The following is a 110,990-nucleotide window of genomic DNA, read 5'->3' on the forward strand; positions in this document are numbered from 1 at the left end:
CCAATTCTTACATCAAATCAACGGTTTACGCTATGCTCGCCAGCAGTCCTGCATAATCCGGGCTAGTTAACGCGCCTTGACGGGCTGATCCATAGTTTTCGATGCTAATGGTAAAAAGGCGCTGTATCATACTCAGAGCTGGCTTCCCGCGCTGTATCCCCCGCCAGGCGGCGGTTACCCGCTTCCAGGAATTCCTTGGACCAGAAACAATACATGCTCTCGGCAATGCCCTCGCGCCGGCACAGCTCAGCGATGCTGTGCTCGCCGCGGCGCCCGGCGAATGTCACGCACAACCGCCTCGGCGGTGAGCTTTGGGGGTGAAGATTTCTGGCTCATCGTAGCGACGAAGGAGCATGGATGAGCCAGAAATCCCCCCACATTCAAGATGCCAGTTTTGTGTCATGGGCGCTGACGGCGGACAGTGGCGATCAAGGAAAATAAATCGAGGTATCAGTTGTCGCGGTCAAGCGGCGCGCCCAGCGCGAACCACCCCTGGCAGACCAGCAGCATCATCTTCGCGGTGATGTCAGGGCTTCCTGGGGAGAGGCTGAGCGAATGTTGCAAGGCCAGGCCATCAACAAGCGCGATTAACGCGGCAGAGAATTCAATGGCGGGCGCGGGCATGGCCTTCCCATGCCGGGTGAAATTCAACGCGATCAATGCAGAGAGCTGGGTTTTGTACTTCTCGAAATGGGCCGCGTATTTTTCTGCAAACCCGGCATTGCGGCTGGAATGGAGTTGCAATTCGACATTGAGCTTCGCCCATTCGGTGTTGCGGTAGCGGGCCTCGGCCCAACGGTCGAACGCACGATCCAGGCTCGACGCATCCTCCTGCTCGACGAAGATCATCTGCAGCTCACGGACATCCTCGTCATGTATCCGCTCCAGGATCTCCAGCATTATCGCTTCTTTGCTATCGAAGCTGTAATAGAAAGCGCCCTTCGAGAAGCCCGCATGTTCCGCGATCTGGTCGACGGTAGTGGCCGCATAGCCATTGCGCGCTATGCATTCCCGCGCGGAGCGGACGAGGCTTTCATACGTCTGCGCCTGATTTTCCCTCTGTCTCGCCCGTGCCATCGTTCTCTCCTGCTTTCTCTGCCCGCCCTGGCCGGCAGCCGGAAATAATGGCCCATGGCAGGGAAATCCACTTCCATTATAATACCATTTGGTATTATAATACCAGATAGTATAAAAATATGATGGCAACAGCCCGCGGTGATAAAATGGAAGAGTCGTGCATGACGGATTGTCCAGCCTTGCTGGCGGTAAATGATATCGCAGATTGGCACGAGACGGCAGATGTCGTCGTGGTTGGCTTCGGCATTGCGGGCGCCTGTGCGGCGCTGGAGGCGCGCCGGGGCGGGGCTGATGTGCTTGTTGCCGAGCGCGCCAGCGGCGGCGGCGGGGCAAGTGCGCTCTCCTCTGGACTGTTCTATCTCGGCGGCGGGACGCCGGTGCAGCAGGCGGTCGGCGTCGAAGATACGCCGGAGAATATGTACAAATTCCTCATGGCCAGTACCTGCGCGCCCGATGCGGCGCTGGTGCGCTGCTTCTGCGATGGCGCGGTAGAGCATTTCAACTGGCTCGAAACGCAAGGCGTTACTTTCGAACGCAGCTATTTCAAAGGCAAAACGGTAGAACTCAACACCAGCAACGAGGGGCTGTGCGGGACGGGCAATGAAAAAGTCTGGCCGTTCCGCGACATTGCGCCCCCGGCGGCACGTGGCCACAGGGTATCGCGCCCAGGCCAGTACTGCGGGGCGATGGCGACGCAAGCGCTGATAGCGCGCTGCCAGGAGGAAGGTGTGCGGGTGAGCTATGACACGCAGGCCACGGCGCTCGTGGCAGACCCGGCCGGACGCATTATCGGCGTGCGGCTGCGCAGCGCCGGGCAGGAGAGGCATGTACGCGCCCGCAAGGCGGTGGTGCTGGCGACCGGCGGCTTCAGCGCCAGCCAGGAGATGATGGCCGAATTCGCACCGCAAATGCTGGAGAATTGCGAGGCGCTCGGCGTGCCGTATAACGATGGCGCGGGCATGCGGCTTGGGAGATCGGCGGGCGGGGCGCTGCAGGCTATGTCCGGGCTTATCGCCACGGCCTCATTTTATCCCCCCGCGCAACTGATCAAGGGCATTCTGGTGAACAGCCGGGGTGAGCGCTTCGTCGCCGAAGATTCGTATCATGGCCGCACCGCCAGCTTCATCATGGAGCAGCCCGATCGCAAGGCGTACCTGATTGTTGACGCGGAGATCTTCGCCTATCCCGAAATCACCTATCTGGGCCACAGGCTGGTGGATGGCTGGGAGAGTACCGCGGAGATGGAGGCGGGGCTGGACCTGCCCAATGGCTCCCTCCAGCGCACGATGGCCGATTACAGCCGGCATGCGGCGGCGGGAAAAGACCCGGCATTTTTCAAGCATCCCGACTGGGTGAAGCCGCTCGACCAGGGGCCCTGGGCCGCATTCGATGTCTCGTTTCATCATTCGCGCTACCTGTTCATCACGTTGGGCGGGCTGAAGGTGAATGCCCGGGCCGAAGTGCTCAGCGAACAAGGATCGCCGATCCGCGGCTTGTACGCGGCAGGAGCCTGCGCCTCGACGATTCCGCAAGACGGCAAAGGCTACGCAAGCGGGCTCAGCCTCGGCCCCGGATCATTTTTTGGCCGGGTTGCAGGGCGCGAAGCGGCTGGCGCTTAGCCGTATTGAATTGACAATGATGTTCCGGAGGGGGCAGAGCTTTGACGGGCAAGGATAATTTCGATTTCATCGTAGCCGGCAGCGGCGCTGCGGGTCTTGTGGGCGCGATAGCCGCGCGGCGTTGCGGGCTGCGGCCGCTCATCGTTGAAAAGTCCGGCCAATGGGGCGGCACCACGGCTATTTCCGGCGGCGTGCTCTGGGTGCCGCAAAACGATCTGATGAAAAGCGAAGGCGCGCAAGATTCTTCGGAGGCGGCGCACAGCTATCTCCGCGCCCTGATCGGGCAGGAGGCTGATGCGCACGCCATTGCCAAGGCGGAAGCCTTTTTGCAACACGCTCCGCAAATGGCGCGGATGCTGGCGCAGGAAGGCGTTCGCTGGATCAGAACTAAGGATCATCCGGATTATTACCCGGAGATGCCTGGCAGCAGCATTGGCCGCACGATCGAGTCCGCGCCGTTTGACGGGCGCCGCCTTGGTGAACGCTTCAAGACCATGCGGCTGGCCGATCTCGACCTGCCCGCGATCAATAGCGGCCAATACGGCACGCTGACACGCGCTCGTACAAGTCCCGGCCTGTTCCTCGCAGCGGCGCGGGTGATGCTTGGCCACAAAATACGCACCTGGCTTGGCGCGAAACCGCTCGGCAATGGCCGCGCCTTGGTCGCCGCGCTGATGAAGATTGCGATGGAGCAGGAAATTCCCATCCGCCTCTCCACGCGGCTGGTGGAACTGATCTGCGAGCAGGGGGCGGTCACCGGTGTGGTCGTGGACAGCGGCGGTAAACGTGAGCGGCTGAACGCGGCGGCGGGCGTGCTGCTCGCCGCCGGCGGCTTCGCGCGCAACGCCGGATTGCGCGCGTCGCTGCAAGGGAGAACGCAATTTTGGACCAATGCAATTCCAGAAGATGAGGGGGATGCCTTCACCCTTGGCACGGCTATCGGCGCAGGGCGGGAACTGACGGAGGGTTGCTGGTGGATGCCGTCAATCCAGACGGGGCCGGATCAGAATGGCCTTGCGCTGGGACTGCGCGCGCTGCCAGGCAGCATTATCGTTGATGCATCCGCAAAACGTTACATGAATGAGGCACGCTCATATATGGCAACCGGCAAAATCATGTACGAGCATGGCGCTGCAAATGAACGCCATTGGCTGATTATGGATGGAAGGTTTCTCAAGCGCTACATGTTTGCGGAATTGTCACAAAAATCAATTCGCGATCAGATGCTCGAAAACGGGTTTCTGCACCGGGCGGAGACCCTCAGTGCCCTCGCAGTGAAGTGCGGAATTGATCCAGCCATATTGCAAAACACCATCGACCGGTTCAACGGTTTTGCCCGGCATGGCGTGGATGAGGATTTCAGGCGCGGGCAAACCGCCTATGATTGTTATTGGGCAGATCCCAACCACCGCCCCAATCCAAGTCTTGGCGAGATACGCACGCCGCCATTCTGGGCGGCTGTTGTGCGGCCAGGTGACCTTGGCACGAACGGCGGTTTGAAAACGGATCATCACGGGTGTGTCCTCGGCACTGATGAGAGGCCAATCGCCGGTCTATACGCTGCTGGTAATGCGAGTGGGTCGCCGTTTCGTCATACCTACCCCGGCGCTGGCGCGACAATTGCCGCCGCCGCCACTTTCGGGTATTGCGCTGCCATGCATGCGGCAGGATGTGGAAGCAATCGCCAAGCATAGGTGGTATTATCAAATATCTGTAGGCTTGTCTGAGCTGTTTCCGGTTTCGCGAAAACCGTCCTTCAGCCGGAACTGCCATTCATTCTAAACCCATAGAGTTTTTTTCACCTAATTTGACGCATACCCTAAGTTTCTGAGGTAATTTGTAGATTCCGATGAAGCTGGCCGATAATTTCAATCTCAAGCCGGCCGGGTATTCCGATTTGATGTCGAGTGCATTTTCACCGAGATCACCTGCAAGCATATCCGCCTAGATAACTTTAGCGCGATCATTTGAGGTTCGTTCAACCGAGCGAGCCGAAAGCGTGAATTACCCTCAGAAAAACGGCTAGAGACTGATCGCACTCGCCCCAGGAAACGGTTTTATGCAAACATACCGCAGCCATGCCGCATCTCCTGCCACCAACCCCCTCACAGGTTAAGTTCCGCCCCCTGCCGCCGCAAGCATAATTTAACCAACACCGTCGAATCATTGACACTTACGTCGACAACTCCGATAATTCCGCCCCAGGGAGAAAAAATGATCGGCGTGAAAGAACCCATTCCTGGCGTGGTCTACCCCGAGCCAGAGCGTCTGCGCGCCTATCTGGCCGCCGGCGAACTCCCTGAAACCGGCCTCGCCGAAGCGCTCTGCCGCTCCTTCGCCACCCACGCCGCCCGCCCCGCCCTGCACACGCCCGAGGGCAGCATCACCTACGCCGAACTCGACAGCATCACCGGCCGCCTGGCCGCCGCCTTCTGGTCCCTCGGCCTGCAACCGCTTGATCGCGTGCTCTTCCAGTGCGCCAACTCAAAGGAACTCGTCTACGCCCTCATCGGCTGCCTGAAAGCCGGGCTGATCCCCGTCTGCACGCTGCCCAGCCACCGCGAACGCGAAATCTCCTACCTCGGCAACCACACCGCCGCCCGCGCGCATATCGTGCATGACGACGACGAAAAATTCGACCTGGCCGGTTTCGCCCAATCCCTCCAGCCCGACATCCCCAGCATCCGCCACATCATCAGCCTGCGCGGCCAACCCCGCCCCGGCATCTCGCGCCTGGAAGACCTCATCGAGTCCCAAAACGCCGCCGCCGCCCATCAGGCCGTCCACGCCCTCCCGCGCGACCCCTTCCAGGTCTGCATATTCCAACTCTCCGGCGGCACCACCAGCATCCCCAAAGTCATCCCGCGCATGGCCAACGACTACCTCTTCAACATGCAGCGCACCGCCCAATGGCTCGGCTACACCCCCGCCGACACCCTCTTCATGCCCATGCCGATGATCCACAACGCCTGCATGGTCTGCTTTCTCGGCCCCGCCCTCATCTCCGGCGCCGCCTTCGCCATCCCGCGCGACATGACCCCCGCCGCCTGGGGCGAGGTTTTCCGCAGCTACCGCCCCACCTTCGCCGGCCTCATCCGCGCCCTGTTGCCCCGCCTCGAAGCCATGCTCGATGAAGGCCACGCCGATATCTCCAGCGTCCGCGCCTTCTGGAGCCCCGACGGCGCCCGCCTCCTGCGTGAAAAATTCCACCGCCCCACCTACGCCATGTTCGGCATGTCAGAGGGGCTGAACATGTACACCAAAGCCACCGACCCCGATGAGATCATCGACACCTGCGTCGGCCGCCCCATCTCCCCCTGCGACGAAGTCCGCCTCGTCGAGCCCGGCACCAACCGCGAAGCCGGCTTCGGCGAACCAGGCGAACTCACCTGCCGCGGCCCCTATACGCTAAGCGGCTATTACAACGCCCCCGAACGCAACGCCGAGGCCTTCACCCCCGAGGGCTTCTACCGCTCCGGCGACCTGATGATAAAACGCCGCATCAACGGCGAAACCATCTACGCCTTCGCCGGCCGCGCCAAGGACATCATCAGCCGTGGCCATGAGAAGGTGAATTGCGAGGAACTCGAACACGCCATCGCCACCCACCCCGCCATTGCCGACTGCGCCATCGTCGGCATGCCAGACCCCCGCCTGGGCGAGCGCATCTGCGCCTACATCGTCGCCAAACCCGGCCAAACCACCCCCACCGTCGCCCAACTCGCAAGCCACCTGCGCGCCCACGGCCTCGCCAAATTCAAATGGCCCGAACGCATCGAGGCCGTGCCCACCCTCAGCCTCACCAAAGTCGGCAAACTGGACAAAGCCGCCATGCGCCAGGACATCACACAAAAGCTCGCCGAGGAAGCCGCCAAACCCTAAATTTTTGTCACCCGCAACGCCTCGCGCACCCGCCCGCCGGTCTGCGCGCCGGGCAACGCCGCCACCTCGCGCCCGGCTTCCAGCAACAGCGGCAAATCCACCCCGGTCGCCACATTCATCCCCTCGAACATCCACACCAAATCCTCGGTCGCGACATTCCCCGTCGCCCCCGGCGCGAACGGGCAGCCGCCCAGCCCGGCGGCGGAGGCATCAATCACCTCCACCCCCGCGCTCCACGCCGCGAACGCATTGGCCGCCCCCATGCCATAGGTATCATGCCCGTGAAACGCCCACCCCGGCACCTGCGGAAAGCTTGCCATCGCCGCCTGGAACAGCGCCGCCACGTTCCCCGGCACCGCCCGCCCGGTGGTGTCGCACAGCGCGATTTCCACATTGGGCTCCAGCGCCACCAATTGCGCCAACAAATCCAACACCACCTTCGGCGCAACCGCCCCCCCGAAGGGGCAATCAAATGCCGTGGCGATGTTCAACCGGAAGCTGATCCCCTGCGGCAGCATCGCCGCGATCTTCGCATAGTCGCCCACCGACTCCCCAGGCGTGCGCCGCACATTATTCAAATTATGGGTCTCGGAAGCCGACAGAAAAAACGCCACATGCCGCGCCCCAGCCGCCAGCGCCCGCTCGGTGTGTTTTTGGTTCGGCACCAGCACCTGCGCATCCAGCCCCGGCAGCGCCAGCGCCGCCGCCAGCACCTCCCGCGCATCCGCCAACTGCGGCACCGCGCTCCCCACGAACGATGTCACCTCGATCCGCCGCAGCCCCGCCGCATAAAGCGCCTGCACAATCCTTATCTTCTCGCCGGTCGGTATAAACGGCACCACCGGCTGAAACCCATCGCGCGGCGCCACCTCGACGAGACTCACCCCGCGCATCATATCACCCCTTCCGCCCGCAGCGCCGCGATTTCGCTATCCGCCAACCCCAGCAGCCCGCCATAAACCTCATCATTATGCGCGCCGATCCGCGGCCCGGTCCACCGCACGCGCCCCGGGGCCTCGGGCACATGCGGCACAATACCCGGATGCAGCACCTCGCAGCCAAACCACCCATCCTCCACCCGCCGCACCATCCCGCGCGCGATATATTGCGGGTCCGCCGCGCAATCCGCCGCCGTATAGGCCTTGCTGCTCGGAATATCCGCCTCACCCAGCCGCGCCAGCAGCTCATCGGCATCGAGCGTGCGCGTCCACTGCGTAATCAGCGCATCCAGCGCCGCCACATTCTCCACCCGCGCCTTGTTCCCCTGGTAGCACGGCATATCCGCCAGCTCCGGCTGCCCCATCACCTGCGCCAATTTGGCAAACAGCGGCTCCGAATTCGCGCCGATCAACACCCAGCAACCATCCCGGCTCGGATACGCATTGCTCGGCGCCGCCGTCGCCAGCCCGCCGCCCGAAGGCGCGCGGATTTTCCCCAGCGCGCCATATTCCGGCAACACCCCTTCCATCAGGCTCAGCACACTCTCCGTCAGCGCCGCATCCACCGTGCGCGCCTGGTCATCGCCGCCCACCCGGTCGCGCTGCCACAAGGCCGCCATCAGCCCAAACGCCGCATAAATCCCGGAAATGGAGTCCCCGATGCTCACCCCCACCCGCACCGGCGGCAAATCGGACGTTCCCGGCGGATGATTGGTCAAATACCTTAACCCGCCGATTGCCTCGCCAATCACCCCAAATGCCGCGCGATCCCGGTAAGGCCCATCCTGCCCATAGCCTGAAATATGCGTGATGATCAGCCCCGGCCTCACACCGCGCATCACCTCCGCCCCCAGGCCAAGTTTATCCAAATGCCCCGGCCGGAAATTCTCCACCACCGCATCGCAGCGCGCCACCAGCCGCAGCACCAGCGCGCGCCCTTTTTCGCTCTTCAAATCCAGCGTCACGCAACGCTTGTTGCGCCCATGGACTGACCACCAAAGCGAATGCCCATCCACCATATCGCCCCACTGGCGCACCGGATCACCCTGCCTGGGCTCCACCTTGATGACATCAGCCCCCAGGTCAGCCAGCAGCCGCGTGCAAAAAGGCGCCGCCACAAAATGCCCGAGTTCCAAAATCCGCAGGCCCTCAAGCGGTGTCTTCAAAACCTACACTCCCTCAACCATAACGCGCCACGCCGGCATAAAAATCCAGCAGAGCCTGATTGAAATCGCGCGGATTTTCAATGGTCGGATAATGCCCGCTCTCGGGGATCATCATCACATGAATATCCGGATAATCCCGCCGCATCTCGCTGATGAAATATTTGCGGTTATGCGCCGCCTCATCCTCGCCCACGAGCAGCATCACCGGCACTTTGGCCGCGCGCAACCGTTGCGCAATCCCCGCCCGCCGCTCCGGCGTCAGATACGGCGGCGTCACAAACGCCGCCACCGAGGTCAACTCATGCGCCTTGGTGAAAACTTTCAATATTTCAGGGCTGTTCAAAACCTTCGGCCCCCAGAACTGCCCATATTCCAGCCGGTCCCGATACACCGCCATCATGCCCTGCTCACGCGCCAGCGCATGCATCCGCAAAAAATTCTGCTTCCCTGCCTCACCCAGCGGCTCATAAGGTTTGTGGTGTTCGTCGGAGATAATCATGCTCGCCGATGAAATCACAATCCCCTTCACACGCTCCGGAATGCGGTCAAACAAATGCAGCGCCGTATTCGCCCCCCAATACGCCTGCCCGAACAAATAAAATTTATCCACCCCCAGATGATCCAGCAGCGCGATCTGGTCCTCCGCCATCCGGTCAAAATTATAAAACGCATTCGCCCGCGCCGGGTCCTCAAGATGCGTGGTCAGCCCATGCCCGCGAATATCCGCCGCGATGGTGCGGTAATATTTAGAAAACACCGGGAAATTATCATCGAACCCCTCGATGTTCGAGGTCAAATTATGCACCAGCACCAGCGCCTCGCCCTGGCCCTCCGCACGGTAATTTATCTCTATCCCATTCAGCGCGATTTTCGGCATTACGCCGCTCCCCGCATCTTCCGCACCAAGGGTTCATACTCACGCTGCAACGCCGCCCAGCTCTCCCCAGCAATCCGCCCAAATTCCTTAATCCGCTCCGGCACCATCTGATACGGCGGCCGGTTCGGCCCCGCCTTCATCCATCCCGCCGCATCCATGCGCCCCTTCTCCAGCGCCGTGTTATGAATCTGGAACATCTCCCAATCGCCATAACAAATCACCGGCAGCACCGCCGTGGTCATCTTATCCGTCAGCGCCAGCGCCGCCCGCCAATCACCGCTCACCTTCGCCGCCGCCACCAGCTCGCGCAACGCCACCGCGGGTGCCGGCCCGCATGAGGCACTGCTCGACCAAAACGCCACCGCCGTCTCCGGGTCCAGCCGCGCCGCCGCATAAAACTCCGCATCCATCGGCATCAGCCGTATCCGCCCCTTCGCGGCCTTCTGGTCGCGCAAATACGTCGCCGCACTCGCGGTCTTTGCGCAAATCACCTGCGGAATCTCCGCCACCTGCGCCCAGAACGGCGGCGGGAAATCAAACTTGAACACAAATGAATTGGCATAAATACAAACCGGCATCTCCGGCACCGCCTCCGCCAGGTCGCGGTAAAACTGCGCCGCCATATTGGCATCCGGCTTGTTCCACATCCCCGGCCCCACCATGGTGCCATCCGCGCCCAGATCATACGCCGCCCGCGTCTGCGCAATCGCCTCGCGCGTGCCAAGCGCCGTGGTGCCCGCAAACACCGGCACCCGCCCGCGCGCGCTCTCCACCAGCGTTTTTATAAACGCCTGCTTCTCGGCCACACTCAGCGCCGCGCATTCGCCCAGCGTGCCCAGGCTCAAAATCCCATCCACGCCGGAGGCAATCAACGCCTCCACCACCCGCGCCGTCTCGTCCAAATCCACCGTATCGGCCGCCCGCCAGTCGGAGGCATTCTCCTTCGCCGGTGTCGGAATAATCGCCCACGCCCCCACAACATCCGCCGCCGTCAGCCGGGTTTTACGAATCGCCATATTTCAACTCACCTTTTCCTAAAACCCAGGGCGCAGCCTCAGCCCTGATACAGCCCGATCGGCCCCTCGGTCAGGTTCACAATCACCGCCTTGCTCTGCGTGTAATGCAGCAGCGTCTCGAACGTATTCTCCCGCCCGAACCCGCTCTGCTTGAACCCGCCCAGCGGCTGCCCCGGCACAAAATTATAATACCGGTTGATCCACACCGTCCCGGTCTGCATTTCCCGCGCGAACCGATGCGCCCGCGTCAAATCCCTGGTCCAAACACCGCCGCCCAGCCCGTAATCAGTATCATTGGCCAGCGCCAACACCTCATCCTCATCGCGCCAGCCCAAAATACACGTCACCGGGCCAAAAATCTCCTCGCGCGCAATGCGCATATCATTGCGCACATTGCTGAAAATCGTCGGCTGAATAAACAACCCCTGCTCAAACCCAACGATCGAAGCCTTCGCCCCGCCCGCCAGCACATGCGCCCCCTCGGCACAGCCCAGCTCCAGATACCCCGCCACCTTATCAAACTGAACCTTCGATGCCTGCGGCCCCAGCTGCGTACGCGGGTCCTGCGGATCACCCTGCCGCACATGGCCGATCTGCGCACTGAGTTTTTCCAAAAACCGGTCCATCACCGACTCATGCACAAAGGTCCGGCTGCCCGAAATACAGACCTCGCCCTTGTTGAACACGGTCGACATCACCACCCCCTCGGCGGCGGCATCCAAATCCGCATCGGCGCACACGATGTTCGCGGATTTCCCCCCCAGCTCCATCGTCTGCGGAATAATGTTCTGGCTTGCATACTGCATGATCTTGCGCGCCGTCGGTTTCGAGCCGGTGAACGAAACCTTGCGCACCAGCGGATGGCGCACCAGCGGCTCCCCCGCCTCCGGCCCATACCCGGTCACGATATTCACCACTCCCGGCGGCAAAATATCCGCGCACTCCTTGAAGAATTCCAAAATTGAAAGCCCGGTGGATTCGGCCGGCTTCACCACCACCGTATTCCCCGCCGCCAGCGCCGGCGCCACCTTCAGCGCGGTGCAATACAGCGGAATATTCCACGGCACGATCGCGGCGCAAACCCCCAGCGGCTCGCGATGCACCAGCAGCATGCTATCGGGAAAATCCGTGGTCTCGCCATGAATCTGCAATGGCAGGCTGGCAAAATAATCATACACCTCCGCCGTCGCGGGGATATCGAACATCGTGGCATCGCTAATCGGCTTGCCGTTATCCACCGTCTCCATCATCGCGAAATCCGCCAGCCGCGCCCGCAACCGCCGCGCCATTTCCTGCAAAACCTGCTGGCGCGCGCGCGGGTGCGTACGCGACCATGTCTTGAACGCCCGGTGCGCCGCCTGCACCGCGCGGTCCACATCCACCGCATTGCCCGCCTGAATATTTGAGAGATGCGCCCCCGTCGCCGGGTTGCTCACCGCGATGGTTTTCCCCGAATCCCCGCCCACCCAGGCGCCATCGATGAAATGTCCATAGCTCTCCAGAAAAAGCCCGCGCCGCGTCCCGCCGGTCGCTCCATCCATCGCCATCACTCCCTCAAAACTCTGTTCCTGGCTTCCGTCCCGTCCCGCCGCAATTTTTAATCATTATTATCCAATAATCGACATTAGCGTCGAAAATGTCAACCCGCTAGCCTGCTCGCATTAAGTGCGATCAGGCTCTGGCCATTTTTTCCGAGGGCGATTCACGCTTTCGGCTCGCGCGGTTGAGCGAACCTCAAACGATCGCACTCTAAACAAACCGCTCCCGCAGCCAGCCAATCACCCGCACCGCCGCAATCTCCTGCCCGCTCTGTTCATCCAACCGCAGCGACTGCCCATGGTGATTGCCCCGGATATCCACCCGCTGCTTGTCCCGGCTGCCGATGCTCTCAAATATCGCCGCCGCATCCGCCGGGAACACGCTGTTGTCCCCGGTGTAATAAATCATCAGCACCGGCTGCTTAATCGCCCCGCCGCACAGCTCAAAAGAGGCGCGCGAGATGATCCCCGACCAGGTGGAAAGCCAGCTCTCTGGCGTGCAAACCCGCGCAAACCCCACGCTCCCCACGTTGGAGACCAGCGGCTCCGCCCCCCACACACTGCCCCAGCGCCGGTCGGAAGGGTCCAGCGTGGTATCGAAGCAGCGCAAATCCGCATCCGTGCGCCACACCTCGAAAATACCCGAGAAATTCGCCTTCAGCGCACTTCCCGCGCCGCCTTCCTTCATCCGCGCCTTCTCCGCCATGCGCTGCTTAATCGCGGCGCGCGCCCGCGCGTCGATCCGCGCCACCCGCGCCGCCTGCGCCTCGCGGTAGCGCGCAACAAATTCCGGCGCATAGCGCGCGCCGCCCTCCTTGCCCGGCCTGAAGCCGTTCGCCGGGCTGAAGGGGTCCAGCGCCGGATCAACCGCGAGCGGGTCGCGCTCGTCAGTCACGGAGGGATCAATCATATTCCTCAGTAATTTCCCCTGCCCCGGATGCGGCGCCACGAAAATAAACCCATCCACCACCGGCAACACTGCCTCGCCCAGCTTCACCGCCCGCCCGCCAGGCGTGCGCGCCAACCGCTCCCCCGGCGGCAGCAGCGATTGGTGGTTATAAAACGCGAACAGCCCCGCCCCGCCGGAATTGCCCAGCTGCACGACATGCTCAAACCCCAGCTCCCGCAGCTTGAGCATGCCCGCGCCCACATCCAGCACCGCCAGCTCATGCTCCAGCCGCAGATCATTCCCCACCGTGCGCGGCCCCTGCACCCAGCAGGCATACCCAGCCCCTACCAGATGCGGCACCAGATAATGCGACACCAGCAACTCCCGCGGATGCATGATAAACACCACCGTCTGCTCGCGGTCCTGCGCATGCAGATACCCCAGCACCGGCGCCCCGTCCGCCGTCATCAACGGAAACACCTGGGTCGACATCCCCGCCGGCACCAGCGCCGGGTCCCATGACGCTCCGCGCAGCCCAGCCGTCACCCGGCGCTCAAGTTTCGGGTCTTCGCTCTTCTCGCTCATCCGCCCGCCCCTCCGGAATAAATCACCGCCTCCGCCGGGAGCCGTTGAAGCTCTTTTTACCCGGCGCCAAAAAGACAACCGGCCCCAGCCGCGTTTCCGCGCCCCAGGCCGGCCAGTCTCAGAGATACAGTCTCAGCGATCGAATAGTCGACAGATACGTCGAAGCTGTCAAGGCGAAGACCCGCGCGCATCGCAGGCCGCCACGTTCACACGTTCAGCAGCAGATGCTCCCGCTCCCAGGAGCTGATAACCCGCAAATACGTCTCATATTCCAGCCGCTTCACCGCCACCAGCACATCCACCAGCTTATCGCCCAGCACCCCGCGCATCGCCTCGGATTTATCCATCATATCCAGCGCATGGCTAAGCTCGCGCGGCAGGGTGTATTCCCCTGAATAGGCCGAGCCAATCTGTGCCGGTGTCGGCTGCAACCCCTCCACCATGCCCAGATATCCGCAGGCCAGCGTCGCCGCGAACGCCAGATACGGATTGGCATCCGCCCCCGGCACCCGGTTTTCCACCCGCATGGCCGAAGGCTCGCCAAAAGGCACCCGCAACCCGCAGGTCCGGTTGTCATACCCCCATTGCAGGTTGATCGGCGCATTGGAAAACCGCGTGAGCCGGCGATACGAATTCACATTCGGCGCATAAATCGGCATCACCGCCGGAATATATTTCTGCAACCCCGCGATATAGGAGAGAAACAACGGGCTCGCCTTGCCATCCGGCCCCGCGAACATGTTCTCGCCCGTCTTCGGGTCCACCACGCTCTGGTGCACATGCATCGCCGACCCCGGCTCGGTGCCCATCGGCTTTGACATGAAGGTGGCATAGATATTATGCCGCAGCGCCACCTCGCGCACCGTGCGCTTGAACAAAAACACCTGGTCGGCCAGATGCAGCGGATCGCCATGCAAAAAATTGATCTCCACCTGCGCCGCGCCCTCTTCATGGATCAGCGTATCAAGGTCGAGTTCCTGCAAATCGCAAAAATCATACATCTCCTCAAACAGCGGATCGAACTCGTTCACCGCGTCGATGGAATAAGACTGCCGCCCGGTCTCCTGCCGGCCCGAGCGCCCCACCGGCGGCACCAGCGGATAATCCGGATCGGTATTGCGCCCCACCAGATAAAACTCCAGCTCCGGCGCCAGCACCGGCTTCCAGCCCTTGGCCTTGTAGAGCTGCAACACACTCTGCAGAACTTGCCGAGGCGCCATCGGCACCGGCGTGCCGTTCGCGTATTGGCAATCATGAATAATCTGCGCGGTCGGCTCATGCGCCCAGGGCACCAGCCGCACCGTGCTGGCATCGGGGATCAGTTTAATATCGATAATCGCCGGATCGGTGAGCATATCGGTCGGGTCCTCGGGATATTCCCCCGTCACCGACTGAATAAATATCGCCTCCGGCAACCGCGGCGCCCCTCCTTGAAAAAACTTCTGCGCCGGCATGATCTTGCCGCGCGGAATCCCGGTGATATCAGGCACCAGACACTCAACTTCCGTTATCCGATGCTCATCGAACCACTCTTTTAAATCAATTGTACTCATAACACCCTCAAAAAATACTCCCCCTGCGCAGCAGCGGAGGGGGAGCCTTAAAATTATTGTTTCGAAGCCGTCCAGATCGCGTTGAAGAGTTTCAACTTCGCGCCCGAGAGCGGCGGCAGGAAATGCAGCAGCTTGAAATCTTCCGGTGTCGGCGAAACCAGCCGCGCCTTCAGATTATCCGCCAGCATCGGCTGCGAAGCGGCATTCGGGCTACTGTAATCGTTAAAGTTCGAAAGTGCCGCACCTTCCTTCGCATCAAGGATAAAGTTGATGAACTCAAGCCCCAATTTCGCATTGGGCGCATGCGCGGGGATCGCCATGGTATCAACCCAGATCTCCGTCCCCTCCTTGGGCAGGAAGAAGCCGATATCCTTGCCCGACCCGTCGGCATAGCTGGTCGCCACATCGCCATTGAACACCATGCCCGCCGAGTTGAGCTTGGACTTCAGCTGGTCACGCTCGGGCTCACCATCCACGAACCCCGCGAAGTTCTTGCGCGCGCGGGTCTCCTTAATCAATTTCGCCGCCGCCAGCCATTCGGCCTTGGTGTCACAGGTAAAGCCATAGCCCAGATAGGCGCAGGCCGCGCCAATCGTATCCTGCCCGCTCCCGCTCATCAGCGTGAACGGATAGGTGGTATTGATCTTCGGATCAAACAGCAGCCCCCAGCTCTGCGCCGGATCTTTAATCTGATCCTGCAGATACCCAACACCCGTGGTGCCCCACTGATAGGGAATGGAATATTTATCGCCCGGATCATAGGTCGGATTCTGGAATTTCGTTTCAAGATTCTTGAAATTCGTAATCGCGCCATGGTCCAGCGGCTGGATCAGCCCCTCGGTAATCAGGCGCGCCACATAATAGCTGGAGGGCACCACAACGTCATATTGCGAATCCGCGCCCGCCTTCAGCTTGGCTTCCATTTCCGAATTTGAGTCATAATCGGTCTCCACCACCTTGCAGCCGCACTGTTTCTCAAAATCCGTTATCATGGCTGGGTCAATATAGGCCGACCAGGTGAACAAATTGAGCGTCGGCTGATCAGCCCGTGCGCCCTGCGGCAAAATCACCGCGGCGGCAACAAAAGCAGCGGCGCAGCTGGCGCCCAACAGTTTTGATTTAAGCATGGTCACGATCTCTCCTCTTGGTTGTTATGCAACAGCCGGAATCCGGTTGCTGCGTTCGCGATGGCGGGTAACAAAATAATAAAGCAGGGCAACACCGATGACGGTCGCAATCATCAAGCTGCCCAGCGCATTGATCTCGGGTGAAGAACCCTTGCGGGCAATCGCACTATAAATATAAATCGGCAGCGTGACACTCCCCGGCCCCGCGGTAAAAAAGCTGATCGTGAAATCATCGATCGATAATGTAATCGCCAGCAAAAAACCGCCGATCAACGCCGGGCGCACCACGGGGATCGTCAGAAACACAAAGGACTTCACCGCATTGGCATATAAATCCTGCGACGCCTCAAACAGGTTCGGGTCCAGCCCGGCAAGCCGCGCATACACCACCAGCGCCACATAAGGCGCCTGAAAGGTGACATGCGCAATCCCCATGGTCAGCAATCCGGCCGAGAGCAACCCGGTATATTCATGCACGAAATTAAAAAATATCAGCTCCGATATACCAAAAACCAGACTCGGCATAATAATCGGTAAATAAATGATCAGGCTCGGCAGCGTCCCAACCCAAAACCCGCCGCCCTTGGCCGGGCGGAACCGGCTCAGCCCAAAACCCATCAACGTACCCAGCATGGTGCCCAAAACCGCCGAGCCGATGGCCAGCGTCAGCGAGCGCCGCAGCGCCGCCAACACCTCCGGGTCATTCAGCAACATCCCATACGCCGCCACATTGGGCCCCGGATGCCCGAGCGACGGCGCGAACGAAAAAATCGCGATCACCGAAAGCGGCGCATACAACAACAGATAAACCGGCAGGCTGATCCCCGCCAGCACCCGCTGAATCCTGCGTGGCACCGCGTTCATAACATCGCCCCTTCCCCGCCGCCCAACCGTTGCGTCAGCCTGCGGAACACGATGAGGCCGATGCAGGTGAACGCCAGCATGATCAGCGTCAGCGCCGCGCCATAAGGCCAGTCGGGCGAAAAGGTGAACTGGTCGGCAATCAGCGAGCCCAGCATCATCGCCTTATCGCCCCCCAGCAATTGCGGCACCACATAATCGCCAAACGCCGGAATCCCCACCAGGATAATGCCCGAGAGCAACCCCGGCAGCGTCTGCGGAAACACCGTATTGAAAAAAAGTTTCGCGCCGGAGGCATACAAATCCCGCCCGGCCTCCACCAGCGTCCAGTCCAGCTTCTCCGCCGCCGCATAAAGCGGCACCACCATATACGGCAGATAATTATAGCTCAGCCCCACCAGCACCGCGAAATCACCCGGCATCAAGCCCAGATGCGGCGGAATAATCCCCAGCACCTGCGCAACATGCGAGACCGGCGCAAACGGGTTGAGCAGCTCCATCCACGCATAGGTCCGCACCACCTGGTTGGTCCATGAGGGCACAATGGCAAACAACAGCAGCACCGGGCGCATGTTCGCCGGGCGCGTAACGATAAAAAACACCAGCGGATAAGCCAGCAAAATCGTCACCGAGGTCGCCACCCCCGCCTGCAGCAGCGAGCGCAGCAACACCGTGAAATTCGCCCCGCTCCAACCCAAAATCCCATAACCCGCCACCTGCGAGAACGAATCGAGCGAGAGCGGCAAAACCGGCGAGCCAAAATCACTGTTGGTGAAAAACGCGATACCCAGCATCACCCCGCTGGGGATCAGCAAAAACAGCACAATCCAGAACAACCCCGGCCCCGAGGTGATCCAGAGCCGCCAGGCCCGGCTGCGCGCTTCCCCCTGCGCCGCGGTCCCCATTCAGGCCTCCACCAGCATGATATTCTCAGGCTTCAGCTCCACCACCACCGCCTCGCCCGGCCGCCAGCTCCGCTCCGCCGCCTGGTTGTTGGTGTCCAGCGCCAGCACAAACCCGCCCCCGCCCAGCTCAATGCGATATTGCGTCGAGGCGCCCATATAAATCGCCTCGCGCACCGTGCCGGGGAACACATTCTCCCGCCCCTGCGGCGCATGCGTATCGTTATAAATCCATATCTTCTCCGGCCGGATCATCGCCATCCGCGCCGCACCTATTGCGGCCGCGATCTTCAACACCCCGATCGGCGCCGCCGCCATGCCCCCGCCCAACGGCTCGATCGCCCATATATTCGAGAGCCCCAAAAATTCCGCGACAAACACATTGCGCGGCTTCTCATACACATCGAGCACCGGCCCCACCTGCTGCAACCGCCCGCGCGACATCACGCCAATCCGGTCAGACATCACCAGCGCCTCATGCTGGTCATGCGTGACGAAAATAAACGTCATCCCCAGCCGCTTCTGCATCCGCAGCAGCTCTATCTGCAATTCCGCCCGCAATTTCGCATCCAGCGCCGAGAGCGGCTCATCCAGCAGCACCACCTCCGGCTCGTTCACCAGCGCGCGCGCCAGCGCCACCCGCTGGCGTTGCCCGCCCGAGAGCTGCCCGGCATTGCGCGCCGCGAACTGCCCGATCTGCAACAACTCCATCATCGCATCCACGCGCTTCTTGCGCTCGGGGTTCCTCACACCGCGCATACGCAGCCCAAACCCGATGTTCTGCTCCACATTCAAATGCGGAAACAGCGCGTAGGACTGAAACACCGTGTTCACCGCGCGCTGATGCGCCGGCACATCCTGCATTTCCTTGCCCGAGATCACGATCCGCCCCTCATCAGGCGTCTCAAACCCCGCGATCATACGCAGCAGCGTCGTCTTTCCGCAGCCCGAAGGCCCCAGCAGCGTAAAAAACTCTCCCGCCTGAATTTCCAGGTCGATATGATCAACCGCGGGAATGCTCCCCGCAAAGATCCTGGTGATACCCGAGAGCGATATCGCCCCCCGCGCGGCTGCAATCCCCACCGGCGCCTCCGGCATCATCACCGCCCCGGACATCAGCCGTGTCCCAGCGGGGTGTAGGTTCGTACAGCGTCAGCCGATGGTCTGCCCAGGTGCCACGACACGCAAATCCCCGTTTTTGTTACCCCGCCAGTCTCGCCCAAGCCACGCGGCGCCGTCAAGAATAATTGACCAATGTTAATGAAAACCCCCAAAAACGGTTTTTTTATTGCCCTGACGGGAAAAACCCTCCAAAACTGTTGAATATTCTAAACGCCGGGAACGCACATCATGTCCACCACCGCCCCCTCAGACGATATCGGCACCCGCCTGCGCCTGGTCCGCCAGATCTACGGCCTCACCCAGCGCGAGCTGGCGCGCCGCGCCGGCGTCACCAACGGCGCCATCTCCCTCATCGAGCAAAACCGCGTCAGCCCCTCCATCTCCTCGCTGAAGAAAATCCTTGACGGCATCCCCCTCTCCCTGGCTGATTTCTTCACCCACAACTTCGCCGCCTCCGACCAGGTGTTCTTCGCCGCCGCCGAGCTGACCGAAATCGCCTTTGGCGAAACCGTCTCCATGCGCATGGTCGGCGGCAACCTCAAGGAGCGCGCCCTGCAGATGCTACAGGAAACCTACCAGCCCGGCGCCGACACGGGGGAGGAAATGCTCCGCCACCAGGGCGAGGAATGCGGCATCATCGTCTCGGGCAGCCTCACCATCACCGTCGGCGCGCAGGAAAAAACCCTCCAACCTGGCGATGCCTACTACTTCCGCTCCGACATCCCCCACCGCTTCCGCAACCCAGGCCCCGCCCCCTGCGTGCTCATCAGCGCCAACAGCCCGCCCAGCTTTTAGGTCCTGTCAATCATTAAATTTGCTACACTCCAATAACAATTTCGTTATTAGATTGCTGTTTCTTCATCTGGACGGTATAAATCTCTCGTTAATAAGCCAATATGAGCTTCCTGGAAATTGAGCGACATGTTTCACAAGCTGGTTCATAAACGCTGTTTTGCCGCTCTGCTCACCCGTTTAAGGCCGTCTTTGGGCCGGCGTGGTGCCGTGGCGCTCATCATCGCCCTCACCGCCCCGCTGCTCATCGCCGCCACCGGCCTCGCGGTCGATGTCGGTTATTGGTACCAGCAGCAAGATACCCTGCAATCCGCCACTGACGCCGCCGCCCTGGCCGCCGCCACCACGAATGCTGCCACCACCATCAATCAAACAACCAGCTATTCGGTAACCGACTCCACAACCGCCGAGCCCTACGCCGTCACCGCCGCCAACAACGCCTCGAACTCACAATTCGGCCTGACCCCTTCAACCCTTACCTTAACCTACACGCCCGGCATCCTCTCCAACGGCACCACCATTTCCACTTGGCAGGCCTCGGCCACCATCCCCCGCGCCAGCTTTTTCTCGCGCGTCAAGGGCATGGGCCTGGCAGGGTTGCTCCCCGGCACGCAGTCAGCCTCCGCCTCCGCGGTTGTTAAAACCGTCACAACCACCACCGGCGGGTCCTGCCTGCTCTCACTCGGCACCGCGGGGCAGTCCACCATCGGCAACCTGACCTCAAACGGCAACAATCTGGTTGACGCATTCGGCTGCAACATCACCGCCGATTCCAACGCCTGCAACGGCAATAAATCCGCCATCTCCGCAATTGGCGGCGCGACGATCCAAACCACCGCCACGACGGTCAACAGCCTCACGGGCGCGAGCATCTTCACCGCCGGCTGCACCTATCACGACAGCCAGTCGAACATCCTCGCCGCGAACGGAACGGCCTCCAACAACTACAACATCGTAACCGGCGCCCCCGTGGAGAGCGACCCGCTTTATTATATGGGAGATGTCCCAACATTCTGGTACGACATCAGCTCCAACCTCACCTCAATTCCGCCCTGCGTCGAATATCTCGTCAGCGGCAGCGGCAATTCCGCTTCGGTCCTGATCTCGCCGCCTTTTCAGGACAACGGGAATGACACTCTGCGCTATACCTACTGCCTGTTCGACAGCTCCAGCAAAACATACACAATCCCCACCCAGGGCACCGTCACCTTCTCCAATAACGTAAGCTATTTTTTCAACAACGGCTTTTCCACGGGGAGCCAAACCACCGTCACCTTCGGCACCGGCATTTATTATTTTGACGGCACGGCGAACAACAATAAGGACGGCCTGAACGTGAACGGCGGTAGTGTGATCACCGCCCTGGGCACGACCTTCGTTTTCGCCGGCTCAACCTCATACAGCCTGGGCGGCTCTTCCACGGCTCTCAACATGTCCGCCCCCAGCACCAATTGCGTCGCGCCGCAAAACTATAACGCCCCCGCCGAAGCCCAAAACAACTATACCGCCAGCCTCTACAACATGACCTCGATCGAGAACGGCCAGGGCATTTGCGGCATTTTAATCTATCAGGCCCGTAACGACGTGCTCGGCGGCACAATCAACGGCGGCGTCGCCTCCACGGTCAACGGCATCATCTATACGCCCAAAGCAGGCTTCACCAGCACCGGCAACGCCACGATCTCCTCCACCACCGACTCATCGGGCACCCCCACCGGAACATTTGCCGTGCTGTCAGACAATTTCAAAGTCAGCGGCACAGGCAAGCTTGAGGTGAGCATCGGCGCCGGCAGCAGCAGCGATCTCGCGGCCTCGCTGGTTCAGCAAAAATCCTCAACCACCTCGGCAGCACTGCTCGTTAACTGACATGGCATTTCCCGACACCCGCCTGAAGCAGGCACGCGCGTTACGCGCCGCCTTGTCATTTACGCAAACCATCCGGCGCCTGTGCGCCGCCCGGCGCGCCAGCGCGGCCGTTGAATTCGCGCTCTCCGGCCTCGCCCTCCTTGCCTTCATCATGGCGCTCCTCAACTTCGGCCTGCTCGGTTTTTCCCTCGGCACCCTCGCCCACAGCGTTCAGGCCACGGCCCGCAAGGCCGCCATGTATGCCTCCAACCAATACGCCACGACCGGCACCATGACCTGCCCGTCAAGCGACATGATCACCACATATTTCAACGGCTTTGCCCAGCCCCCGCTGCCCGGCGCCGGCACCGCCACCGGCAGCAACCCCCTCATCACCGCCACCTGGACCAACAACAGCTCGGGCACCGGGGTCACAAGCAGCGGCGCCCCGGAATGGAACGGCGTGTATCTCACCCTCACCGTCAAATACCTCTGGTCCCCGATCGGCTTTAACATGTTCGCCAAAGGCATCCCTCTGAGCATCACCACCGCCGCCACCGTCATGGGCAGTTTTGACATTCCAACCGTCGTCTCGCCGTCATGTCAGTCCTGATCCGCCGCCTCCTCCAGCGCGGCCGCAGGGCCAGCGTCGCCGTGGAGTTCGCGCTGGTCACCAGCTTTTTCCTACTGCCACTCGCCCTTGGCGCATCGGACTTCGTCATCATCATCACCGCGCAGGCCCAGCTCAACACAGCGCTCCAGGCACTTTATTATTTCGCCTGGACCAACCCGCTAACCGCCGACAACCAGACCCAGCTGCAAGAGATCATCACAGCCATCAACAGCGCATCCGTCTATCAGGTCACCCTTCCCGCCACGCTCTCCTCGGGGGCGGCCAACGGCTCGCTCACCTATGCCTGCGTCACCCCCGGCACCACGCCCACCTACGCCGCGGCAACTGGCCCCGGCCAATGTTCCTCAACCCAAATTCAACAAACCTACGTCACCTATAAGCTGACCACGAGCCTCAGCCTGCCGATCAAGCTCCCCGGCATCGCATCACCTTTAACCCTCACCACAAAGGGCAAAATCGAGGTTCAGTAGCCTCAGCCCGGCTTCAACCGGTAGGGCACAACCCCGCGCTCGGCCGTGCCCATATCCAGCGCATGGCCCATCGGCGGCACGGAGCGGTGGCGGCAATTCGTGCGCTCGCACGCCCGGCACCCCGGCCCGATCGGGTCCGCCGCATCCGGGTTGCCCAAATCCAGCCCCGCCGCATACACCGTCAGCGGCGCGTATCGTATCTCGCACCCCAACACCACCGCCACCGCGCGCGGCCGGCTCAAATAAGACCCCCCGCCCCGCCCAACGGTCCGCGCGATGTTCAAATAGCTCATATTATCCGGCGTGCTGGCCAGCTGCACCAAAATCTCCCCCGGCCGCGCGAACGCCCGGTACACATTCCAAAGCGGACAAGGCCCGCCAAACTGCGCGAACTGAAACCGCGTGGCGCTGCTGCGCTTCAATATATTCCCGGCAATATCGGTCTTGGCGAAATAAAACGGTATCCCCGGCAGCTCCGGCCGCTGCATCGTGCTCAGGCGGTGGCAAATCTGCTCAAAACTCGCGCCAAACTGCCGTTGCAAGCGCTGCACATCATAGCGCGCCGCCACCGCCGCCGCATGAAACATCCCGTAGGGCATCATCAGCGCCCCCGCGAAATAATTCGCCAGCGCAATCCGCGCCAGCCCCAGCGCCTCCTCGGTGGTGAACTTCGCGCGCCGCAATTCGCGCTCTATCAAGGGCCGCTGCTGCAACTGGCCGATCACATGCGCCAGCCAAAACATCTCGCTCTCCGGCGATACATCCTCCGCCAGATACAACCGCTTAGAGCCCCGGCTCAGCCGCCAGAACACCCCCTCCGCCAGCATCCCCGGCGAATGCGCCGTGGTAATCCCATGCACATCGCGCAAATAGCGCCGCATATCCTCGCGCAGGCTGGCGGGCGCAAACCCCCATTCCTCGAACATCCCCTCCGCCGCATGGTCCAGCGCCGCAAAATGGTTCTGGCGGGACTGCACCCAGTCGCGCACCTCATCATAGGGAAACCTGGGCAGCGGCCCGCCCGCCCGCGCCGCGCGCTGTTCCGCCTGCCCGCTATAGGCGCGGTAGAGCGTCATGAACGCCTCCGCAAACGCCGGCGCCGCGCGCACCAGCGCCCGCACCTCCGCCTGCGCCCCCGGCATCGCGCGGAACAACGGGTCCCCCAGGTCCTCGCGCAGCTGGCTCTCGCGCCTGGCATCCTCATTATCCGCGAAATAAACCTCCGGCACATTCAGCACCATCGCCAGCCGCGCCAGCAATGCCGGCGTCAGCGGCCGCTGGTCACTCTCAATCTGGTTCAGATAACTGGCCGAAATCTCCAGCCTCACCGCCAGCGCCGCCTGCTTCAGCCCCGCCTGCTCGCGCGCCCGGCGCAGCCTATCGCCTGCAAATATTTTCTTCTCCGTCATGCCAAATTCTTCGCAAAATTTGCAAACCGGCGCAAGGCGTTCGCCATTATCCACAATCCAAACCCTGGACGCCCCCGGCGTTTGGCGCGATGAACACGCCGGACCTCGCGCCCCGCGCGAACAACCGCCTGCGCGCCAAACACCCCAGACGCCAAAGCCACCAGACACAAAAGACCAAGGAGCCACCGGAACATGAAACTCAACGAAGTTCGCGTTTATCCCTCAAAAGTCACGCTGAAGCGTGAAGACCAGCTGGCCTGGAAAATCGCCGGCGTCGCCGCCGACAAAGTCGCCGTCACCAAAGACGTGACCGACATGATCATCAACCGCATCATCGACAACGCCTCCGTCGCCATCGCCTCCGTCAACCGCCGCCCGGTGGTCTCCGCCCGCGGCGGCGCCCTCGGCCACGCCCGCAAAGGCGGCGCGCAAATCTTCGGCGCCCCTGCCCGCGTCACCGTCTCCCCCGAATGGGCCGCCTGGGCCAACGGCACCGCGGTGCGTGAGCTTGACTATCACGACACTTTCCTCGCCGCCGACTACTCCCACCCCGGCGACAACATCCCCCCCATCCTGGCTGTTGCCCAGACCATGGAAAAATCCGGCCGCGACCTCATCCGCGGCATCGCCACGGGGTATGAAATCCAGGTCGATCTGGTGAAGGCGATCTGCCTGCACGAACATAAAATCGACCATATCGCCCATCTCTGCCCCGCCCAGGCCGCCGGCATCGGCACCCTGCTCGGCCTCAAGCAGGATGTCATCTACCAGGCCGTGCAACAGGCCGTGCATGTCTCCTTCACCACGCGCCAGAGCCGCAAGGGTGAAATCTCCTCCTGGAAGGCCTTCGCCCCCGCCCACGCCGGCAAGCTGGCCGTTGAGGCGGTGGACCGCGTGATGCGCGGCGAGGGTGCGCCGAGCCCGATCTATGAGGGTGAAGACTCCGTCATCGCCTGGCTGCTCGGCGGCAAGGACGCGGTCTATCACGTCCCCCTGCCGATCCCCGGCGAAGCCAAGCGCGCCATCATGGACACCTACACAAAGGAGCACTCGGCCGAATACCAGTCCCAGGCGCTGATCGACCTCGCCTTCCGCATGCGCGATTCCATCGAGAATGTGGATGCCATCGAGAAGATCATCATCCACACCTCGCACCACACCCACTACGTCATCGGCACCGGCGCCAACGACCCGCAGAAAATGGACCCGAAGGCGAGCCGCGAGACGCTCGACCACTCGATCATGTACATCTTCGCGGTGGCCCTGCAGGATGGTTTCTGGAACCACGAAACCTCCTACGCGCCCAAGCGCGCCGGCCGCGCTGACACCGTGCGCCTGTGGCACAAAATCGAAACCGTTGAAGACCCGGAATGGACCCGCCGCTACCACACGCTGGACATTGCCGAGAAAGCCTTCGGCGCCCGCGTCGAGATTCTCTTCAAGGACGGCTCGAAGCTGGTCGACGAAATGGCCGTCGCCAACGCCCACCCGCTCGGCGCCAAGCCGTTCGGCCGCGCCGACTACATCAACAAGTTCCAGCAGCTCACCAACGGCATCATCACCACCCGCGAGAGCAACCGCTTCCTCGAGGCCGTGCAAAACCTGCCCAAGCTCAGCGCCGGCGAACTCTCCAGCCTCAACGTGGCGCTCCCGGCTGGCGAACTGCTCGACTCCAAACCCGGCATCTTCTGAGAAGGGACACATACATGAGCGAAAGCGTCCTGCCCAAGCCGAAGAAATCCGTCGCCCTCTCAGGTGTTGCCGCCGGCAACACCGCCCTTTGCACCGTCGGCCGCTCCGGCAACGATCTGCATTACCGGGGCTACGATATTCTCGACGTCGCGGATGCCTGTGAGTTCGAGGAGATCGCGCATCTCCTCGTCCACGGCACCCTGCCCAACGCCGCGGAGCTGAAAGCCTACAAGCAAAAGCTGCGCGCGCTGCGGGGCCTGCCGGCCGCGGTGAAGATCGTGCTGGAAGCCATTCCCGCAAGCGCCCACCCGATGGATGTCATGCGTACCTACGTCTCAGCGCTTGGCACCATCCTGCCCGAAGCCCATGACCATAACGAGCCGGGCGCCAAGGACATCGCGGACCGTCTCATGGCCTCGCTGGGTTCGGCGCTGCTCTACTGGTATCATTTCTCCACCAACGGCAAACGCATCGAGGTGGAGACCGGCGATGATTCCATCGGCGGCCATTTCCTGCACCTGCTGCACGGCACTGTGCCTTCCGAGAGCTGGGTGCGCGCCATGCACACCTCGCTGGTGCTCTACGCCGAGCATGAGTTCAACGCCTCCACCTTCGCCGCCCGCGTCATCGCCGGCACCGGGTCGGACGTCTATTCCGCCATCACCGGCGGCATCGGCGCCCTGCGCGGGCCCAAACATGGCGGCGCCAACGAGGTCGCGTTCGAAATCCAGAAGCGCTACGCCAACCCGGACGAGGCCGAGGCCGACATCCGCGCCCGCGTCGCCAACAAGGAGGTCGTCATCGGCTTTGGCCACCCGGTCTACACCATCGCCGACCCGCGCAACGTCGTCATCAAGCGCGTTGCCAAAAAGCTTTCCGATGAAGCCGGTTCCACCAAGATGTTCGACATCGCCGAACGTCTCGAAGGGGTCATGGCCGACATCAAGAAAATGTTCCCGAACCTTGACTGGTTCTCGGCCGTTTCCTACCACATGATGGGCGTTCCCACTCTCATGTTCACCCCCCTGTTCGTGATCTCGCGCACCTCCGGCTGGAGCGCGCATGTCATCGAGCAGCGGATCGACGGCAAGATCATCCGGCCCTCCGCCAACTATGTCGGCCCGGAGAACCTGGAATTCGTGCCCCTGGCGAAACGCTAGCCGCTCCCCCCGCCGGGTTATCCTGGCGGGGATTTTTTTCCTCTCAAGGAATTATCATCATGCCTTATTTGCGCGCATCAGACCTCCCCACCCAATCCGCCGGCGAACGCTTCCGCGCCCTGCTCGCCCGCCCCGGTATTTTGCCCCTGCCCGGCACCCATAACGGCCTCGCCTCGCAGCAGGCGAAAGCCGCCGGCTTCAACGCCTGCTACCTCTCAGGCGCCGCGATGACCGCCTCCATGGGCCTGCCCGACCTTGGCATCATCACCGTTGATGAAGTCTGCTTCTTCATCAAACAGGTCACCCGCGCCTCCGGCCTGCCGGTATTGGTCGATGGCGACACCGGCTACGGCGAAGCCCTGAACGTGATGCACATGGTCCGCGCCTTCGAGGATTCCGGCGCCGCCGCCGTGCATCTCGAAGACCAGATCCTGCCCAAAAAATGCGGCCATCTGAACGACAAAAAACTGGCAACCCCGCAGGACATGGCAGCAAAAATCTCCGCCGCCGCCCACGCGCGCCGCCACCTCTACATCATCGCCCGCACCGATGCCGCCGCCTCCGAGGGCATGGACGGTGCCGTGGCCCGCGCCAAGCTCTACATGGAAGCCGGCGCGGACGCGATCTTCCCCGAGGCGCTCAACACCGAGGAAATGTTCCGTGAATTCGCCGCCCGCATGCCCGGCGTGCCGCTGCTCGCCAACATGACCGAGTTCGGCCGCACGCCGTTCTACACCAAGGACCAGTTCGAAGCCTTCGGCTATAAAATGCTGATCTGGCCGGTCACCAGCCTGCGCGTCGCGGCGCTGGCGCAGGAGAAACTCTACCAGAGCATCATGAAGGACGGCGGCGCTCAAAACTGCGTGGACCAGATGCTGACCCGCAAGGACCTCTACGCGACCATCGACTACGAGGGTTTCGAGGCGCTGGACGCCACCATCGTGAAAACCATCGTCCCGGAAGTCATCTCGCGTTAACCACCCCCGTCATGCCCGCTCCGGCGGGCATGACGCTTGACGCCGCGCGCCAATCCGGCGACTCAAGGGCGCATGGACCAAAACAACAAAGCCCTCGTTCTGTTCTCCGGCGGGCAGGACTCCACCACCTGCCTCGCCTGGGCGCTGGAAAATTTCGCCGCGGTCGAGACCCTTGGTTTCACTTATGGCCAGCGCCACAACATCGAGATGTCGGTGCGCGCCCCGGTCCGCGAGGCCATCCGCGCCGGTTTCCCCGCCTGGGCGCAGAAGCTGGGCGAGGACCATGTGATCGACCTGGCCGTGCTCGGCCAGGTCTCTGAATCCGCCCTCACACGCGAGAGCGAGATCACCCTCGCCGCCTCCGGCCTGCCCACCACCTTTGTCCCCGGCCGCAACCTCGTCTTCCTCACCTTCGCCGCCATGCTGGCCTATCGCCGTGGCGCGCGCCACATCATCGGCGGCATGTGCGAAACCGATTTTTCCGGCTACCCGGATTGCCGCGATGATTCGGTGAAAGCCATGCAACTGGCGCTCAACACCGGCATGGATACGAATTTCGTGCTGCATACCCCGCTGATGTGGATCGACAAGGCGCAGACCTGGAAACTCGCCGAAACCCTGGGCGGCGCGGCGCTGGTCGAACTGATCCGCACCGGCACCCACACCTGCTACAACGGCGAGCGCGGCCAGCTGCACGGCTGGGGCTACGGCTGCGGCGCCTGCCCGGCCTGCGCGCTACGCGCCCAAGGTTACGCACAATACAAAACTCGTTGATTTTTCGTACCAAACCCGCACAAATTGGGGTGCAAGTAAAAAATTAAGCTGAACTAACAGCACGTTACGCCGGAATCCTCACAAATGCTTCACGTGAAGCACCTGGAGCGCGCTCGCGCTCTACAGCGCCAGCGCCGCGCTATGGCCGCTGGACCAGGCCCATTGGAAATTATAACCGCCAAGCCAGCCGGTCACGTCCACCGCCTCGCCTATGACAAACAGCCCCGGCACCTCGCGCGCGCCCATGGTTTTTGAGAACAGGCCATCGGTATCCACCCCGCCCACCGTGACCTCGGCCTTGGCGTAGCCCTCGGTTCCCGCCGGGGTGAGGGTGAAGCGGTTTATCATCTCCGCTGTGTTTCTCAGCGCTTTATTGGGCATGTCGCCAATGGTGTGGTTGCCAAGCGGCGGTTGCAGCAGCGCATGCGCGAGGCGCGCGGGCAGGAATTCTCCCAATACGGTTTTCAGCTCGGCCTTTTTGCGGCTGGCCTTGCGTTCCAGCAGCACCTCATAGGCGTCCTGGCCGGGGAGCATATCCAGCACCAGCGCGCCGCCCGGCGGCAGGTAGGAGGAGATTTGCAAAATCGCCGGGCCGGAGAGGCCGCGATGGGTGAAGAGGGTGTTCTCGCGGAACTTGCGCTTGCCGTGGCTGGCGATGGAGTCAAACGAGACGCCGCTCAGCCCCTGCATCCAGGCCCAGCGCTCGCCGGTGAACACCAAAGGCACCAGGCCGGGGCGGGTCTCCACGATGCCAAGGCCAAACTTGCGCGCCATCTCATACGAAAATCCTGTGGCGCCCATCTTGGGGATCGAGAGCCCCCCGGTTGCCAGCACCAAAGCGGTGGATTCCACGGTGCCGGCCGTGGTTTCCACACGAAAATGCTCGGCTTTTGAAATTTCGGTGACGCTGTGCCCAGTGCGCAACTCCACCCCGGCGGCGCTGCACAGGCCCAGCAGCATCGCCAGAATTTCCTTCGCGGAATTATCACAGAACAACTGCCCGAGTTTTTTCTCGTGATATTTTATACCATGCGCCTCGACCAGCGCGATGAAATCCTGCGGCTTGAAACTGGCCAGCGCGGATTTGCAGAAATTCGGATTTTTCGAGATGAAGTTCTCACCCCCAACCTTAGCGTTGGTGAAATTGCAGCGCCCGCCGCCCGAGATGAGGATTTTGGCGCCCGGTTCCACCACATGGTCAAGCACCAGGATTTTTTTGCCGCGCCGCCCCGCCATCGCCGCGCAGAACAGCCCGGCCGCCCCGGCGCCGATGATCACGGCGTCGTAGTGTTTATGCGCCAAAATATCTGGTCCTTACTCTAGTCGTTGACCGAGAGCACCATGATCGGGTCTGGGATTTTATCCGGGGCGATTTCCTGATCCAGCGGCAAAACCGCCGTGCCGATGGCGAAGAATTCGATCACATGGGTTTTCCAGCCGAAACTGCCTTCATGAATATCCACCCCCACGACGCCTTCGGCCTTGGCGGCCGCCGCCTCGAACTGCATGCGCTCGACCGCGATTTCGCGCGCCTCATACATCGCGGCGGTGAAATTCTCCAACTCCACATTGCGCCCCACCGTGCCCAGCCCTGAGAGCACGCCGCGATGCGCGACATGATAGACGCAACTGCCCATCACCATCTCCACCGGGCGGTAGCCGGCATGCAGCAGGGACCAGAAATCCTGGCCCGATAGATCAGAGGTGAAAGGCCCGCCATCATGCGCGCGGAAGCCCTTATGCCCCTCGCCATGCACAACGCCGGTGCCGATGGCGATGAATTCAAGCAGCTGCTCGTCCCACTCCAGGCGTTTGATGGTGAGTTTGACACCAACAATGCCATCGGCCCCCATGGCGGAGGCTTCGGCGCGCATGCGCGACATCGCCAGCTCGCGCGCATGATACATGGCCTTGGAGAGCACATCCATCTCCTGGCTCTTGGACCATGAGCCGTATTGAATGCCGACATGATACACGCAGGAGCCGACGCACAGGCCAATCGGCTCGAACCCCGCCTTGCGCACCAGCAGGAATTCATTGACCGAGAAATCCGAGGTGAAAACCCCGGTGGAATGCGCGCTGCCGCGCAGTCCTTTTAAACGCTCCTGCGCGTGGGCGGGAAGATCCAATGTCATGGCTAGATGGCTCCGTCTCGTTCGTTGCTGGCGTAGGATTGGTGGTGAGGCTTGCTGCCCTGTAGCGGGGTTTTGCCGGCGCACATATCCACCACCATGGAAATATCATGCGGCAGCGGCGTGCCGCGCCGCGCGTCCACCGTTGTCGCGATGACGATGTAGCGCGCCAGATATTCCTTGAACTTGCGCTCGTTCACCTCGCGTTCGCGGTCAAACATCTGGGAGAAATTCACATGCGCGAGCACGCCATTGCCGCGCGGGCGGGCGGATTCGCGCAAATTCGCATGTGCGCGGTTGCGCACATCGTTCCACAGGGCCGAGAGCTGCGGCGCCTCGATATTGCCCATCCACGCCTGGTTGGCGCTGTTGTTCCAGTCGCTCAGCCATTGATAATGCGCGCCGATGGCAATGCCGGTGGGGACCACATCGGCCTCCAGCAGCTTCACGAACTCCAAGGCCGGGACGGTGGCGATGATCGGGTCTGGCGAGGGCGCCAGGCCATCAATTTTCACCGCCGTGCCGAGCAGGGTGAAATCCATGCTCTCGCCGGTCTCAAGCGGGATGGTGCGCATCTTCACATCGAGCACCGCGTTGGCGCCGCAGGCCTTGGCCTCTTGCGCCAGGCGCGCCAGGGCGGCTTCCCAGCCCTGGGAATGGCCCAGAGTCCATGAAAAACCGTAATGCAGCCAGCAGGTGGCGGAGATAGCGGCGATGGGTTTAAGCCCGTGCGAGCGCGTGATGAGCAGCTCCGCCGGGGTGAGGGTCGCCATCCAGGGTTTGGCGCCGGAGGCAGCACCTTGCAGCCGCTCCAGCGTAGCGGTGGGGATGCGGTTGCCGCGCAGGCTCATGAGAATGTCCGCCTGACGGCGCAGCTCCTCCGGCGCGGGGGCCTTGGGTTTGAAGCGGTCGAAGAGCCCCATCAGCTTGCCATGAACTGTTGCAGCGAGGCGCTCAGGCTTTGCGCATGGGCCGAGGCGTTCGCGGTCTCCTGCGCGAGGCGGGCGAACCATTCGGCCGGGTCCATGGTCTTGGTGTTGAGCGTGATGCCGCGCACCACCATGCCGATGCTGGCCTGCAACCGCCCGCCGGCAAGCTCCAGCCTGTAGCGGTTCTCGCCCAGCTCGATGGTGACGCCGGTGATGGTGCCGGTTTTGGCGAAGAAGCCCTTTTTCTCCTGGATGCTGACCAGCTCGGGCATCGCCTCCTTCAGCCGCCGCGCGAAGGCGCCGAGGTTGCTCTGGGCGTCGGCCGAGAAGCGGCGCAGCCAGGCGGCCTGCATGTCAAAATCCAGCTCGCTCATGGGGCGATGGCCCGCGCGTTGGCGCCCTGCATGCCGCGCACGAGTTTATCGCGGATCTCCGCCAGTTTCTGTTCGCGCCCGGCATCGGCGGCGGCGACTTCGCGTTCGATGTCGATAACCTCGTTCATGCTGGCGATGGCCTCATCGGCCACCTGGGCCAGAACCTCGATATTGCGCGGATCGCCGCCGAGCGAGCGGGCGGCGGAGGTGGCGGCCTCGTGCGCGCCCTTGGCGGCGAGCAGGGTGATCTGGCGGTTGGCCTCCTCCAGCTTGGCCGAAGCCTCGGCGGCGTTGCGGATTTCCACCTGCACCACGGCCTGCGAGGCCACGGCCATGAGGCGGGGGATGACCACCAGCAGGCCGTTGGAGATTTTCATCATGCGGGTTTCAGCCGCCGAGCGGTTCTGGCCGATGATGGGGATGAGCATGGCCGAGCCGACCAGGGCCTCGCGCATATCCGCTATTTTGCTCCGGAAATTGGCAATCGCGCCCCTGAAAGCCTGGACCTCGGCGGCGTCGGCGGGGTCGTTGGTTTGCACGGCGTGCTGGCGCTTGGCTTCCAGCTCGGCCTGCGCGCGGTCGAGCGCGATCTGCCCGGCTGCGATTTCGATTTTCAGCCCGTGCAGGGATTGGCGGATGGCCAGGGCCTGCTGGTCCAGCAGCTCGATGGTGACGGCGAGGTCGGCCTTGGTTTTGCGCGCCTTGGCCTGCTGGTCGTCCATGAGGGTGAGGAATTTTTTGCGGTTTTCGGCAAAGCCCTTGAAGGCGGTGTTGGCATCCGCGATGGCGCCGAGCAGCTTGCCGACCAGGCCCTTTTTATGCGCGCCGGTTTGGGATTCGGCCTGGAGATCCTGGATGCGCAGGATTTTGATGCCATCGATCACCGAAGCAGCGATGCGCCCGGCCTCGCCCGCGTCACCCAGGCGCACCCCGGTGAGCAGCTGGCGCGAGGCGGCGGCGATGTTGGCCAATACGCCGTCACCATGGGCAAGCAGGGTGGTGGTCTGGGCGAAATCTATCTTGGCCGCCGAGGCGGTGGCGGCGGCGAGGTCTTCGGGGGAGAGGTTGGCGACTTCAACCAGCCGCTCGGGCGGCGGTTCGGGCGCCAGGGCGGGGTTGGCGGCGGCGGGTGTGACCGCCTGCGCCGGGGCGGGGGTGGGTGGGTCCAGATTGTCAAACACGGAAAGGTCGAGCGGGGCGGCGGAAATCGTCTGAGGCATGCTGAACTCCGGCGGATGGCGGGGAGCCTAGCCGAAGGCGGCGTGGCAGGGCAACCACACAAAAAAAGGGCGGCACCTCGCGGCGCCGCCCCGATTGTTTGGCGGAGACGATTAGTACTCTTCGTCCGCGACGTAGGAGCCGATGCGCTGCACCAGATCCGGGTTACGCTTGGCCAGGATGGCGCCGTAGATGACCGAGAAGATCAGCAGGGCGAGCGCCAGCTTGGGATAGAGGTTGAACGGATAGGGCTGACCCGGCTGCACCAGACCCCAGAGCGGGAACAGCATGGCGCCGGTGCCCAGCAGGGGGAGGATGAGGTGCTTGATCGGGCTGAAATCTTCCCGGTGGTAACGCAGCATGTAGACCGGGAGGGCCAGGTTGGTGAGCAGGTAGGTCACGATCACGGGGATGGTGCCCAGGGTGCCGGTGTCGCCAAAGAGGGTGACCGGGTCAATGTTATAGGCGTAGCCGAACACCAGCACGATCGCCAGGGCGACGAGGATGTAGGTCCACATCGCGGTGTGCGGTGTTTTGTGCTGCGGGTGGATTTTGCCGAAGAAGGTCGGCAGCAGGCCCTCGCGCGAGGAGCTGAACAGAATACGCGCCTGCGCATTGGTCAGACCGATGAGCGAGGAGAAAATGCTGGTCACACCGGCGATGTAGGCGACGATGAGCAGCCCGGCCGCGGAAGCCTTGAAGGCATCGACGAAGGGGATGGTCGAGGCGCTGATCGCGGCGAGATTGTTCTTGAAGGCGTTCTCGGTCGCGAAGGCGAGGAACATGTAGAGGATGCCGATGGCCAGCGTGCCGGTGATGAGCGCGCGCGGCACGTTGCGGCGGGGGTTGGTGGTCTCCTCAGCCAGCATGGCCGAGTTTTCCCAGCCGATGAAGAGGTAGATGGCGAGGGGGAAGCCAAGGCCGATGCCCTTCCAGCCGCCGGTGATGCTGGAGAACATCAGAGGCTGCCAGGAGAGGGTGGCGCGGTTGACCCAGAGCATGATGACCGCGCCGATGAGCAGCAGGATCAGCTCGAAATAGAAGAAGATCGCCGCCCAGGTGGTGGACAGGCTGATGCCGCGCGAGACGAGCAGGCCGACGATGCCGGTGACGATGATGCTGAGCACCTGCCAGGGAACGTTGATGCCCAGGAAGAGCTGGAGCGTGCTGGCCGCCCAGCCGCCGGCGATGACGACGACCGAGGAAGCCGCGATGCAATAGCCGACCACCACGAAGATGGAGGCGGCGGCACCGGCGAACGGGCCGAAGGACATGCCGATGAAGGTGACGAAGGAGCCGGTGCTGGGGCGGTATTTGGAGAACTCGGCCAGCGTGTTGGTGAGAAAGAGGATAACCACCATGGCGGTGAGGATGGTGAGCGGGGCGCCGACTCCGGCACCGGAGACGATAAGGCCAAAGCCAAAGAAGAAGCTCATGGCCGGGGCGATGTTCGCCAGTGTCGAGGCAATAATCTGGGATAGTCCCAGACTATCCTTGGCGAGACGATGCCCGTCCCGTGCTGGTGCGCTCATGTTGTTTTTGCTCCCTGAATTATGTGATGGGTGTAATCGCGCGGTAAGCTTCGGTCCTAAGAGGGGATTCGTCAACCTCTCAGGCCCGGAACCCGGCCTTTGGGGCCATGTTCCATCTACAGTTGCAGGGGCGAAGGCGCGGGGGAACGGCTATTTTCGTTCCATTTTGAGACAGTGTTTCCGTTTTGGGAAGGCGTTCAAGCTTCCGCGATCAGGCGCCCGCTCTCCTGCACACCCAGGGCCTGGAGGGTTTTCAGGGCGGCATTAAGGCCCCGGTTGAGCTGTTGGGCGCGGCGATTGGCCCCGGCGGAGCGTTTGGCGAAACGCGCCAGGGCGAAGCGCAAGGCCTCCGCCAGGCCGGCTGCGTCTTCCTCCTCGATCTGGCGCAGTTGCGCGGCGGCGGCGGCGAGGTTGCAGGCGCCGAGCTGGCCCATGGCACCGGCGATTTCGGCAAAGGCCGGGGAGGCGGATTTGAGCGCCGTTTCCACCACCGTGGCGGCGGCGGAGATTTCGTTCGGTTTGCCGGTGAGCATCAGGGAGTCGAGGGTTTGCAGTTTTTGGCTGAGGTCTTCCACAAGGTTGAGCCCCTGTTGCAGGATGCTGGCGACGGGAAGCGGCTTTGCGCCATGCGGAAGGGGACGAAACTGCCCGGCAATGCTCATTATTTTGATTCTTTCAACACCGTGGCGATGGCCTGGGCGAGTTTTTCGGGCGGGACGTTATAGGTGCCGGACTGCAAGGCGCCACGGATCTGGACCACGGCGGCGTGGTTGATGCCCTCAGAGGCGCGGGCGGCGCCGAGCAGCTGCGTGCTGGTTTGCGCCGCGGCGCTCAGGGTCACAGAGTCAGTCTGCGCGGGCGGAGCCTGCGGCGGCCCGGCGGTTTCGGCTGGCGGCGGCGTTTGCGCCGGGGCCGTTTGCGCCGGCGCCGTTTGCGGCAGTGGCAGTTGGGAGAGCGGCGGAATGGTGTTTGTCATGCGGCTATCGCGCTTTCAGATGATTTTATCATGTCACGGTCCAAAAAGGCCAGGGCGGTCTCGAAATCGTCCAGCGCGGCCGGGTCATTCCCGGCATTGGCCCGGAACAGAGTGTAGCGCAGGGCGGTGTAGACCGTCATCAGGGCCGGGCCGAGGGTTGAGTTCGCTTCAGTATCGAGGATGCCGGCCATGATGTCGAGCAGTTGATCGGCGCGCAGGATCATTTCAGACTTGGTTTGAATGTCCCCCGCCTCGATCGCCGCTTTCGCGCGCTTGCCGTAAAAGCGCAATCCGCGCCAGCCTTGGCGCAGCCAGGAGACATCCGCCTCGCCGTCGAACATGCCAGCCCGGTAGCCTGTTGTTATGTCCATGCTCATGTCCGATTAGCCCTAACCGCTGCTGCTGGTGGTGGAGGTGCTGGTGAAGATGCTGAGATAGGCCTGGGAGATCGAGGCCGCGTTCGAAGCGTTGATCGCGGAGGTGTATTCCTGCACCAGAAGCTGAAGCTGGGTGTTGTTCGCTTTGCTGGTCTGGGTGATCTGGCTGTCAATATTCGTGATGGTCGCCTGCAGGGCGCTGGTTTGGGAGCCGATATTGCCGGTGGATTTGGTGGTGGTGCCGGTGGTGCCGGTGGTGCTGGTGCTGGCGCTGCCCGAGCCGCCGATGGCGCCGGTGGTGATGCTGTCCAGCGTTTTGTAGATCTGGCCGATAAGGTTTTGCACCGCCGTGGGGTTTTTGGCGTAGGCGGAGGAGAAGCTCGTGCTGTTGAACGAGACCGCGCCGGCGCTGCTGACCGTAAGGCCGATGGCATTGGCGCTGATGCCGCTGGCAGCCGCGCCGCTCACCGTGTTGAGGAGCTGGTTGCTCAGATTGGTGGCGGTGAAATTGCCCAGCAGCGGGCCGGACTTGGCAGCGCTGGCCGAGGCGGCGCCGGCCGAGCTGGGGGGCACGTATTTGGTTTGCTTGGCGATGGCGGAGAGCGCCGCGTTCAGGCTGGTGGCAACCGAGGATACGGCGCTGGAGAGGGTGGTGGGCGAGGAGCTGACCGTGACCGTGGTGGCGCCCGAGCCGACCAGGGAGATGTTGAGCCCCGCGACCGCGCTGCTGAGGCTGTTGGTTTTGCTGGTGAGCGGCACGCCGTTGAGCGAGAGTTTGGCGTCGCTCGCGGTTTGCGCCAGGGTTTCGGTGCCGGGGGTGGCGGCGCTGTAGGAAAACTGGGCCAGAGCGCCGGTGCCCGCGACGGAGAAAGCCTGGGAACTGCCGGTGGAACTGCTCTGCAACACCAGGCGCGCGCCCGCCGCCGTGCCAACGATGCTCGCCTGCACCCCGCCCGCGACCTTGTTGATGGCGGCGGCGACGCCGTTGAGGGTGAGGCTGCCGGAGCCGACGGAGACTTTCTCGGTCTTGCCGTTTTTGAGGGTGAAGTTGAGTGAACCGGCGCCGCCGGTGAGCGAAGCCGCGCCTGAGCCCAGCAGGGAGGAATAAATCTCCTGGGTTTTGGCCAGGGTGACGCCGGTTAAGTTATAGGTGCCGGTGGCGGCGGTGCTGGTGGTGGTGGCGGTGGCCACGCTGGTGCTCGTGCTGTTGGCCGAGCGGCTGTTGATGGTGGCGACGCTCTTGATGCCCGCGAGGGATTTGGCAAGGGTGGAGACCGCGCCGCTGATCGTGCCCCAGGCGGAGATGGTGGCTTTGTCTGTCGTGACCTGGGTTTGCATGGCGGTGATGGGAGCCTGCAAGCGCGCCTGCACCTGTGCGATCTGACTGGAGACCTGGCTGGAGCCGAGACTGCTTACGGTGGTCATGGCGCACCCCTGATATTGTGGCGAATGTTACGGGAAAGGCACGGGCCGGGGCGCGAGGCCCCGGCCCGCCGGTTTCAGGCTTATGGCAGCAGCGAGAGATAGGACTGCTGCAGCTGGGTGGAGGATTTAAGCGCCGCAACGCCGGCCTGCGCCTGGATCTGCGCCTGGGTCAGCTGGTTGCTGACGGCGGGGATGTTGGCATCCTGCACCACGCCAAGCGCGGTGGTAACATTCTGGCTGGTGGTGTTGAGGTTGTTGATGTTGGCGGTCATCGCCTGCTGGGTGGCGCCAAGCTGGCCACCCTGGTTGTTCAGCGCCGCCAGCGCGTATTTTACCACGTTGATCGCCTGGTTGGCGCCCGAGGTGGTGCTGACGTTGATGGCGGACAAGGCATCCAGCGTGGAGCTGGATTTGACGCCGATGGCCGTGCCGTTGGTGACCGAGAAGGCCCCGCTGGACTGAAGCTGGGTCTGGCCCTGGATCACTGCGTTTTTATTGGTGGAGCTGAAAGTAGCCACCGTACCGCCAACTGACTTGAGGCTGCCGGACGCGGCGGCGCCACTGTAGTTCAGGATCATGTTCTGGCCCGCGGACTGCGAGAGAACCACGTTACCGGATTTGTTCAGCGAGGCGGAGATGCCGCTCGTGGAGGTGCCGCCGTTGATCTGGGAGACCAGGGCGTTGGCGCTGGAGGCCGCGATGTTCTGCGCCGTGCCGATGGTGCCGGTGAGGCCGCTGCCGGCCTGGATGGAGAAGTTGAGCGACTTGCCCGCAACGAAGCTTGCCGTGAGGACGACCGAGTTGGTCGCCTGCGCCTGCACGCCGGTGGTGCCGGAGACGTTGTTCACCGCGGTGGCGATGCTGGCGGCGGATTCACCCGTGGTGGAGACGATGGAGGCGCTGCCGCCGTTGTTGCCGATGATCTTCGCCGTGCCCGCGGTGTAGGCGCCAACGGTGGCGGGGGTGGTAGTACCGACGGTCATCTGGCCGCTGCCCGAGCTGGCAGTGCCCGATTTGAAAACAGCCGCGGAGGCGACCGAGGCGTTCATGCCGATGGCGCTGGCGGTCATTTTGCTGATGGAGAGGCTCTGGGTCTGGCCCTCGTTCGCGCCAACCTGGAACTGCACACCCGAGAAGGTGCCGTTGAGCAGGCTGATGTTGTTGAACTGGGTCTGGTTGGCGATGGTGGAGACCTGGCCGGTGAGCTGGCCGACGAGGTTTTGCAGCGACTGGGATTCAGAGGAGGTCTGCGTGCCGTTGGCGGCCTGCACCGCGATGGAGTTGAGCTGCTGGGTGATGCCGATCTGCTGCGAGATGGCGCCCTGGGCGGTTTGCAGCAGGGAGACACCCTGGTTGGCGTTGGAGATCGCCTGGGTGATGCCGTTCAGCTGCGAGGTGAAGCCCTGGGCGGTGATGTAGCCGGCCGGATTGTTCGACGGTGAGCTGATCGACAGACCGCTGGAGAGCTGGGTCTGAAGGTTGTTGGTGTTTGCGGAGGTGGCGGAGATAGAGTTGAGCGCCTGGAGCGCCCCGGTATTCGTCATGATAGAACCTACGGCCGACATATTGAAAACTCCTTGGGTTGCGGTTGCCGTACCCATTTATTCGGGGGCGGGAGGAGAAGTTTTCCTGTGGTTGCAACTTTAAGTTTCGGGGCGGAAAAAATATTCATGGCTGAAGCTGGAGCACCGGGCCCCCGGCGGTGATTTCGGCGGAGAAGCGGCGGCCGCTGGAGGGGTTGGTAAAGAGAATGGTATCGCCGATGCGCCCGGTCTCGGTGGCCACGGCGTCAAGCGAAAGCTGCACCCCGCCGCTGATGACCTGAACCGAGACGGTCTGCCCGGATTTGACCATGACCGGCTCGGCGATGTCGGCCGGGTTGAGGATGCTCCCCGCCGAAACCGACATGATGGCGCTGGCGCCGAGAAGCTGGGCGGGGTCGTAGTAAACCTGCCGTCCGGCATAAAGGGAGACAGGTTCGCGGGCCAGGGTGATGTCGCCCTGCCCCAGGGTCTGCCCGGCGGCGATGGGGCGCGCGGCGATGACGACGTTCTCGGTCTGCGCCACGGTGACGGTGACGTAGAGGGTCCAGGCCGGGGCGGGGCAATGCGCCGCCGCCTGCTCATAGGGGGCGGCGCCGCTGATGCTGACGCTGAGCGCCGCGGTGCAGGATTGCATGTATTGCGCCCCCGCCACCGGGCCGAGGGTGAGGCTGGCGCCCGGCGGGGCGATGGCCTGGGCCGCCTGGGTGATGGCTTGCGCCACCGCCTGCTGGCTCTGCGGCGCGGCGGCCGCGGGGGCCGCCAGCGCCAACGCGCCGATGATGCCGGGCAGCAGCCTCATTCAGCGGCGCTCGCGAAAGCCGGCCGGGATGTCTCCGCCCAGGGCGGCGGGGCCGATTCGGTCGATGGCAGAGCCAGGGCGGCGGCGCGCGCCGCCTGGCCGCGCGTGAGCGTGCCGTTCAGGTCGGTCACCGCGTGCTTCAGGGCGCGTTGCCAGGCGGCGAAGCGGTTGGGCAGCCCGGCCGCGCCCAGGGAGGGGGGAATGTCCAGCCGCTCGTCCACCAGCAGATGGCAACCGGCGGCGGCGGCGAGGAGAATGCGGTAATGGTCGGCATCGGTCTCCCGGTCGGCCGGGCGGATGAGGATTTGCGGTGCCAGCTCGGCCAGGGCCTGCGCCCAGGCGTATTCAGAGGTTTGCGGCGCGATGCGCGAAACGGAGCCGCCGTATTTGGCGCCCTCGCGCTCCACCACGATCCAGGCCAGGGATTCCAGGGTTTCGTTGATGAGGTCGGTGAACCAGGCGGGGGCGATGCCTTCGTCGATCCATAGGACACGAGGCTTGGTGTTCAGCCCGGTGCCGATCTTCAGGGAGTCCCAGATCGGCGCGGAGAGCGTGGGCCGCCAGAGGGTGACCGGCTGGCGCGGGTGGGCCAGCTTGCGCACGCGCTGCACCAGCCCGGGCGAGGTGGCGAAAAGCTGCGCGGCGGCGGCGATGACCGGCTTGGCCTCGGCCGCCGGGGCGGTGGTGAATACGGCGCTATAGGCCGGGCTGTGGGGGTGGGGGAGCTGTTGCGGGTTGATGCGCGCCCAGATGGCGGGGGCGCGGCGGCCGAGATCGGCGGCATTTGGCAGCTCCTGCGCCCAATCCGCCTCCAGAACGCCGATACGGCGCAGGGCTCGCGCGGCGTTCAGCACGGCTTCACCCTCGGGGCCGGCGCCGGTTATCAGCACGGAGGAGGGATCCGCCGGGTAGGAGCGCACCAGGCCCAGGCGCTGCTCGGTGGCGAGCAGGTCGCCATGGAGCGATAGGGCGGGGTGGTGGTAGGGGTCTGCCCACGGCAGGGCGCGCGCGGCCGGGGACCCTTCGCGGAATTTATTTCCGGCATCAGCCTGAACCGCCTCGGCGGGGGCGGCGAAGGAGATGTCGGGTGTCCAGACGATGCGCGCGCCATGGCCGCGGAGCTGGGCGCAAAGGTCGATCCATAACGCGTCGCCGGTTAAGGGGGGAAAGCTCAGCGCCGCCAGCGCCGCCGTGCGGCCCATGAGGGCGGGCGGGGCCAGGGCGCTGGCTTCCTGGTCCACCGTGAGCCAGCCGCCGGGGCCGGGGTCTTCGGGGGTATGGCCCGCGCCGAGGCGGCTATCGGCGCCGGGGACGATGGGCCCCTGGACCGTGAATTGCCGGGCGGCGGGGCCAAAGGGCACCAAGGTGCGCGCCCCGGCCAGCACGACGCAGGGGTCCGCCAGGCGGGCGCGCAGGCCCTCGGCCCAATGCGGCACCTGGGGCTGGCCGCGGATGTCGATGATCGCGGTGAGCGGGGTGGCCACCAGAGCCAGCGCCTGCGCCAGCGCCTGCGCCGGTTGCAGCGCGGGCGCGGGCGGCACGGCCAGAACCTTGCCCTCCAGGGCGGCGGTCTGCTCGCTTACGGCGGTCAGATAGGTGGTCATCTGCGGGTTGAGATCGGCGCCGGCCAGGATGATCGGGCCGGAAAGCTCCCCGGTGCTGAGCAGGCCGGTCAGCCATAGGTCAAGCTGCGCGACCTCGCCGCCGCCGCACAGCATGATGAAGGTGGTGCCGGGGTCTGGCGCCAGGCGGACGTGGTGGAACAGGCCCAGGTGCTGGCGGTTTTGCACCAGGGCGGGCAGCCCCGCGCGGGTGAGGTGGGCGGTGATGGCCTGGGCGGCGTTGGCGCAGAATTCATTGGCCGGGATGCTGTCGCGCCGGCTCTGCGGACAGCGGGTGAACAGCGCCTCGGGCAGGCGCTCCACCTTGGCCGCAGCCTCGGCGAGGCGAAGCTGGAAATCATACTCCTCGGCCCCGGCCCGCGTGGCATCGAAGCCGCCAAGGCGCAGCAAGGTTTTGGCGGCGTACCAGACCCAGTCGCCCACATAAGCGGCCTGACGCAGGCGGGTGATGTCCCAGGCGGGTTTCTGGCGGACCCACGGGCCACCCTCACGCGGGACGATTTCATCGCAATAGATCATGTCCGCCTGGCTGGCGGCGGCGGTGAGGGCGAAGCGCAGGCAGGCATCGGGGGAGACGAGGTCTCCCGCGTTGATGATGGCGACATAATCCGCCGAGGCGGCGGCCTCGTTCAGCGCATCGCAGAGCAGGCGCGAGGCGTCGGCCGGCACGGGTGGCAGCAGGCTGGCGGGGATGCCGGGAATTTCCACCGGATCGGCGGACAGGATGCTGATGTGCGCCGGGGCGTGCCATTGCTGGCGCAGGGACTCCAAGGTGTCGCTCACCCCCGGGGCGCGGCCCTGCGGGGCGATGATGAGGACGCAAAGGCGCGGCAGCGCCGGCGAGACGGCGCGCAGGGCCTCCAGCCGCGCCCGGCCGCCTTCGTCCAGCCGCTCGGGCGCGCGCAGGCCGGCCGCGGTGGCGGCATTTACCGGGGTGGCCGAAACCGGGTCAAAAGAGGCGCCGAACGCTGGGATCACGCGGCCCCGGCTGCCGCCGATTTCAGTGAGGAATTCAACAATGCCCCGGGTTTCAGCGGTGAAAGCGTCCCACAGGGCGGGGGAGGCGTCACGCGCCTGGACCGCCTCCCAGACGCGGGTGGCCAGCATGTCCAACGGGTGGAAAAGGCCGTCATGCGCCAGGGGGCTGCTGCGGTTGAGCTGGCCGGTGAGGTGGCCCGCCGCCTCGCGCAGGCCGTTGGCCGCAAGGCTGGTCAGGGGAAGGCCTATGTCCTGCTCGATGCGGCGAAGCTGGTCAGCTGGTTTGGAGAGCAGGTCCTGATAGTTGAGCCAGCTGCGCGGCAGGTGGCGGGCCTGGCGCTCGCCATCGGTGACGTAGCTGAGCCAGAGCAGCAGCGCATGCGCGCGGCTCAGCCCGTTTTTATGACCCTGGCTGGCCGCGGCGGTCCAGGGGTCGCGGAAGATGTGGATGACGTGCGGGCGGTGCCCGGCCTGACGCACGGCACGCTCATAAAGCGGCAGGGTGCGGCACAGATGCGGGTGCTTCAAGCCCCAGATTTTGTCCCCGGGCGGGAAGCGGCGGCGCAGGATTTCGTCGAGCCGGGAGAGAAACGGCGCGAGATCGGCACGATCCTCCCAACCCTGGGGCAGGCCGCGCACATCGGTCCATTCGACGCCGAGGCGGTTGAAGAGATCAACGTCAAACTCGATCAGCTCGGGGATTTCGTAGAAGCCGAGGGGATTGTGCTCGTTGGGGTCAGCCTCGTTGAAGAATTTGACGCCCAGGCGCTGCAAGGCGCCTGAGAGCGCCGAGGTGCCGCTGCGGTAATAGCCGACAATGAAAATAGCATCTGACACGGGGCGGCTCCTTAAACGTAGTTGAACAGGCTGAGGCTCTGCACGGTGCCGAAGGTTTTCATGGCGGCTTGCAGGGCGGTGAGGGTTTGGTCGAGGGTGGTGATGGCGAGCGGGGTGTTGACCGCGGTGGCGTTCTGCACGCTGGTCTGGAGCTGGGTGGACTGGTTGGTGTTGCTCGTCGCGGCGTTGCTGATGGCCTGCAGCGTCACGCCGTTTTGCGCCTGCGCGGTGACGACGTTCTGTTGATACTGGGCAAGGCCGGCGAGGCTCTGGTTGAGCACCTGGTTGGTCTGGGCCACCTGCGAGGGGGTGGTGCCGGCGGTGGAGAGCGCCTTGTAGATGGTTTGCAGCAAGGTGAAGGCCGATTGCGGACGGCTGGGGGAGAGGGTGAAACTATCGCCCGCGGCAGGGGTGCCGGTGAGCTGATAGTCAACGCCGCCGAGCTGCACGGTGTTGGCGCCGGTGGTGGTGTTGCTGGTGAGCGTGCCGCTGGCCACCGTGCTCCCGCCCTGGCTGGCGGTGTAGGCGCCGCCCGCGCCGAAACTGACAGTGATGGCCGAGGTGCCGGACTGGAAGGCAGAGGCCGAGGCCGCATTGGCGATGCCCTGGGAGATGATCTGGCCTGTGCCGGCGTTGGTGCTGGCGGCGGTCACGCTGGCGGTGCCGTCCCCCGCGAGGCCGGAGACGAAAACCTCGCCATTGGCGATGGTGGAGGCGTTGGTGTTGGGGGTGATCGCGGCCTGGCTCTGCGCGCCGTCGCCCATGTAGATGACGCTGCCGCCGCTCGAGACCTGGAACGGGGCGACGCTGCCGCGCGAGCCGCCGAACAGATAGCTGCCGTTGGAGGCGGTGGTGTTGCCCAGGGCGAGCATCTGATGCGCCGCCGACTGCACCTGCCCGGCCAGGGCGTTGAGGTTTTGCGGGCTGGTGGCGCCGTTGAGCGCCTGCTCGACCACCGATTGCACGCTGTTGAGCAGGCTGCTGGTGGCCTGATAGGCATTGCTCACGCTGCCGAGCTGCACCTGGATGGCGGCCTGGGTGTTGCTGTTGTTGGCCAGCGCGCTGATCTGGTCGGCGCCGAGCGCCGCGCTTTGGTAGGCGGCGGGGTTCTGGTCGGGTGTTTGCACGGCCAGGCCGGTGGATATCTGCTGTTGCAGCGTGTTGATCTGGGCTTCCTGCTGGGCCAGGCTGGTGTTGAAACTGGTATAAAATGAGAGGTTCATTTTTGTCTCCTTCAGGTGCGGGCGGGGGCGGGCCGGTGGGGCCGGTCGCGCTCGGCGCGCTGTTCGGTTTCGCGCGCGGCCGCCTGGGCGGCCTTGCGCAGGGCTTCGGCCAGGGCGCGGCGCCGCACCTTCACCTGGCCGAGCTGGGTGATGGCGGTTTCAAGCTGCGCGGCTGCGAGGCTGGCAGCGTGGATGATCTGCCCCTCGGCGCCATGGGAGGCGGCGGAGAACTGGCCGGCGCGCTGGGCCTGGGCGGCGGGGATGACCGCGCCGTCCTGCCAGGTTTGCGCGAGGCGGGCGCGGTAGGCGGCGAGGATGCCGCGTTGCTCCCCGGCCTGGTGGAGCGTGGCGCTATGGCGGCGCACGGCTTCCAGCGCCTGGGTCTCCTGTTCGGCGGCGAGCATGTCCAGCCGCGTGAGGGTGCGGGGTTTCATGGGGTTTGCCTCATGGCTGGGGCTCCGCCAGGGCGGCGTGCAGGGCGGCGAGGCTGGCGGCGAGGGTGATGCCTTCGTGCATGTCCTGGCGCAGCACGTTCTCCATCGCCGGGGCGCGGCGGAGGGCTTCGTCGAGCAGGGGGTCGCGCCCGGCGGCGTAGACGCCAAGGTCTATGATGTCCTGCTTTTCGGCGCGGCGGGCCCAGAGCGCGCGGAAACGCGCGGCGAGTTTTTGGTGCGCGGGAGTAACGAGGCTGGGCATCGGGCGCGAGAGGGAGGCGGAGATGTCAATCGGGGGGTACATCGCGGCTTCGGCCAGGGCGCGGGAGAGGACGATGTGGCCATCCAGCACGGAGCGGGCGGTGTCGGCCACCGGGTCGCCGACATGGTCGTCGCCCTCGACCAGAACGGTATAGATGGCGGTGATGGAGCCTTGCGCCGAGGTGCCGTTGCCGGCGCGCTCAACATAGGCGGCCAGCGCGCCGAACACCGAGGGCGGGTAGCCCTTGGTGGCGGGGGGCTCGCCGGCGGCCAGGCCGATCTCGCGCAGGGCCATGGCGAGGCGGGTGAGAGAATCGACCACCAGCAGGACGTGTTTGCCCTGGCCGCGGAAGTATTCGGCGATGGCCGCCGCGCGGTAGGCGCCGTGGAGGCGGCCCAGGGCGGTGTCATCGGCCGGGGAGGCGACGACGACGCTGCGCGGGCGGGCGCTGCCCAGATGGTCCTCGATGAATTCGCGGATCTCGCGGCCGCGCTCGCCGATCATGCCGACGACGACGACATCGGCGCGGGCGTGGCGGGCCATCATGCCGAGCAGGGTGGTTTTGCCGACGCCGCTGCCGGCGAACAGGCCGATGCGCATGCCACGGCCCATGGTGGCCAGGGCGTTGATGGCGCCGACGCCAACGTCGAACACCTGGGAGATGCGGGTACGGGCCATCGGGTTGAGGGGCACGCCGAGCAAAGGCCAGGGCTGGGTGACATCGGGCGGGGGCTGGCCATCCAGCGGCTGGCCGCGCGCGTCGATGATGCGGCCAAGCAGGGCGCTGCCCATCAGCGGGGCGGGGGCGCGCGATTCGACATGGACGCGCGCCCCGCGGGTGACGCCGCGGGTGCCTTGTTCGGGCATCACCAGCAAGGCGCCCTGCTCGAAGCCGACGACTTCGGCGGAGAGAAAACCGGCGCCGCCCTCGGCCGCGATGAGGCAGCGCGAGCCGATGGGGGCGCGGATGCCGCTGGCGTGCAGCACCTCGCCGTTGGAGCGAGTGATGCGCCCGAACCGGCGCACCGGGTCACGGGCCAGGGCCTCACGCAGACGGTCATGCGCCAGGGTGCGGATGGTGACCATGTTCAGCGGCGAATCCGGGCTCATGGGGTTTCACCTGGGGGGAGGGCCAGGGCGGCGCGGATGGTTTCCAGCCGGCCGGTCAGGCTTGCGTCCCACTCGATCTTGTCCAGCGGGTCGCCGCCGGGGGCGATGATTTCCAGCAATACGCCCCCCTGGGCGACGGCTTCGTCAGCGAGGAGGCTCGCGGTCTCGGCGGGGATGAGCGGGAGGAGATGGGCGTGGTCAGCCGGGTTGAGGCGCAGCAGCAGGCTCTGGCGGGGGCCGCGCTCGGCGGCGGCCTCGGCGATGAGGCGGGTGACCAGGGATTGCAGGCTGGCGGGGTTGGTCAGCGCCTCGGCGCCGGTGATGTGGCGGGCGAGCAGGAAGGAGAGTTCGGTGACGAGATCGGCCAGATCGCGCTCCTTTTGCGCCAGCGGGGCGGCGAGTTGCGCCCAGGCGGCCTGCAGCGCGGTGGCGGCGGATTGCAGGGCGGCGGCTTGCGGCTCCATGGCGGCGCGAATCTGGGTTTCAGCCTCCGCGCGGGCCTCGGACTCGGCACGTTCGCGCAGGCGGGCGACTTCCTGGCGGACGCGCCGCGCGATTTCGGCCTCGGTCTCGGCGAGGCTGGCGGTGTCCTGCGCCAGAACAGCCTGCACGAAGGTTTTGGCGCGGCCGCGCGATGCGGTGACGAAGCTCATGATTCAGCGCCGTGCTGCAGGTGTTGCAGCGCCTGGGTGAAAATGGTGCCGAATATGCCCAGCACCGGCGCGGCCAGGGCGAGGGTGGCGCGGGTGAGCAGGGCAACGGTGGCGGCGCCGAGCGCCCAGCCGGAGAGGCTGGCGGGGGTGAACACCGGGGGCTGGTGCTGCGCCGACCAGATGAACACGGCGGCGAGCATCAACATGCCGGGCCTGAGCAGTTTGGGGCGGGTTTTGCCGCGTTTGGCGGCGGGGTCCTTGGCCATGGGCGGCTCCTATTTCTCGGTTTTCGTATCTGCTTGCGCGGCGGGGTCGGGGGCGTGCACCACCACCACCACGCGGCGGTTCTGGGCGCGGCCGATTTCGTCGGTGTTGGGCGCGATGGGGGCGAACTCGCCGAAACCCTGGGCGGCGAGCTGGCTGCCGCTGACGCCGTTGCTGACGAACAGCTCCACGACGCTGACCGCGCGCTCGGCCGAAAGCGACCAGTTGGAGGGGAATTGCGCCGTGGCGATGGGTTTGTCGTCAGTGTAGCCCTGCACGACGATGGTGAAGGGCGGCGGCATGACCTTTAGCCCGGCGCCAACCTGGTTGAGCAGGGTGATCGCCGCCGGTTTGAGCGTGGCGTCACCCGAGGCGAAGAGCACCGAGGCGTCTAGCTGGATGGTCAGGGTGAGGGGCTGGCTCTGGATCGAGACCTCGTGCTTGTCGACCAGGGGCTGCAACAGCGCGGTGAGCTTGAGCTGAAGCTGCTTCAGGGACAGGATTTCGGCGGCGAGCTGATGCACCATCTCCTTGGGGATTTTGGCGTTGGCCTGGGGCGAGCCGGGAGGCTTGGGGATGGGCGAGGTGTGGTTCTGCAGGATGCCGCGGCTGGCGCCTGAATTATGAACGACCGAGGGCGGCGTGCCGTGGAAGGCGGTGACGAAGCTGGCCGCGACTTCCTGCTCCTTGAACTTGTTGCGCGAGGAGGAGGCGTAGAGCACCACGAAGGTGGCCAGCAGCAGCGTCAGCAGATCGGCGTAGCTGATGACCCAACGCTCATGGTTGGGGGGTTTTTCCGGTTTTTTGCCGGGTCCGGGGGTGGCGGCGTGGGACATGGTCAGGCGGCCTGTTCGGCTGCGGCGGGGGCGGCTTCATCGGCGGCGGGCTTGGGTTTGGCCTTACCCTCGTCGGTGAGGAAGCTTTGCAGGTTTTGGCGGATGAGGATGCCGGGCTTGCCCTCGGCCAGCAGCACGAAGCCCTGGATGACGACATGGCGCTCGCGCTCCAGCTCCTGCGCCAGTTGCTTGAGCCGGTTGCCCAGCGGCAGGGCGATGAGGTTGGCGAAGCCGACGCCGTAGATGGTGGCGACGAAGGCGGTGGCGATGCCGCCGCCCAGCTCCTCCGGGTGGTCCAGGCGCATCATGACGTGGATGAGGCCGAGCACGGCGCCCATGACGCCGATGGTGGGCGAATAGCCGCCGGCGGCCTCCCAGACCTCGGCCGGGGTTTCCTGGATGCGGCCGGTGTTCTCGGCCATGATGCCAAGGATCGTGGGCAGATCATCGGGCGGGGTGTTGTCGACGATCATCTGCAGGCCTTGTTTCTGGAAAGGGTCTTTGACGTCGCCCAGCACGTTTTCCAGCGCCAGCGTGCCCTGGCTGCGGGCCAGGGAGGACCATTCGGCGACCTGCTCGATGAATTTGCGCAGATCGGTCTTGGGCGGTTTGACCAGCCAGACGATGCCCTTCATGCCGGCCAGGACGCGGCCCAGGCCAAATTGCGTGAGCAGCGCCGCGAAGGAGCCGCCGATGACGATGATGACGGCGGTGAGGCTGACCAGGGAGGACAGCGGGTCGCTGTCGGACAGGGCGCCGCCGATGATCACCAGAAAGCCGCAGAGCAATCCCAGCAGGCTCGTCATGTCACGGTCTCTCCCTTCAAGGCGGTATTCATGTGGATCGCCAGAGTCTCCAGCGCCCGCTTGCGGATGCGTGAGGCGTAGCCTTCGCTCATGTCGAGGATGGCGGCGATTTCGCGGTTGTTCATTTCGTCGTAAAAATGCAGGGCCAGCACCTGGTATTCGAGCGCGGGCAGGGTTTTGAGGGCTGCGGCCAGCAGGTGGCGGGCGTCGGCGCGCAGCAGCAGGGCCAATGGGTCATCAGGGCCGGTGCCGCCCATGAAGGCGGCGGTGTCGACGGTGTCAGCGTCGAGCATGAACTCGCCGCGCCGTTGCGCGCCGTCGCGGCGCAGCCCGTCGATCATGGCGCCGCGGATGCGCCGGGCGGCGAAAGCCTCGAAGGCGACGCCGTGGGTGCGGTCAAACCGGCTCATGGCCTCCAGCATGCCAATGGCCCCCCATTGCAGCAGCTCATCCAGCTCGGCCCAGGGCATGCGCGATTTGAGCAGCATGGCGGTGCGCTTGATCCAGCCGCCGTAAAGCGCGGAGAGATGCGGCTGGTCGGGGTTGAAGGCGGGCGGCGGGTTATCCATTGGCGGAGCCTGGCTCGGCGGTGTGGACGACCTGCAGCGGCAGCGTCTCGGGGATTTCCTCCAGCGCGAGGACGGGGATAAGCCCGCCGGTGGCGCGCGCGACGGCGCGGCGGGTGAGGCCCTGGACGACCAGAACCGGCTTGAGGCCGCGCAGGCGCATGGCGCGCGCGGCGCTCTCGGCGGCCTGGCGCAGATGCGTCGCGGTTTCGGCCTCCACCTCCGGGCCGATGCCGCTCTCGCGCCCGGTGCGCAGGGATTTGGCGACCAGCTCCTCCAGCCGCTGTTGCAGCACGGCGACGCGCAGGGTGGCATCGGCGCCCGCGACCTGGGTGACGATGAAGCGGCCAAGGCGAAGGCGCACGGCGGCGAGGAGTTTTTCAATGTCCTTGGTGCCGCTGTCAGCGGCTTCGACCAGGGCTTCGCCGATGCGCTCAAAGTCACGGATCGGCACTTCCTCAGACAGCAGGCCCTGGAGCACTTGGCGGATGAGGCCGATGGAGAGGTTGGTGCGCAGGTCTTCGGCGAGGCGGGGGGTGGTTTCGGCGAGGCGGGTCATCAGGCCCTCGACCTGCGGCCGGCCCAGCAGCTCGGCGCCGTGGCGCTTGAGGATTTCGGCGAAATGGGTGGCCATGGCGCTGGGCGCATCGACCACGGTGTAACCAAGGTCCTCGGCAGCGGGGATGCCGCCCTGGGGGATCCAGACGGCGGCCTGACCGAAGGCCGGGTCTTTCACGGGGCGGCCGATGCTGAGTTTTTCGGTGACCATCGGGCCCTCGATGGCGAGCCATTGGCCGGGCCAAGCCTCCCCGCCGCCGATGGAGGCGCCGCGCAGGGTGAAGCGGTAGCCATGCGCCGGGAGATCGGAGGAATCGCGGATGTGGACGGCGGGGACGAGGAAGCCCATGGCGCGGCCGTAGCGCTGGCGCACGGCGGTGAGGCGGTTGAGCAGACGCCCCTCCCCCGGCCCGACCAGCGGCGCCAGGGCGAAGCCGATGTTCATGCCCAGAGGGTCAACGCCGGTGACGTCGATCAGGGAGTCGGGTTTGACCTCGCTGTTTTGCGCGGCGGCGGGGGCGGTGCCGGCGGCGGCGGCTTCGTCCTGCGCTTTGGCGGTTTGTGAGAGGCGCCAGGCGGCGGTGCCCAGGGCGGCGGCGAAGAGGAGGAAGGGGATATGCGCCATCTGCGGCACGAGGCCGATGGCGCCCATGATGGCGGCGGCGATGGCCAGGGCCTGGGGGTATTTGCTGAGCTGGGATTTGATTTGCTGGCCGATGTCCTCGCCGGTGGCGACGCGGGTGACGACGAGGCCGGCGGCGACGGAGATGGTGAGCGAGGGGATTTGGGCGGCCAGACCGTCACCCACCGTAAGCAGAGTGTAGGTGCGGGCGGCGTCGGCCAGGGGCAGGCCGTCCTGCAGCGTGCCGATGATGAGGCCGCCCAGCATGTTGACGACCAGGATGATCATCGCGGCGACGACATCGCCGCGAACGAATTTGGAGGCGCCGTCCATCGCGCCGAAGAAGTCGGCCTCGCGGCGCAGGGTGTCGCGGCGGCGCTCGGCGGCCTGGGGGGAGAGGATGCCGGCGTTGATCTCGGCATCGATGGCCATTTGGCGGCCTGGCAAGGAATCAAGCATGAAGCGGGCGGAGACTTCCGCCACGCGCGAGGCGCCCTTGGTGACGACCATGAAGTTGATGATGATGAGAATGACGAAGATGATGCCGCCAACGACAAAATTTCCACCGACGGCGAACTGGCCGAAGGATTCGATGACATGGCCGGCGGCGCCGGGGCCGGTGAAGCCGTTGAGCAATATGACGCGCGCGGTGGCGACGTTGAGCGCCAGGCGCATGAGCGTGGTGGCGAGCAGGACGGAGGGGAAGGAGGAGAATTCCGACGGCGAGGGGATGTAGAGGCTGGCGCCGAGGATGACGAGGCCGGCGGAGATGTTGAGCGCGAAGAGGAAGGAGATGGCGGCGGGCGGCAACGGCACCACGAGCATCGCCAGCACCAGCAATATGACGATGGGGCCGGAGAGCTGGGTGGCGCTGAGCGAACCGGGGCGCGGGAGGATGGCGGTCTCAGCCATGGAGCAGCCCTGGGATCGCGTGGAAGAGATTGACCGCGTAATGCTCGACGCCGCGCAGCATCAGCGGACCTGCCGTGGTGGTGAGGGCCGCCATGCCCATGAGTTTGAGCACGAAGGGGATGGAGGCTTCGCGGATTTGCGTGGCGGTTTGCAGGATGCCCGCCGCCAGGCCGATGATGAGCATGAGCAGCAGCACTGGCCCCGCGAGTTCCGCGAAGGCGACCCAGGCGCCGATGCTGACGCCGTTTGCGCTCATGCGCCGGCCTCGGCCGTTGCGTCCATGTCCTCGGCCAGGGCGGTGACGCGCACGCCGTAGCGGTCGTTGGCGACGGCGACGACTTCGCCATAGGCAAGCTTCTGGCCGTTGGCGAAGATGGTGAGGGGTTCGCCGACCATCTGGTCGAGGGTGACAACCTGGCCGTGGCGGAGCTGGCGCAGGTCTTTCACGGTGATCTGGGTGCGGCCAAGCTCGACGGTGAGTGAGACCTGCACGCGGTCCAGCACGTTTTTGCCACCGATGGCCACAGCGCCACGGGTTTGCGGCTGGATGCGCTCCAGCTCGACGCGCTCGTTCTCGAGGACGGTTCTCTCACCGGCCGGGGTGGTGAGTTCTTTTTGATCGGACATGGAAGCGTCTCCTTCAGTGGTGCCGCCGGTTTTGACGCGGCAGCAGATATAGCCGCCGTTTTGGCCGTATTCGGCGCGGAACAGGTCGATGCCGCCGGAGACGGCGATGGCCTCGGCTGACAGGGTAAAGGGCAGGATTTTGCCGGGGGTGAGCCCCTCGATGACGGCGAGCGGCAGGCTGACGCGGGCAAGCTCGAAGGTGATGCCGACCGGGGTGGTCTCGGTGAGGGTCTCGATGCCGTTGATCCAGCCGGTGTCGGCGCCGCGCTGGCCGAGCAGGCCTGATTGCGAGGCGACCTTGGCTTCCAGAGGTTCAAACCCTGCATAAGGCGCAATGAGCTTGATGGTGCCGGTGCCCAGCGCCGTTTCGAAAATGCCGGTGACGGCGATCATCCAGTCCTGGCCATCGGCGATGGCGAGCATGCCGGTGGCGTTCTCATAGGCGATGGGGGTGAGGTCGAGCTGGGCGAGCGGGGCCAGGGTTTCCTGGATGGTGGCCAGGGAAAGGTCGATCATCTGTTTGCCGATGCGCGTTTCCAGGGCGGAAAGCTCGTAACGCTCAAAGGGGTGGGAGGCGGTGGCGCCGCACATGGCATCAACCACGGCGCCGATGAGATCGCCGTCAATCGCCAGGAGCATGCGCCCGCGCAGGGGGGCCAGTTCGCTGATGCCGGCGAGCATGACCTCGGGCAGTTGGGACATCGCGGCTTCATGGCTGGTGACGCCGTTGATGCAGCTGAGGAGCTGGACGCTGTGGCGCATGCGCTGGAACAGGGCGAAGGCGATCTGGCGCATGAAACGGTCGGAGAGGCTCTCCATGAGCAGCGAGCGCAGTTGCGGCGCGCGCAGGGAGTCCAGCAGGTCAAGTTTTTCAACGTCTTCCGGCTGCTCAAGCATAGGCGCTTACCCCGCTGGCGGGGGTGATGGCGGGGGCGGCCGGTTCGGCGGCGGCGGCGGCGCGCGGGTTGCCCGCGCTGTGCTGGCCGGGGTTTTGGCCGGGGTTTTGGGCGCCGCCGCCGCTGACATTGGCCTGGCCGAGGGTGAGGCCGGTGGCGGCCAGGGCGTGGCGCAGACCCTCCATGCCGAGGTTAAGCAACTGGGCGGTTTGCGGCACGGCGGGAACGAAAAGGACGTTGATCTGGCCGTTCTGGCCGAGTGCCACATGTACGGAAAGGTTGCCGAGGCCCGGAGGGTCAAGCCGCAGGACCGCGCTGCTCTGGCCGGTGTGGTGCATGGCGGTGACGGTGGCGGCCAGGGCTGCGGGGGTGGCGGGGGTTAGGGGGGCGGCCGATGTGATTGGCGCGGCGGGGGCGGCGGGGCTGGTGGCCGTGGTGGCGAGGGCGGGATGCGCCGCAAAGGCGGAATGATCGAAGGCGGGCTGCGCCGGGGAGACGGCGAGAACGGACGGGGTGGCGGGGGTGGCTGGCGCGGTGGCGATTTTTTCCGCAGGCGCCGCCGCGCGGGGGGCAATGGCGGCGGCGCCCAGGGGGGCGCTGGTTTTGGCGAGGGAAGGGAGGTTGGCCGGGAGCTGGATTTTTGGCGGCGCAAGGGGGGGAGCGGCGGGTGAGGCCGGAGGCGGGTTCGGCGCGGGCGCGGCGGCTGCGGGCTGCGGTGCGGGCATGAGGGAGGGCGCCGCCGGAGGGGGGGTGAGTCTGGCCGCGACGCTGCCCGGGGCGAGTGTCACGGGAGATTGTGCCGCGGCCGGCACGGCGGGCATTGGCGCAGGGGGCATTGTCGCGGAGGTCACCGGCGTAGCCGTGACAGGCGTGGGGACGACAGACGGGGGGGTGACAGGCTTGGGGGCGGATGCGCTGGTGGCTGGGGATGGAGGAGAGGTCACCTCACCTGCCGGGGGCAGCCCGGAGATTGGCGCGGGGGGGATGGTGACAGGGGCGAGCGCGGGAGCTGGCGCGCCTTGGCTCGCAGTTGTGGCGGGAATGCTGATTTTGGCGGCGGATGGCTGCGCCGTGGTTGGGGCGGTGACATTGCTCGCGGGATTCGCGGGGGGAGTGGCGCCGAGCAGAATGGTGGCGAACGGGCCTAGGCCGGGCTGGGGCTCGCGGGAGTGTTTGCGGGCCGGAGCGGCGGGCGGCGCGGGTGTTTTGCCGCTGGCCGGGGAAGCCTTGGCGGGCGCGGGTGGTGGGTCTGCCTCGGCCAGGGCCTGCGACCACGCGGCCGGGTTGGCGGGCTGGCGGGAGGCCGGATGGGGGGAGGTGGTCTGGCTGGAAGCCGGGGTGGTGGACACGGCGGGGCTCGCCGGGATGGCGGGCGGGGTGGCGGAAATGTTCATACCATTTCCTCCGTGGCGCTGATGGTGATGCGGCCTTCGCCGGCGAGGCGCAGGGCGACCTCGACCACCTCGGACTGGGCGGCCAGAGCGTCAGCCCGGCGCATGGGCGGGCCGCTGCGCAGCTCCTCCTTGAGGACTTCCACCTGACGGGCGGAAAGATTTTGGAAGAAACGGCCGCGCAGGGTTTCATCGACCAGGCGCAAGGCGGGGGCGAGTTTGTCGCCGGGGACCTCGCGCAGCAGGATTTGCAGCGAACGGTCGGTGAGCTTGCCGAGATCTATGAAGGTGAACAGGTTTTCGCGGATTTTTTCGGCGGTTTTATTATCGCGCGCGTCAATGGCGCTGAGCACCATGTCCGACATGCCGGTTTGGAAATGGTTGAGGATGTCAGCCGTTTGTTTGGCGCCGCCCAGGTTGCCGACACGCCGCCCGCCAGTGGCGCTGTTGCTCATCAGCTCTTCGAGCATGTCACGCAGCTCGATCACCGCGTTGGGGGAGACAACATCCAGCGTGGAGAAACGGTAGAGGGATTCGGCGGCCAGGGGCTCTGGCAGAAAGGTGAGCAGGTTGGCGCCGATTTCATGCGGGATGTGCGCCAGCAGAAGCGCGATGGTCTGCGGGCGCTCATGGGTCATCTGCATCGCCAGGGTGCGCGGGTCGGCGTTGGCGGGCAGGTGGAAGGCGGAGCGGCGCTCGGAGCGGCTGAGACGGTCAAGGATTTCACGGGCCTGGGTTTCACCCAGCGCGGAGACCAGAACGCGATTGAGGAACTTCATGCCGTCGCCGCCGACGCCGGTGATGCCGAGGTCGCTGGCGAAGGCCAGCATGATATCCTCGCGCAACGCGGGCGGGGTGGCTTTCAGCGTGGTCATGGCCGAGGAGATGCGGTTGACGGCGGCTTCGTCCATTTCGCGCAGCACGGCGGCGGCGGTGTCTTCGCCCAGCTCACGCAGGACCATGGCGGCGCGCTCGGCGCCGGTTAGCTGGGGGGCGGGGAGCTGTTTGGCGGTGTCATTCATTCTCTTCGGCCCAGTTTTGCAGGAGGCGGGCGACGCCGGGGATGTTGCCGCCGGCCTGTTCGCGCAGATCGGAGAAGTCGCGCGGGGGCAGGGCCACGGGGAGCGGGCGCTGCGGCGGGGATGGCAGCAGGGATTGGATGTTGAGGGTGCCGATGCGCCGCCCAACCGGCAGGGCCAAGCCGAACAGCAGGGCGGCGGCGGCCAGGACTTCCAGCAGCCCATGGGTGAGCGGGACGGCAAGCTGGGCCAGGACACCAGAAGACAGGGTGGGTGCTGGTTTTTGGAACGCGGCGGAGAGCACGTTCACCGTGACCTTTGGGTAGGCGAAGGCGCCTGAAATGGCGGCTTTGACCTGGTCTATGGTGACGGCGCCGAGTGCGGCCTTGTTGAGAACCACCGAGACGGCGACGGATTTGACGGTCCAGCCGGGGTTGGTGATGTCGCTCTCGCTCTGGTCGGTGACGTAGGTCTGGTCAAGGTTGCTGCTGGTTTGTTGCGGCGGCGCGGGGGCGGCGGGCGCGGCGGCGGCACCGGCGGCGGGCGGCGTGGCGGTGGTGGGGGAAGGCGGCTCGTTGGAGAGCGCGCCGGGGATGCCGATGGCGGCGCTGGAGGCGCCGGACTGGCTGGACTGGGTGCTCAGCTCATGCGCCACCAGATGCGTGGGGCCATAGGAGATTTGGTGGATATGCTCCTGTGTGAAGTCGAGGTTGGCGGCCACGTCGGTCTGGAAGTTTCCAGCGCCGACAAGGGGGATGAGCAAACCGGCGATGCGCGCGGCGGCGGTGGTTTCAACCTGGGCGACGGTGGCGAACTGGGAGCCGGTGGTCATGTTGTCACCGGCTGGATAGACGGTAACGCCGGAGGTGGTTTCCACCGTGACCTGGCTGGCGGAAAGGCCGGGGACGGCGCCGGCGACCAGATTGGCGATGGCCTCGCCCTGGGATTGCGCGGTGGCGTCGTCCGCCTGGATGATAACCGAGCCGGTGGGCTTGGGCTGGTCGGCGAGGAAAGGGGTTTCGGGCGGCAGGGCGAGAAACACCTGGGCGCTGTGGATGCCGTTGAGGCTTTGGATGGATTGTTGCAGCGTAAGCTCCAGCGCCTGCACCGCCATGGTGGACTGCGCCAGATCGGAGGCGGTCATCGGCGCATTTTCAAGCTGCGCCCAGGCGGTGGAGACATCAGAGCCGGGCACCTGGGCCTCGCCCAGTTGCAGCCGCGCCTGCGCCAGCTGGGGTGCTGGCACCAGGATGATGTTGCCGGCGGCCTGGAGCTGGTAGGGAATGCCTAATTTTTGCAGCTGCGCGATGACCTTGCCGCCATCGGCCGGGGAGAGACCTTCATCGAGCACCACATAGGGGGGACCGGCCATTTCCAGCCAGACCACCACCGCGAACGATACCGCGATGACGCCGCCGGCCGCCCAGAAGATTTTAGGCAGACGCGCCGCCTGTGTTCTGAGCTGATGGAGAATTTCCCGCCCGGATGGCATCAGAACTGCATGTTCATGATGGACTGGTACGCCGAGACGACCTCGTTACGCACTGCCACCGTGGCGTTCCAGGCGACCTGGGCGCGGTCGTTGGCGACCAGCGCCTTGCTCAGCGTGGCGCCCGGCACGCCGGCGGCGAAACCGGCCTGCGCAACGGTGGCGGCGCCCTGGGTGGCGCTGACATTTTGCAGGGCGGTGTTGATAAGATCAAGAAAATTGCCCGGCGGGAAGGCGGGGCCGGTGGTTGACGGACCTGGCGCGGCAGCGAGGGGGTTGACGGCTTGCAGAAGCGCGTTGGTTAACATGATGTGTATCTCACTAACAAATGGATAGGGGCAAACCTGGGTTTATTTATCACTCGTTGCTTAATGGTGTTTTAAAGCTCCGTTATGATCGGCGCATGCACCGCGCAAACTGGCGGGAAAAAGGAGGAGATGACCATGAAGCCTGAATTAGCCAGGGGAGATTGATGGAGTGTTAAAAACGGCAATCGGGTGTGAAAAAGTTAAGCGGCAGGGGGATTTTGATCCGCACGCGGGCAAACATGCCGCATCATGATTTTTGATTGTTTGTTTGATTTGCATGAGAAATTAAAAAAGATCAGCGCGGGGGCGCCTGTAATCCTTTTTTCATGTTGCCTTGTTATACGGAGGCTTGTTGCGCGGGGCGTTAGGGCGCGCGCAACAGAGCGCCACCCCGCGCGGGGTGGCGGAGCGTAACCCGTTGCAGGCTTCAAGGAGAGTCACATGGCCAGGTTTGAAGCGCCGGCGCACTGCGCCGGGTACGCCGGGTTTTTCTGAGATGCCGCTTGTCAGGCGGCGCGGCGCCACGGCGGGGGATGCGCGGGAGGCGGCAAGCCGGCCGGAGGAATGGCGCGCGCAACTCGGCAGTGAGGATGCGCGCGTGCGGTGGCGCGCGGCAAAGGGGATGACGGGAGAACCTGGCGCGGGTGCGCTGTTGCTGGCGCGGCTGGGGGTTGAGGCCGACAGCAATGTGCGCGCCGCGTTGTTCGCCGGGCTGGTGGCCATCGGCGGCGAGGATGCCGCGGCCTGTGTGGCGGCGCTGTTGCGCAGCCGTGACCCCGGCCTGCGCGGAGGCGCGATTGAGGCGTTGCAGCAGTTGCAGGCGCAGGCTGTGCCGGTGGTGGATGCGCTGCTCGGCGGGATGGACGCGGATTTGCGCCTGCTCGCGGTTGAGGTGACGCGCGCCTGGCCGGTGGCGCTGGCGGCACCGCGGTTATTAAGGGTGATAGAGGATGATGCGCATGTGAATGTGTGCGCCGCCGCTGTGGATGTTGCAGCCGAGATCGGCACACCGGCTTTGCTGGAGCCGCTGGCGCGGTTGCGGCTGCGCTTTGGCGATGAGCATTATCTGGCGTTTGCCGCGCAGGTTGCGCGGGCGCGGATCGGGGGTGAGGCCCCTTGTCCGCCATGATGGCCGGGACGGATGTTGTTACGATTTCAGAATCTGAGTTTGAAAAATTCCGCGATTTTTTTTATCGGCGGACAGGCATTTTGTTTACGCAGAGCAAGCGTTATTACGTCGACAAACGGTTGCTGCAGCGGATCAGCGCGGCCGGAATGGAGAGTTTCGAACAGTATTTCATGCGGTTGCGGCGTGATGCGGGTGAGGAGATTGAGCAACTTATCAATCTGTTTACCGTGAACGAGACTTATTTTTACCGCGAGGAGAATCAGTTCGGCGGTCTGGCGAACCATATTCTGCCCGAGCTGACCGCGCATCTGGCGCCTGGGTCACGGATACGGATCTGGTCGCTGCCGTGTTCAACGGGGGAGGAGCCGTATTCGATCGCGCTGTATCTGTTGGAGAATTGGCCGGAGATTGAGAATTATGAGGTTGAGCTGCTGGCCTCGGACATTGACACCCGAGCGCTGAGCGCGGCGCGGGCTGGGATTTATGACGCGCGGGCGCTGCACAGATTGCCGCGCGATGTGGTGCGGCGTTATTTCGTCAAACTGGGCGAGGATCAGTTCCGGCTGTCGAACACCATACGCCAGGCGGTGAGTTTTTCGCGGGTGAATGCCAGCGACCCGCGGGAGATGCGGGCATTTGAGCAGATTGATGTGATTTTTTGCCGTAATATGCTGATCTATTTTGATGACCGCGCGCGCCGGCGCACGGTGGAGGCGTTTTATAAAAGCCTGCATGACGGCGGGTTTGTGTGCCTTGGACATTCTGAGTCGATGAGCCGGATTTCGCCGTTGTTCAGGGTCAGGCCGTTTCCGGGGGCCGTGGTGTACCAGAAAGCAGGAGGCTGACGGTGAATATGGAATTTATGCCACACGGGCGATGGCCCGCGGGCCAGGAGCGCGCACGGATTTTGATTGTCGATGATTCCAACCTGGTCCGATTGTATTACCGGCATCTGCTGGAGCGGGAGGGCCATGATGTTGAAGAGGCGATCAACGGGATCGAAGGGCTGGAGAAAGTGTTCCGCATGCGCTTCAGCCTGTGTATTGTGGATGTTAACATGCCGATGATGGATGGCCACCGGTTTTTGCTGGCGCTGCGCGAAGAGGCCATGACGCGGGGAATGCCGGCGCTGGTGACCACGACGCAAGCCGGCGAGGAAGACCGCCGGGCGGCGCTGGCGGCGGGGGCAACGGCATATTTGGTGAAGCCGGTGCGGGGCGATTTGCTCGCTTTGCAGGTGGCGGCCTTGCTGGGCAGGGCGCTGCGATGAGGTGCGCGCCACGGGTAAATTATGCGCGAAGGGCGGCCGCGCGAGGTTTCTTAACTGGGTTTCAATACTTGGGGTTCACGATGGAAATATCGGGACCGAAAATCAGCCGAATGGAGCCTAGGTAATGCCTGTAATTCTTGTTCTTGACGATTCGGCCACTATGGTCATGAGTCTGTCGCATATTCTGAAGGGCGCGGGCTACGAGGTGGAAACCGGCATGAACGGGCGCGAAGGCATTAACAAATTGGGCGAAGGGATAAAGCCTTCGGTGATTCTGACTGATTTGAACATGCCGGAACTGGATGGCATCGGCTTTATCAAGGAAGCCCGGAAAATTGCCTCGACGCGGTTCACGCCGATTATTGTGCTGACGACGGAATCCGGCGGGCGCAAGCGCGATGAGGCGCGTGCGGCGGGGGCCTCTGGCTGGTTGACCAAGCCGGCGGAGCCGAACCAGCTGCTGGCGGTGGTGAAGCAACTCTGTCCGGCCAAGTAGGCGGGTAGGCCATGGCTGATACAACCGAGGCCAATGAACGGCTGGTGTGCGCGATTTTAGCGGAGCAGGTTTCAACCTTGCGCGACCGTATGGATGCCAGCGCTGCGTTCGATCTTCTGTGGCGGACCACCGCTTTGCTCTCCTGGCTCTCCGGCCTGCTGGGGGATTTATCGCGGCATAGTGCCAGCACCAATCCGGTGCTGGAACGTGAGCGGGCCGAGGCGATTGCGGAAGTTGCTGAAATTCGCGGGGAACTTGATAGGCTCGCTTTTAGCCAGGCGCAACGCCAGGATTTTGCGCGGCAGATTGCCGATTGCGTGGTAACCGCGCTGGAACGCATGGCGGTGGCCGAAATGCCCGCGGGGACCAGCTTTTCTTCAGGGGATCTGGCGGCATTATATGTTAGCGATGATCAGCGCAAGCTGCATGATGCGGTGGTGCAACGGATGGGCTGCTGATCGAGCATTTGATATGCTCTGATTTATTATACATTTTTTCAGCGCTGTTGAGGATTGATCCCGCCATGCCGCTTTGACGCGAAGGCGATAGGACGGCCGCTCCTTATGTACCCTCCCTGCCAATGCGGCAGCGGGGGTTTTTCCGTTGGAAGTCCGGCATCGTTGGAGGCGATGAGGCCGTATTTTGTTTGAGGTGATTGGTTTGTTCATGTTTTAATTTACGAAATTTTAAGTCTGGTGATGTAGGGATGAGATGTAGATGAATTTCGTAATGTTTTTCTCTGATGGATTTTTTGCCGGTCTTTTGAATCGGTGAACTCTGGTGAAAGCGCACGGGGCAAAATGCAGTTGGGGTTTCTGGATTTTTATGGCGGTGTTCTGAATGTGCAGCAACAGCGCGCGGAGTTGATCGCCAATAACATCGCCAACGCTGATACGCCGAATTACAAGGCCATGGATGTTCCTTTTGACAGCGCATTGGCCGCGCAGCTGGGCGATGTGAGCGCGAGCGCCGCGCCGCTGTATCGCGCCACCGGCACGGTGGGGCTGAATGGCAATGATGTGTCGCTGGATGCCGAGCGCGTGGAGGCTGCGGCCAATGGTGAGCAGATGATGGGCGCCACGGCGTTTCTGCATCAGGCGACGACTGATCTGGTGACGGCATTGCGGCCGAATCCTGGTGGTATCTGAACAATGGAAGAAAGGATTGCGCCATGAGCGGTTCTGATATTTTTGGCATCGTTGGCAGTGCATTGGCGGCGCAAAATGCGCGCATGGGAGCGATTGCCTCCAACCTCGCCAATGTGGATTCGATAACGCCGCCGGGTGCGGCACCTTACCGCGCGCATGAGGTGGTGTTCGAGGCGGCGCCGGTGACGGGGATGAATGGCGGCACGGCGGATATGGGCGTGCAGGTGGCGGGGGTGCTGCAGAGCAATGCGCCGCCGGTGCAGAAATATGATCCCAGCAGCCCGTATGCCAATACGAAAGGTTACGTTACCGGCTCGAATGTCAGCCAGGTCAATGAAATGGTGGATCTGATCGACAGTTCCAGCAGTTATTCCGCCTCTGTCGCCGTGCTGCAGCAAGCCAGCCGGATCGACCAGCAGATGCTTGCCAGCTTTCAGGTGTCCCCATGACCAATCTCGCTGTTTCCAGCTCCGCCAATGCCGCCGCCACGGCTGCTTCGGTGGCGGCATCCACCACCGCGACCAAGGTTGCCGCGGCTTCGTCGGGGTCGGCGTCTTCGCTGACGCAGGCGAATTTTTTGCAGCTTTTGACGGCACAGTTGAAATATCAAACGCCGACGACGCCGGCCAATCCGACGCAGATGGCGCAGGAATTCGCGGCGATTTCCACGGTTAACGGAATTAATCAGGTGAATACGCAGCTCGCCGCGATGAAGGCCAGTACCGGTGCGGCGCAGATGGCGCAGGCCTCCGCGCTGGTGGGCAAGCAGGTGGCGGTGGCGGGCGATACGTTGAGCGCCAATGCGGCCGGAAAGGCGGCCGGGGCATTTAATCTGGCCAATGCGGCGCAGGCGGTGAGCGTGAGCGTTTTGAACCCGAGCGGCACGGTGGCCGGTACGGTGAATCTCGGTGGGCTTGCGGCCGGGCAGCAGAGTTTTTCCTGGGCCAATGGTACGCCGGGCACGCAATATACCTATTCGGTGAACGCCACCGATGCGGCGGGAAATGCCGTGAGCGCCACGCCCTATAGTGTTTACACGGTCGAGGGCGTGAATGTGTCGAGCACCTCGCCGACGCTGAACGTGCAAGGTTCAGCAACCACCCTCCCCGTTTCATCTGTTCAAACTGTGCTTGGAGTCGCCTCATGACAATGCAAACCGCCCTATCCGGCCTGACCGGCGCGCAGACGGGGCTCAATACCGTCTCCAACGATCTGGCGAATGCCAGCACCACCGCGTTTAAAAGCCAGACGGCGCTGTTCCAGGATATTTATCCTGCAGGGGCCGGCAAGGTTCCCGGGATTGGCGCCGCGCTGGAGGGGATTTCATCAGACCTGACGCAAGGGGCGCTGACCGCGACCGGCAATCCGCTGAATGCGGCGATTCAGGGCAATGGGTATTTCGTGGTGCAGACAAACGGCGCGCAGCAATACACCCGCGATGGCGCGTTTCAGCTTAATTCGGCTGGGCAGTTGGTGACCGCGAGCGGCTCGAATGTGTTGGGCTATACGCAGACCGCCAGCGGCTCACTGGGCAGCACGCTGGGGCCGATTACGATCAATACCGGGTCCATGGGGGCGAATCCCACCAGTAATCTGGGATTGACGCTGAATTTGAATTCGGGCGATCCGGTGGTCCCGGCGGGTACGGCATTCAGCACCAGCAACAGCGCTTCCTACGATCAATCAACTTCGGTGGTGAGTTATGACTCGCTGGGCAATGCCAACCGGGTCGGGTTGTATTTTGTGCAGAATCCCGCGGCGAGCGCGGGGGCGGTGCCGAATTGGACCGTGTATGCGCAGCCGCAACTCGCCAACGGCACCAATGCCGGGACGCCGCAGACGCTGACCACGCTGAATTTTACCTCGGCCGGGGCGCTGAGCAGCGGCAGCCCGGCGACGCTGAATGTGAACTGGGGCAATGGCGCGGCGAATTCCTCCATTGCCTTCAACCTGACCGGCACCACGCTGGCGGCACAGAGTTTTTCGGTGGCCGGAATTACCAATAATGGCTACGCGCCGGGCAGCTATAGCGGCTCCACGCTGGCCACGAATGGGGCTGTGCAATCAACCTACACCAACGGGCAGACGGTGAGTTCCGGCTCGTTGGCGCTGGCGAATTTCATCAACCAGGAGGGGCTGACGCCGGTTACGGGGAATCTGTTCTCGGCTTCAACCAGCTCTGGGCAGGCGGTGGTTGGCACGCCGGGCACGGGGCTGGCGGGGACGCTGAGCGGGGGGAATCTGGAGGCGTCGAATGCGTCGACCTCCTCGTTGCTGGTGTCGTTGATCCAGTATCAGCAGGCGTATCAGGCGAATACATCGGTGATTCAGACCGAGCAGCAGGACAGCCAGCGGCTGGTGCAGATTTAAGCCATGCAAAGCACATCGCTCTACACCAGCATGGCGGGACTGCAGGCGATTAACGCGCAGATGCAGGCGCTTTCGGCCAACCTCGCCAACCAGCAGACTCCGGGGTACGCCGCTGTGCAGGCGATGACGGAGGCTGCGAACTATCAGGGCAGCAACGCCCCCGCCGGGGCGGATGCGGTGGCGCTGACGCCGGGGCCAAGCCTGGCGCTGGGCAGTTTGAACCATACCGGCGACCCGATGAATGTGGCGCTGGGCGGGGATTCCTGGCTGGAGGTGCAGACCGGCAGCGGGCCGGCGCTGACGCGCAATGGTTCGCTCAGCCTCTCAAGTGCCGGGATATTGACCGATACGGCCGGAAATCCGGTGTTGGGCGTGGGGGGGCAGCCGATCAGCCTGCCGAGCCTGGCCAAGCTGGAGATCGGCACGGATGGCACTGTTTCGGGTGTGCCGGCGAGTTCACCCGGCGGGCCGGCGCAGGTTTATGGGCAGATCAACCTGGTGGGCACCCCGGCGGGGCCACTGACGCCGCTGAGCGGGACGCTTTATAGCCCGCCGGCGGGGGTGACGCTGACTGCCGCCACCAATGGCTCGCTGCATCAGGGGTATTTAAACGGCAGCAATGTCGACTCGATCCAGAGCATGATGCAGCTGATCGCCGACGGCCGATCGTACCAGACGCAGACGGATTTGATGAAATCGCAAGGCAGCAGCGCGGCTGACCTTAATGCGCTGGTCGCGCAGGGGTGAGCGCCATGGCGGCAAAACATTTAACCGGCAGAGCCGCGATTTTGTGGCAGGCCAGCGGAGCAGACCGATGAACCACGCGCTTGATACGATTGCGACGGGGCTGCAGGCCAGCCAGACGATGATGAACACGATCGCGGATAATCTCTCGAACGTGAATACCACGGGGTTTAAGTCGGAGACGCCGGAGTTTCAATCATTGCTGTATCAGGATGGGATTCAGCCGGGGGCGAATTCAACCGGGACCACGGTTTATCCATCCGGGCTGGAGGTGGGCACCGGGGTGAAGGTGGCATCCATCAAGGATACGCTGACGCAGGGGACGCTGACCAGCACGGGCAACCCGATGGATCTGGCGATCAACGGCAATGGGTATTTTCAGATTTTGCAGCCAAATGGCCAGACGGCGTATACGCGCGATGGATCGTTCCAGCTGAACCAGAGCGGGCAGCTGGTGAATTCCAGCGGGTATCAGGTTTTGCCGAGTGTCACCATTCCGGCGAATGCGACGAGTGTGACCATCGGCACGGATGGGACGGTTTCGATCACCTCGCCGGGGTCCTCCGCGGCGACGCAGGTGGGGCAGATTCAGTTGGCGAATTTTGTTAATCCGCAGGGGTTGCAGCCGCTGGGCGGGAATTTGTTTGCCAGCACGACATCGAGCGGCACGGCAATTGCCGGTGCGCCGCAGAGCAATGGGCTGGGTTCGGTGAACCAGAGCTATCTGGAATCCTCCAATGTGGATGTGGTGCAGGCGATGGTGAATATGATTTCCGCTGAGCGGGCTTATCAGCTTGGCACGCAGGCGGCATCGGCGATTGATAACCAGCTCAACTATCTGGCCCAGGCCGCCGCGGGCGCATGAGGCAGTGGCGCAGCATGTTCGGGCGGGGCGTTGTGCTGGCGGGGCTTTGCGCGCTGGCGGGATGCGTCACCAAGCCGCCCACGGCGGCGGCGCTGGTGGAGCCTGCGGCGTTTCCCATCGAGGTGCAGCCGCAGCAGGCTGCCATGGATGGCTCGGTGTTTCCCGCCTCCACTTCTGGCTCGCTCTATGAACCGCGGCGGGACTGGCGGCCGGGGGATCTGGTGACGATCAACATCGTGACCAGCGCCACGGCGGATAATACCGATAATGCCGCGTTGAAGCGTACCGGAACGCTGAATGATTCGCTGACCAGTTTCATGGGTGTGCCGCTCAGTTTCGGCAAGCTGAACGGCGCGAGTTTTTCACCGAATATGGGGGCGACATCCGACCAGGAATATGCCGGGGCGGGAACGGCGGCGGCTTCCAACAATATCTCCGGCCAGGTGGAGGCGGTGATTACGCATGTTGACCCCAACGGCACGCTGGCGCTGGCGGGGCGCACGAATGTGAATATCAACGGCAATGTCACCAGCATTGTGGTGACGGGTTATGCCAGCCCGGATGATATTGCTGCCAACACGACCATCAGCTCCAATAACGTCGCGGATATGAATGTGCAATATGTCGGCAATGGGCCGATCAATGGCGCGCATCAGGTGCCGTGGCTGCAGCAGATTCTCACCAAGGTCTCGCCGTTTTGACGCGCGGGCGGGGGAGATTTGGTTTTTGGCTGATGGCGGCGGTGTTTTGCGCGGCCACGGCGCGGGCGGACAGCACGACGATTGACCAACTGGTGACGGTTGCTGGCGCGCCGACCAACCAGCTTTATGGCTATGGGTTGGTGGTGGGGCTGCCGGGAACGGGGGACCAGACGACCGAGGTGCCTTATACGCAGCAATCCATCCTCAACATGCTGCGCAACATGGGAATTTCGTTGCCGAATGTGACCTCGATGCAGCCGAACGACGTGGCCTCGGTGATGGTGACCGCCGAGGTGCCTGCGTTTGCGCATGCGGGGCAGCGGGTTGATGTGACTGTGTCGGCGGTGGGGAATGCGGCCTCGCTCGCGGGCGGCGTTTTGTTGCCAACGCCGATGCGCGGGGGCAATGGCGTTGTTTATGCGCAGGCGCAGGGGCCATTGCTGGTGAGCGGATTTGCCAGCAGCGCGGGGGGAACTTCGACCAGCGTGAATGTGCCGACGGTCGGCTCGCTACCGGGCGGGGCGATTTTGGCGAATACGATTCCGGCGGATTATGCTGTGAATGGTTTGAGTGCGTTGCTGCTGGACACGCCAAGCTTCCAAACTGCGCAGCAGATTGCCGATGTGATAAACGCCAGCTATGGCGGCGGGACCGCGACGGCGGCATCGCCGGGCGAGGTGGATCTGGCGGCGCAGGGGTTGAACCCGATGCGCTTCATGGCCGGGGTTCTCTCGTTGCCGATTACGCCGCCGGCGCAGGCGCCGACGATTATCGTGGACGCGCAGAGCGGCACGATTGTGATGAATGCCGGGGTGACGCTGGGGCCGGCCGTGGTGAGCCATGGCGATCTGACCGTAAATATTCAGACCACAACTGGCGTGAGCCAGCCTGGGCCGCTCAGCAATGGGTCCACGGTCGCGGTGCAGAATACGGCGGTGAGCGCCAAGCAGCCGAAAGCGGATGTTATCAACCTGCCGCGCGCGGCGACCTTGCAGGATGTGGCGGCCGCGCTGAACGCGGTGGGGGCGACGCCGTCTGATCTGATCGCGATTATCGAGGCGCTGAAACAGGCTGGCGCGATCAACGGCACGATCAAGGTGATATGATGAGCCTTGTAACAGACTTTGGGCATTTATCCGGGAATAATTCCACACCGCAGCCGGGGTTGAGCGCGGCTGTGAAGCATATGGCCGGGATGCTTTGGTATGAAATGCTCTCGGAGTTGAACAAGAGCGGGATGAGCGCCGATACGCTTGGCACCGGCGGCGATAATTTCCAGAGCATGTTCATGTGGAATGTCGCGCAGAATGATTTTGGCAAATATGATGGCGCGCTGGCGGCGGCGGCGGCGCGCCAGGTGGGCGGCGGGGGGAGCAGCGCGCCGGGGGTGGCGCCTGTGTTGCCGGTGGCGGCAGATATATCCGCAACACCGGCGGCGGTGTTAGCCGCGGCGCCGGAAGAGACGCGGCAGGCGGGAGATTTAGTAAGCCAGGCCAAGAATTTTGCCAAAGCCGTGTGGCCGCAGATTCAGGCGGCGGCGCAGCAGCTGGGCGTGCCGCCGGTGGCCCTGCTCGCGCAGACCGCGCTGGAGACAGGATGGGGCGCGGCGGCGCCGGGGCATAATCTGTTCGGAATAAAGGCCGTGGATGGCGAAGCGGGAACCAGCCGGGCAACACATGAGATGGTCGATGGCGCGCTGGTGCCCCAGATTTCGGCGTTTCGCGATTATGCCAGCACAGGAGCCAGTGTTTCCGACTATGTCGGGCAGATACAATCGGGATTTCAGGGCGCTGTCGGGCAGCCTACGGTGGCGGGATTTGCCGGGGCGCTGCAACAATCCGGCTATGCGACGGATTCGAATTATGCCGCCAAAATTGTCAATATCGCGCAATCTCCGTTGATGGCGCAGGTATTGCAGGCTGTGGGCATGGCCACCCAGGGCGCGGGGAATGCGCCGCCAGAGCAGAGCAAGGCAGGTGCGTTATGAGCGGGATCACGGGCGCGATGAATACGGCGCTGAGCGGGTTGAAGTTATTCGAGGCCGGGATCAGCACGGTTTCAAACAATCTTGCGAATGCCACAACGGCCGGGTATGCGGTGGAGACCGTGAATTCCACCACCGCGGTGACCACGCCTGGGCAGCCGGGAAGCGGCGTGCAGGCGCCGCAGATATTACGCGCTGCCAGCGGGTTTGCCGCCGGGCTGCTGCGCACGGCCAATAGCGCGTCGCAGGCGGCGAGCAATCAGGCTGCATCGCTCACCACAATTTCCAACGCGCTGACCAATAACGGCAATGTGCAGACCTCCATCAACCAGTTTTTTCAGGATATCAGCACACTGGCGGCGAGCCCCGCCAGCGCGGCGCAACGCCAGACCGTGCTGGCGGATGCGCAGACGGTAACAGGATCGTTCCAGAGCGCGGCCGGGGTGATCAACGGTGCGATCAGCGGGGCGGGTGCGGTGTTGCAGCAGAGCGTGAGCTCGGTGAATAATCTGCTGGGGCAGTTGGCGGTGATTAATAAAAGCCTGATCGCGGCGCCGAATAGCCCGAGCCTGCTCGACCAGCAGCAGGCGGCGCTGAACGCGCTCTCCAATCTTATTTCAGTGAATGTGCTGCCGCAGGCTAATGGTTCGGTGATTGTGGCGACCGGCGGGAGCGTGCTGCTCGACCAGAGCGGGGCGCAGAATCTGAAGGTTAATAACAGCGGTGGCGCGCCGAGCCTGACCGCGGGAAACAGCGCCGCGCCGCTGAACATGAGCGCCGCGGATGGGGTGATTGGCGCCAGTGTGAACACATATCAGGCCGGTGGCGCGGCGTTGCAAAGCCTTGGCGCGATTGCCGCGATTTTTGCTGGCAGCGTGAACACGGCGCAGGCGCAGGGATTGACGCCGGCGGGGGCACAGGGGAATGCGATATTCGCGGTGCCGGCGCCCAGCGTGACGGCGAATGCGGCCAACACAGGCAGCGCCGGCATAACGGCGCAGATTACCAATGGCAGCGCGTTGCCGGTTGATGGCGGACCGTTTTTGTTGAGCTACAGCGGCGGCGGATGGACCGCGACGAACCAGGCGAGCGGGCAGAGTTTTACCCCCAGCGGCACGCCGCCAGGCTTTGCCGGGATGACGCTCACGATAACCGGCACGCCAGCCAATGGCGACCAGTTTTTGCTCAACCCCGCGCCGAGCGCGGCAAGCGGGATCGCGGTGAGCGCCACCAGCCCGAACGATATTGCCGCGGCGGATCCGTATGCGGCGACGCCTGGGGTTTTGCAGAGCAATGGTTCGATCCTGAACAGCAATGGCGGGAGTCTCAGCACCGGCGTGGATAGCGTGAGCGCTACGCCGGTGAGCGGTGCGGCGGTGATTCCCGCAAGCTATTTCGGGCAAAATCTGCAGGTGACGTTTACCTCGGCGACGGCCTATACGGTTGCGGCGCCGGCAAGCCCGGGCACGGCGATTGCCAGCGGTACGCTGGGGAGTTCGGGGGGGACACTGGCCGTGGCTTATCCGGCGGGGGCGGCGGCCGGGCAGTATTGGCAACTGCCGATAACGGGTACGCCGGCGGCGGGCGATGCGCTCACGCTGACGCCGGGAGGCAGCAACAGCGGCAGCAATGCCACACGCATGGCGGCGCAGTGGACCGCCTCGGGCACCACAGCCTCGGGAACATTGCAGCAGGCGGTTGTGGGTTTTGGTACCTCGCTCGGCGCTAATGCGCAGGCGGCGCAGCAGCTTGGCAGCGCCACCGCCGGGCAGGTGACCACCGCGACGGCGAATTTGCAGGCAGTGGCAGGCGTGAGCACCGACCAGCAAGCCGTGACACTGACCAATTACCAGCAGGCGTATCAGGCGGCGGCGCAGGCGATCAGCGCGGCGCATACAATGTTCGAGTCGTTGCTGACGGCGGTTTAGAGTTTTCGGCGCGTGGCTGAAAACTCTGGTTTCGTGTTCGAACGGGAAATTTCATGCGCTTAGCTTGGACGTTCCAGGTCAATCCAGGCGCATATTGCTCTAATCCGTCATATTTTCAGGAGATTTCATGAACCTTAAAAAAATTCTGATATTTGGCGGCATCGCGCTGGCGGTGATCGGCGGGGGGGGTGGCGGGGCGGTGGTGTATCTGCACCATGGCGGCAAAACGGCGGCGGCCAAGCCGGTGGTGGTGCCGCCAAAACCGATTCTGTTCGCGGAGCTTGATAATGTGGTTGTGAGCATTCCTGCTGATGTTGGCGACCCTGCAACATCCTATGTGCAGTTTGGCATTCAGTTCGCGACAACGAACCCTGACGCGGTGACGCAATTTGGCGCGCTGCAGCCGATTATTAAAGCCGACATCATCAACCTGATGATGAACGAGACTCAGAAGACGCTGCAGGACCCGGCGACGCGGGCAAGGCTGGCGAAAAATTGCCTGGGAATTTCAAACAGCGTGCTCTCGGGGAGCGCGAATTTTACGCCGGCGAATCCGTTCAGCGCCGCATATATTACAAATCTTGTTGTTCAGGAATAGGAAGTTGGATAGTTCCGGTCTTGATCTCGTGGCCTCCTCGCTCCTCTCGCTCAGTGTGCTGTTTGGTGTGCTGCTCGGCGCGATGTTTTTGCTTCGCCGGTTGCGCGCCACGGCATGGGGGCGGCGCAACGCAGGGCCGTCACCGATTAAAATCATCGCCTCGCGGGCGATGGGCGGGCAAAACACGCTGGTGATCGCCGAGGTGGAGGGGCAGCGGTTTTTGCTTGGTGTGAGCCGTGGTGGAATCGCCCGCATTGGCCAGGTTGGCGGCGATGAATAAGAACGCGGCCCGCAGGGCGAAGGGGCGGCACGGCTTGTGGCTGTTCAATATGCGCGGTTGTTTATGCGCCCTGGGCCTCTTCCTGGCCGCCGCCCCGGCCCATGCGGCGGCGGGGGGGCTGACATTGATGAGCGAGGCGACGGGCACGGGCGGCGGGGCGGCGTATTCGTTGAACGTGCAGACTTTGCTGGTGATTACCGGGCTGGCGTTTTTGCCCGGGATATTGCTGCTGATGACCGGGTTTACGCGGATTATCATCGTGCTTTCGGTGATGCGCCAGGCGATGGGGTTGCAGACGACCCCGCCGAACATGGTGTTATCAGCACTGGCGCTGGCGCTGACCGTGTTTGTGATGCGCGGGGTGATACAGCAGGAGCAAACGCTGGCGATTGATCCGTATCTGGCGGGGCAGATTAGCTTTAACCAGGCGTTGGCGGCGGCGAAGGCGCCGGAGCAGGATTTTATGCTCGCGCAGACGCGCAAGGCGCCGTTGCATTTGTTCGTGGATTTAAGCGGGGGGCATTACGCGACACCTAAGGATGTGCCGATGACGGTGTTGGTGCCGGCGTTCGCGACCTCGGAGCTGGAGACGGCGTTTCAGATCAGCTTTCTGATTTATGTGCCCTTTGTGCTGATCGATCTGGCGGTGGCCTCGGTGTTGATGTCGCTGGGCATGATCATGGTCTCGCCGACGTTGATCTCGTTACCGTTGAAGCTGTTGATGTTCGTCTCGATCCACGGCTGGGTGCTGGTGCTGGGCACGCTGGCGAATAGTTTCGTGCTGCCGCCCTGATGCCGCTTTATCTGCAACTGCTGCATATGGCGCTCACGACAGAGCTGGAAGCGATTACGCCGATTGTTATGGTGTTGCTGGTGATTGGGCTGGTGACGGCGATTTTTCAATCAGCGTTCCAGATCGAGGATACGACGTTCAGCCTGCTGCCAAAAATATTCGCGATGATTGCGATCGGGCTGTTTGGCGGGTTTGGCGCTTTGCGGGTGTTTGAGCATTTTGCCGTTATGCTTATTTCCCATGCGCCGGGGCTGGTGCATCAGACATGGTCCTGAACCAGGCGCAGGTGATGCTATGGCTGGGCCAATTTTTATGGCCATTTCTGCGCATCACCGGGCTGCTGCTCACCGCGCCGGTTTATGGCTCACCGCTGATCCCCGGCATGGTGAAGGCCGCGCTGGCGGCGGCGCTGGCGGCGGCCCTCGCACTTTGGCTGCCGGGGTTGCCGCCGTTTCCCGGTGATCCGCTGAGCGCGATTTATACCGGGATGATGCAGATCGCCTTTGGCGCGATGCTCGGCATGGTGATGCAGATTGTGGTTTCCGCCGTGGCGGGTGCGGGCGAGATTGCGGGGCTGGCGATGGGGCTGAGTTTCGCCGAGTTGCAGTTCCGCGAGTCCCCGGGGATGACGCCGGTTGTGTATGATATCATGCTCTGGGCGGGGATGCTGGGGTATATGGCGGCGGGCGGGCCGGTGTGGCTGTTCGCGGCGCTCGCGCATTCGTTTCAGCATGGCGTGGAGGTTGGCGGCATCGGCAACTGGAGCGCGCTGGCGGCGCTGGGGGGCACGCTTTTTAGCTCCGCCGTGTGCCTGGCCATGCCGGTGCTGGCGGTATCCTTATGCGTGAACCTGACCGTGGGGCTGACCTCGGTATTCGCGCCGCAGATGAATCTGCTGACCATCGGGTTTCCGCTGCTCATATTGGCGGGACTGTGGGTGCTGGCGGGGTCGGTGTTTTATATCGGCCACGGCATGGAACAGCTGATGGGCGTGGGGACCGGCGCGCTGAGCGGCATGCTCGGCCATGGCTGAGGGCGGCGGCGAAAAACAGCACGGCCCCACCGAACGGCGGCTGCAACAGGCGGCGGAGCGAGGGGATGTCGCGCGCTCGACCGATTTGCCGAAGGCGGCGGTGGTGGTGATTGTGACCACGCTGGCGCTGGGGGCGGCGGCGGGGATCGGCGGGCGGTTGCAGGATGATGTGGCCGCTTGGCTGGCCGCAGCGGGAACCGCCCAACCCGCTGCGGCGGCCGGGTGGAGCCTGACGATGGGGGCGCAGATCGGGCCGCTGCTGGTGCTGATCGCGGGGGTGGCCGTGGTGGCCAGCGTGTTTTCGGGCGGCTGGGTGTTCAGCCTGGGCCTGCTCAAGCCCGATCTCTCCAAGCTGATGCCGGCGCACGGGCTGGGGCAGTTATTCTCCAAATCCGGCATGAGCGAGACGTTCAAGGCGTTGCTGAAGTTCATCGTCATCGGCGGGGTGGGCGCGGAGATGATCGTGGCGCGCGAACCAGCACTGGCGGCGCTGGCGGCAAGCCCCCACCCCAGCGCCGGGCCGGTGGTGGCGCTCTGCATGCAGGTGATTACGGCGATATGCGCGGTGATCACCGTGTTGGCGGCGGGCGATATGGGGCTGCAATATTGGTTGCACCGGCAGAAGCTGCGCATGTCGGACAATGATCTGCGCGAGGAGATGAAGGACTCGGCGGGCAACCCGGAGGTGCGCGGGCGGCAGCGGATGCTGGCGCGCAAGCTGGCGCGGGCAAGGCAGATGAAACGTATTCCCGAGGCCTCGGTGATCGTGGTGAACCCTACGCATTATGCCGTGGCCATACGCTACCGCCGGGGGGTGGACCGCGCGCCGCTGTTGCTGGCCAAGGGCGTGGGGCTGTTGGCGGCGGAAATTGTCAGCCGGGGGCGGGGGTTGGGGATTCCGGTGGTGGAGGCGCCGCCGCTGGCACGCGCGGTGTATCGCCATGTAGAGCCGGGCGAGCCGGTGCCGGTGGCGCTGTATCGCGCCACCGCAGAGGTGCTGGCCTATGTTTGGAAGATGCAGCGCTGGCGGGCGCAGGGCGGGCAGCGGCCGGTGCCGCCAAAGGCGCGGGAGGGGGAGATAGAGGTGCCGCGCGGGCGGTAGGTCAGGATTTCGGCATTACGGCGACAGTAACCTCGTTGCGGCGCAGCCAGGGGAGTGTCCACGGCGGATCGTAGAACTGGGCCACCGGCTCACCCGCCGCCACCCAGGCGGAACCGGCGAGTTGCCGGGCCAGAATGGCGCGCGCGCGGGCCACCGCCGCCGCCTTTGGCCGGCCCGGGAAGCGGTAGACTGCCTCGGTGGTCTCAGCCACCTCATGCAAACTTATTTGCGGGTCCAGCGGGCGGGGCAATGTCGCCAGCGTGTAGCCGGAGGGCATGTAGAAGCTGATGACCCAGGCGCCATCGGCGGCCTGGGCCTGGGCCACGGGCGCGGTCATCGCGATGGCGGCGGATGCCTGAGCCACCGGTGCGGTCATGCTGAGCGATGCGCTGGCAGTGTTGGCGCCGAAAATATACCCCGCGAGGAGGCGGAAGCCCTTGGAACGGGCGGTGATTTCATCGCCGCGCACGCTCACGCTGGCGGCCAGGCGCGGGGCGTAGCGGCGGAGCTGCACCTCGCCCAGCGCCGCGATGGTTTGATAGGCCGGTTCTTCCGTGCCCCCGCGCAGGCCGAACACAAGGCCCGCCGCTTGCAAAAACGCCTTGGCGGATTGTAAAAATTTCAATGCTTTCGCTCCATGAGCCAGGCAGCGGCGGGAGGGTCAGTGATGCCTAGATGCAATATGGCCCCGGGGTATGCATTCTGAAAGCCCGCCTCCAGCCTTGTTTTACAGCCCGGCAGCGGTTACGGAACGCAAAAACCCGGAGATAACGTTTTACCATGAGTGATAAACACGCAGATGTCGTCATCGTCGGTGCCAGCCATGGCGGCAGCGAGGTTTCCTCCCGCCTGCGCCAGGGCGGGTTTACCGGCACCATCGCGCTGCTCGGCGCTGAGCCATACCTGCCCTACCAGCGCCCGCCGCTCTCCAAGGCCTTTCTCGCGGGCGAAATGACCGTGGAGCAACTGCTGATCCGCTCGCCCGAGAGCTACACCAAGGCCGGGATCGAATGGCATCCCTCCACCGTCGTGGAATCAATCGATCGCACCACGCATAGCCTGCGTCTGGGTAATGGCGAGGCTTTTGGCTACGGCAAACTGGTGCTCGCCACCGGCGGGCGGCCGCGCCAGCTCACCATTCCGGGCTCCGAGCTGCAGGGGCTGCATTACATGCGCTCAATCGCCGATGTGGACGCGTTGCGGCCGGGATTTGTCGCCGGGGCGAAACTCGTGATTGTCGGCGGCGGCTATATCGGGCTGGAAGTGGCGGCGGTTGCCGTGAAGCACGGGCTGGATGTGGAAATCGTGGAATTTGCGCCGCGCGTGCTGGCGCGCGTGGCCGGGCCGGAGCTTTCGGCCTTCTACGAGGCCGCGCACCGCGCCGCCGGGGTAAAGCTGCGCCTCTCCACCGGGGTTGAAGGGTTCGACCCCGCGCCCGGCAAGCCCGGCCATGTCGGCGCGGTGCGCTGCGCGGATGGCACGGTGCTGCCGGCGGATCTGGTGCTGGTGGCGGTCGGCCTGGTGCCGAATATCGAACTCGCGCGGGATGCCGGGCTGGCGATGGGCAACGGCATTGTCGTGGATGAGTTCACCCAGACCTCGGACCCGGATATTCTGGCCATCGGCGACTGCACGGAGCATCCGCTGCCCTTCCTGGACGGACAGCGCGTGCGCCTTGAATCTGTTCCCAATGCGGTGGAACAGGCGCGCGTCGCGGCCTCGGTGCTCAATGGCCAGCCGAAAGCCTATGCCGCGGTGCCGTGGTTCTGGTCGGACCAGTATAATCTGAAGCTGCAATCGGTGGGCTTGAGCCATGGGCATGACCGGGTGGTGATCCGCCCGGCGCGCACGCCGGAGGGGTTTGTCGCCTTCTATCTGAAGGACGGGCGGATGATCGCGGCGGATTGCGTGAATTCGATCACCGAATTCACCGCGGCGAAGCGGCTGGTCACGGAAAAAACCATCGTGGACCCGGCGGCGCTGGCTGACCCGGCGGTCGAGATGAAGTCACTCCTGGCGGCGAAAGTTTAGAGTGCGATCGTTTGAGGTTCGCTCAACCGAGCGAGCCGAAAGCGTGAATCGCCCTCAAAAAAAATGGCCAGAGCCTGATCGCACTTAAGGCGATCAGGCTCTGGCCATTAACGCGGTAGGAACACCGCCTCCGGCGCCGGGCTTGCCCGGCGGGTGATCCGGTGGCGCGCCCGCGCTTCGCGCAGCATGGCGGTGAAGGTTTGGTGCACGGCCGCCGGCTCGCCGGTGCGGCGCTCCAGCGCGCGCAGGCAGAACTGCACCTGCGCCATGTTCTGGTAATAGCGGGTGAAGGCGTAATTGAGGGCGCTGCCAGTAATCGCGCCGGCGATAGGCACCGCCTGGGCCAGCAGTTTTTCCGACAGCACCACGCCAAAGCGGCCGGCGGCGGATTTTATCAGCAGGTTGAGGGATAAATGGCTGAGGCCGAGGCGCGCGGCCCAGTAGCCGGTTTCGGACTCGTCATCGCCTGTGCCGGGACCGCCAAAGGCCAGAACCTCCAGGCAGGCGCGGCGGGTGTCTTCCGTGGCAAGGTCTTCGCCCGCGTCCCGCGCGGCCTGGGCGATGGAGCGCAGGATCGCCGTGGTGGTGAAGGGGATGTCAAACAACACGCCGGGCAGGCCGATGAGGCCGGAGGCTGCGCCAGAGGCGGCGGTGGCCAGGCGGTGGGCGCGGTTGCCATGGGGGCGGCGCGGCCGGGCTGTGCTGCTCAGGCCGAATGTGGCGAGGTTATAGCTGCGCCAGAGTGTTTCCTCGACGCTGTCCTGCGCGCGCTGCGTGATGTCCACCCAGGCTTCGCCGCCAAAATGGCCGCCGGCTTGGGCGAGGCGGGCGCGCAGGGCCTCGATACGGCGGCCGAACAGGGAGGTGACCCGCATGAGGAGGCCGCGCGAGTCCGCCATGATGATGGCGGCGCGCCAAAGCTCTTCGCGTTCGTGCGGGGTGAGGAAGGCGGCGGTGCCCGCCAGGGAGTCCGGAAGGGGGGGTAGATTTTTCATGTCCGGCTGGAACATGTGCTCCAGCCGGGTATGAGGCAAGAGCGGAAGATTATTCCGCGGCGCCGACGGCCTTAACGGCCTGGACGATTTCCGCGAATGCGGCGGCATCGTCAAACGCGATGGCGGCCAGAACCTTACGGTCCAGCTCCAAACCAGCCTGCTTGAGGCCGAAGATGAACTGGCTGTAGGTCAGGCCATGCTCGCGCACGGCGGCGTTGATGCGCTGGATCCAGAGCGAGCGGAACTCGCGCTTTTTGACCCGGCGGTCACGATAGGCATAGCGCAGCGCCTTCTCCAGGCGTTCCAGCGCGATGCGGTAGTTGGTGGACGAGCGGCCGACAAAGCCCTTCGACTGCTCAAGAACTTTTTTGTGACGGGCGTGGGTGGTAACGCCCCGTTTTACACGTGCCATGTTTCTGCCTCTCCCTTATGCGATGCCGTACGGCGCCCACTGCTTAACGGTGATGCCGTCAGCGTGGGTGAGGGTCTGGCTGCCACGGTTGGAACGTTTGGATTTCTGGCTGCGGGCCATCAGGTTGTGGCGCTTCTTGCCCGGACCGGCGAGAACCTTGCCGGTGGCGGTGATCTTGAAGCGCTTTTTGACCGATGACTTGGTCTTTAACTTCGGCATTTTGGTCTCCTATCGCATATCCCTGGGTGAACAGGGCTCCCGAACATCGGGGCGGCGGCCGGGCATGCCTATGGCCCAAGCGCGCGCGCATCACGTTTTACGGTGAAGCGCGGCCTATAGAGGGTGCGAAGGAGCGTGACAAGGGTGGAAAAGGCAGCGCCGCCCCGCTTGTCACGCCGCGATATTGGCGCAAAACTCAGGGATATGGCGAGCAAACCCCCGGATGCGGCAAAATTATACGAGGCGGCGCTGAATCATCTGGCGCGCTTTGCCGCGACCGAGGCCGGGCTGGCGCAGGTGCTGGCCCGTAAGCTGGAGCGCTGGGGCAGGCTGTATGCGGGGGAAGACGCCGATGCCGATGAGGTGGCGGCCGAGGTGCGGCGGGCGAGGGCGGCGATTCCAGGGGTGATTGCCCGGCTGCGGGAGGCGGGCTTGCTCAATGATGCCGCCTTCGCCGCCTCGCGCGCCAAGCGGCTGACCCGGCAGGGCAAATCCCGCCGCGCGGCGCTGGCGCATCTGGCGGCAAAAGGGGTGGCCAGGCCCGTGCTGGCCGAAGACCCGCGGCGCGAGCTGGCGGCCGCCTGCGCTTATTTGCGGCGGCGGCGGGCGGGGCCCTTTGGCGAGGCGCCGGAGGCAAAAATCATGGCCGCGATGGCGCGTGGCGGCTTCGCCCAGGAAATCGTGCGCCACGCCCTGCGGCTGGACCGCGAGGAAGCCGAAGGACTAATAAAAGAGCTGCACGAATAGAGTGCGATGACTTCAGATTGGCCCGTTTGCAGCCAATCTGAAGTCATCCGGCTCTCTAACCAGCACTTGCACGCCAGCCCGGGCGTCTGAAAAAAAATGGCCCGGATTGCTCCGGGCCATCGCCTGGCTATAGCGAGAAAATCGACTTGAGATCAGCCAGCACGGTTTGCAGCAGGCTGAGACCAGCCTGGGCTTTTGCCGCATCAGCCGCGGGCAGCGCGGCGACCACGGGGGCAGCGGCGGTGGCCAGTGAAGCCGCGGCCGAGGTGGCGGCCTGGAGGGCGGTGGCATGAGCCGCTTCGCTTGCCACCACCGAATTCACAACCGCCTCGCCGGCCTGCAAGCCGGCATCGGCAATCACACCGATCGGGCCGCCCAGGGCAGCGCCGATATGGGCGGCAATGTTCAGGTCACCTTCAATTTTCGCCAGCATTGTTTCGTTCATCATCATCTCCACAAAAAACGGCGATCCGCGCCGTGCGGGTTGAGCAAGCGTTGTTGTTCAAACTGAGATTTCCCCCGCCAGCGCGATCACGCGCCGCGACCAGCCCAGCCCGAAACTCGTCCAGCCGGGCAAGCGGGCATAAAAATCGATCCGGCGGGTCAGCGCCTCACGCGCCAGCGCCAGTGCATTGCCGGTTTTTATGGCCGCCAGTGTTCCCGCCCCGAATACGCCATCGGCCGGTACACCGGCGGCCAGTTGCAGCCAGAGGACCGAGCGGCGAAGCCCGGCGTTCACCGCGGCGTCAAAGGCGACAAGCGCCACCGGCAGCGGCAGTGCGTCCCCCTGCAACGGCGCCCAATAATCCCGGCGATAAATCTCGGCCGCCATCGCCTCGGTCAGATTGGCGATGTCGAGCTGGGGATAGGCCGCGGCGCTGATGCCAAAATTCGTCCCGCGCAGCGCACCCACACCGGCATGGCCGCCGGTCCAGTTGCCAGGGTCCGCCGGATTATCGGTGAAACCACCCTCGGCCCCCAGGGTGAAGGCGAGGCAGCGCGCAAAATTATCCACGCAGCAGACTCGCGATCAGCCCGCCGCACGCGGCCGACAGCAGGCTGATAATGGCAACGCTCATGCGCCGCTCGGCATCGCGCTCGCCGCGAATACGCGAGATATCCGCCCGCATGTCGCTCAACCCCGCGACCAGCTCATCCACTTTGGTGAACAGCTTGCCGATGATCTGATCTTCCTGCGCCAGGTAGCGCACGCGCCAGGATTCCAATGAATCCGCCTTGGCCTCCAGAACACCGATATCCTGACGGATACCGTTCACATCATTACGCAAGCCCGCAATATCCAAACGCAAGACAGTTACAGAATCTGAATCCATGAGTGTTCCTCAGGCGGGTGTGTCAGACAGGGTGATGGGATAGGCCGTTGCCTGCAGCGGGAGGTTCACATTCCATGCGGCGCCGAGGTCGTTGCCTATATTCCAGTTCGCGGGCGGGAGCAGGCTCGCCGCGTTATCGGTCACGGCATCGCCACGGCCGATCTGCGTGCTGCCATATGGGTAGAAAAACAACACATTGGCCGAGGGGTTGGTGATCCCGGCCGCCAGCGTCACGGACACATGCGTGGCGTCGACCCGCACCGCGCCAACCGCGGTGATGATCGGGCCCGGCGTGGCCACGCTGCCGCCATCCATCACCGCGAAACCGGCACCCTTCGCCGCCTGCAAAGGCACGGCCAGGTCGTTCCCGGAATCATGCGCGATGGTGAGAATCAGCTGCGTGTTCGAAGCCCTGTAAACATGCGTGATCTGCGGCCCGCCTTTTACCGGCAACCCGCTCACAGGGAGGGCAGTGGCGTGGATCGTATCGCCAAGCCCTTGCGCCATGGCGGCGCGCCCTGCGGCATGCGCGCCGATGCGCCCATAGCGCAACAGATCAGGCTCGTCACGATGCTGCGGATCCCCGCCCGTAAACAGCCCCGTGGTGGGGTCATAGGCCGAATTCAACGGATTGGAATCGGCCGTCTGCGCCGCGAAAACAACGATGTTGTTGGCGCTCACCGCCGCCAGATCGGCAATGGACTCACGCACCATCTGCACGCCATCGTTGGTTTCGTAGGGGATGGCATTCCACGCCAGCAGCGGCAGGTTGGCGGCGGTGCGGCCGAGCAGGCCACGCGTGAGCGCCAGCAGCCGCAGCACCGTGGCCTTGTAGAGCGCCTTGTTTGCATAAGGCATGGTGCTGTCCTGCTCCGACCAGGGCCAGATCAGGAACGCGATATCGGCTTCATCAGCGGCCCCAACAAGCGCGGAGCCGCCCGTAAGATAGGCGCTCAGCGCCGCGAAATCCGGCCCGCCGCTCCAGGTGGAAGGGTCCGAGCCATCCCCCGGATTGGTCAGGAATGTGCCGTTGCCGGTTCCCGGAGGAAACAGCGGTGCCGAGGAGTTGGAAATCGGGTGGCCCGAGATCACCGAATAACGGTTGGGGGCAACATACGTCCCCGACATTTCCGCCGTGAAGGCATAAGCCGCCGCGCCCAGATACCACGCAACGCCCTGCGCCAGCGCGAGCGCGCCCCCCGCATTCATGAACCAGGCCGCGTTGGACTGGCCCATGAGCAGCAGATTAACCCCTCGGCGCGCGCCCAAAATCCATCTTCCCTGCGCGTTGATCAATGCGGTGATGTCCGTGGCGCCGAGCGCACGCTCCCAGGTCGCGGCCTCATGGAACCAACATTGCGCCGACCCCTGCACACTCCCGTCATGCAGCAGCAGCACCGGCGCGTTGGCGCTCGCGGGCAGCGGGTTCGCAATGCCACCGGCAACCTGCGCGCCATCGAGCCACACATCCACCCCAACGCCCGGCGTATTGCGCAGGATGATCGCATGGCTGTGCCGGCGTGCCAGCGCGGCGGAAAGCACGGTCTGGCTCGCGGTGCCGGGAAACAGCGTAAGGTTTGCCCCCCCGCTGCTGTCGGCCTGCAAAATTGTCGTGCCGGTGCCAAAACTTGTATGCATCAGCGGAATGGGATTGCCGTTGACGTAATATGTCCCCTGCCGCCAGTTCGGCCTGGTCCAGACCAGATAACGCGTCCACGCCACCCCCGCGCCCAGCTCAAACCCAGGATGCGAGAGCCCCCAATCCGCATCCAGCACCGGGCCGTTGTTGAGAATCCCAGCGTCCGGCGCGCCAACAGCCCCCAGATACCCGTTGACGCGCGGCACCGCGATGGTGGCGGCGGGCGATGTGTCCGCGCTGATGTGATACGGCGTGAGGCTGTTCCCGTTGCCGGATTTATCAACAACAACGCCAACCGCCGCATTGCTCACGGTCAGCGGCGCGCCGGTGACATCCTGCAAGCCGCCTAGCAACCCGGCATCCCACCAGCCGGAAATACCGCTGATCGCGGCTGGATATGGGCCGGTGAACACACCCGCCGGCGGCATGCTGCCTGCCGGCAGCGGGCGCACCAGCGCACGCCTCCCCTGCCCGGCCGCCAACAGCGAGCCGGGATAGTTGAACAACATTGCCATGCTTCAGGTGACCGTAACGGTGAAAGTGCTGACCGTGGGGCTACCGCCCGTGCTGGTTTCAACCCACACGTAATAATTCCCGGCGGTTGCCGGCGTTGCGTAATAAACCGCCCACAGCGAGTTGGAGTTAATAATGCTCGCAGCCGCCCAGCCCGCGGTGGGCAGAACCGTGTTGGACGTTGAGAGCGCGACCTGGGTGGCAACACTCTGCGCCGGCGTCACGCTGCCATTCAACCCGATGGTGCTCACGCCATGAACATAGCTGCCGCCGGGATTGTTGATGCCGTAAGTCACCGCGGCACCCGCAGCCACCGTTACCGCTGCCGAAACCGCGCTCAGCCCGCTCGCGGCATCCTGCGCCCAAACGTAATAGGCTCCCGCCGCTGGCGGCGTCAGCGCGGCGCTGAAGCTGCCAGAGGCGGTCGTTGCCGCCGCCCAGCCGGTGGTGGGGGCCGTGGTGTTCTGCGTTGCGAGCTGCACGCCAACAGTGTCGCCGGCCGGGCTCACAGTGCCGGTCACCGCCAACGCACTCCCCGCCGTGCCGGTTGAGGCCGCGCTGACCGCCAGCGACGCCGCAACCACGCTGATCGCGCCGGAGACAACATTCACCGCAGGCGCGGCCTGCTGTTCCGCCCAGATATAATAAATCCCCGCAACCGCAGGCGTCAGATTGGCCGTCCACCCGCCATTGCTGACCACGGCACTCACCCATACCGCCGGGGCCGTCGTGGCGCTTACGGAAAGCCCAACCTGCACCGCATTGCTGGCCGGCGAGACCGTGCCGGAGAGCGCGATCAAGCGGCCCACGGCCACCGTGGCGGGCGGCGCAACCATGGTCACGCTCGGCGCAATCACAACAAAGCTGTTGGAAACACCAACAACCGCGACATTGCCGTGGTCACGCACGCGAACCGCATAGGTCCCCGGATTAAGGCCGGCGGCGGTAAAGCTATAAGCATTCGCGGTAATCACCGGGCTCGGCGCCGCAATCCAGGTGGAACCGCCATCAATGGAATAATCAAGCGCGGAGGGCGCATCATTGAATACACCGCCAGCAATGATAAAGGCCGCGTTCGGCGCCGGGGCGCTAATCGAGCCGATGGTCAAGGTCGGGGCATTGGGCACCACGCCGCTCCACCACACAAGCGACCCGCCCGAGTAACTCAGACCCAGCAGCGCCGTCGTGGCACCCGGCGGCAGCGTTATACTGCCCGAACCCGAGGTAATGCCCGCGCCCATCGTAACCGGCTCAGGCGCCAGATTAATCAGCGTGCATGAAAACCCCGGCCCCATATTGGCAAAATTCGCCGAGAGCGTAATCGCCGCGCTCGCAACCAGGATGCGGTTGTTATGCTGCGTCGAATCCAGCACCGTATTGCTCGTAAGTTCAACAACACCCGGCTGCACAACGGGCAATTTGCTTTGCACATAATTCCAGATCGCCCCAAAACTCTGCACGCTAAGCATGTTGCTGCCCTGCGCCACCAGCAGCTCATCACTATCGCGCGCGGGGCCTGCGGCGGGGAGCTGATCAATCGTCTGCCCCCCCAAAAACTGGCCATATGGCATCCAGGCCAGCGTGCCGTTCTGCCAAAGCGCCACATAATCCGACGCACCAATTGAGCTGGCGGAATTACCCGCCGCAGGCCCGCCAAGGCCCGCCCCCTGTGGACCGGCGGGACCGGCGGGACCAGCAGGCCCTGCCGGGCCGCCCGCCCCCTGCGGGCCAGCGGGACCGGTCAATGAGGCGGCCGTCACCGTGATGACGCCGTTGCCATCGATGGCAACCCCGGCACCCGCCGAGAACAACCCGCGCAACGCCGTCACCGGCAACAAACCCGGCGCGCTCCCCGCGTTGATCACAATCTCGTCGGACAGCGACATCGCCCCCAGCACCGGAAACCCAGCGTGATCCGCGCCGTTGGCCGCCAGCGTACCGGCGTTCAGCACCAGGCCAGTGCCCGCCGCCACACTCTCCGGGGCTCCAGCGCCAATACTGTACCGGCCAAGCAAATCGCCGGATGGTACGCTAATCATGGGCTGCAAATTCGCCGTCAGTTGCGACACACTCACGGAATAAAGCAACCCGGCTTGCGAGAGCGGCAGCAGATCGCTGGCCCCGGCAGAGATGACCGGCGGGAGTTGGGCAATCGTTGTCATTGCACACAGACTTTCATTTTAAACGTTTGATTCAGCTGCGAAAGCCGAAATACCTCAGGCAACAGCCACCCAATTGGCCGATCCCGCCGCCTGGCTGACCCAGAACGTGTTGCCCACACCACCATTCAGGTTCCGGAATGTGGAACCCGCAGGCGCCGCAACAGAATTTTGCGGTGAACCGCGGCCGATCAATTCAACCGCGCCCGTGGACTCAGTGTCAGAGATAATGCGTACTTTGCCCGTTCCGGATGGGTGCAATGAAATATCCCCCGTCAGCGTCTTAAGCGTCAGGCTGCCATCGCCATTTGGCGAGACATAATCGCTCTGCGAAAACCTGGCCGCGCGCCAACCGCCGTTATTGCCAATCCAGTCGATACTGGCGCCCGCCGGAACGGTAATCGGCGCACCCGTCCAATTGCTCTGCACCGGCGAGGCCCCGCTGGCCGCAAAAGTTACCGGCGTCAGACAATCAATGGTCAACGCCCGATTCTGCAAAACCGGCAAGCCAACCTGCGCCGAAGCAAGGGCTCCTCCCCCGTTACCAGTAATACTGACCGTCGTTCCCGCACCATAACCCGAGCCGAAACTGCTCATCTGAATACCGATGATCCGGCCATTGGAAATCCATGGAAACGCCGCCGCCCCCGTGCCGGTGCCGGTGCCGTTAATATTCACGGTGGCGGTCGTGTACCCAACCCCTGTATTGAGCAATTTAATAAATGTAACCTGCCCCGCCGTCAGACTGCCCTGCGAGGTCACGATACTTGCCACCGGCGCCACCGACTGCGAAATGCTGACCGTATCAACGATATCCGGCACACTCAGCGTGTAAACACCATTCACCACGCCAGGATTAACCGGCCAGCGCGGCGTAAAGTTCAATAGATTGCCCCGGAGAATAACCGAATCCGTATACGCGGACAACGCATTCGTCAGATTGGCCCCGGCGTCGCCTACGACAATATTGTCCATTATCAGAACATTCTGCGCGGCATCACGAATTAAAATGCCGACAGCACCACCGCTGTAATGAATCCAATTTCCAATAATCGAAAGATCGCTACATGCCAGCCCGAAATTATCCCCACTCCCATTACCCTCCACATTCTGGACAGCAATGGAGCTACCCGTGCAATCCTGAATAAAATTGCTTCGCGCCGTGCAGTTCTGCCCCCCGCCGATATTCAGACCGATCAGCGCGCCATTAATGTAGTTGCTGTCAACTTCCGTATAGATCGAACCGCCGCAATCAATTCCAAAACTTGAAGCTCCGGTAACCATATTACCGGTTACCTTGCAATATCCGGTATCACACAGAATACCCGCGCCACCGCCCGTCACCGAGCTGTTGTTGGCGCATAAATTTCCCGAAACCAGGATATTCCTGCCCGACATGAAAATGCCGTACCCCCGGTTGGCATAGCAATTATTACCAGACACCACGGCGCCAAGAACATCCGGGTTGGAATTCCCATATGTGAACGGAACCACCGGGATATTCGTGGCATTGAAATTGCCAACCGTGATCCCGCATGTATTATTCCAGCATGTATTGCCCAGAACCTGAACTTCACGAATCTTCAATACAAACGCCGGGTCCTGGCTATCGATATGTATGCCATTTCCCCCATTATCATGACCCCGGCAATTGGTAACGCTCAGCGCATCTATCGCCTGAACATAAAACCCATGCACCGCGTTCGCGGCGAACTCGCAATCGCTGATATGATGCTGGGTAACCGCCGGATCACTCGCCAGGTAGCAAAGTCCCGAACCATTTCCATAGCCTTTTGCATTTTTAAAGAGGCATCTGGTAACAATTGATTTTGTGCAGCTTCCCTGAACGATCACAGCAAACGTGTTAGCCGTCAACGCCGCATTGGCATCAAAAATAATGCCATCCATAAACAACGATGCCGTCGCGATATTGATCCAGGCCGGCGTTGCCGAAGTCCCCAGTTTTGACTGCGCCGGACGCGTCAGTATTGTCAAACCCGGCACACCAAGCAACGTGCAGGCCACCCCCGTAATGTCACACTCACCCGCGATCGCATAAGTCTTCGCGCCCAGGCGGACAGGCGCCCCGCTGGCAATCGCCGCGAGCAAGGCAGCGCTGTCATCCGTGACGCCATCTCCCTTGGCGCCAAAGTCCTCGATTGCAACAGCATTGCTGGCCAGCGCCGCAATAGTCCGCGCCGCCGTGGCGCCGCTCGCCGTGGCAACCAGCGCACCGCCCGGCAATCCCGGCACGCCCCCCATCGCACTCAAAAAATTCGCGTAGGAAACCCCCGCATTCACCCCCGCCTGGCCAAGCGGGACAATATCCCCGGCACCGGGCGGCGTGCCTGCCGCTAAGCCCGGAATTTCAAATGGTGCCGCCGTTGCCGACAGAGTCGTCCCCGCCAACGCCAGATTGGCGCCAATTGTAATCGGCACCGGCACGCTTGTGCCCGGGCCAACGCCACCCAGCAAGCTGTTTTGCGGCAGCGTCAAGGTTTTCTGTACCCCCGCGAGCACCTGCGCCCGCGTGGCAGCCAGCGTCTGCCCGTTCTGGAAAATCGCTAGCTCATCGGTATCGGAAACAGACGTCGCGGGAGGCAATTGTCCAATTGTTGGCATGGGCGGAAACCTTAAAGAATTGTCAAAGGGGTGCCGGTCGGGTCCGTCAGGGGCTGGCCCGCCGGTGTCGTCAACGCATTCGCAGGTGCTGGCACGCTGGCTAATGAGACAACCGGCAGTGCGATACTCCGTGCAATCCGCCGCCCGCCGCTTGTGGTAACGCTCACCGTCACGGTATACGTTGTCAACGCCTGACCAGATGTTAGCCAAAATACCGCCAGCGCTCCATCCGCGGCGGCTGAAACAAGCGTCAGATCGCCCGGATTCGCCGGGCTGATCACCACATCCAGTGTGCTGATCGTATCACCCGGATTCGCAGTCAACGCAGGAGCCACGTCAAACACATAGTCCAGCGTATCACCAGGATCTTTCACCGGCCACGCCAACGCCACGGGCGGCGGAATCTGCGGCCCGCGCGGCGTCGGAACAAAGCCATCGATCTGCACATACCGCGCATTCGAAGGCCGCCAGATGTGGTTGGCCGGTGTGCTCATCCGCGTTCTCCCTAATACTCAACAATGATGAGGCCAGGCGCACCCGGACCACCCGCATATCCAACCGGACCGGCCCCGGTCGACGTGCCGCCGCCGCCGCCGCCGCCGCCATACCCCGGTGCCGCAATACCCACAGCCGGCCCGCTGGCCCCACGCCCATTGCCAGGGCCGCCGCCATCGCCACCACGGCAAGCGACAACAATGGCATCGGTGCCAACCGAGCCGGTAATATTCACCTGCCCACCCGAAGCTGTCCCGCCCGCGCCCCCCGCGTTCGAAAAATTCGTGACGGTGCCGCCATTTCCACCGGTTCCACCATTGGCGGTCATATAACCGCCAAAGCTTGACTGCCCTCCCCCCGTGCCATTACCCGCGCTGGCCGGAGCAACGCCACCCGCCCCCACCGTCACGGCAATCACCGTGCCCGGCACAAGGTTGTTCACAATCCCCAAGGCCCTACCGCCGGCCCCGCCGCCGCCGCTTGGCATCGTGGTATGATACCCCCCGCCACCGCCGCCCCCGATAACCTCCACACGCGCAGTGGTCACCCCATTGGGCACCGTAAAACTGCCCGATGCGGTGAAAACCTGCATCGCAGAAAACCCAGGCCGTAGCGACGGCAATTTATAGGTAAGAAACGGCGCTCCCGGCGCAACACTGATGTTCGCCGCGGTTATCGCGGACTGCCCATAATTGAGCGTAATAATATACAATCCAACCCAGCCGCTATCCACCGCCGGCGTTACCTGCGTTCCCGCCGCCGCCGCCGCGCCCGGCTTCACCTGAAGCTGAACACGCTGAACACGTCTCGTATTCTGCGCGGTACCCGAATTATTCGGCCCGGAATAAGGCTGGCTGGTGTTGGCCGCGTTCACATAAGGTAATACAACCGGATTTGTATCAATCTCAGAAAATGCCGCTTCGATAAGGTAATTTATTGACTGCCCGGAGCTTACCGGCGCCGCGAACGTAAAACTCGTCGCCTGCAGGTTGATCCCTGTCTTAACAATTTGGTCGGTGATATCCGCCGCCAATGAACCATAGGCACTGGCGTCAAGCGCCGTCAGCAGCGTGATGCTGCCAGGCCCCACATTCACGGTCAATGATGCTGGCGTGGTGGGCGTGCAAGCCAGCCCATCCACGACCGTATTGCTCCCGATCACCGCCGCGGTCAGTGCCGCGACACCCACCATGGCATTGCGGTTAGGGTTCAAAATATCCGTATCCAGCGGGATGCTCCCGGGATAAACAATGTTGCGATCCATGAATAATCCTCAGTTGGAGATTTGTGTCCAGGCGATGCTGGATATCGGTATCACCGCGGCCACCGCGGCATAGATATCGGCGTCACTCACGACGCCCGGAAATTCCGCGGCGGCGGCATAGAACATCGGCGCCTCATTATACCCGCCCGGCCCCGTGCTATAACCACCCGCATTGCTGATGGGCGTATCATTCGGCCGGTAGGCAGTCAGAAAAAACTGATATGGCAGATCAAGGCTGCCATATCCGCCGGCAATGTTGTAGCCAAGATTAACATTATATCCACCAGTATCCCCGGCATTCATCGGCTCGAAGACCATCGGCACCCGCCCGGTCAAATTTCTGAGCGCCTCCACCAATCCGGCTCGCGTCGCACGCGGAGCAACCAAATTGTTACGAATCCGCGCGCGATAAGCCACATCAGCCTCCCCCGCGCGGCGCGGCAACGCGCCACCCATATAATCCGCCGAGGCGATATCCAGAAATATCCCACTTGCCGAGCCAATCCGCGTTTGCGCCTGCACAAAACCAAGCAGCGCATACAGCCCGCTCCATGCACTCGCCAGCCCCGTCAGCAAGGCCTCCAACACCGGCGCGCTGTCAGAAAACCACCGTCCCGGCAGAACCATCTTCAACCGCGCCAGCATATCAGATGTATCACCAACCATCTTCAAGCCACCGCTACAGTGCCGGCACGCACCACCCCGAACAGCGGCGGCACCAAATCCACCGCACCGCCATTGAGCAACAGACCAGACAGGTTGGTAACCGCACCCGAGGCATCATAGGCTAGCTGTGCCAGCCGTGTATAACTCAATACCGAGCCAATCGGCAGACCAGCAATGTAGCCTTCAATTGCCGCCGCAACAGCCGCCACCGCCGCAACATGCGACGCGCCGGGCCCCGTCACAATTGTAAGCGCGACATTCGCCAGCATAACCACAGGCGCCTGCACGGCAAATCCAGTCCCAACCGGGCGGATTGCCTCCACAACTTGCTGCACGGTCGCAAGCAGGCCGGGAGAAGGATTACCCGACCCATCATCAACCGTCACCACGAAAAACCCCATCTGAACGGTGCCCGCCGGATTTACATTTTCGCTGATACTATAGCTGAGCCCTTGCTGAATGCCGGCAATCGCCGAACCGATCGCGACATTTGTAGCGCGCGAGAGCCCCGCCAAAAAATTGCCAAATCTGGCGCGGAAAGCAACGTCACTCTCCGCATCAACACCACCTGTCAGTGCATTTGCATTCACCACCGTATCAACACCCGAAATCGCGCTACCAAGCAAACTAACAGAGCCAGGTTGAACATTCCCGGAACTTCCCGCCACGCTCGCCACCACGGCCACACTCAGGCCGGCAACACCAGCCGCCATCGTATACCCGCCACTGGCCGCGCTGTAAGCCTGATTGTTGACATCCCCCATTACCAGAAAACTCTGCGTATTAGCCGCAGTGGACACCACCGTCCCAACCGGAATAAACGCTGTAATACTCGGCGTAAACCGCGTGAACATGACCTGGCCGGATGCCGCGACGGCAGGCAAGCGCGTAAACCCGAAATCCGCGCCAAAACTATCACAATCCGCCCCGGAACTCGTCGCCAGCCGCGTGGTTGCAAGACACTGCACAATCAGCCATTGCAGCCATAATCCAACCGATGCATTGGCTTCCAATATGGCGCGCAACACCGAGCCAACCGTCAGATCCAATAAATTTTGCGCCGCCCCTTGCACAGAGGCGGCCATCCTCTCCACCAATGTGGAGAAGTTCTGCAGCGATAATTGCATGATCACCTACAAGGTAAATGTGAGAACAGACGTCTGCTCGCTAACCGCGTTTGTATAATTCAACGACAAAACCACAGTACCGTCATCGCCCGCCGTTACGTTTACGATCGGCGCCGGCAACGCCGCCACAGCTCTCTCCAACTGCATTTGCGCGCGCGCCACACCCGCAATCGCAGCAGGCGCCCCCGGTTGACCAATAAACTGTGCAAGACCCGCACCGTAATCAAGTTGCCAGATATAATCGCCAGGATTTGTTAAAACCCGACGCAATACGCGTTGCTGCGTCAAGGCCTCTCCATCCGCCAGCAACAAATCTCCCGTTGCGCCAACAGCCAAATCGCCACCGAACCGTAACGCCAGGTCAGCCATTATACCGTCACCGACGGCAAACCGGAGACACCCCCCTGCGGATCGGCATGGGTATGCCGATCATGCGCGCTCCGCAACGCCGCAAACGTGCCATGCGCGCCGCCTTGGTCAGATATATCTCCGCTAACCATCAGGCTCCCCGTTATATTCACCACGGGCGCCTTCAATGCGATTGTTCCATCATTGAGCAATTTCAAAAAACTTCCGCTCTGGTGCTGCAACCACAACTCTCCAGCCGGCGCCGCCAAAGGCTGATCCACGGCCGACCATACACAACCGATAATCACCCCCTGCTCGGCATCACCCTCCTGGGCAATCACCAACACCTGAGCACCCGGCATCAATGGAGCTGCAACCCCCCATCCCGCGCCAGCCCAAAGAGAGAGAATCGGCAACCAGCCGCTCAATACATTTTCTGGCTGAATCAAAACCCTGGCAGCATAGGTTGCGGGATCAAAACTTGAAACCAGACCAAATCGCGCGACACCAGCCAGCCCATCCAAACCTCCTGCATGGGCCTTCACCATATTCCAGAACTGATTCATGAAAACCCCTAGGATGTCGCGTAGGCGCGAATTGTCTGCAAAAATCCAGATTTTATATCGAACAGGCGCAATATTTCAGTAATCGTATAATTCTGATCAAAAGTCGAATTGGTTCCACCAAGCGTTATCTGCATCCCAGGCATCATGGCCAGATTCGCGGGCATCGTTCCAAATAAAATCGTAGCGTGCCGCGCAAGATTTGCCAAATGACCCGCCGCCAACGTCTGGGCCTGCACTTGCGTGAGATTAGGCCGTACCAGCGTTGTCACGAGGCCGGAGCCCTTACTCTGAGTCACCACGGCTTTATTCCTGCAATTCCACGATTTCACAACGGTGCCGCCAGGCAAACTTGCTGCCACATCAAGCGACAAAGCCATGAAACGCCGGGGCGTGAAAAATACCGGAACACCCGGTTGTGGCGGCCCAAAATTCAACACTGTCCCAACAACCGAAAGTTCATAATTCTCAGCCTCTGCCAACGCAGAGAGCAAATTCCACTCGGTCATCACCCGTGAGTTCAGTCCCAAGGCGGTGCGCGCATGATCCAACTGATAATACTGCCCAACAAGCGCCGCCGTCGCGGTCACATTCGGCGTAAGTTGATGCCGCAATGCTACCGCCGTCACAATCTGGCTTGCCGTCTGATTAACAAACGTCTCCGAGACTTCGGTATCAATCAACCGCGCCGACAAATCCCGGCCAGTCAGTATCGCTTTGTTTTCTAGAATATCAATCTGAATATTATCAATCTGCCCCGTTAGCAACGGAACCATCCCATACCCATCTAGCGCAGCCTCGATGGTTATCACCTCCAGGCCAAGACTCGAAAAATAGGCAATCGTGGTAAACCCCGCCGCTCCAACCGCAAAGCTGATACGAAACCGGTCAGCCGAAAAATACGCGACCGATTCAATCTCAAGCTCAACCGCGCCAGGCACAACCACTCCACCAATGCTAGGCCGCAGCCGCGGCTGTTCAACCGGCAACGCCACCCCCGGCCGATGCATCCACCGCGGGTATGCCCAATGTAGTCACCCCCGGCAAAATGGGGTCCACCAACCCGTTCAACTGCGCAATGCGAATCCATTGTGTCGCATCATTTAAATATTGCGCGGCAATCGCAAACAAATTTCCACCAGCGACAGTGACGATCCGATTACTCATAACAGCTCACTCTCCAAATTTATCGCGGCCCGGCCAACATAACCAGTTACCGCCGCCGCAGCAGCAAGACGAGACGATATCGTATTAATCTGACTAACCGCCAACACCCCTCCCTGTGCATCCGCCGCCCCACTCAACGCCGAGTTTGCCATGCTCAACGCCACTCCCTGAGTACCAACAATGCCCGCCAGCTCATCCTTGATGGCCAAAACTCCCGTGAGACTTGCCGCACTAATCCCCGCAAGGGACATCCCAGCCTGCCCACTCAATGCACCAGCCGCCGCAAGGTCATTACTGATTAGATTCCCAACCGGCGCCGCAATCGCTGCCAGAGACGCCAGTGGATCACTTACAACAACACAGGTCACAGCGAAGGGAATCAAGTTTGTCTTATAATATTCCGCGCAAAATTCTTCGATGATCACGGTATAGAAAAAGCCATCCCACACAAGTGGCAAGGACGCCCCCAACGCACGCGCGGCATCGAGCATCTGTGCCCGGCTTACCGCATCACCACCGGAAAAAATTCCTGAAAATGAAATTTTCCCGTCATCGAGGCCAAGCACCTCAACAACCCTGCCGCCACCAATCAGTTGCCGTACCACCACATTCTGGCGGCCGCCAAATGAAATTTTTTCCGGCACTTCCATATCCCGGAACGCCACACCGCCCAGAGTCAAAATTACATGGCTCATGATAATCTCAAACAGGGAGTTTTAAGCCGGCCCAGGCTGGGGTAAGTCGCGGATCAAACGCCAGCGCGCCCGAAGGCGGCAACCGTGCCTGATGCATAAAATAACCATTCACAGCGCGCGATATATCCACCAAGGATTCACGCGCATCCTGTCTCATACCACTGGGACTATACCCAGCTGCAATATCTGAAGATCCCGCCTCACGCCGCATACGACCGCTCAGGCTACGTCCCGGCACCTCAGCCTGAGAGCTTGTTCTTACGTGACTTGCCGCCCTCACTTGCATATTTTCCTGATTGAGAGATGGTACAAACCTCCCCGGAGCGCCGCCAATCACCGCTTTACCAGCAGGCGCGAACGATCGTTCACCCGTGCCCCTGCCTGTAGCTATTTTATAAGATGCAGGACCAGCCATCATGATCCTATGTTTTGGCTGCATCAATGCCTTGAGAGCATTCACTACCGATACCGGCAGCGAGCTAACCTTCCCTAGCCGGGAGAGCTCACCCGGCGAATTAGTCGGGAGCCGCCCACCCGAAAATTCTGGATGCAGCGAATCGGCAAGCCTGCCCGCCTGAAACTGTTCAAGCGGCCCCCGCTTTTTCTCACCTGCCTTTTGTCGAATTAAAAACCTTAGTTTTGGCGCCGTCGGAGTGGCCTGAGTCACTCCGCTCAGCTTCCGCCCAAAGAATGCATTATGAAATTTGTCGAATGCCAGGCTCGATCTGGCCAAACCCACCAAACCCCATTTATAGCCGGCAAGAGAATCGGCTGCACTGTTTCCCGGCATGATCATTTTCATGAATGCTCCAGGTGCGGCGCCATCAACGTAGAAAAATGACGAGATTTTTCCTGAAATATCCAAATTCATCCTCCCGCTTCATCACGATCCAGCGTCTCAAATGCCCGGCATCACAAACAAATCATCATCCGGAATCACGTCACGGCAGCTCCCAGCACAGCCGCTTCCAATCATACGTCAAGCCAGACAGCTCCCCCAGGATCACAACATATGCCATTCGTTCAATCTCATCGAGGTTGAAGGCCACATCATAAGGCACCCCGCATCCAACCAGATACAAACAATCTGTCAGCGCCGGGTGCCGTGCTAGTTTCCCGCTGCTGCCGCCAACTCCTGGTCAGACCCCTGCCCCATCGCCTTGGCAATCACCGGCATGGCATCCAGACCAATCCGCTCCAAAGCCGCCTCCAGCCCAGCTTCGCTCGCCGGAAACGGCAAGGGAACACCGTCAATCATCTCAACCGCAGCCCCCATCAGTGCACCATGCATATAAGACGCATTGGCTGAAAGTTCCGGCCCCAGCGCCTTGAACAGACGCATCTGTTCCACCACCCCAATCCGCCGCAGATGAAGCTTGCGTCCTGCATCATCCGTCACAATTTCAACCATCAAACCCTCGTCCGGCCAGAAGCATAAAACTCCAGCTTCTGCGTCACCGGAGCATCGCCTTTATACGCCCCGGCCGATGTCAACTTGAACACCGCGCCATGAAACTGATACGTTGACGTCGAACCATCCGGCTCATGAATATACTGGTACAACGCCCCAGCATTTATTGACTGTCCTGCCAGATATGCCGCTTCAATTTGCGCGATGAAATCATCCACCGCGGACGACCCCCGATCCAGCGAAAAACTCCCAGCCCAGCCCTTCGGCAGCTCCGCGCCAAGCTGCACACCGTCCAGCCGGTCCACCCGCACGGCAACCGTCAGTTGCTGCGCTTCAAACCCCGTCACATGCGCCAGGTCCACGCGGCCAAAAGGCCCCATCACCACAACCTGGCAATCGCTACCAACCGAAAATGTATTATACGGCATTTCTGTTCTCCCGCCTTAAATGTTCGAAGGAACGGTCTGCACACTCACCTGCACCGTCTGCCCGCCCTGAACATTTACGATAAATTTCTCATTAATCGCCTGGTACTGCACCTGCACATCCGCCTGCACATACCCCAGCGCGGTCCGGCTCGCCGGGTTATTGCTGATGTCACACACAACCGCAAACGGCACAGCACTCCCGGTGCGTCCCAACATCCCCTGCGACAACAGTCCATTCAGAAATGCCAACAAAGTCGAGCGTATATTCTGGAACAATGAGACATTAACCAACTGTCCAACATACGCCCCCATCCCCGCCGCCAGCGTGCGGGCAATATAATTCGTAAGCCGCGTATAATTATCGCCATTCGTAGCAGCGTCCGAAGAGGAGTTATGCCCCCCGCGAACTCCCCAATAGGCGCCGCCGGGCTGCGGATTGGCAATCACATCAATTCCCGCGCTCAACAACGCCGCCAGATCGGCCGTCGCATAAGTCGTCGCCGTACCGCCGCCCGGCTGCCCGGATTTCTGCGTGCCGATCACACCATAAAGCGGCTTGTTCAACGGCGACTGTTCGGGCGATAAATTCGCCAGCCGCCCAGCAACAAACCCCTGCGGAGAAACCAGCCGGATCAACGCATTCGCCTGGTCAGACCAATAGACCCAATCACCAAACATCAGCTTTGCCGCATAACTGTCTACACCGGCTTCCGCCTTCATCGTCACGGCATTCGCAATATTATCGCCCGCCGGTCCGGTTAAAATCATATACACACTTTCGGCAAGGCCGAACGCAATCTGCACACCCCACTGCGCCGGATCATCAGCATCCGCGAGCAGCGCAATTGAACAACCTTGCGAGCGCAGGGCATACATGCCCAATCGCGGCAGAGAATCACTCCCCACCAAGGCAGCAGCGGTTACACCATTGGCACCATCGCTTCCAGGCGTACCTGAGCTGAACAAAAACACACCCGCCAGCGGCGTCGTCGCCGCACCCAGCACGGTAGCAGCCACCAATTGCGATGGCCCCCGCAGCGCGCCATTACCCTTATTCACCGCATTCGCGAGATTAAGCCAGAACTGAGCTCCAACCCCTTTGATATTATCATAAATCTCCGGGTTCAATCCAGGCAGGGCAACCGTAAGCCGCCAGCTGCTCGCGGCCGATCCCGCAGAAAATGTCAGCGTAATCTGCGAGCCAAGGCTCCCCGTATACATGGCCGTAAATTCGATCGCGCCAAGTACCGCAAGCGTTGCCGCAACGTCAGTGCCATCGCTCACCCGCACGCAAACAAAATTACCGGCCCCCTGCTGCACCGCCGTCGCAACCTGCGTTCCCATGTCATATTTTCGCGGCATCACGGCGCCAAAACTGGCGGCATAACCTCCCATGCCGCCAACAATCGTTGGCTCGCCCACAGGCCCCCAGCTCGCCGTACCCACCACCCCCAACACATCCGTCGGAACCCCGTTCAACAACAACGTCTGCGGCGGCACGATCTGCACATACAAATCCGGCACAATCAGTGCCGTCGTATTAATCGCACCTTGCTGCACAACCGGCATGGCTCAACCCTCCTTCGGCATGATGCGGACAACAAAGCTAGCCTGCGGTCCGGCGAGAATATTTTCAACGGCCACAACATCCGTAATCAGGTCGCCGCGGCTATATCCCGCAAACGGCTTCAACACCACCAGGTGAAAGAGCATAAGAATTTCCTTTAAGATTGAATATTTTCAACAAAAGCGGCATTCACCGAAACGCTCGTGACCCCAAACAACATCGCCGGCGTCATCTGCGCCAGCGTCGTCGGATATTCAGCGCTATAAGTCAGATCACGCCGATACAATGTTGCATCCGCCGCATTATCCCCAGCCACGCTCCCCGCAAACACCAGATGCGCCGAAGACCCATCCGCCAGCGCTATAAACTTCAATCCGGTCAGCACCTGGTCAATCACCGGCGCAACCGCATCGCGCGCCGCCGGGTCGGGGCACCATAACGTAATCCTGAAATCCTGTATCTGGCGCTTGATCTCCTGCAACGCGCCGGCACCGCTCACAACCCGCGCGGTAAATGTCTCCGCACCCGGCACGCCAACCGCCGCACCCGCATAATCAACCACCCAGCCGCCCGCGCGCAACAATGCCGCCAAATTGCTGGCAACCGTCGCCGGGCTATCATTCCCTTGCACCGCATAGGGATAAACCACCCCGTTCACCTTCACGCCAGCCAACTGCCCAACCGCGCAATCACCCGAAAATACCGCCGCCTGCGCCGCCACCTCAACACTCAACACCGGACCCACCGGCGCAACACTCACCCACCGCCGGGGGTAGCGCGTCACATTCCGCACCGCGCCATCCGTTGCGGCAATCGAAATATTTATAACGCCCGCGGCAAGATCCGCATCCAGCGACGGCGCATTTGGAAACCCCCTGTAAATCCGGCAGACATTGCCAGTCACACTGGGTACGCCCGTACCATTTGGATACAACGAATTAGCAACGATCGCCGCCAGCGCGGTCTCCACATCCGCCTGGTCAGCCATCAGCTCACCTCCTGCGCCAGCGTAAATCGCCACACCGCGGCCATCTGCTCAACCGCCGTAACAATAAACCGCTCGCCCCCATCGGTCTTCAAAATATCCGCCACATGCGGCCGCACACCCGCCACAACCGGCAACAACGCGCTAAACCCCGGCACTTTCGTATCATCGGGCAAGCCCGCCCTGGTCCGCTCACCCATGCCGCCCACCAACAGGCTTGCGGGAAATCCCGCCAGCAACATCGTTTGCGTTCCAGGCAACACCGCGCCATAGCCGTTCAATCCAGCCAGCACCGGCGCCGCCGGCCGCGCCAGGCTCACCACCGCATTTGTCATCACCACCAACATCGGCTTCGGCGGCTCAATCGCGGCCACAAACACCGTGCCTTCCGGCCCGGCCAGATAATCCCCCGCCCGCAAATAGCTCCAATCCGCCCAGGCCTGGCGAAAGGGCACGCCAAAACCGCTAGGCGCAGCCACTGACCCGCCAGGCAACACAAAAGCCACGCACAGCCTTAAAAACCGCTTATCCAGCGCCACCGGCCCCTCAGGCCCATCCGGCCGATAGGCATCGTGCAAAAACCCCGCCCGCCGCGCCGCGCAGCCCGCCCCATAGGCCAGCCGGTCCGCCAATCGCATGCCATCCATCTCACACCACCAAGCTCACGCCGGCCTGCGCCAGCGCCGGCCCCGGCGGCACACCCAAAAACCCGCAAAGCCGGCGCCGCCAGTTATCAAATAAATTCATCCTGTCGCGCATCTCATCAGCATTATGCGTCCAGGCCGCCGCGCTCTCGGTGTCCAGGTTCTCTGATGTCTTCGGCACCGCCACCTCGAGCGTGGCGAGTGTCGAGATATATTGCAGCGTCACGGCAATCTCCGCCGGCGCCAGATTGTTCATCCGGTATTCCAGCGTTCCGTAGGCCTGGAAAAACCGCCAGGAGCTAAACCCCGCAGGCCCAGCACCATAAGCCGGAAATCCGCAAAACCTGCGAATATCCGCCTTCTGCCCATCGGTGAAAGATGCCGCCACGCTGCCTGTCATCTCAATACGTATCCCCATCGCCCAGCGTGAAATACACCGTACCGCTGCCAGCACTCAGCAACACGGCCGCGTAACTAACAAACGGCCCCCCGCCCACCAGCATTCTTCCCCCAGGCGGCACGGGTGTATCATTCAGCGTCGCCGTCAGCCCGGTCGCGCCGCCAAGACGAAAAAACGCTGTGGAAGCGGATGAGTTGTAGACCAAAACCGCGTTGCCTCCCCCCACCAGCGCAATCTGGCTGGCTCTGGTCGTGGCCGCCGCGCCGGCCGTGCCGGCCGGCCGGAATGGTTGCGTCGAACCTGTTGACATTCTTGCAGCCCCCTAACCAATATGCTCGATCATCACCGCGCGCTTGTAATTCGCGTTCGTCGCCGTCGGCACTGTGGTCGGTGTCGTGGTAGTATCCGATGGCGCGCAGAACCCGCCAATCCAATACCAGCTCTGCGCGATAATCTGCTGCAGCCGGTCAATCGGCTCACGCGTCACCATCGCCACGTTGTCGATCACATTCACCATGCTATCCTTCGGCGCCACATCATCCGCCGCCATGCCCGCGAAATCCCCCTCGATCAGCGCCCCCTGCCCACAAACAATCGGCCGCCGCACAAACAGGTTTTGAATTGAGGGATGAGTCTGCACATACGCTTCCGTCGTGGTAATAAACCGCAGCCCCAGAAAATCGCTCACCATTCCCTGGCGGAAAACAGGGTTGGATGAAGTCGCCCCCTGGAACAGCTGCTTGAAATCCGGATCAGAAAATAATTGCCGTGCCGAGACCGGATCAAGATAACAGTTGTAAACACCATCAACCAACGGCACCGCATTACGGCGCAACAGCGCCACCGCATCCAGCAGATTACCCATGCTCAACGTATCGGTCGCCTGCAGCCCCGCAGTCGTGCTCCGGCTGGCCGGGCGCACAATGGAGCTCGCCGTCGCCGCCTGCACGGCACTCCCCGCGGTCCCATCCGCAATCGACACATTGCCCGAAAGCAACAGCTGGCCAGAAATCCCGTTCGGCGCGGTTGACACATTAACAGCGTCCGGCGTCAGGCCCACAACGGTATACAGGTTCAACCCAACCGTCACCGCAAGCGGATAAGTGGCCGAAACGGCCTGCTGCACGCCATTGGAAAACACCGTCTGGAATCCGCGTATATCGTCAACTTCAACACTCGGCGCCGCCGCCGTCAGCGTGGTTGTCACCCGCGTATTGCCGCCGAAATACGGCGCGAACAACGCATTGCGCGCCAGTTCATCCAGGCTGCGTGCCGCCTGCTCACCATTGGTCGCGGCATTCTGCAAAAACTGGCTGGCAATTCCAACACGGCTGGTCACCATGTTCAAATCCTGCGTCGCCGCATAAAAATTCAACGAAATCGTATACTGCTCAACACCCCAGTTGGTGGAGATCAATCCATTGTCCAAATTCGTATTGGTCGAGGCCGCAAGCGGCACAGTCACGCTCGGCTTCAGCCCGGCGCGCGTCTTGGTCAGCGTCTCGCCAATACCAACCGAGAACTCCTCGCGGTCCGCAATCAGCCGATACCCCAACCGCGACTTCAGCGCGGTCTCAAACTCCCGCTCCAAAAACCCCTGCTGGATAATCGGCTGCAAAGCTGCGGGAAAATTCTGAATGCCCATAGGCAAAATTCCTTATGTTATAACATGATCCATCAATATCCACCGGGCGTCTCCCGGTGAACAATCCACAAAAAACTCTTTAATTCGTAATCTGGCTCAGCGCCGGCGCAACAACACAGCCCGCGCGGCCAGCCATTCCTCATGGCTCAAATCATTGGCATGGCGCGTACGCGGCGGTTCCGGGCGTGGAGGATTCGCCGCGGAAGATGACGACATCGCCACCCCAAACAACCACGGCTTGGCACGCTTCAACCTGGCCAGAAGAGCCGGCGCATCCGCCACGTCTCCCGCTTCCGTTAAGCGCAAATCCTCTGTATCCAGCAGCTTCAACCCATCGAGGTCAACCATCCCGGCCCGCAGCGCTTCCGCCTTCAACTCCGCCCGGATCAATCTCGCATCCACCTCCGCCTGCACACGGCTGAGCGCCGCCTCCGCGCTCTCTGCCCGTGCCTGCCATTCCTGCGCGTTATTCATCTCATCTGTCATGGGGCATCCTGATCAATCGCGTTCAGTTCAGCTTCAACATCCGTAATACTATGCGCCGCCGCAATCGTTTTAACCGCCGTCTCGCGCGAAAGCTGTCCGGCATTCGTCAACGTCGCCACCGCCTGCGCCTCCTTCAACCGGTCATCGGCCGAAAGCGGATACCATCGCGGCCATCGCAGGCTCAGCCGCTGCGTGGCCTCCAGCGGCGCCAACACCTCCCCCATCACCGTCAACGGAAAAACCTGCGAGGCCCGCACAACCATTTTCAGAAGCGCCAAAATTCCGCCATCGCCGTATGAAATCCTCAAATTATCCGCGAGCCAGATCAACCCCTGATTCATCAACTCGAGCGCCCGGCCCGATTGCGCCGCCGTCAACCGGTCGGCACTCGCCCGGTTGCCGTGCACACTCTCCAGCGCAAACTCGCGCAATGTCCGAACATATGAAATTACAGCCTCACACGCCGTCCCGCCAATCTCCAACAGCTTGGCATCACCCTTTTCCGAAACCACGAGCGCATTCCCCGCACCCTTCACGATCTCCGAATCACTCGTGGCCGGCTCCTTGATCAACAGCGTCGGATCAGAACTATACTTCAACCCCCGCCCCGCCTGGCTCAGCTGGTAATCAATCTCGATATTGCTATCAATCGCCGCCTTAAAGGTGCAGGCACCATCAACCCCATCGCCCCCCGGCAAATTGCGAATCCAAACCATCGGCACAAAGCCAAGCCCATGGCGCACACTGCGCACATCATCGCGTACCGGCCCTGCCGAAACATCATTCACCGGCCACGGCTGATACCATGTCTCGGCCTCACCATCCCATATTCGCTGAAACCAATACAAAGTCCCGGCATCAACCCCGGCATAACCCTGCGCTGCCAGATCAGCCCCGCTTACTTTATATTTCTCCGTCACCCGGCTCAGCGTATCTGGCGCCTGCACATCCCAAACCGGCGTCAGGTACTGGCTCTCCAGCACAGAGAAAAACACCCGCCCCCGCAACACCCGCAGCAACACCGCCACCGAGCCGACAGATCCGCGTATCGCCGCATCAATCATCACCTCATTGAGGCGGCTCTCCGAGATCACATCGCCCAGCACCCGCGCAAGCGCCATATCGGCACATTCCACAACCGGAAAATGTCCAGCGCTGAACAACAACGCCACCGAATCCTCAACCACAATCCGGGCCATCCCATATCGCACCGAAGGCCGGCGCTGGCGCAGCGGAATATACTCCCCCGCGCCATTGCGCTCTTCATGGAACTGATACGGCAGATTGTCATAAATCGTCCCTTCCAGCACCCGGCGCAAAATCTCCAGCCGAGCCACGCGCCCCGGCATACCGGTGTCCGTTGGCACCGTGTCGCAAATCGTCTCGAACATGCAACCTCACAATTAAATTTCCGTCAGCGTCCCAGCAGCGGCACATTCACCCGCCGTGCCGTTTGAGAACTCGTGGTCGCCAGCGTATTCACCGCGCGCGAGAGCGCATCCACCTGGTCATCTTTCCGTGAATCCGGAAAAGCCGTGATCTCGCTTAAAAAATTCTCGTTCCACGGCGCCGCCAACAGCGCCAGCCGCCCCGCATCCACCTGCGCCGCCGCCGGCATTGCCCGCATCACCTTCGCCCCCGTCTCCGGCGAGGCAACCACCTGAAACCCGGTCAAACTGCGCGTCAACATCGCAACCTGCGCCGCCCCCGCCTGCCCAGGGTCCTGCGGCAGCGCCAGCAACGTATTCACACCATCCGCTTTCGCCGCGGCATGAATCCTCGCCTCAACCTGTGCCGGCGAACCCTGGAATCTAATCACATCCAGCACCACCAACAGCCCATCCGCCGCCAACCCCAGCTTCAACCCAACGCTATAATCCGGGTTGCGCCCAATGCCCGGCAGGCTGGCCGCCAAATCCCAAGCCCGCACCGTCCGCACCATCACCGGCGCCTCCGCCAAAATTCTGATAGCATCAGCCTTGAACAACGCCGCATCAGGCGGGCGCGGCCGTTGCTGATACATCGCGGCAAAAGCCCGCTCACCCACCTCTTGGCGCCGCCGCAGCATCGCCGCCTCGTCCTGCCACTCAGGCCACAACACCTGCCCGGCAGCCCGGCCCATCGCGTCATCGCGCTCCGCCACGGCCGGCAACCTCAAACATTCCCAGGCAGGCTCAGCCGCCATCAAGCGCCCCGCCAGATCATCCTCATGCCAACGCGTCATAATCAACATCAGCCTGCCACCCGGCTTCAGCCGCGCCGAGAGCTCAGCCCGGTACCAATCATACAACGCATCCCTGAATGTCTGGCTTTCCGCCTCCGCCCAGGACTTAATCGGATCATCAATGATAATCAGATCCGCCCGCCGCCCGGTTATCGGCCCGCGCACCCCGGCGGCAAAATATTCACCCCCCTCCTCGAGCGCGAACTTAGGGGACGCCCGGCTTTCCTTCGCCAGCGTCAGCCCAAGCCGCTCACCATGTTCAGCAATCGTCTTGCGTACATGCCGGCCAAAATAATCCGCGAGCGAGGCCGTATGCGCCGTCGCGATAATCTGGCTCTTCTTGTGCCGGCTCAAAAAATACGCCGGAAACAATATCGACCCATAAGTAGACTTCGCTGACCCCGGCGGCATCTGCACCATCAACCGGTCGCATCGCCCCTCAACAATGTCATCCAGTTTTTCAATCAATAACTCATGGTGCCGTGCCGGCACCCGCGCCATGCCGGCCATCACATGGCGGGAGAAACCAAGCAGACCCGCCATCATATCCACCAATTTTTTTTAACCTTACCTCTCGGTGCGCGTTAAGAACCAGTATGCCAAGATGTATATGCCAAGGTGGGGTATGTGGGCAAGAATAAAAAACATAATGTTAGAAATAATCTCATCCTGCCCTCTTGGCCAGCGCCGCGCCAATCAAATCAATCCCCTGCCCATGCCACCGCTGCACCGATTTATGGTCCGCCCCCAACATCGTGCCCAACCGCCGCCACGGATACAGATGCCGCTCCGTCAGCGGGTGCACCAGCGCCCGCGCGCCCAAAATCCGCCGCAGCACATATCGCGCCTCAGGGATGATCGCGAGCCAGCCAAACGCCTCATCCATGGCACTAATCGCCGCCGCACTCGGCACCGGCGGCCGCGCCACAGCAGACTCCCACCCATAAGCCTCCAGCGCGGTATGCACGACATCAAATTTCATCTGCCGCAGCTGCGTCGAATACCCGCGCGCCGGCATCGCCAGCAACGCCGCCCCCGCCGCCTCCAACCTGGCCACAATCTCCTCCGCGCTCAGCGCCATCCGCGCCCTCCCCGCGCCGCTCACCGGCAACCACCCTGCGGATACGGCTCGCTGGTCAACAACCCCCAACTCAGCGGATGCCCCGCCCGCAACGGCCCGCGGTTCGGATCGTCCGATACAACATCGCCCGCCGCCACCGCCACAACCTTCACAGGCGCCACCGCACACAACCGCCGCCCCCGCTCAATGACCGTATTGCGCGACAAGCCCAGCGTCCGGCCGATCTCCGCCCAGGTCGCCCCGCCGGCCCGCATATCACGAATGGCCTCATCAGCCGCCGCCGTCCAAACCCTCGCCTTTGGCATTCTTCCGTCCTTCCGGTGTTACCCGGCGGACTGTTAGATATTCTAACTAGCATTGTCAAGAAATACTAACATAGCGTTTGCATCGCCACCCTGTTAGAAACACCTTATGCCACCCAAAAAACAGCCCCCCGCCGAAACCGTCGGCGCCCGTATCCGAGCCCTCCGCCTCGCCGCGAACCTCACGCAGGATGAATTCGCCGCGAAACTGGAGGTATCGCGTTCAGCCATCGCCCAATGGGAGACTGATCGCGCCGGCCAGGTCCGTGATAATATGGAGCGGATCGCCAAAGTGCTGAACACCTCCCTTGGCTACCTCGTCTCGGGTGAAACCGGCTCCCTGCTCGGCGATGAACTAGCCCTCATGCGCCTCTACCGCGCCTGCTCCGCGGAGGACCGCAAAATGCTCCTCCTCACCGCCCGCCGCCTGGCCCGCAGCTAGCTCAATACGCCGCGCGATCGAACCAGACGGTTCAAGCTAACCGGGCGCCAGCAACCTTAACTCCCGGTAAACGCCGCCCTCGCGCGAAAAATGCTGGTTATAAAACGGATCATAAGGCAATACGTCCGCATACCGCTCCCGCATCACCTCATTTTCCAGCATAAACCGGGCAATCTTGCCTTCGTCGAAATCATCCCCCCGGCTCATGCTCTCGCGGTGCTCCGCCACCGCGTCGGGCGTATAAACAATCTGCCAGCCCGCCTGCGTCAGCTTCACGCAAAGGTCAACATCATTAAACGCAACGGTCAGCTCCACCTCGTCCAGCCCGCCAACCGCCTCAAACGCGGCCCGGCGCACCAGCATACAGGCCGCCGTCACGGCCGATATCTCCTGCGCCGCCATCGCCCGCATCACATAACCCGGCGCCCTCCCGGCAATCCCCCTAAAGGCATGGTCCGCAACACCGCCCACCCCCAGCACCACACCAGCATGCTGCACGGTCCCCGCCGGATACAAAAGCTTCGCCCCCACCGCCGCCACCCGCTCATTCACCAGACATTCATCAAGCATCGTGCGCAGCCATAACGGCTCACCAACAATCACATCGTTGTTCAGCAACAACAAAAACTCATGCCGCGCCGCCCGTGCCCCAATGTTATTAATCCGTGAATAATTAAACGGCTCGGCAATCCGTATCACCCTGGTCCCCGGCAAATTGGCCTGCGCCGCGCTAAACGCTTCCGCCTCCGGCGAGCCAGACCAGTTATCCAGCAAAATAATCTCATATTCCACATCGGTGGTATGCTTGCGGATCGCCGTCACACACTCCAGCGTCATCGCAATCTGGTCCCGGTACGGAATCAAAATCGAAACCCGCGCCGCCTTCCTGCGCGCCGCCGGCGGCTTCCACCTCACCTGATAACACGTCAACCCGGCCCGCGCCGTCACCTCGGCCGCCAGCCCGCGCCGCTTCAAATGCGCCGCCACCGCGCCGCTGCCCGCCAGCGCGGCCCCAGGCTTGGCCGCCGTCCCCGCCGCCGCGGTCGAACCCGCCGTCTTGCGCCAGTGATACAACACCTCCGCAACGTGGCAGATCTCCTCCGGCCGCAAAATCTCCGTTAGCCGGAGTAACAAATCATGGTCCTGCGCTCCGTCGAACCTTCCATCCAGCACACCCGCCTGCCGCAACGCATCCGCCTCCACCATCACGAAATGGCAGATATAATTAACCTCCAACAAAAACCGGTAATTGAAATCCGGCTTAAAATGCGGCTCCGAAAGTCCACCAGATTGGTCGATCTTGTCCTCATCCGAATACAGCAGCTTCGCCCCGCTCGCCGCCTGCGCGCGCAGCATAATCTCCAGCGCCCCCGGCTCCAGCACATCGTCATGATCAAAAAACGCAACAAATTCTCCGCGCGCCTGCCCCAACGCCACATTGCTCGCCGCCGCAATGCCGGCATTCCTCGCCAAAACCTTCAGTTTTATGCGCGCATCCGCAGCACTCAACCGGCGCATCACCTCGGTCAGTTCCGCGTCCTTGCCGCCATCATCAACCAGCAACAACTCCCAGTTCTCGTAGCTCTGGCCACGCACCGAGTCGATCGCAGTCAAAAAATCCCCCACCCGCGGCCGGTAAACCGGACATATAATCGATACGAGCGGCCGCCCCTGCGGCAACGCGCCATACCGCGCTGCCGCGCGCGGCAGCGCCATCGGCAGCGCCCGCGCCGCCCAACGCCCATAATCGCTCAGCAAATACCGCTCCCCCGGCAGCGCCGCCTTCAACTCCTTGCGCAGATGATACGCAAAAGTGAACAATTCATCCGCCCGCTTCACCAACCCGGCAATCCGCTCCCGCTCGCTATCCTGCGGATACGAAACCTCAAACGGGCTCCCGCGCAGCTCCTCGCGCCCCGGCATGGCGTAAAACCTGAACTCCGTGCGCCGGCGGCTGCGCAATTCCGGCGGCGGCGAAAAGGTAAACCCACAGCCGCTATCGCACCCCACGCTCTCCGCCACATCCGCCCGATACTGGTCAGCCAGCACCTCCGCCACCGGCTGCCCGCCCGTGGTGACCAATATCCGCAATCCCCCAAGCCGCGTCCCGGCCCGCTCATCCACATTCAACGCCCAGCCCTGTATCAGCCCGTCGATCATGCCATCCACAACACCTTCGGCACGCACCGGCTTCGCCAGACAAAAATTCAACGCCGCCATCTGCGCGCCGTTGCGCGAAGACATCGTCAATCCCGCGCCATCGATCGTGGCGAATTTCAGCACATGCCGCAGCCCGTCATGATACCGCGGCGGAATGTTATAATAAAACCCGATCCGGCTCGCCGGCAGTTTGAGCAACACCGCATCATCGCGCTGCATATCGCATTTAACAGCATCGGCATTCACATCATCAATCAACACCCGCAGCCGCACGCGCTCCTCCGGCCGCGCAAAATCCAGCGCCCAGCCGCCAACACCTGCCTCGTCGATCCGGTCCACGAACACCAAAATCTTGCTCTGCCCCGCCGCCTCCTGCTGCGGCTTGCCCTTGGCTGACACCGGCCGTTTTGCCATCTAGCGCGCTAGCTCCATACCCAAACCAACCTCCACAATCGGCAACAGCCGCGCCAGCCGCGCCACCCAGGCCGCCTGCCCCGCCGCATCCGTTATCAAATCCTGGCGTATTTCTATCTCGATATAATCCAGCCCGCCCCGCTCGGCATGCACCGGCACGCCGTAATCAGTCTCGTCACTCACGCGGTAAGGCTCATTTTCCCCCACCACCAGCCCGCTCTCCCGGCGCAACAGCTCCGCCAGCAGATGCGAGGCCCGCGGATTACGATGATACAGCACCGCAATCTCAACCTGCCGCGCAACACCCAGATAAACCGGCGTAAAACTATGCATGGCCAGATAAATCCGCCCCGGCCTGGCCGCCAGCAGCCGCGCAATTTCGTTATGATACGGGTCGAACACCGCGCCCCGCCGCGCCGCCTTGTCCGCCTCGCTCAAACCAACATTCCCCGGCACCGGCGTCGCCTCGCTCACCTGGGGAAACGCACTCGCCACCTCTGGCGGCCGGTTGCAGTCAATCACCAGCCGCGAATAGGTTTGCAACACCGCCGTCGCATCCAGCGCGGCGGCCAACCCCCTGGTCACCTCCGCAATCCCGATATCCCAGGCAATATGCCGCGCCCGCTCCACCTCGCTCACGCCCAAACCGCCCAACGCCCGCGGAATCACGCACCCGGCATGGTCAGCCGTCAAAAAAAACCGGCTCGCCCCCGCCTCGTTCACCACGCAAAAGGGCAGCGGCTCATCGTCTCCCAGCAAGCTCATGCACTCTCCTCAGGCTACGGGTGCCACACAATTTGTTCCGGCGCCGGTGTTTTTGGATCATATTCCAGAATTTCGCCATTACCGGCCGAAATCCCGGTCAACGCCAAAATAAAACCCCAATGGCTGACCAGCACCGTCGTCTCATCATCATCACGCGCCGCCATGCGTGCCCTGAAAGCATTCGCCCGCCCCACCGTCTCTTCCGTGGTCTCGCGCCGGTCATGCCACCAATGCGGCGGCAGATGCCCAAAATCATGGTGCGGAAACTTCGCCGCCAGCAAATCCGGATGGCTCCCCACATCGCACACAAACGCCGTCCGCTCGCGCACCTCATGCATGATATCCACCCGCAGCCTATGGTTCTGCAAAATCGGCTGCGCCGTCTGCAGCGCCCGCGTATACGGCGAAATAATCATCCGCGTCAGCCGCACCCCCGCCAACCGCGCCGCCGCCGCCTGCGCCTGCTCCAGCCCGCGCGGCGTCAGCTCCGGGTCCTCAATCCCAGGGTCCACCCTGGTCGCGCTAAAATGCAGGTTAAAATAGCTTTCCCCGTGTCGAAGCAGAAACATGGACAATCCTTCAAGCGCGGCAATGTTGCCGGGTCGCGTACATAGACGTATGTCCTAGAATAGTCATGAATTGGCTAGAGGCTGATCGTTGCCGCCCCCAGTTCCTGGGCTAGGCTGGCAACGTGAATCAGTTTCTACTCAAAAAGTCAGAGGGTGCCGTGCAGGCCAACGCGTTACAAAACTTCGGGGGATTCCCCATCACGCTGATCCTCTTCGCCGGGATCGCCATCTTCCTCGGCCTGCGCCTGCGCAGCATCCTGGGGCGGCGCGTCGGCTTCGAAAAACCACCCGTCCCCCCCGGCCAGATGCCCGGCTTCGGCAACGGCCCGATCATCGAAGGCCGCGCCTTCCCCGCGCAACCCGGCCGCCCGGTGCCCGACCCCCGCTCCGCCCTGGGCGAGCGCCTCATGCAAATCGTCAACCGCGACCCCAATTTCGACCCGCCAAAATTCCTCACCGGCGCCGAAACCGCCTTCCGCATGATCGTCACCGCCTTCGCCGCCGGCGACCGCGCCACCCTCAAATCCCTGCTCAGCGAGAGCGTCTATCAAACCTTCGAGAGCGCCATCGCCGCCCGCGAAGCCGCCAATGAGCGCCACCGCACCGAGATCAAGGCCATCCTCTCCGCCACCATCGACGACGCCGAGCTGATCGGCGATCAGGCCGCCATCATCGTCCGCTTCACCTCCGACCAGGTGAACCTGACCCTGGATGCGGCAGGCAACCCCCTGGTCGGCACCGAAGCCGTCACCGAACTCACCGATCTCTGGACCTTCGAGCGCAACCTGAAGAGCAAAGACCTCACCTGGCGCCTCGCCGCGGCGCGGAGCGGCTAATCCCCATGCGTCTGCGCCATCTCTGGTTCGCCCCCGCCCTTATCCTCGCCGGCTGCGTCCAGCCGCAGACCACCGTGCAACAAACCCTCCCCGGCGGCCCCGGCGCCACCAGCGTCGCCCTCACCAGCCTCCCCGGCTGGGAAGACGACAACACCGCCGCCGCCCTGGCCGCCTTTGTCCAAGGCTGCAAGGCCATCCAGCTCATGCCGCCTGACCAATCCCTCGGCGGCGCCGGCTTCCTCCAGCAAACCGCCGGCCAGGCCGGGCAATGGCAAAATGCCTGCAACGGCGCGCGCGACACCACCCCAGGCGACCCCGCCGCCGCCCGCACCTTCTTCGAGACCTACTTCACCGCCTACAACATCGACGGCCAGGCCAAAATCACCGGCTATTTCGAGCCCGAATTCCCCGGCTCAAAAAACCTCGCCCCCGGCTACACAGTCCCCCTCTACGCCAAACCTGCCGACCCTTCCCTCGCCAACCTGCCCCGCGCCGCCATCGACAATAACGCCCTCTACCGCAAAACCCCGGTCACGGCTTACCTGACCAACCCGGTCGATGCCTTCATGCTGCAAATTCAGGGCTCGGGCCGCATCCTGCTGCCCAACGGCCAAACCCTGCGCGTCGGCTTCGACGGCCAAAACGGCCAGCCCTACACCCCCATCGGCCGCATCCTGGTCCAGAACGGCGCCCTTACCCCCGATAACGTCAGCTACCAGAGCATTTCCGCCTGGCTGAAATCCCACCCCGCCGAGGCCCGCGGCATCATGGAGCAGAACGCCCGCTACGTTTATCTCAAACCCCTCGGCGGCCTGCCCAGCAACCAAGGCGCCCCCGGCGCACTCGGCGTCCCGCTCACCGCCGGGCGCTCCCTCGCGGTCGATACCGCCGTCATCCCCCTCGGCATCCCGGTCTTCCTCACCACGACTGACCCCATAACCCACGCCGCCCTCAACCGCCTGACCATCGCGCAGGACACCGGCGGCGGCATCCACGGCGCCGAGGCCGCCGACCTCTTCTTCGGCGCTGGGCCAGACGCCCAGGCCACCGCCGGCGTCATGCAACAACCCGGCAGCCTCTACATCCTGGTCCCGCGCCCCACCGCGGGGGCCACACCATGAGTCCGCCGCGCGTCGCCCTCTTCGTCACCTGCCTGGTAGACCTGCACCGCCCCAGCGTCGCCTTCGCCAGCATCTCCCTGCTCGAAGCCGCCGGCTGCATTGTCGAGGTGCCTCGCGCGCAAACCTGCTGCGGCCAGCCCGCCTATAATTCCGGCGACCGCGCCACCGCCCATGACCTCGCGCTGGGCCTGCTCACCGCCTTCGCCGCCTATGATTATGTGGTCGTCCCCTCCGGCTCCTGCGCCGGCATGCTCTCGCGCCACCTGCCGTCCCTCTTCAGCGGCGACCCCAACCTACGCCCCCGCGCCGAAGCCCTGGCCGCCAAAACCTACGAGCTCACCGCCTTCCTGGTGGACGTGCTGCACCACACCCCCACCCCGCCGCCCCTCAACATCACCGCCACCTACCACGATTCCTGCGCCGGCCTGCGCGAACTCGGCATCAAATCC

117 protein-coding genes and 1 pseudogene (1 of these 118 running past the window's edge) are annotated in these 110,990 nt (G+C 63.1%); 39 read left to right on the top strand and 79 right to left on the bottom strand.

All coding sequences use genetic code 11. From position 1 onward, the window contains the following. Positions 1–131: 131 nt before the first annotated feature. Positions 132–336, bottom strand: a pseudogene (locus QQJ84_RS10850) (IS3 family transposase); the annotation flags it as partial. Between the two features lie 114 nt (positions 337–450). Continuing rightward, positions 451–1,077, bottom strand: a complete 627-nt coding sequence (locus tag QQJ84_RS10855; protein WP_284258208.1) for a TetR/AcrR family transcriptional regulator — start codon at positions 1,075–1,077, stop codon at positions 451–453. 161 nt (positions 1,078–1,238) lie between these two features. Here QQJ84_RS10855 and QQJ84_RS10860 point away from each other — a divergent pair, with 161 nt between their 5' ends. The 3 genes from QQJ84_RS10860 to QQJ84_RS10870 all read left to right on the top strand — a co-directional run bounded on the left by QQJ84_RS10860 (position 1,239) and on the right by QQJ84_RS10870 (position 6,578). After that, entirely contained in the window at positions 1,239–2,696 is a 1,458-nt protein-coding gene (locus QQJ84_RS10860; RefSeq protein ID WP_284258209.1) for an FAD-binding protein, read from the top strand. Positions 2,697–2,737: 41 nt separating this feature from the next. Continuing rightward, entirely contained in the window at positions 2,738–4,390 is a 1,653-nt protein-coding gene (locus QQJ84_RS10865; RefSeq protein ID WP_284258210.1) for an FAD-binding protein, read from the top strand. A 520-nt stretch (positions 4,391–4,910) separates the two neighbouring features. Continuing rightward, positions 4,911–6,578 carry an AMP-binding protein gene (locus tag QQJ84_RS10870; protein WP_284258211.1) on the top strand — a complete coding sequence of 556 codons (1,668 nt, stop codon included), beginning with the start codon at positions 4,911–4,913 and terminating at the stop codon, positions 6,576–6,578. Here QQJ84_RS10870 and QQJ84_RS10875 read toward each other — a convergent pair. The 11 genes from QQJ84_RS10875 to QQJ84_RS10925 all read right to left on the bottom strand — a co-directional run bounded on the left by QQJ84_RS10875 (position 6,575) and on the right by QQJ84_RS10925 (position 19,146). Next, the gene (locus QQJ84_RS10875; protein ID WP_284258212.1) at positions 6,575–7,474 is read right to left on the bottom strand and encodes a hydroxymethylglutaryl-CoA lyase; all 900 of its coding nucleotides are present in this window, start codon (positions 7,472–7,474) and stop codon (positions 6,575–6,577) included. The genes QQJ84_RS10870 and QQJ84_RS10875 overlap by 4 nt on opposite strands. Next, positions 7,471–8,682 (bottom strand): CaiB/BaiF CoA transferase family protein, encoded by a 1,212-nt coding sequence (locus QQJ84_RS10880; protein ID WP_284258213.1) that lies wholly within the window; start codon positions 8,680–8,682, stop codon positions 7,471–7,473. The genes QQJ84_RS10875 and QQJ84_RS10880 overlap by 4 nt, the downstream gene beginning before the upstream one ends. Before the next feature lie 13 nt (positions 8,683–8,695). Then, on the bottom strand, positions 8,696–9,559 hold the full coding sequence (locus QQJ84_RS10885; protein WP_284258214.1) for an alpha/beta fold hydrolase: 864 nt from the start codon (positions 9,557–9,559) through the stop codon (positions 8,696–8,698). Beyond that, a complete protein-coding gene (locus tag QQJ84_RS10890) occupies positions 9,559–10,575 on the bottom strand; it encodes a dihydrodipicolinate synthase family protein (RefSeq protein WP_284258215.1) in 1,017 nt (338 codons plus the stop codon). The genes QQJ84_RS10885 and QQJ84_RS10890 overlap by 1 nt, the downstream gene beginning before the upstream one ends. A 38-nt stretch (positions 10,576–10,613) precedes the next feature. Beyond that, entirely contained in the window at positions 10,614–12,116 is a 1,503-nt protein-coding gene (locus QQJ84_RS10895; protein ID WP_284258216.1) for an aldehyde dehydrogenase family protein, read from the bottom strand. A 208-nt stretch (positions 12,117–12,324) separates the two neighbouring features. Then, positions 12,325–13,587 carry an alpha/beta hydrolase gene (locus tag QQJ84_RS10900; protein WP_284258217.1) on the bottom strand — a complete coding sequence of 421 codons (1,263 nt, stop codon included), beginning with the start codon at positions 13,585–13,587 and terminating at the stop codon, positions 12,325–12,327. A 206-nt stretch (positions 13,588–13,793) separates the two neighbouring features. Continuing rightward, positions 13,794–15,140, bottom strand: coding sequence for a glutamine synthetase family protein (locus QQJ84_RS10905; protein WP_284258218.1), 1,347 nt, complete (start codon positions 15,138–15,140; stop codon positions 13,794–13,796). A gap of 53 nt (positions 15,141–15,193) precedes the next feature. Continuing rightward, complete coding sequence (locus QQJ84_RS10910) at positions 15,194–16,267, bottom strand: ABC transporter substrate-binding protein (RefSeq protein ID WP_284258219.1); 1,074 nt, start codon at positions 16,265–16,267, stop codon at positions 15,194–15,196. 24 nt (positions 16,268–16,291) lie between these two features. Then, on the bottom strand, positions 16,292–17,131 hold the full coding sequence (locus tag QQJ84_RS10915) for an ABC transporter permease (protein ID WP_284258220.1): 840 nt from the start codon (positions 17,129–17,131) through the stop codon (positions 16,292–16,294). Further along, entirely contained in the window at positions 17,128–18,033 is a 906-nt protein-coding gene (locus tag QQJ84_RS10920) for an ABC transporter permease (protein WP_284258221.1), read from the bottom strand. The genes QQJ84_RS10915 and QQJ84_RS10920 overlap by 4 nt, the downstream gene beginning before the upstream one ends. Then, positions 18,034–19,146 carry an ABC transporter ATP-binding protein gene (locus QQJ84_RS10925; protein WP_284258222.1) on the bottom strand — a complete coding sequence of 371 codons (1,113 nt, stop codon included), beginning with the start codon at positions 19,144–19,146 and terminating at the stop codon, positions 18,034–18,036. It abuts the gene before it with no gap. A 234-nt stretch (positions 19,147–19,380) separates the two neighbouring features. On the opposite strand from QQJ84_RS10925, the gene QQJ84_RS10930 reads away from it, so the two are divergent. From QQJ84_RS10930 to QQJ84_RS10945, 4 genes are all read left to right on the top strand, one after another. Further along, the gene (locus QQJ84_RS10930) at positions 19,381–19,947 is read left to right on the top strand and encodes a cupin domain-containing protein (protein ID WP_284258223.1); all 567 of its coding nucleotides are present in this window, start codon (positions 19,381–19,383) and stop codon (positions 19,945–19,947) included. Positions 19,948–20,073: 126 nt separating this feature from the next. Further along, a complete protein-coding gene (locus QQJ84_RS10935) occupies positions 20,074–21,810 on the top strand; it encodes a TadE/TadG family type IV pilus assembly protein (RefSeq protein WP_284258599.1) in 1,737 nt (578 codons plus the stop codon). Between the two features lies 1 nt (position 21,811). After that, positions 21,812–22,402, top strand: a complete 591-nt coding sequence (locus QQJ84_RS10940; RefSeq protein WP_284258224.1) for a TadE/TadG family type IV pilus assembly protein — start codon at positions 21,812–21,814, stop codon at positions 22,400–22,402. Beyond that, positions 22,390–22,893 carry a TadE/TadG family type IV pilus assembly protein gene (locus tag QQJ84_RS10945; RefSeq protein ID WP_284258225.1) on the top strand — a complete coding sequence of 168 codons (504 nt, stop codon included), beginning with the start codon at positions 22,390–22,392 and terminating at the stop codon, positions 22,891–22,893. Before QQJ84_RS10940 ends, QQJ84_RS10945 begins: the two co-directional genes overlap by 13 nt. A 2-nt stretch (positions 22,894–22,895) precedes the next feature. Here QQJ84_RS10945 and QQJ84_RS10950 read toward each other — a convergent pair whose 3' ends face one another. Continuing rightward, the gene (locus QQJ84_RS10950) at positions 22,896–24,302 is read right to left on the bottom strand and encodes a helix-turn-helix domain-containing protein (RefSeq protein WP_284258226.1); all 1,407 of its coding nucleotides are present in this window, start codon (positions 24,300–24,302) and stop codon (positions 22,896–22,898) included. Between the two features lie 192 nt (positions 24,303–24,494). Here QQJ84_RS10950 and QQJ84_RS10955 point away from each other — a divergent pair, with 192 nt between their 5' ends. The 4 genes from QQJ84_RS10955 to queC all read left to right on the top strand — a co-directional run bounded on the left by QQJ84_RS10955 (position 24,495) and on the right by queC (position 28,905). Next, positions 24,495–25,994, top strand: a complete 1,500-nt coding sequence (locus tag QQJ84_RS10955; protein ID WP_284258227.1) for an MmgE/PrpD family protein — start codon at positions 24,495–24,497, stop codon at positions 25,992–25,994. Positions 25,995–26,008: 14 nt separating this feature from the next. After that, positions 26,009–27,154, top strand: a complete 1,146-nt coding sequence (prpC, locus tag QQJ84_RS10960; protein ID WP_284258228.1) for a bifunctional 2-methylcitrate synthase/citrate synthase — start codon at positions 26,009–26,011, stop codon at positions 27,152–27,154. A gap of 59 nt (positions 27,155–27,213) precedes the next feature. Beyond that, on the top strand, positions 27,214–28,131 hold the full coding sequence (prpB, locus tag QQJ84_RS10965) for a methylisocitrate lyase (protein ID WP_284258229.1): 918 nt from the start codon (positions 27,214–27,216) through the stop codon (positions 28,129–28,131). A 72-nt stretch (positions 28,132–28,203) separates the two neighbouring features. Beyond that, entirely contained in the window at positions 28,204–28,905 is a 702-nt protein-coding gene (gene queC / locus QQJ84_RS10970) for a 7-cyano-7-deazaguanine synthase QueC (protein WP_284258230.1), read from the top strand. A 120-nt stretch (positions 28,906–29,025) separates the two neighbouring features. On the opposite strand, the gene QQJ84_RS10975 is transcribed toward queC, so the two are convergent. The 25 genes from QQJ84_RS10975 to QQJ84_RS11095 form a co-directional block, all read right to left on the bottom strand. Next, positions 29,026–30,207 carry a BaiN/RdsA family NAD(P)/FAD-dependent oxidoreductase gene (locus tag QQJ84_RS10975; RefSeq protein WP_284258231.1) on the bottom strand — a complete coding sequence of 394 codons (1,182 nt, stop codon included), beginning with the start codon at positions 30,205–30,207 and terminating at the stop codon, positions 29,026–29,028. A gap of 17 nt (positions 30,208–30,224) precedes the next feature. Continuing rightward, positions 30,225–31,040, bottom strand: a complete 816-nt coding sequence (locus tag QQJ84_RS10980) for a heavy metal-binding domain-containing protein (RefSeq protein WP_284258232.1) — start codon at positions 31,038–31,040, stop codon at positions 30,225–30,227. Between the two features lie 2 nt (positions 31,041–31,042). After that, positions 31,043–31,960 carry a heavy metal-binding domain-containing protein gene (locus QQJ84_RS10985; RefSeq protein ID WP_284258233.1) on the bottom strand — a complete coding sequence of 306 codons (918 nt, stop codon included), beginning with the start codon at positions 31,958–31,960 and terminating at the stop codon, positions 31,043–31,045. After that, a complete protein-coding gene (locus QQJ84_RS10990; protein ID WP_284258234.1) occupies positions 31,960–32,340 on the bottom strand; it encodes a hypothetical protein in 381 nt (126 codons plus the stop codon). The genes QQJ84_RS10985 and QQJ84_RS10990 overlap by 1 nt, the downstream gene beginning before the upstream one ends. Next, positions 32,337–33,560, bottom strand: a complete 1,224-nt coding sequence (locus tag QQJ84_RS10995; RefSeq protein ID WP_284258235.1) for a toxic anion resistance protein — start codon at positions 33,558–33,560, stop codon at positions 32,337–32,339. The genes QQJ84_RS10990 and QQJ84_RS10995 overlap by 4 nt, the downstream gene beginning before the upstream one ends. A 111-nt stretch (positions 33,561–33,671) precedes the next feature. Next, positions 33,672–35,090, bottom strand: a complete 1,419-nt coding sequence (locus QQJ84_RS11000; RefSeq protein WP_284258236.1) for an APC family permease — start codon at positions 35,088–35,090, stop codon at positions 33,672–33,674. A gap of 197 nt (positions 35,091–35,287) precedes the next feature. Continuing rightward, positions 35,288–35,752 (bottom strand): hypothetical protein, encoded by a 465-nt coding sequence (locus tag QQJ84_RS11005; RefSeq protein ID WP_284258237.1) that lies wholly within the window; start codon positions 35,750–35,752, stop codon positions 35,288–35,290. Beyond that, complete coding sequence (gene flgM / locus QQJ84_RS11010) at positions 35,752–36,066, bottom strand: flagellar biosynthesis anti-sigma factor FlgM (RefSeq protein ID WP_284258238.1); 315 nt, start codon at positions 36,064–36,066, stop codon at positions 35,752–35,754. Before flgM ends, QQJ84_RS11005 begins: the two co-directional genes overlap by 1 nt. Continuing rightward, on the bottom strand, positions 36,063–36,437 hold the full coding sequence (locus QQJ84_RS11015; protein ID WP_284258239.1) for a flagellar protein FliS: 375 nt from the start codon (positions 36,435–36,437) through the stop codon (positions 36,063–36,065). Before QQJ84_RS11015 ends, flgM begins: the two co-directional genes overlap by 4 nt. 18 nt (positions 36,438–36,455) lie before the next feature. Next, entirely contained in the window at positions 36,456–37,868 is a 1,413-nt protein-coding gene (gene fliD, locus QQJ84_RS11020) for a flagellar filament capping protein FliD (RefSeq protein WP_284258240.1), read from the bottom strand. An 80-nt stretch (positions 37,869–37,948) separates the two neighbouring features. Continuing rightward, on the bottom strand, positions 37,949–39,433 hold the full coding sequence (locus QQJ84_RS11025) for a flagellin N-terminal helical domain-containing protein (RefSeq protein WP_284258241.1): 1,485 nt from the start codon (positions 39,431–39,433) through the stop codon (positions 37,949–37,951). A gap of 103 nt (positions 39,434–39,536) precedes the next feature. Then, complete coding sequence (gene flgA / locus QQJ84_RS11030; protein WP_284258242.1) at positions 39,537–40,211, bottom strand: flagellar basal body P-ring formation chaperone FlgA; 675 nt, start codon at positions 40,209–40,211, stop codon at positions 39,537–39,539. Further along, a complete protein-coding gene (locus tag QQJ84_RS11035) occupies positions 40,208–43,648 on the bottom strand; it encodes a hypothetical protein (RefSeq protein ID WP_284258243.1) in 3,441 nt (1,146 codons plus the stop codon). The genes flgA and QQJ84_RS11035 overlap by 4 nt, the downstream gene beginning before the upstream one ends. An 11-nt stretch (positions 43,649–43,659) precedes the next feature. Next, positions 43,660–44,871, bottom strand: a complete 1,212-nt coding sequence (gene flgL, locus QQJ84_RS11040) for a flagellar hook-associated protein FlgL (RefSeq protein WP_284258244.1) — start codon at positions 44,869–44,871, stop codon at positions 43,660–43,662. Positions 44,872–44,882: 11 nt separating this feature from the next. Then, positions 44,883–45,305 (bottom strand): hypothetical protein, encoded by a 423-nt coding sequence (locus tag QQJ84_RS11045; protein ID WP_284258245.1) that lies wholly within the window; start codon positions 45,303–45,305, stop codon positions 44,883–44,885. Positions 45,306–45,315: 10 nt separating this feature from the next. Continuing rightward, positions 45,316–46,677 carry a FliI/YscN family ATPase gene (locus tag QQJ84_RS11050; protein WP_284258246.1) on the bottom strand — a complete coding sequence of 454 codons (1,362 nt, stop codon included), beginning with the start codon at positions 46,675–46,677 and terminating at the stop codon, positions 45,316–45,318. Then, a complete protein-coding gene (locus QQJ84_RS11055) occupies positions 46,674–47,330 on the bottom strand; it encodes a FliH/SctL family protein (protein ID WP_284258247.1) in 657 nt (218 codons plus the stop codon). Before QQJ84_RS11055 ends, QQJ84_RS11050 begins: the two co-directional genes overlap by 4 nt. Continuing rightward, the gene (locus QQJ84_RS11060; protein ID WP_284258248.1) at positions 47,327–47,596 is read right to left on the bottom strand and encodes a hypothetical protein; all 270 of its coding nucleotides are present in this window, start codon (positions 47,594–47,596) and stop codon (positions 47,327–47,329) included. The genes QQJ84_RS11055 and QQJ84_RS11060 overlap by 4 nt, the downstream gene beginning before the upstream one ends. Positions 47,597–47,605: 9 nt before the next feature. Then, the gene (locus QQJ84_RS11065) at positions 47,606–48,430 is read right to left on the bottom strand and encodes an OmpA family protein (protein WP_284258249.1); all 825 of its coding nucleotides are present in this window, start codon (positions 48,428–48,430) and stop codon (positions 47,606–47,608) included. 2 nt (positions 48,431–48,432) lie between these two features. Further along, positions 48,433–49,236: a flagellar motor protein gene (locus QQJ84_RS11070; RefSeq protein WP_284258250.1), complete on the bottom strand. Its 804-nt coding sequence runs from the start codon at positions 49,234–49,236 to the stop codon at positions 48,433–48,435. Then, positions 49,233–49,805, bottom strand: coding sequence for a sigma-70 family RNA polymerase sigma factor (locus tag QQJ84_RS11075; protein ID WP_284258251.1), 573 nt, complete (start codon positions 49,803–49,805; stop codon positions 49,233–49,235). Before QQJ84_RS11075 ends, QQJ84_RS11070 begins: the two co-directional genes overlap by 4 nt. Then, on the bottom strand, positions 49,798–51,894 hold the full coding sequence (locus tag QQJ84_RS11080) for a flagellar biosynthesis protein FlhA (RefSeq protein WP_284258252.1): 2,097 nt from the start codon (positions 51,892–51,894) through the stop codon (positions 49,798–49,800). Before QQJ84_RS11080 ends, QQJ84_RS11075 begins: the two co-directional genes overlap by 8 nt. Further along, the gene (locus tag QQJ84_RS11085; protein WP_284258253.1) at positions 51,887–52,150 is read right to left on the bottom strand and encodes a flagellar biosynthetic protein FliQ; all 264 of its coding nucleotides are present in this window, start codon (positions 52,148–52,150) and stop codon (positions 51,887–51,889) included. The genes QQJ84_RS11080 and QQJ84_RS11085 overlap by 8 nt, the downstream gene beginning before the upstream one ends. Beyond that, complete coding sequence (locus QQJ84_RS11090; protein WP_284258254.1) at positions 52,147–53,418, bottom strand: FliM/FliN family flagellar motor switch protein; 1,272 nt, start codon at positions 53,416–53,418, stop codon at positions 52,147–52,149. The genes QQJ84_RS11085 and QQJ84_RS11090 overlap by 4 nt, the downstream gene beginning before the upstream one ends. Then, positions 53,411–54,142 (bottom strand): flagellar hook-length control protein FliK, encoded by a 732-nt coding sequence (locus QQJ84_RS11095; protein WP_284258255.1) that lies wholly within the window; start codon positions 54,140–54,142, stop codon positions 53,411–53,413. Before QQJ84_RS11095 ends, QQJ84_RS11090 begins: the two co-directional genes overlap by 8 nt. Here QQJ84_RS11095 and QQJ84_RS11100 point away from each other — a divergent pair. Beyond that, positions 54,141–54,833, top strand: a complete 693-nt coding sequence (locus tag QQJ84_RS11100; RefSeq protein WP_284258256.1) for a hypothetical protein — start codon at positions 54,141–54,143, stop codon at positions 54,831–54,833. The genes QQJ84_RS11095 and QQJ84_RS11100 overlap by 2 nt on opposite strands. Here the strand turns inward: QQJ84_RS11100 and QQJ84_RS11105 are convergent. The 3 genes from QQJ84_RS11105 to fliE are packed head-to-tail and all read right to left on the bottom strand — an operon-like array spanning position 54,808 to position 57,624. Continuing rightward, on the bottom strand, positions 54,808–55,830 hold the full coding sequence (locus QQJ84_RS11105) for a flagellar motor switch protein FliG (RefSeq protein WP_284258257.1): 1,023 nt from the start codon (positions 55,828–55,830) through the stop codon (positions 54,808–54,810). The genes QQJ84_RS11100 and QQJ84_RS11105 overlap by 26 nt on opposite strands. Further along, a complete protein-coding gene (gene fliF / locus QQJ84_RS11110) occupies positions 55,823–57,319 on the bottom strand; it encodes a flagellar basal-body MS-ring/collar protein FliF (protein ID WP_284258258.1) in 1,497 nt (498 codons plus the stop codon). Before fliF ends, QQJ84_RS11105 begins: the two co-directional genes overlap by 8 nt. Further along, positions 57,319–57,624 (bottom strand): flagellar hook-basal body complex protein FliE, encoded by a 306-nt coding sequence (fliE, locus tag QQJ84_RS11115; protein ID WP_284258259.1) that lies wholly within the window; start codon positions 57,622–57,624, stop codon positions 57,319–57,321. Before fliE ends, fliF begins: the two co-directional genes overlap by 1 nt. A 496-nt stretch (positions 57,625–58,120) precedes the next feature. On the opposite strand from fliE, the gene QQJ84_RS11120 reads away from it, so the two are divergent. The 21 genes from QQJ84_RS11120 to QQJ84_RS11220 all read left to right on the top strand — a co-directional run bounded on the left by QQJ84_RS11120 (position 58,121) and on the right by QQJ84_RS11220 (position 74,065). Next, positions 58,121–58,753, top strand: a complete 633-nt coding sequence (locus QQJ84_RS11120; protein WP_284258260.1) for a HEAT repeat domain-containing protein — start codon at positions 58,121–58,123, stop codon at positions 58,751–58,753. After that, on the top strand, positions 58,750–59,598 hold the full coding sequence (locus tag QQJ84_RS11125; RefSeq protein WP_284258600.1) for a CheR family methyltransferase: 849 nt from the start codon (positions 58,750–58,752) through the stop codon (positions 59,596–59,598). Before QQJ84_RS11120 ends, QQJ84_RS11125 begins: the two co-directional genes overlap by 4 nt. A gap of 8 nt (positions 59,599–59,606) precedes the next feature. Then, complete coding sequence (locus QQJ84_RS11130) at positions 59,607–60,023, top strand: response regulator (protein WP_284258261.1); 417 nt, start codon at positions 59,607–59,609, stop codon at positions 60,021–60,023. 124 nt (positions 60,024–60,147) lie between these two features. Next, positions 60,148–60,519: a response regulator gene (locus QQJ84_RS11135; RefSeq protein ID WP_284258262.1), complete on the top strand. Its 372-nt coding sequence runs from the start codon at positions 60,148–60,150 to the stop codon at positions 60,517–60,519. Between the two features lie 11 nt (positions 60,520–60,530). Next, a complete protein-coding gene (locus QQJ84_RS11140; protein ID WP_284258263.1) occupies positions 60,531–60,977 on the top strand; it encodes a hypothetical protein in 447 nt (148 codons plus the stop codon). A gap of 342 nt (positions 60,978–61,319) precedes the next feature. Beyond that, positions 61,320–61,667 (top strand): flagellar basal body rod protein FlgB, encoded by a 348-nt coding sequence (locus tag QQJ84_RS11145; protein WP_284258264.1) that lies wholly within the window; start codon positions 61,320–61,322, stop codon positions 61,665–61,667. Positions 61,668–61,690: 23 nt separating this feature from the next. Beyond that, positions 61,691–62,116: a flagellar basal body rod protein FlgC gene (flgC, locus tag QQJ84_RS11150; protein WP_284258265.1), complete on the top strand. Its 426-nt coding sequence runs from the start codon at positions 61,691–61,693 to the stop codon at positions 62,114–62,116. Beyond that, positions 62,113–62,814, top strand: coding sequence for a flagellar hook assembly protein FlgD (locus QQJ84_RS11155; protein WP_284258266.1), 702 nt, complete (start codon positions 62,113–62,115; stop codon positions 62,812–62,814). Before flgC ends, QQJ84_RS11155 begins: the two co-directional genes overlap by 4 nt. Continuing rightward, complete coding sequence (locus QQJ84_RS11160; protein WP_284258267.1) at positions 62,811–64,037, top strand: flagellar hook protein FlgE; 1,227 nt, start codon at positions 62,811–62,813, stop codon at positions 64,035–64,037. Before QQJ84_RS11155 ends, QQJ84_RS11160 begins: the two co-directional genes overlap by 4 nt. A gap of 3 nt (positions 64,038–64,040) precedes the next feature. Beyond that, the gene (locus QQJ84_RS11165; RefSeq protein ID WP_284258268.1) at positions 64,041–64,784 is read left to right on the top strand and encodes a flagellar hook-basal body complex protein; all 744 of its coding nucleotides are present in this window, start codon (positions 64,041–64,043) and stop codon (positions 64,782–64,784) included. Positions 64,785–64,851: 67 nt separating this feature from the next. Further along, positions 64,852–65,646: a flagellar basal-body rod protein FlgG gene (flgG, locus tag QQJ84_RS11170; protein ID WP_284258269.1), complete on the top strand. Its 795-nt coding sequence runs from the start codon at positions 64,852–64,854 to the stop codon at positions 65,644–65,646. Next, positions 65,643–66,347, top strand: coding sequence for a flagellar basal body L-ring protein FlgH (locus QQJ84_RS11175; protein ID WP_284258270.1), 705 nt, complete (start codon positions 65,643–65,645; stop codon positions 66,345–66,347). Before flgG ends, QQJ84_RS11175 begins: the two co-directional genes overlap by 4 nt. Positions 66,348–66,379: 32 nt before the next feature. Further along, complete coding sequence (locus QQJ84_RS11180) at positions 66,380–67,453, top strand: flagellar basal body P-ring protein FlgI (RefSeq protein ID WP_284258271.1); 1,074 nt, start codon at positions 66,380–66,382, stop codon at positions 67,451–67,453. Next, positions 67,453–68,334: a glycoside hydrolase family 73 protein gene (locus QQJ84_RS11185; RefSeq protein WP_284258272.1), complete on the top strand. Its 882-nt coding sequence runs from the start codon at positions 67,453–67,455 to the stop codon at positions 68,332–68,334. Before QQJ84_RS11180 ends, QQJ84_RS11185 begins: the two co-directional genes overlap by 1 nt. Further along, on the top strand, positions 68,331–70,259 hold the full coding sequence (locus QQJ84_RS11190) for a FlgK family flagellar hook-associated protein (protein ID WP_284258273.1): 1,929 nt from the start codon (positions 68,331–68,333) through the stop codon (positions 70,257–70,259). Before QQJ84_RS11185 ends, QQJ84_RS11190 begins: the two co-directional genes overlap by 4 nt. A gap of 127 nt (positions 70,260–70,386) precedes the next feature. Further along, positions 70,387–70,857 carry a flagellar basal body-associated FliL family protein gene (locus tag QQJ84_RS11195; RefSeq protein ID WP_284258274.1) on the top strand — a complete coding sequence of 157 codons (471 nt, stop codon included), beginning with the start codon at positions 70,387–70,389 and terminating at the stop codon, positions 70,855–70,857. Between the two features lie 4 nt (positions 70,858–70,861). Next, the gene (locus tag QQJ84_RS11200; protein WP_284258275.1) at positions 70,862–71,137 is read left to right on the top strand and encodes a flagellar biosynthetic protein FliO; all 276 of its coding nucleotides are present in this window, start codon (positions 70,862–70,864) and stop codon (positions 71,135–71,137) included. After that, entirely contained in the window at positions 71,130–71,930 is an 801-nt protein-coding gene (gene fliP, locus QQJ84_RS11205) for a flagellar type III secretion system pore protein FliP (RefSeq protein WP_284258276.1), read from the top strand. Before QQJ84_RS11200 ends, fliP begins: the two co-directional genes overlap by 8 nt. Continuing rightward, a complete protein-coding gene (locus QQJ84_RS11210) occupies positions 71,930–72,205 on the top strand; it encodes a flagellar biosynthetic protein FliQ (RefSeq protein ID WP_284258277.1) in 276 nt (91 codons plus the stop codon). Before fliP ends, QQJ84_RS11210 begins: the two co-directional genes overlap by 1 nt. Further along, the gene (locus QQJ84_RS11215; protein ID WP_284258278.1) at positions 72,196–72,963 is read left to right on the top strand and encodes a flagellar biosynthetic protein FliR; all 768 of its coding nucleotides are present in this window, start codon (positions 72,196–72,198) and stop codon (positions 72,961–72,963) included. The genes QQJ84_RS11210 and QQJ84_RS11215 overlap by 10 nt, the downstream gene beginning before the upstream one ends. Then, on the top strand, positions 72,956–74,065 hold the full coding sequence (locus tag QQJ84_RS11220) for an EscU/YscU/HrcU family type III secretion system export apparatus switch protein (protein ID WP_284258279.1): 1,110 nt from the start codon (positions 72,956–72,958) through the stop codon (positions 74,063–74,065). Before QQJ84_RS11215 ends, QQJ84_RS11220 begins: the two co-directional genes overlap by 8 nt. 1 nt (position 74,066) lies before the next feature. On the opposite strand, the gene QQJ84_RS11225 is transcribed toward QQJ84_RS11220, so the two are convergent. After that, positions 74,067–74,690, bottom strand: a complete 624-nt coding sequence (locus QQJ84_RS11225) for an SOUL family heme-binding protein (RefSeq protein WP_284258280.1) — start codon at positions 74,688–74,690, stop codon at positions 74,067–74,069. 155 nt (positions 74,691–74,845) lie between these two features. Between QQJ84_RS11225 and QQJ84_RS11230 the strand changes: the two genes are divergently transcribed. After that, entirely contained in the window at positions 74,846–76,096 is a 1,251-nt protein-coding gene (locus QQJ84_RS11230) for an NAD(P)/FAD-dependent oxidoreductase (RefSeq protein WP_284258281.1), read from the top strand. 107 nt (positions 76,097–76,203) lie between these two features. Here QQJ84_RS11230 and QQJ84_RS11235 read toward each other — a convergent pair whose 3' ends face one another. From QQJ84_RS11235 to rpmI, 3 genes are read right to left on the bottom strand one after another with little or no spacing between them, the layout of a single operon-like run. Continuing rightward, positions 76,204–77,106, bottom strand: coding sequence for an EcsC family protein (locus QQJ84_RS11235; RefSeq protein WP_284258282.1), 903 nt, complete (start codon positions 77,104–77,106; stop codon positions 76,204–76,206). Positions 77,107–77,140: 34 nt separating this feature from the next. Then, the gene (gene rplT, locus QQJ84_RS11240; RefSeq protein WP_284258283.1) at positions 77,141–77,503 is read right to left on the bottom strand and encodes a 50S ribosomal protein L20; all 363 of its coding nucleotides are present in this window, start codon (positions 77,501–77,503) and stop codon (positions 77,141–77,143) included. 15 nt (positions 77,504–77,518) lie between these two features. After that, positions 77,519–77,722, bottom strand: a complete 204-nt coding sequence (gene rpmI, locus QQJ84_RS11245; protein ID WP_284258284.1) for a 50S ribosomal protein L35 — start codon at positions 77,720–77,722, stop codon at positions 77,519–77,521. A gap of 204 nt (positions 77,723–77,926) precedes the next feature. Here rpmI and QQJ84_RS11250 point away from each other — a divergent pair, with 204 nt between their 5' ends. After that, positions 77,927–78,469, top strand: a complete 543-nt coding sequence (locus QQJ84_RS11250) for a regulatory protein RecX (RefSeq protein ID WP_284258285.1) — start codon at positions 77,927–77,929, stop codon at positions 78,467–78,469. Between the two features lie 127 nt (positions 78,470–78,596). Here the strand turns inward: QQJ84_RS11250 and QQJ84_RS11255 are convergent, their stop codons facing one another. From QQJ84_RS11255 to QQJ84_RS11400, 30 genes are all read right to left on the bottom strand, one after another. After that, positions 78,597–78,914: a hypothetical protein gene (locus QQJ84_RS11255; RefSeq protein WP_284258287.1), complete on the bottom strand. Its 318-nt coding sequence runs from the start codon at positions 78,912–78,914 to the stop codon at positions 78,597–78,599. A gap of 57 nt (positions 78,915–78,971) precedes the next feature. Continuing rightward, entirely contained in the window at positions 78,972–79,484 is a 513-nt protein-coding gene (locus tag QQJ84_RS11260) for a glycoside hydrolase family 108 protein (protein WP_284258288.1), read from the bottom strand. Beyond that, positions 79,477–79,803 (bottom strand): hypothetical protein, encoded by a 327-nt coding sequence (locus QQJ84_RS11265; RefSeq protein ID WP_284258289.1) that lies wholly within the window; start codon positions 79,801–79,803, stop codon positions 79,477–79,479. The genes QQJ84_RS11260 and QQJ84_RS11265 overlap by 8 nt, the downstream gene beginning before the upstream one ends. Positions 79,804–79,812: 9 nt before the next feature. Continuing rightward, positions 79,813–81,951, bottom strand: coding sequence for a hypothetical protein (locus tag QQJ84_RS11270; RefSeq protein ID WP_284258290.1), 2,139 nt, complete (start codon positions 81,949–81,951; stop codon positions 79,813–79,815). A gap of 9 nt (positions 81,952–81,960) precedes the next feature. Then, entirely contained in the window at positions 81,961–84,117 is a 2,157-nt protein-coding gene (locus QQJ84_RS11275) for a collagen-like protein (protein WP_284258291.1), read from the bottom strand. 54 nt (positions 84,118–84,171) lie between these two features. Next, entirely contained in the window at positions 84,172–86,376 is a 2,205-nt protein-coding gene (locus tag QQJ84_RS11280) for a right-handed parallel beta-helix repeat-containing protein (protein ID WP_284258292.1), read from the bottom strand. Positions 86,377–86,747: 371 nt separating this feature from the next. Next, the gene (locus tag QQJ84_RS11285) at positions 86,748–87,230 is read right to left on the bottom strand and encodes a phage fiber-tail adaptor protein (protein ID WP_284258293.1); all 483 of its coding nucleotides are present in this window, start codon (positions 87,228–87,230) and stop codon (positions 86,748–86,750) included. Between the two features lie 11 nt (positions 87,231–87,241). Continuing rightward, positions 87,242–88,495: a glycine-rich domain-containing protein gene (locus QQJ84_RS11290; protein ID WP_284258294.1), complete on the bottom strand. Its 1,254-nt coding sequence runs from the start codon at positions 88,493–88,495 to the stop codon at positions 87,242–87,244. Between the two features lie 9 nt (positions 88,496–88,504). Further along, positions 88,505–89,161 carry a hypothetical protein gene (locus QQJ84_RS11295; protein WP_284258295.1) on the bottom strand — a complete coding sequence of 219 codons (657 nt, stop codon included), beginning with the start codon at positions 89,159–89,161 and terminating at the stop codon, positions 88,505–88,507. Positions 89,162–89,163: 2 nt separating this feature from the next. After that, entirely contained in the window at positions 89,164–90,288 is a 1,125-nt protein-coding gene (locus QQJ84_RS11300) for a baseplate J/gp47 family protein (RefSeq protein WP_284258296.1), read from the bottom strand. 6 nt (positions 90,289–90,294) lie between these two features. Beyond that, entirely contained in the window at positions 90,295–90,657 is a 363-nt protein-coding gene (locus QQJ84_RS11305) for a hypothetical protein (protein WP_284258297.1), read from the bottom strand. Continuing rightward, positions 90,657–91,202 (bottom strand): phage baseplate assembly protein V, encoded by a 546-nt coding sequence (locus tag QQJ84_RS11310; protein ID WP_284258298.1) that lies wholly within the window; start codon positions 91,200–91,202, stop codon positions 90,657–90,659. The genes QQJ84_RS11305 and QQJ84_RS11310 overlap by 1 nt, the downstream gene beginning before the upstream one ends. A gap of 8 nt (positions 91,203–91,210) precedes the next feature. Further along, entirely contained in the window at positions 91,211–92,140 is a 930-nt protein-coding gene (locus tag QQJ84_RS11315) for a phage late control D family protein (RefSeq protein WP_284258299.1), read from the bottom strand. 37 nt (positions 92,141–92,177) lie between these two features. Further along, complete coding sequence (locus QQJ84_RS11320; protein ID WP_284258300.1) at positions 92,178–92,366, bottom strand: hypothetical protein; 189 nt, start codon at positions 92,364–92,366, stop codon at positions 92,178–92,180. Beyond that, positions 92,363–93,061, bottom strand: coding sequence for a hypothetical protein (locus QQJ84_RS11325; RefSeq protein WP_284258301.1), 699 nt, complete (start codon positions 93,059–93,061; stop codon positions 92,363–92,365). The genes QQJ84_RS11320 and QQJ84_RS11325 overlap by 4 nt, the downstream gene beginning before the upstream one ends. Positions 93,062–93,068: 7 nt before the next feature. Then, positions 93,069–93,932: a hypothetical protein gene (locus QQJ84_RS11330; protein WP_284258302.1), complete on the bottom strand. Its 864-nt coding sequence runs from the start codon at positions 93,930–93,932 to the stop codon at positions 93,069–93,071. A 237-nt stretch (positions 93,933–94,169) separates the two neighbouring features. Continuing rightward, a complete protein-coding gene (locus QQJ84_RS11335) occupies positions 94,170–94,472 on the bottom strand; it encodes a hypothetical protein (protein WP_284258304.1) in 303 nt (100 codons plus the stop codon). Beyond that, the gene (locus QQJ84_RS11340) at positions 94,472–94,900 is read right to left on the bottom strand and encodes a hypothetical protein (RefSeq protein ID WP_284258305.1); all 429 of its coding nucleotides are present in this window, start codon (positions 94,898–94,900) and stop codon (positions 94,472–94,474) included. Before QQJ84_RS11340 ends, QQJ84_RS11335 begins: the two co-directional genes overlap by 1 nt. Positions 94,901–94,915: 15 nt before the next feature. Further along, on the bottom strand, positions 94,916–96,469 hold the full coding sequence (locus QQJ84_RS11345) for a phage tail protein (RefSeq protein WP_284258306.1): 1,554 nt from the start codon (positions 96,467–96,469) through the stop codon (positions 94,916–94,918). A gap of 3 nt (positions 96,470–96,472) precedes the next feature. Beyond that, complete coding sequence (locus QQJ84_RS11350; protein ID WP_284258307.1) at positions 96,473–96,613, bottom strand: hypothetical protein; 141 nt, start codon at positions 96,611–96,613, stop codon at positions 96,473–96,475. 11 nt (positions 96,614–96,624) lie between these two features. After that, positions 96,625–97,455: a hypothetical protein gene (locus QQJ84_RS11355; RefSeq protein WP_284258308.1), complete on the bottom strand. Its 831-nt coding sequence runs from the start codon at positions 97,453–97,455 to the stop codon at positions 96,625–96,627. Continuing rightward, complete coding sequence (locus QQJ84_RS11360) at positions 97,455–98,099, bottom strand: hypothetical protein (protein WP_284258309.1); 645 nt, start codon at positions 98,097–98,099, stop codon at positions 97,455–97,457. Before QQJ84_RS11360 ends, QQJ84_RS11355 begins: the two co-directional genes overlap by 1 nt. Position 98,100: 1 nt before the next feature. After that, positions 98,101–98,496: a hypothetical protein gene (locus QQJ84_RS11365; protein ID WP_284258310.1), complete on the bottom strand. Its 396-nt coding sequence runs from the start codon at positions 98,494–98,496 to the stop codon at positions 98,101–98,103. A 1-nt stretch (position 98,497) separates the two neighbouring features. Further along, on the bottom strand, positions 98,498–98,806 hold the full coding sequence (locus QQJ84_RS11370) for a hypothetical protein (protein WP_284258311.1): 309 nt from the start codon (positions 98,804–98,806) through the stop codon (positions 98,498–98,500). A 12-nt stretch (positions 98,807–98,818) separates the two neighbouring features. Then, on the bottom strand, positions 98,819–100,141 hold the full coding sequence (locus QQJ84_RS11375; protein ID WP_284258312.1) for a DUF4043 domain-containing protein: 1,323 nt from the start codon (positions 100,139–100,141) through the stop codon (positions 98,819–98,821). A gap of 96 nt (positions 100,142–100,237) precedes the next feature. Further along, a complete protein-coding gene (locus QQJ84_RS11380) occupies positions 100,238–100,627 on the bottom strand; it encodes a hypothetical protein (RefSeq protein WP_284258313.1) in 390 nt (129 codons plus the stop codon). Continuing rightward, the gene (locus QQJ84_RS11385; RefSeq protein ID WP_284258314.1) at positions 100,624–102,018 is read right to left on the bottom strand and encodes a phage portal protein; all 1,395 of its coding nucleotides are present in this window, start codon (positions 102,016–102,018) and stop codon (positions 100,624–100,626) included. Before QQJ84_RS11385 ends, QQJ84_RS11380 begins: the two co-directional genes overlap by 4 nt. 23 nt (positions 102,019–102,041) lie before the next feature. Beyond that, a complete protein-coding gene (terL, locus tag QQJ84_RS11390) occupies positions 102,042–103,397 on the bottom strand; it encodes a phage terminase large subunit (protein WP_284258315.1) in 1,356 nt (451 codons plus the stop codon). Positions 103,398–103,515: 118 nt separating this feature from the next. Beyond that, entirely contained in the window at positions 103,516–103,932 is a 417-nt protein-coding gene (locus QQJ84_RS11395; protein ID WP_284258316.1) for a DUF6362 family protein, read from the bottom strand. A 20-nt stretch (positions 103,933–103,952) separates the two neighbouring features. Beyond that, a complete protein-coding gene (locus QQJ84_RS11400; RefSeq protein ID WP_284258317.1) occupies positions 103,953–104,237 on the bottom strand; it encodes a helix-turn-helix domain-containing protein in 285 nt (94 codons plus the stop codon). 106 nt (positions 104,238–104,343) lie between these two features. Between QQJ84_RS11400 and QQJ84_RS11405 the strand changes: the two genes are divergently transcribed. Continuing rightward, positions 104,344–104,676 carry a helix-turn-helix domain-containing protein gene (locus QQJ84_RS11405; RefSeq protein WP_284258318.1) on the top strand — a complete coding sequence of 111 codons (333 nt, stop codon included), beginning with the start codon at positions 104,344–104,346 and terminating at the stop codon, positions 104,674–104,676. A 36-nt stretch (positions 104,677–104,712) separates the two neighbouring features. Here the strand turns inward: QQJ84_RS11405 and QQJ84_RS11410 are convergent, their stop codons facing one another. The 3 genes from QQJ84_RS11410 to QQJ84_RS11420 are packed head-to-tail and all read right to left on the bottom strand — an operon-like array spanning position 104,713 to position 108,584. After that, positions 104,713–107,250: a glycosyltransferase family 2 protein gene (locus tag QQJ84_RS11410; RefSeq protein ID WP_284258319.1), complete on the bottom strand. Its 2,538-nt coding sequence runs from the start codon at positions 107,248–107,250 to the stop codon at positions 104,713–104,715. Beyond that, the gene (locus QQJ84_RS11415; RefSeq protein WP_284258320.1) at positions 107,251–108,015 is read right to left on the bottom strand and encodes an N-formylglutamate amidohydrolase; all 765 of its coding nucleotides are present in this window, start codon (positions 108,013–108,015) and stop codon (positions 107,251–107,253) included. A gap of 14 nt (positions 108,016–108,029) precedes the next feature. Further along, positions 108,030–108,584 (bottom strand): histidine phosphatase family protein, encoded by a 555-nt coding sequence (locus tag QQJ84_RS11420; RefSeq protein ID WP_284258321.1) that lies wholly within the window; start codon positions 108,582–108,584, stop codon positions 108,030–108,032. Between the two features lie 122 nt (positions 108,585–108,706). Here QQJ84_RS11420 and QQJ84_RS11425 point away from each other — a divergent pair, with 122 nt between their 5' ends. The 3 genes in view from QQJ84_RS11425 to QQJ84_RS11435 are tightly spaced (at most 5 nt apart) and all read left to right on the top strand, a layout consistent with a single transcriptional unit that may run on beyond the window. Then, on the top strand, positions 108,707–109,420 hold the full coding sequence (locus tag QQJ84_RS11425; RefSeq protein ID WP_284258322.1) for a Tim44/TimA family putative adaptor protein: 714 nt from the start codon (positions 108,707–108,709) through the stop codon (positions 109,418–109,420). Between the two features lie 5 nt (positions 109,421–109,425). Continuing rightward, positions 109,426–110,541, top strand: a complete 1,116-nt coding sequence (mltA, locus tag QQJ84_RS11430) for a murein transglycosylase A (RefSeq protein WP_284258323.1) — start codon at positions 109,426–109,428, stop codon at positions 110,539–110,541. Then, positions 110,538–110,990, top strand: the 5' portion of a protein-coding gene (locus tag QQJ84_RS11435; RefSeq protein WP_284258324.1) for a (Fe-S)-binding protein. It continues 318 nt past the right edge of the window; 453 of the gene's 771 nt are visible here — the first part of the coding sequence; its start codon is at positions 110,538–110,540; its stop codon lies off the right edge, out of view. Before mltA ends, QQJ84_RS11435 begins: the two co-directional genes overlap by 4 nt.

This window comes from Acidocella aquatica (assembly GCF_030160635.1).
Classification (GTDB): domain Bacteria; phylum Pseudomonadota; class Alphaproteobacteria; order Acetobacterales; family Acetobacteraceae; genus Acidocella; species Acidocella aquatica.

What these genes read in the sequence shown, in the direction of transcription:
- QQJ84_RS10855 (WP_284258208.1), bottom strand. Translation starts at nt 1,077, where the DNA reads ATGGCACGGGCGAGACAGAGGGAAAATCAGGCGCAGACGTATGAAAGC.
- QQJ84_RS10860 (WP_284258209.1), top strand. Translation starts at nt 1,239, where the DNA reads ATGACGGATTGTCCAGCCTTGCTGGCGGTAAATGATATCGCAGATTGG.
- QQJ84_RS10870 (WP_284258211.1), top strand. Translation starts at nt 4,911, where the DNA reads ATGATCGGCGTGAAAGAACCCATTCCTGGCGTGGTCTACCCCGAGCCA.
- QQJ84_RS10875 (WP_284258212.1), bottom strand. Translation starts at nt 7,474, where the DNA reads ATGATGCGCGGGGTGAGTCTCGTCGAGGTGGCGCCGCGCGATGGGTTT.
- QQJ84_RS10885 (WP_284258214.1), bottom strand. Translation starts at nt 9,559, where the DNA reads ATGCCGAAAATCGCGCTGAATGGGATAGAGATAAATTACCGTGCGGAG.
- QQJ84_RS10890 (WP_284258215.1), bottom strand. Translation starts at nt 10,575, where the DNA reads ATGGCGATTCGTAAAACCCGGCTGACGGCGGCGGATGTTGTGGGGGCG.
- QQJ84_RS10895 (WP_284258216.1), bottom strand. Translation starts at nt 12,116, where the DNA reads ATGGATGGAGCGACCGGCGGGACGCGGCGCGGGCTTTTTCTGGAGAGC.
- QQJ84_RS10900 (WP_284258217.1), bottom strand. Translation starts at nt 13,587, where the DNA reads ATGAGCGAGAAGAGCGAAGACCCGAAACTTGAGCGCCGGGTGACGGCT.
- QQJ84_RS10905 (WP_284258218.1), bottom strand. Translation starts at nt 15,140, where the DNA reads ATGAGTACAATTGATTTAAAAGAGTGGTTCGATGAGCATCGGATAACG.
- QQJ84_RS10910 (WP_284258219.1), bottom strand. Translation starts at nt 16,267, where the DNA reads ATGCTTAAATCAAAACTGTTGGGCGCCAGCTGCGCCGCTGCTTTTGTT.
- QQJ84_RS10915 (WP_284258220.1), bottom strand. Translation starts at nt 17,131, where the DNA reads ATGAACGCGGTGCCACGCAGGATTCAGCGGGTGCTGGCGGGGATCAGC.
- QQJ84_RS10920 (WP_284258221.1), bottom strand. Translation starts at nt 18,033, where the DNA reads ATGGGGACCGCGGCGCAGGGGGAAGCGCGCAGCCGGGCCTGGCGGCTC.
- QQJ84_RS10925 (WP_284258222.1), bottom strand. Translation starts at nt 19,146, where the DNA reads ATGTCCGGGGCGGTGATGATGCCGGAGGCGCCGGTGGGGATTGCAGCC.
- QQJ84_RS10930 (WP_284258223.1), top strand. Translation starts at nt 19,381, where the DNA reads ATGTCCACCACCGCCCCCTCAGACGATATCGGCACCCGCCTGCGCCTG.
- QQJ84_RS10935 (WP_284258599.1), top strand. Translation starts at nt 20,074, where the DNA reads ATGTTTCACAAGCTGGTTCATAAACGCTGTTTTGCCGCTCTGCTCACC.
- QQJ84_RS10940 (WP_284258224.1), top strand. Translation starts at nt 21,812, where the DNA reads ATGGCATTTCCCGACACCCGCCTGAAGCAGGCACGCGCGTTACGCGCC.
- QQJ84_RS10945 (WP_284258225.1), top strand. Translation starts at nt 22,390, where the DNA reads ATGTCAGTCCTGATCCGCCGCCTCCTCCAGCGCGGCCGCAGGGCCAGC.
- QQJ84_RS10950 (WP_284258226.1), bottom strand. Translation starts at nt 24,302, where the DNA reads ATGACGGAGAAGAAAATATTTGCAGGCGATAGGCTGCGCCGGGCGCGC.
- QQJ84_RS10955 (WP_284258227.1), top strand. Translation starts at nt 24,495, where the DNA reads ATGAAACTCAACGAAGTTCGCGTTTATCCCTCAAAAGTCACGCTGAAG.
- prpC (WP_284258228.1), top strand. Translation starts at nt 26,009, where the DNA reads ATGAGCGAAAGCGTCCTGCCCAAGCCGAAGAAATCCGTCGCCCTCTCA.
- prpB (WP_284258229.1), top strand. Translation starts at nt 27,214, where the DNA reads ATGCCTTATTTGCGCGCATCAGACCTCCCCACCCAATCCGCCGGCGAA.
- queC (WP_284258230.1), top strand. Translation starts at nt 28,204, where the DNA reads ATGGACCAAAACAACAAAGCCCTCGTTCTGTTCTCCGGCGGGCAGGAC.
- QQJ84_RS10980 (WP_284258232.1), bottom strand. Translation starts at nt 31,040, where the DNA reads ATGACATTGGATCTTCCCGCCCACGCGCAGGAGCGTTTAAAAGGACTG.
- QQJ84_RS10985 (WP_284258233.1), bottom strand. Translation starts at nt 31,960, where the DNA reads ATGGGGCTCTTCGACCGCTTCAAACCCAAGGCCCCCGCGCCGGAGGAG.
- QQJ84_RS10990 (WP_284258234.1), bottom strand. Translation starts at nt 32,340, where the DNA reads ATGAGCGAGCTGGATTTTGACATGCAGGCCGCCTGGCTGCGCCGCTTC.
- QQJ84_RS10995 (WP_284258235.1), bottom strand. Translation starts at nt 33,560, where the DNA reads ATGCCTCAGACGATTTCCGCCGCCCCGCTCGACCTTTCCGTGTTTGAC.
- QQJ84_RS11000 (WP_284258236.1), bottom strand. Translation starts at nt 35,090, where the DNA reads ATGAGCGCACCAGCACGGGACGGGCATCGTCTCGCCAAGGATAGTCTG.
- QQJ84_RS11005 (WP_284258237.1), bottom strand. Translation starts at nt 35,752, where the DNA reads ATGAGCATTGCCGGGCAGTTTCGTCCCCTTCCGCATGGCGCAAAGCCG.
- flgM (WP_284258238.1), bottom strand. Translation starts at nt 36,066, where the DNA reads ATGACAAACACCATTCCGCCGCTCTCCCAACTGCCACTGCCGCAAACG.
- QQJ84_RS11015 (WP_284258239.1), bottom strand. Translation starts at nt 36,437, where the DNA reads ATGGACATAACAACAGGCTACCGGGCTGGCATGTTCGACGGCGAGGCG.
- fliD (WP_284258240.1), bottom strand. Translation starts at nt 37,868, where the DNA reads ATGACCACCGTAAGCAGTCTCGGCTCCAGCCAGGTCTCCAGTCAGATC.
- QQJ84_RS11025 (WP_284258241.1), bottom strand. Translation starts at nt 39,433, where the DNA reads ATGTCGGCCGTAGGTTCTATCATGACGAATACCGGGGCGCTCCAGGCG.
- flgA (WP_284258242.1), bottom strand. Translation starts at nt 40,211, where the DNA reads ATGAGGCTGCTGCCCGGCATCATCGGCGCGTTGGCGCTGGCGGCCCCC.
- flgL (WP_284258244.1), bottom strand. Translation starts at nt 44,871, where the DNA reads ATGAACCTCTCATTTTATACCAGTTTCAACACCAGCCTGGCCCAGCAG.
- QQJ84_RS11045 (WP_284258245.1), bottom strand. Translation starts at nt 45,305, where the DNA reads ATGAAACCCCGCACCCTCACGCGGCTGGACATGCTCGCCGCCGAACAG.
- QQJ84_RS11050 (WP_284258246.1), bottom strand. Translation starts at nt 46,677, where the DNA reads ATGAGCCCGGATTCGCCGCTGAACATGGTCACCATCCGCACCCTGGCG.
- QQJ84_RS11055 (WP_284258247.1), bottom strand. Translation starts at nt 47,330, where the DNA reads ATGAGCTTCGTCACCGCATCGCGCGGCCGCGCCAAAACCTTCGTGCAG.
- QQJ84_RS11060 (WP_284258248.1), bottom strand. Translation starts at nt 47,596, where the DNA reads ATGGCCAAGGACCCCGCCGCCAAACGCGGCAAAACCCGCCCCAAACTG.
- QQJ84_RS11065 (WP_284258249.1), bottom strand. Translation starts at nt 48,430, where the DNA reads ATGTCCCACGCCGCCACCCCCGGACCCGGCAAAAAACCGGAAAAACCC.
- QQJ84_RS11070 (WP_284258250.1), bottom strand. Translation starts at nt 49,236, where the DNA reads ATGACGAGCCTGCTGGGATTGCTCTGCGGCTTTCTGGTGATCATCGGC.
- QQJ84_RS11075 (WP_284258251.1), bottom strand. Translation starts at nt 49,805, where the DNA reads ATGGATAACCCGCCGCCCGCCTTCAACCCCGACCAGCCGCATCTCTCC.
- QQJ84_RS11080 (WP_284258252.1), bottom strand. Translation starts at nt 51,894, where the DNA reads ATGGCTGAGACCGCCATCCTCCCGCGCCCCGGTTCGCTCAGCGCCACC.
- QQJ84_RS11085 (WP_284258253.1), bottom strand. Translation starts at nt 52,150, where the DNA reads ATGAGCGCAAACGGCGTCAGCATCGGCGCCTGGGTCGCCTTCGCGGAA.
- QQJ84_RS11090 (WP_284258254.1), bottom strand. Translation starts at nt 53,418, where the DNA reads ATGCTTGAGCAGCCGGAAGACGTTGAAAAACTTGACCTGCTGGACTCC.
- QQJ84_RS11100 (WP_284258256.1), top strand. Translation starts at nt 54,141, where the DNA reads ATGAGGGAGGGCGCCGCCGGAGGGGGGGTGAGTCTGGCCGCGACGCTG.
- QQJ84_RS11095 (WP_284258255.1), bottom strand. Translation starts at nt 54,142, where the DNA reads ATGCCCGCACCGCAGCCCGCAGCCGCCGCGCCCGCGCCGAACCCGCCT.
- QQJ84_RS11105 (WP_284258257.1), bottom strand. Translation starts at nt 55,830, where the DNA reads ATGAATGACACCGCCAAACAGCTCCCCGCCCCCCAGCTAACCGGCGCC.
- fliF (WP_284258258.1), bottom strand. Translation starts at nt 57,319, where the DNA reads ATGCCATCCGGGCGGGAAATTCTCCATCAGCTCAGAACACAGGCGGCG.
- fliE (WP_284258259.1), bottom strand. Translation starts at nt 57,624, where the DNA reads ATGTTAACCAACGCGCTTCTGCAAGCCGTCAACCCCCTCGCTGCCGCG.
- QQJ84_RS11120 (WP_284258260.1), top strand. Translation starts at nt 58,121, where the DNA reads ATGCCGCTTGTCAGGCGGCGCGGCGCCACGGCGGGGGATGCGCGGGAG.
- QQJ84_RS11125 (WP_284258600.1), top strand. Translation starts at nt 58,750, where the DNA reads ATGATGGCCGGGACGGATGTTGTTACGATTTCAGAATCTGAGTTTGAA.
- QQJ84_RS11130 (WP_284258261.1), top strand. Translation starts at nt 59,607, where the DNA reads ATGGAATTTATGCCACACGGGCGATGGCCCGCGGGCCAGGAGCGCGCA.
- QQJ84_RS11135 (WP_284258262.1), top strand. Translation starts at nt 60,148, where the DNA reads ATGCCTGTAATTCTTGTTCTTGACGATTCGGCCACTATGGTCATGAGT.
- QQJ84_RS11140 (WP_284258263.1), top strand. Translation starts at nt 60,531, where the DNA reads ATGGCTGATACAACCGAGGCCAATGAACGGCTGGTGTGCGCGATTTTA.
- QQJ84_RS11145 (WP_284258264.1), top strand. Translation starts at nt 61,320, where the DNA reads ATGCAGTTGGGGTTTCTGGATTTTTATGGCGGTGTTCTGAATGTGCAG.
- flgC (WP_284258265.1), top strand. Translation starts at nt 61,691, where the DNA reads ATGAGCGGTTCTGATATTTTTGGCATCGTTGGCAGTGCATTGGCGGCG.
- QQJ84_RS11155 (WP_284258266.1), top strand. Translation starts at nt 62,113, where the DNA reads ATGACCAATCTCGCTGTTTCCAGCTCCGCCAATGCCGCCGCCACGGCT.
- QQJ84_RS11160 (WP_284258267.1), top strand. Translation starts at nt 62,811, where the DNA reads ATGACAATGCAAACCGCCCTATCCGGCCTGACCGGCGCGCAGACGGGG.
- QQJ84_RS11165 (WP_284258268.1), top strand. Translation starts at nt 64,041, where the DNA reads ATGCAAAGCACATCGCTCTACACCAGCATGGCGGGACTGCAGGCGATT.
- flgG (WP_284258269.1), top strand. Translation starts at nt 64,852, where the DNA reads ATGAACCACGCGCTTGATACGATTGCGACGGGGCTGCAGGCCAGCCAG.
- QQJ84_RS11175 (WP_284258270.1), top strand. Translation starts at nt 65,643, where the DNA reads ATGAGGCAGTGGCGCAGCATGTTCGGGCGGGGCGTTGTGCTGGCGGGG.
- QQJ84_RS11180 (WP_284258271.1), top strand. Translation starts at nt 66,380, where the DNA reads ATGGCGGCGGTGTTTTGCGCGGCCACGGCGCGGGCGGACAGCACGACG.
- QQJ84_RS11185 (WP_284258272.1), top strand. Translation starts at nt 67,453, where the DNA reads ATGAGCCTTGTAACAGACTTTGGGCATTTATCCGGGAATAATTCCACA.
- QQJ84_RS11190 (WP_284258273.1), top strand. Translation starts at nt 68,331, where the DNA reads ATGAGCGGGATCACGGGCGCGATGAATACGGCGCTGAGCGGGTTGAAG.
- QQJ84_RS11195 (WP_284258274.1), top strand. Translation starts at nt 70,387, where the DNA reads ATGAACCTTAAAAAAATTCTGATATTTGGCGGCATCGCGCTGGCGGTG.
- fliP (WP_284258276.1), top strand. Translation starts at nt 71,130, where the DNA reads ATGAATAAGAACGCGGCCCGCAGGGCGAAGGGGCGGCACGGCTTGTGG.
- QQJ84_RS11210 (WP_284258277.1), top strand. Translation starts at nt 71,930, where the DNA reads ATGCCGCTTTATCTGCAACTGCTGCATATGGCGCTCACGACAGAGCTG.
- QQJ84_RS11215 (WP_284258278.1), top strand. Translation starts at nt 72,196, where the DNA reads ATGGTCCTGAACCAGGCGCAGGTGATGCTATGGCTGGGCCAATTTTTA.
- QQJ84_RS11220 (WP_284258279.1), top strand. Translation starts at nt 72,956, where the DNA reads ATGGCTGAGGGCGGCGGCGAAAAACAGCACGGCCCCACCGAACGGCGG.
- QQJ84_RS11230 (WP_284258281.1), top strand. Translation starts at nt 74,846, where the DNA reads ATGAGTGATAAACACGCAGATGTCGTCATCGTCGGTGCCAGCCATGGC.
- QQJ84_RS11235 (WP_284258282.1), bottom strand. Translation starts at nt 77,106, where the DNA reads ATGTTCCAGCCGGACATGAAAAATCTACCCCCCCTTCCGGACTCCCTG.
- rplT (WP_284258283.1), bottom strand. Translation starts at nt 77,503, where the DNA reads ATGGCACGTGTAAAACGGGGCGTTACCACCCACGCCCGTCACAAAAAA.
- rpmI (WP_284258284.1), bottom strand. Translation starts at nt 77,722, where the DNA reads ATGCCGAAGTTAAAGACCAAGTCATCGGTCAAAAAGCGCTTCAAGATC.
- QQJ84_RS11250 (WP_284258285.1), top strand. Translation starts at nt 77,927, where the DNA reads ATGGCGAGCAAACCCCCGGATGCGGCAAAATTATACGAGGCGGCGCTG.
- QQJ84_RS11255 (WP_284258287.1), bottom strand. Translation starts at nt 78,914, where the DNA reads ATGAACGAAACAATGCTGGCGAAAATTGAAGGTGACCTGAACATTGCC.
- QQJ84_RS11265 (WP_284258289.1), bottom strand. Translation starts at nt 79,803, where the DNA reads ATGGATTCAGATTCTGTAACTGTCTTGCGTTTGGATATTGCGGGCTTG.
- QQJ84_RS11270 (WP_284258290.1), bottom strand. Translation starts at nt 81,951, where the DNA reads ATGTTGTTCAACTATCCCGGCTCGCTGTTGGCGGCCGGGCAGGGGAGG.
- QQJ84_RS11275 (WP_284258291.1), bottom strand. Translation starts at nt 84,117, where the DNA reads ATGACAACGATTGCCCAACTCCCGCCGGTCATCTCTGCCGGGGCCAGC.
- QQJ84_RS11280 (WP_284258292.1), bottom strand. Translation starts at nt 86,376, where the DNA reads ATGGGGGGCGTGCCGGGATTGCCGGGCGGTGCGCTGGTTGCCACGGCG.
- QQJ84_RS11285 (WP_284258293.1), bottom strand. Translation starts at nt 87,230, where the DNA reads ATGAGCACACCGGCCAACCACATCTGGCGGCCTTCGAATGCGCGGTAT.
- QQJ84_RS11290 (WP_284258294.1), bottom strand. Translation starts at nt 88,495, where the DNA reads ATGGATCGCAACATTGTTTATCCCGGGAGCATCCCGCTGGATACGGAT.
- QQJ84_RS11295 (WP_284258295.1), bottom strand. Translation starts at nt 89,161, where the DNA reads ATGGTTGGTGATACATCTGATATGCTGGCGCGGTTGAAGATGGTTCTG.
- QQJ84_RS11300 (WP_284258296.1), bottom strand. Translation starts at nt 90,288, where the DNA reads ATGCAATTATCGCTGCAGAACTTCTCCACATTGGTGGAGAGGATGGCC.
- QQJ84_RS11305 (WP_284258297.1), bottom strand. Translation starts at nt 90,657, where the DNA reads ATGGCTGACCTGGCGTTACGGTTCGGTGGCGATTTGGCTGTTGGCGCA.
- QQJ84_RS11310 (WP_284258298.1), bottom strand. Translation starts at nt 91,202, where the DNA reads ATGAATCAGTTCTGGAATATGGTGAAGGCCCATGCAGGAGGTTTGGAT.
- QQJ84_RS11320 (WP_284258300.1), bottom strand. Translation starts at nt 92,366, where the DNA reads ATGAGTAATCGGATCGTCACTGTCGCTGGTGGAAATTTGTTTGCGATT.
- QQJ84_RS11325 (WP_284258301.1), bottom strand. Translation starts at nt 93,061, where the DNA reads ATGAGCCATGTAATTTTGACTCTGGGCGGTGTGGCGTTCCGGGATATG.
- QQJ84_RS11330 (WP_284258302.1), bottom strand. Translation starts at nt 93,932, where the DNA reads ATGAATTTGGATATTTCAGGAAAAATCTCGTCATTTTTCTACGTTGAT.
- QQJ84_RS11335 (WP_284258304.1), bottom strand. Translation starts at nt 94,472, where the DNA reads ATGGTTGAAATTGTGACGGATGATGCAGGACGCAAGCTTCATCTGCGG.
- QQJ84_RS11340 (WP_284258305.1), bottom strand. Translation starts at nt 94,900, where the DNA reads ATGCCGTATAATACATTTTCGGTTGGTAGCGATTGCCAGGTTGTGGTG.
- QQJ84_RS11345 (WP_284258306.1), bottom strand. Translation starts at nt 96,469, where the DNA reads ATGCCGGTTGTGCAGCAAGGTGCGATTAATACGACGGCACTGATTGTG.
- QQJ84_RS11350 (WP_284258307.1), bottom strand. Translation starts at nt 96,613, where the DNA reads ATGCTCTTTCACCTGGTGGTGTTGAAGCCGTTTGCGGGATATAGCCGC.
- QQJ84_RS11355 (WP_284258308.1), bottom strand. Translation starts at nt 97,455, where the DNA reads ATGGCTGACCAGGCGGATGTGGAGACCGCGCTGGCGGCGATCGTTGCT.
- QQJ84_RS11360 (WP_284258309.1), bottom strand. Translation starts at nt 98,099, where the DNA reads ATGGATGGCATGCGATTGGCGGACCGGCTGGCCTATGGGGCGGGCTGC.
- QQJ84_RS11365 (WP_284258310.1), bottom strand. Translation starts at nt 98,496, where the DNA reads ATGACAGGCAGCGTGGCGGCATCTTTCACCGATGGGCAGAAGGCGGAT.
- QQJ84_RS11370 (WP_284258311.1), bottom strand. Translation starts at nt 98,806, where the DNA reads ATGTCAACAGGTTCGACGCAACCATTCCGGCCGGCCGGCACGGCCGGC.
- QQJ84_RS11375 (WP_284258312.1), bottom strand. Translation starts at nt 100,141, where the DNA reads ATGGGCATTCAGAATTTTCCCGCAGCTTTGCAGCCGATTATCCAGCAG.
- QQJ84_RS11380 (WP_284258313.1), bottom strand. Translation starts at nt 100,627, where the DNA reads ATGACAGATGAGATGAATAACGCGCAGGAATGGCAGGCACGGGCAGAG.
- QQJ84_RS11385 (WP_284258314.1), bottom strand. Translation starts at nt 102,018, where the DNA reads ATGTTCGAGACGATTTGCGACACGGTGCCAACGGACACCGGTATGCCG.
- terL (WP_284258315.1), bottom strand. Translation starts at nt 103,397, where the DNA reads ATGATGGCGGGTCTGCTTGGTTTCTCCCGCCATGTGATGGCCGGCATG.
- QQJ84_RS11395 (WP_284258316.1), bottom strand. Translation starts at nt 103,932, where the DNA reads ATGGCGCTGAGCGCGGAGGAGATTGTGGCCAGGTTGGAGGCGGCGGGG.
- QQJ84_RS11400 (WP_284258317.1), bottom strand. Translation starts at nt 104,237, where the DNA reads ATGCCAAAGGCGAGGGTTTGGACGGCGGCGGCTGATGAGGCCATTCGT.
- QQJ84_RS11405 (WP_284258318.1), top strand. Translation starts at nt 104,344, where the DNA reads ATGCCACCCAAAAAACAGCCCCCCGCCGAAACCGTCGGCGCCCGTATC.
- QQJ84_RS11410 (WP_284258319.1), bottom strand. Translation starts at nt 107,250, where the DNA reads ATGGCAAAACGGCCGGTGTCAGCCAAGGGCAAGCCGCAGCAGGAGGCG.
- QQJ84_RS11415 (WP_284258320.1), bottom strand. Translation starts at nt 108,015, where the DNA reads ATGAGCTTGCTGGGAGACGATGAGCCGCTGCCCTTTTGCGTGGTGAAC.
- QQJ84_RS11420 (WP_284258321.1), bottom strand. Translation starts at nt 108,584, where the DNA reads ATGTTTCTGCTTCGACACGGGGAAAGCTATTTTAACCTGCATTTTAGC.
- mltA (WP_284258323.1), top strand. Translation starts at nt 109,426, where the DNA reads ATGCGTCTGCGCCATCTCTGGTTCGCCCCCGCCCTTATCCTCGCCGGC.